General features: G+C 37.5%; 93 protein-coding genes, 3 tRNA genes, 1 other RNA gene, 19 pseudogenes and 1 riboswitch (1 of these 117 cut by a window edge). Of the genes and pseudogenes, 18 read left to right on the top strand and 98 right to left on the bottom strand.

Annotated elements, in window-relative coordinates:
• Positions 1-3 precede the first annotated feature (3 nt).
• The 4 genes and pseudogenes from SRT_RS04700 to SRT_RS04685 form a co-directional block, all read right to left on the bottom strand.
• The gene (locus SRT_RS04700) at positions 4-474 is read right to left on the bottom strand and encodes a cytidine deaminase (RefSeq protein WP_219729277.1); all 471 of its coding nucleotides are present in this window, start codon (positions 472-474) and stop codon (positions 4-6) included.
• Positions 380-1042, bottom strand: a complete 663-nt coding sequence (gene deoC, locus SRT_RS04695; RefSeq protein ID WP_128833227.1) for a deoxyribose-phosphate aldolase — start codon at positions 1040-1042, stop codon at positions 380-382. Before deoC ends, SRT_RS04700 begins: the two co-directional genes overlap by 95 nt.
• A gap of 18 nt (positions 1043-1060) precedes the next feature.
• A pseudogene (locus tag SRT_RS04690) lies at positions 1061-2337 on the bottom strand (pyrimidine-nucleoside phosphorylase).
• Positions 2338-2442: 105 nt separating this feature from the next.
• Positions 2443-3039, bottom strand: a complete 597-nt coding sequence (locus SRT_RS04685; RefSeq protein ID WP_128833225.1) for a class I SAM-dependent methyltransferase — start codon at positions 3037-3039, stop codon at positions 2443-2445.
• A 95-nt stretch (positions 3040-3134) separates the two neighbouring features.
• Here SRT_RS04685 and coaA point away from each other — a divergent pair, with 95 nt between their 5' ends.
• Together coaA and rpsT are read left to right on the top strand one after the other, a co-directional pair.
• Complete coding sequence (gene coaA, locus SRT_RS04680; protein WP_128833224.1) at positions 3135-4055, top strand: type I pantothenate kinase; 921 nt, start codon at positions 3135-3137, stop codon at positions 4053-4055.
• A 71-nt stretch (positions 4056-4126) separates the two neighbouring features.
• A pseudogene (rpsT, locus tag SRT_RS04675) lies at positions 4127-4362 on the top strand (30S ribosomal protein S20).
• 86 nt (positions 4363-4448) lie between these two features.
• Here rpsT and ciaH read toward each other — a convergent pair.
• The 19 genes and pseudogenes from ciaH to SRT_RS04580 form a co-directional block, all read right to left on the bottom strand.
• A pseudogene (gene ciaH, locus SRT_RS04670) lies at positions 4449-5755 on the bottom strand (three-component system sensor histidine kinase CiaH).
• Positions 5745-6419 (bottom strand): three-component system response regulator CiaR, encoded by a 675-nt coding sequence (gene ciaR, locus SRT_RS04665; protein ID WP_128833223.1) that lies wholly within the window; start codon positions 6417-6419, stop codon positions 5745-5747. Before ciaR ends, ciaH begins: the two are co-directional and overlap by 11 nt.
• A gap of 50 nt (positions 6420-6469) precedes the next feature.
• Positions 6470-6736 carry a hypothetical protein gene (locus tag SRT_RS04660; RefSeq protein ID WP_128833222.1) on the bottom strand — a complete coding sequence of 89 codons (267 nt, stop codon included), beginning with the start codon at positions 6734-6736 and terminating at the stop codon, positions 6470-6472.
• A 400-nt stretch (positions 6737-7136) separates the two neighbouring features.
• Positions 7137-9686: a M1 family metallopeptidase gene (locus tag SRT_RS04655; protein ID WP_128833221.1), complete on the bottom strand. Its 2550-nt coding sequence runs from the start codon at positions 9684-9686 to the stop codon at positions 7137-7139.
• Between the two features lie 41 nt (positions 9687-9727).
• Positions 9728-10381 (bottom strand): phosphate signaling complex protein PhoU, encoded by a 654-nt coding sequence (phoU, locus tag SRT_RS04650; protein WP_128833220.1) that lies wholly within the window; start codon positions 10379-10381, stop codon positions 9728-9730.
• A 31-nt stretch (positions 10382-10412) separates the two neighbouring features.
• On the bottom strand, positions 10413-11171 hold the full coding sequence (gene pstB / locus SRT_RS04645) for a phosphate ABC transporter ATP-binding protein PstB (RefSeq protein WP_128833219.1): 759 nt from the start codon (positions 11169-11171) through the stop codon (positions 10413-10415).
• A gap of 11 nt (positions 11172-11182) precedes the next feature.
• Positions 11183-11986: a phosphate ABC transporter ATP-binding protein PstB gene (gene pstB / locus SRT_RS04640; RefSeq protein WP_128833218.1), complete on the bottom strand. Its 804-nt coding sequence runs from the start codon at positions 11984-11986 to the stop codon at positions 11183-11185.
• A 15-nt stretch (positions 11987-12001) separates the two neighbouring features.
• Positions 12002-12887, bottom strand: a pseudogene (gene pstA, locus SRT_RS04635) (phosphate ABC transporter permease PstA).
• Positions 12877-13812: a phosphate ABC transporter permease subunit PstC gene (gene pstC, locus SRT_RS04630; protein WP_128833217.1), complete on the bottom strand. Its 936-nt coding sequence runs from the start codon at positions 13810-13812 to the stop codon at positions 12877-12879. Before pstC ends, pstA begins: the two are co-directional and overlap by 11 nt.
• A 72-nt stretch (positions 13813-13884) precedes the next feature.
• Positions 13885-14717, bottom strand: a pseudogene (locus SRT_RS04625) (phosphate ABC transporter substrate-binding protein PstS family protein).
• A gap of 127 nt (positions 14718-14844) precedes the next feature.
• Complete coding sequence (locus SRT_RS04620; protein WP_128834033.1) at positions 14845-16149, bottom strand: RsmF rRNA methyltransferase first C-terminal domain-containing protein; 1305 nt, start codon at positions 16147-16149, stop codon at positions 14845-14847.
• Positions 16150-16210: 61 nt separating this feature from the next.
• Entirely contained in the window at positions 16211-16969 is a 759-nt protein-coding gene (locus tag SRT_RS04615; RefSeq protein ID WP_128833216.1) for an inositol monophosphatase family protein, read from the bottom strand.
• Positions 16959-17236 (bottom strand): annotated as a pseudogene (locus SRT_RS04610) (UPF0223 family protein). Before SRT_RS04610 ends, SRT_RS04615 begins: the two are co-directional and overlap by 11 nt.
• Positions 17229-17642, bottom strand: a complete 414-nt coding sequence (spx, locus tag SRT_RS04605; protein ID WP_128833215.1) for a transcriptional regulator Spx — start codon at positions 17640-17642, stop codon at positions 17229-17231. Before spx ends, SRT_RS04610 begins: the two are co-directional and overlap by 8 nt.
• Positions 17643-17689: 47 nt before the next feature.
• Positions 17690-18622 (bottom strand): bifunctional riboflavin kinase/FAD synthetase, encoded by a 933-nt coding sequence (locus SRT_RS04600; protein WP_128833214.1) that lies wholly within the window; start codon positions 18620-18622, stop codon positions 17690-17692.
• A 30-nt stretch (positions 18623-18652) separates the two neighbouring features.
• Positions 18653-19530: pseudogene (truB, locus tag SRT_RS04595) on the bottom strand (tRNA pseudouridine(55) synthase TruB).
• Between the two features lies 1 nt (position 19531).
• A pseudogene (locus tag SRT_RS04590) lies at positions 19532-20367 on the bottom strand (alpha/beta fold hydrolase).
• Positions 20368-20536: 169 nt separating this feature from the next.
• Positions 20537-21846: pseudogene (locus SRT_RS04585) on the bottom strand (sensor histidine kinase).
• The gene (locus SRT_RS04580; protein WP_128833213.1) at positions 21847-22536 is read right to left on the bottom strand and encodes a response regulator transcription factor; all 690 of its coding nucleotides are present in this window, start codon (positions 22534-22536) and stop codon (positions 21847-21849) included.
• A gap of 171 nt (positions 22537-22707) precedes the next feature.
• Here SRT_RS04580 and SRT_RS04570 point away from each other — a divergent pair, with 171 nt between their 5' ends.
• Genes SRT_RS04570 through SRT_RS04560 form a run of 3 tightly spaced genes read left to right on the top strand, consistent with a single transcriptional unit; the run spans position 22708 to position 25081 of the window.
• Entirely contained in the window at positions 22708-23616 is a 909-nt protein-coding gene (locus SRT_RS04570; RefSeq protein WP_128833212.1) for an ABC transporter ATP-binding protein, read from the top strand.
• Positions 23616-24356, top strand: a complete 741-nt coding sequence (locus SRT_RS04565; RefSeq protein ID WP_128833211.1) for an ABC transporter permease — start codon at positions 23616-23618, stop codon at positions 24354-24356. The genes SRT_RS04570 and SRT_RS04565 overlap by 1 nt, the downstream gene beginning before the upstream one ends.
• Positions 24353-25081: an ABC transporter permease gene (locus SRT_RS04560; RefSeq protein ID WP_128833210.1), complete on the top strand. Its 729-nt coding sequence runs from the start codon at positions 24353-24355 to the stop codon at positions 25079-25081. The genes SRT_RS04565 and SRT_RS04560 overlap by 4 nt, the downstream gene beginning before the upstream one ends.
• 125 nt (positions 25082-25206) lie before the next feature.
• Here the strand turns inward: SRT_RS04560 and SRT_RS04555 are convergent.
• From SRT_RS04555 to SRT_RS04490, 14 genes and pseudogenes are all read right to left on the bottom strand, one after another.
• Positions 25207-26570, bottom strand: a pseudogene (locus tag SRT_RS04555) (DUF438 domain-containing protein).
• Entirely contained in the window at positions 26570-26803 is a 234-nt protein-coding gene (locus tag SRT_RS04550) for a DUF1858 domain-containing protein (RefSeq protein ID WP_128833209.1), read from the bottom strand. The pseudogene SRT_RS04555 and the gene SRT_RS04550 overlap by 1 nt, the downstream one beginning before the upstream one ends.
• Positions 26804-26982: 179 nt before the next feature.
• Positions 26983-27894: a hypothetical protein gene (locus tag SRT_RS04545; protein ID WP_128833208.1), complete on the bottom strand. Its 912-nt coding sequence runs from the start codon at positions 27892-27894 to the stop codon at positions 26983-26985.
• Positions 27895-28055: 161 nt separating this feature from the next.
• A complete protein-coding gene (locus SRT_RS04540; RefSeq protein ID WP_128833207.1) occupies positions 28056-28487 on the bottom strand; it encodes a GNAT family N-acetyltransferase in 432 nt (143 codons plus the stop codon).
• Positions 28488-28493: 6 nt separating this feature from the next.
• Positions 28494-29747 carry a DUF2130 domain-containing protein gene (locus tag SRT_RS04535; protein ID WP_128833206.1) on the bottom strand — a complete coding sequence of 418 codons (1254 nt, stop codon included), beginning with the start codon at positions 29745-29747 and terminating at the stop codon, positions 28494-28496.
• Between the two features lie 619 nt (positions 29748-30366).
• Complete coding sequence (locus SRT_RS04530) at positions 30367-30936, bottom strand: hypothetical protein (protein WP_223213979.1); 570 nt, start codon at positions 30934-30936, stop codon at positions 30367-30369.
• 99 nt (positions 30937-31035) lie between these two features.
• Positions 31036-32211: a hypothetical protein gene (locus tag SRT_RS10615; RefSeq protein WP_223214009.1), complete on the bottom strand. Its 1176-nt coding sequence runs from the start codon at positions 32209-32211 to the stop codon at positions 31036-31038.
• Between the two features lie 173 nt (positions 32212-32384).
• On the bottom strand, positions 32385-32894 hold the full coding sequence (locus tag SRT_RS10610; RefSeq protein WP_252120209.1) for a DUF262 domain-containing protein: 510 nt from the start codon (positions 32892-32894) through the stop codon (positions 32385-32387).
• A gap of 112 nt (positions 32895-33006) precedes the next feature.
• Positions 33007-33798, bottom strand: coding sequence for an abortive infection family protein (locus SRT_RS04520; protein WP_128833205.1), 792 nt, complete (start codon positions 33796-33798; stop codon positions 33007-33009).
• Between the two features lie 278 nt (positions 33799-34076).
• Entirely contained in the window at positions 34077-35822 is a 1746-nt protein-coding gene (locus SRT_RS04510; RefSeq protein ID WP_128833204.1) for an ABC transporter ATP-binding protein, read from the bottom strand.
• On the bottom strand, positions 35815-37587 hold the full coding sequence (locus SRT_RS04505) for an ABC transporter ATP-binding protein (RefSeq protein WP_128833203.1): 1773 nt from the start codon (positions 37585-37587) through the stop codon (positions 35815-35817). The genes SRT_RS04510 and SRT_RS04505 overlap by 8 nt, the downstream gene beginning before the upstream one ends.
• A gap of 10 nt (positions 37588-37597) precedes the next feature.
• Positions 37598-38209 (bottom strand): TetR/AcrR family transcriptional regulator, encoded by a 612-nt coding sequence (locus SRT_RS04500; protein WP_128833202.1) that lies wholly within the window; start codon positions 38207-38209, stop codon positions 37598-37600.
• Positions 38210-38402: 193 nt separating this feature from the next.
• On the bottom strand, positions 38403-41036 hold the full coding sequence (locus SRT_RS04495) for an FtsX-like permease family protein (RefSeq protein ID WP_128833201.1): 2634 nt from the start codon (positions 41034-41036) through the stop codon (positions 38403-38405).
• Between the two features lie 15 nt (positions 41037-41051).
• Positions 41052-41753 (bottom strand): ABC transporter ATP-binding protein, encoded by a 702-nt coding sequence (locus SRT_RS04490; RefSeq protein WP_128833200.1) that lies wholly within the window; start codon positions 41751-41753, stop codon positions 41052-41054.
• A 114-nt stretch (positions 41754-41867) separates the two neighbouring features.
• Here SRT_RS04490 and SRT_RS04485 point away from each other — a divergent pair, with 114 nt between their 5' ends.
• Entirely contained in the window at positions 41868-42425 is a 558-nt protein-coding gene (locus SRT_RS04485; protein ID WP_128833199.1) for a TetR/AcrR family transcriptional regulator, read from the top strand.
• Between the two features lie 114 nt (positions 42426-42539).
• Here SRT_RS04485 and SRT_RS04480 read toward each other — a convergent pair whose 3' ends face one another.
• The 5 genes and pseudogenes from SRT_RS04480 to pcrA form a co-directional block, all read right to left on the bottom strand.
• The gene (locus tag SRT_RS04480) at positions 42540-43103 is read right to left on the bottom strand and encodes a TlpA family protein disulfide reductase (RefSeq protein WP_128833198.1); all 564 of its coding nucleotides are present in this window, start codon (positions 43101-43103) and stop codon (positions 42540-42542) included.
• Positions 43104-43116: 13 nt separating this feature from the next.
• A pseudogene (locus SRT_RS04475) lies at positions 43117-43828 on the bottom strand (cytochrome c biogenesis CcdA family protein).
• Between the two features lie 336 nt (positions 43829-44164).
• Entirely contained in the window at positions 44165-44905 is a 741-nt protein-coding gene (locus tag SRT_RS04470; protein WP_128833197.1) for a cyclase family protein, read from the bottom strand.
• Positions 44906-44916: 11 nt separating this feature from the next.
• Positions 44917-46197 (bottom strand): O-acetylhomoserine aminocarboxypropyltransferase/cysteine synthase family protein, encoded by a 1281-nt coding sequence (locus SRT_RS04465; RefSeq protein WP_161940026.1) that lies wholly within the window; start codon positions 46195-46197, stop codon positions 44917-44919.
• Positions 46198-46559: 362 nt separating this feature from the next.
• Positions 46560-48836, bottom strand: a complete 2277-nt coding sequence (gene pcrA, locus SRT_RS04460; protein WP_128833195.1) for a DNA helicase PcrA — start codon at positions 48834-48836, stop codon at positions 46560-46562.
• A gap of 172 nt (positions 48837-49008) precedes the next feature.
• A riboswitch (glycine riboswitch) is annotated at positions 49009-49094 on the top strand.
• Between the two features lie 112 nt (positions 49095-49206).
• Between pcrA and SRT_RS04455 the strand changes: the two genes are divergently transcribed.
• The gene (locus SRT_RS04455) at positions 49207-50538 is read left to right on the top strand and encodes an alanine/glycine:cation symporter family protein (RefSeq protein ID WP_128833194.1); all 1332 of its coding nucleotides are present in this window, start codon (positions 49207-49209) and stop codon (positions 50536-50538) included.
• A 132-nt stretch (positions 50539-50670) separates the two neighbouring features.
• Positions 50671-51861, top strand: coding sequence for a cation diffusion facilitator family transporter (locus SRT_RS04450; protein WP_128833193.1), 1191 nt, complete (start codon positions 50671-50673; stop codon positions 51859-51861).
• Positions 51862-51981: 120 nt separating this feature from the next.
• Here the strand turns inward: SRT_RS04450 and SRT_RS04445 are convergent, their stop codons facing one another.
• The 14 genes from SRT_RS04445 to SRT_RS04380 form a co-directional block, all read right to left on the bottom strand.
• On the bottom strand, positions 51982-52815 hold the full coding sequence (locus SRT_RS04445) for an amino acid ABC transporter substrate-binding protein (protein WP_128833192.1): 834 nt from the start codon (positions 52813-52815) through the stop codon (positions 51982-51984).
• Positions 52816-52839: 24 nt separating this feature from the next.
• Complete coding sequence (locus tag SRT_RS04440; RefSeq protein WP_128833191.1) at positions 52840-53469, bottom strand: amino acid ABC transporter ATP-binding protein; 630 nt, start codon at positions 53467-53469, stop codon at positions 52840-52842.
• A gap of 8 nt (positions 53470-53477) precedes the next feature.
• The gene (locus SRT_RS04435) at positions 53478-54119 is read right to left on the bottom strand and encodes an amino acid ABC transporter permease (protein ID WP_128833190.1); all 642 of its coding nucleotides are present in this window, start codon (positions 54117-54119) and stop codon (positions 53478-53480) included.
• A gap of 191 nt (positions 54120-54310) precedes the next feature.
• Positions 54311-54643 (bottom strand): zinc ribbon domain-containing protein YjdM, encoded by a 333-nt coding sequence (locus SRT_RS04430; protein WP_128833189.1) that lies wholly within the window; start codon positions 54641-54643, stop codon positions 54311-54313.
• Between the two features lie 175 nt (positions 54644-54818).
• Positions 54819-55967: a mannitol-1-phosphate 5-dehydrogenase gene (locus SRT_RS04425; RefSeq protein WP_128833188.1), complete on the bottom strand. Its 1149-nt coding sequence runs from the start codon at positions 55965-55967 to the stop codon at positions 54819-54821.
• 15 nt (positions 55968-55982) lie between these two features.
• The gene (locus SRT_RS04420) at positions 55983-56420 is read right to left on the bottom strand and encodes a PTS mannitol transporter subunit IIA (protein ID WP_128833187.1); all 438 of its coding nucleotides are present in this window, start codon (positions 56418-56420) and stop codon (positions 55983-55985) included.
• A 1-nt stretch (position 56421) separates the two neighbouring features.
• Positions 56422-58374, bottom strand: a complete 1953-nt coding sequence (locus tag SRT_RS04415; protein ID WP_128833186.1) for a BglG family transcription antiterminator — start codon at positions 58372-58374, stop codon at positions 56422-56424.
• Positions 58375-58403: 29 nt separating this feature from the next.
• Complete coding sequence (locus SRT_RS04410; protein WP_128833185.1) at positions 58404-60173, bottom strand: PTS mannitol transporter subunit IIBC; 1770 nt, start codon at positions 60171-60173, stop codon at positions 58404-58406.
• A 510-nt stretch (positions 60174-60683) separates the two neighbouring features.
• Positions 60684-62498, bottom strand: coding sequence for a glutamine--fructose-6-phosphate transaminase (isomerizing) (glmS, locus tag SRT_RS04405; protein ID WP_128833184.1), 1815 nt, complete (start codon positions 62496-62498; stop codon positions 60684-60686).
• Between the two features lie 288 nt (positions 62499-62786).
• A complete protein-coding gene (lepB, locus tag SRT_RS04400; protein ID WP_128833183.1) occupies positions 62787-63341 on the bottom strand; it encodes a signal peptidase I in 555 nt (184 codons plus the stop codon).
• A 78-nt stretch (positions 63342-63419) separates the two neighbouring features.
• A complete protein-coding gene (locus SRT_RS04395; RefSeq protein ID WP_019312842.1) occupies positions 63420-63662 on the bottom strand; it encodes a GlsB/YeaQ/YmgE family stress response membrane protein in 243 nt (80 codons plus the stop codon).
• A gap of 285 nt (positions 63663-63947) precedes the next feature.
• Positions 63948-65450, bottom strand: a complete 1503-nt coding sequence (gene pyk / locus SRT_RS04390) for a pyruvate kinase (protein ID WP_002262161.1) — start codon at positions 65448-65450, stop codon at positions 63948-63950.
• Positions 65451-65524: 74 nt separating this feature from the next.
• The gene (gene pfkA, locus SRT_RS04385; protein ID WP_128833182.1) at positions 65525-66538 is read right to left on the bottom strand and encodes a 6-phosphofructokinase; all 1014 of its coding nucleotides are present in this window, start codon (positions 66536-66538) and stop codon (positions 65525-65527) included.
• Positions 66539-66620: 82 nt separating this feature from the next.
• Complete coding sequence (locus tag SRT_RS04380) at positions 66621-69725, bottom strand: DNA polymerase III subunit alpha (protein WP_128833181.1); 3105 nt, start codon at positions 69723-69725, stop codon at positions 66621-66623.
• A gap of 178 nt (positions 69726-69903) precedes the next feature.
• Between SRT_RS04380 and stsR the strand changes: the two genes are divergently transcribed.
• From stsR to SRT_RS04365, 3 genes and pseudogenes are all read left to right on the top strand, one after another.
• The gene (stsR, locus tag SRT_RS04375; protein ID WP_128833180.1) at positions 69904-70275 is read left to right on the top strand and encodes a GntR family transcriptional regulator StsR; all 372 of its coding nucleotides are present in this window, start codon (positions 69904-69906) and stop codon (positions 70273-70275) included.
• Entirely contained in the window at positions 70272-70979 is a 708-nt protein-coding gene (locus tag SRT_RS04370) for an ABC transporter ATP-binding protein (protein WP_128833179.1), read from the top strand. Before stsR ends, SRT_RS04370 begins: the two co-directional genes overlap by 4 nt.
• Positions 70980-70988: 9 nt before the next feature.
• Positions 70989-71805: pseudogene (locus SRT_RS04365) on the top strand (permease).
• Between the two features lie 52 nt (positions 71806-71857).
• On the opposite strand, the gene SRT_RS04360 reads toward SRT_RS04365, so the two are convergent.
• Entirely contained in the window at positions 71858-72472 is a 615-nt protein-coding gene (locus SRT_RS04360) for a DUF3862 domain-containing protein (RefSeq protein ID WP_491676994.1), read from the bottom strand.
• Positions 72473-72521: 49 nt separating this feature from the next.
• Positions 72522-72870: a transfer-messenger RNA gene (ssrA, locus tag SRT_RS04355) on the bottom strand.
• 79 nt (positions 72871-72949) lie between these two features.
• Between ssrA and SRT_RS04350 the strand changes: the two genes are divergently transcribed.
• Positions 72950-73564 (top strand): TVP38/TMEM64 family protein, encoded by a 615-nt coding sequence (locus SRT_RS04350; protein ID WP_128833177.1) that lies wholly within the window; start codon positions 72950-72952, stop codon positions 73562-73564.
• Between the two features lie 280 nt (positions 73565-73844).
• Here SRT_RS04350 and SRT_RS04345 read toward each other — a convergent pair.
• The 9 genes from SRT_RS04345 to parE form a co-directional block, all read right to left on the bottom strand.
• Positions 73845-73916 (bottom strand) — tRNA-Arg (locus SRT_RS04345).
• A 138-nt stretch (positions 73917-74054) separates the two neighbouring features.
• Positions 74055-75254 (bottom strand): 30S ribosomal protein S1, encoded by a 1200-nt coding sequence (rpsA, locus tag SRT_RS04340; RefSeq protein ID WP_128833176.1) that lies wholly within the window; start codon positions 75252-75254, stop codon positions 74055-74057.
• A gap of 132 nt (positions 75255-75386) precedes the next feature.
• A tRNA-Gln gene (locus SRT_RS04335) sits at positions 75387-75458 on the bottom strand.
• 156 nt (positions 75459-75614) lie between these two features.
• Positions 75615-75695, bottom strand: a tRNA-Tyr gene (locus SRT_RS04330).
• A 59-nt stretch (positions 75696-75754) separates the two neighbouring features.
• Positions 75755-75985 (bottom strand): DUF2969 family protein, encoded by a 231-nt coding sequence (locus SRT_RS04325; protein WP_128833175.1) that lies wholly within the window; start codon positions 75983-75985, stop codon positions 75755-75757.
• A 63-nt stretch (positions 75986-76048) separates the two neighbouring features.
• A complete protein-coding gene (locus SRT_RS04320; RefSeq protein ID WP_223213992.1) occupies positions 76049-77104 on the bottom strand; it encodes a branched-chain amino acid aminotransferase in 1056 nt (351 codons plus the stop codon).
• A gap of 186 nt (positions 77105-77290) precedes the next feature.
• Positions 77291-79747, bottom strand: coding sequence for a DNA topoisomerase IV subunit A (parC, locus tag SRT_RS04315; RefSeq protein ID WP_128833173.1), 2457 nt, complete (start codon positions 79745-79747; stop codon positions 77291-77293).
• 359 nt (positions 79748-80106) lie between these two features.
• Entirely contained in the window at positions 80107-80712 is a 606-nt protein-coding gene (gene fic / locus SRT_RS04310) for a protein adenylyltransferase Fic (RefSeq protein ID WP_128833172.1), read from the bottom strand.
• Positions 80713-80778: 66 nt separating this feature from the next.
• Positions 80779-82728 carry a DNA topoisomerase IV subunit B gene (parE, locus tag SRT_RS04305; RefSeq protein ID WP_128833171.1) on the bottom strand — a complete coding sequence of 650 codons (1950 nt, stop codon included), beginning with the start codon at positions 82726-82728 and terminating at the stop codon, positions 80779-80781.
• 112 nt (positions 82729-82840) lie between these two features.
• On the opposite strand from parE, the gene plsY reads away from it, so the two are divergent.
• Entirely contained in the window at positions 82841-83479 is a 639-nt protein-coding gene (plsY, locus tag SRT_RS04300) for a glycerol-3-phosphate 1-O-acyltransferase PlsY (protein WP_128833170.1), read from the top strand.
• A 69-nt stretch (positions 83480-83548) separates the two neighbouring features.
• Here the strand turns inward: plsY and nt5e are convergent, their stop codons facing one another.
• From nt5e to SRT_RS04240, 11 genes and pseudogenes are all read right to left on the bottom strand, one after another.
• Positions 83549-85774, bottom strand: a complete 2226-nt coding sequence (nt5e, locus tag SRT_RS04295; protein WP_161940025.1) for a cell surface ecto-5'-nucleotidase Nt5e — start codon at positions 85772-85774, stop codon at positions 83549-83551.
• A gap of 318 nt (positions 85775-86092) precedes the next feature.
• Positions 86093-87361: a dihydroorotase gene (locus tag SRT_RS04290; RefSeq protein ID WP_128833168.1), complete on the bottom strand. Its 1269-nt coding sequence runs from the start codon at positions 87359-87361 to the stop codon at positions 86093-86095.
• A 9-nt stretch (positions 87362-87370) separates the two neighbouring features.
• The gene (locus SRT_RS04285; RefSeq protein WP_128833167.1) at positions 87371-88024 is read right to left on the bottom strand and encodes a uracil-DNA glycosylase; all 654 of its coding nucleotides are present in this window, start codon (positions 88022-88024) and stop codon (positions 87371-87373) included.
• 22 nt (positions 88025-88046) lie between these two features.
• A pseudogene (locus SRT_RS04280) lies at positions 88047-88698 on the bottom strand (amino acid ABC transporter permease).
• Positions 88699-88827: 129 nt separating this feature from the next.
• Positions 88828-89521 (bottom strand): annotated as a pseudogene (locus tag SRT_RS11085) (amidase family protein); the annotation flags it as partial.
• Between the two features lie 59 nt (positions 89522-89580).
• Complete coding sequence (locus SRT_RS04270) at positions 89581-89922, bottom strand: MmcQ/YjbR family DNA-binding protein (protein WP_002263275.1); 342 nt, start codon at positions 89920-89922, stop codon at positions 89581-89583.
• Between the two features lie 174 nt (positions 89923-90096).
• Positions 90097-90597: a YbhB/YbcL family Raf kinase inhibitor-like protein gene (locus SRT_RS04265; protein ID WP_128833166.1), complete on the bottom strand. Its 501-nt coding sequence runs from the start codon at positions 90595-90597 to the stop codon at positions 90097-90099.
• Positions 90598-91038: 441 nt separating this feature from the next.
• Positions 91039-91668 carry an orotate phosphoribosyltransferase gene (gene pyrE, locus SRT_RS04255; protein ID WP_128833165.1) on the bottom strand — a complete coding sequence of 210 codons (630 nt, stop codon included), beginning with the start codon at positions 91666-91668 and terminating at the stop codon, positions 91039-91041.
• A gap of 99 nt (positions 91669-91767) precedes the next feature.
• Positions 91768-92460, bottom strand: coding sequence for an orotidine-5'-phosphate decarboxylase (gene pyrF / locus SRT_RS04250; RefSeq protein WP_128833164.1), 693 nt, complete (start codon positions 92458-92460; stop codon positions 91768-91770).
• A complete protein-coding gene (locus SRT_RS04245; RefSeq protein ID WP_128833163.1) occupies positions 92453-93382 on the bottom strand; it encodes a dihydroorotate dehydrogenase in 930 nt (309 codons plus the stop codon). Before SRT_RS04245 ends, pyrF begins: the two co-directional genes overlap by 8 nt.
• Before the next feature lie 9 nt (positions 93383-93391).
• Entirely contained in the window at positions 93392-94234 is an 843-nt protein-coding gene (locus SRT_RS04240) for a dihydroorotate dehydrogenase electron transfer subunit (protein WP_444465695.1), read from the bottom strand.
• A gap of 180 nt (positions 94235-94414) precedes the next feature.
• Here SRT_RS04240 and SRT_RS04235 point away from each other — a divergent pair, with 180 nt between their 5' ends.
• Positions 94415-95323, top strand: a complete 909-nt coding sequence (locus tag SRT_RS04235; protein WP_128833161.1) for a LysR family transcriptional regulator — start codon at positions 94415-94417, stop codon at positions 95321-95323.
• A 65-nt stretch (positions 95324-95388) separates the two neighbouring features.
• On the opposite strand, the gene SRT_RS04230 is transcribed toward SRT_RS04235, so the two are convergent.
• The 8 genes from SRT_RS04230 to rpiA all read right to left on the bottom strand — a co-directional run bounded on the left by SRT_RS04230 (position 95389) and on the right by rpiA (position 101751).
• Positions 95389-96156 (bottom strand): Gbs1250 family HEPN protein, encoded by a 768-nt coding sequence (locus SRT_RS04230; protein WP_128833160.1) that lies wholly within the window; start codon positions 96154-96156, stop codon positions 95389-95391.
• 1 nt (position 96157) lies between these two features.
• On the bottom strand, positions 96158-96862 hold the full coding sequence (gene deoD / locus SRT_RS04225; protein WP_128833159.1) for a purine-nucleoside phosphorylase: 705 nt from the start codon (positions 96860-96862) through the stop codon (positions 96158-96160).
• A 390-nt stretch (positions 96863-97252) separates the two neighbouring features.
• Entirely contained in the window at positions 97253-97963 is a 711-nt protein-coding gene (locus SRT_RS04220) for a type 1 glutamine amidotransferase (protein ID WP_128833158.1), read from the bottom strand.
• Positions 97964-97972: 9 nt separating this feature from the next.
• Entirely contained in the window at positions 97973-98782 is an 810-nt protein-coding gene (locus tag SRT_RS04215) for a purine-nucleoside phosphorylase (RefSeq protein WP_128833157.1), read from the bottom strand.
• Positions 98783-98791: 9 nt separating this feature from the next.
• Positions 98792-99256 carry a DUF1643 domain-containing protein gene (locus tag SRT_RS04210; protein WP_369076503.1) on the bottom strand — a complete coding sequence of 155 codons (465 nt, stop codon included), beginning with the start codon at positions 99254-99256 and terminating at the stop codon, positions 98792-98794.
• Between the two features lie 4 nt (positions 99257-99260).
• Entirely contained in the window at positions 99261-99806 is a 546-nt protein-coding gene (locus tag SRT_RS04205) for a DUF1697 domain-containing protein (RefSeq protein ID WP_128833155.1), read from the bottom strand.
• A 1-nt stretch (position 99807) separates the two neighbouring features.
• Complete coding sequence (locus SRT_RS04200; RefSeq protein WP_128833154.1) at positions 99808-101019, bottom strand: phosphopentomutase; 1212 nt, start codon at positions 101017-101019, stop codon at positions 99808-99810.
• A gap of 54 nt (positions 101020-101073) precedes the next feature.
• Positions 101074-101751 carry a ribose-5-phosphate isomerase RpiA gene (gene rpiA / locus SRT_RS04195; RefSeq protein WP_128833153.1) on the bottom strand — a complete coding sequence of 226 codons (678 nt, stop codon included), beginning with the start codon at positions 101749-101751 and terminating at the stop codon, positions 101074-101076.
• A 127-nt stretch (positions 101752-101878) separates the two neighbouring features.
• Here rpiA and mnmE point away from each other — a divergent pair, with 127 nt between their 5' ends.
• Positions 101879-103246, top strand: coding sequence for a tRNA uridine-5-carboxymethylaminomethyl(34) synthesis GTPase MnmE (mnmE, locus tag SRT_RS04190; RefSeq protein ID WP_128833152.1), 1368 nt, complete (start codon positions 101879-101881; stop codon positions 103244-103246).
• 144 nt (positions 103247-103390) lie between these two features.
• Here the strand turns inward: mnmE and SRT_RS04185 are convergent, their stop codons facing one another.
• Both SRT_RS04185 and SRT_RS04180 read right to left on the bottom strand, forming a co-directional pair.
• Positions 103391-104194: an amidohydrolase family protein gene (locus SRT_RS04185; protein ID WP_128833151.1), complete on the bottom strand. Its 804-nt coding sequence runs from the start codon at positions 104192-104194 to the stop codon at positions 103391-103393.
• Between the two features lie 17 nt (positions 104195-104211).
• Positions 104212-104562 (bottom strand): nuclear transport factor 2 family protein, encoded by a 351-nt coding sequence (locus SRT_RS04180; RefSeq protein ID WP_128833150.1) that lies wholly within the window; start codon positions 104560-104562, stop codon positions 104212-104214.
• A 90-nt stretch (positions 104563-104652) separates the two neighbouring features.
• Here SRT_RS04180 and SRT_RS04175 point away from each other — a divergent pair.
• Positions 104653-104954 (top strand): annotated as a pseudogene (locus tag SRT_RS04175) (ArsR/SmtB family transcription factor).
• A gap of 128 nt (positions 104955-105082) precedes the next feature.
• Here SRT_RS04175 and SRT_RS04170 read toward each other — a convergent pair.
• The 4 genes and pseudogenes from SRT_RS04170 to uvrC all read right to left on the bottom strand — a co-directional run bounded on the left by SRT_RS04170 (position 105083) and on the right by uvrC (position 109708).
• Complete coding sequence (locus tag SRT_RS04170) at positions 105083-105670, bottom strand: uracil-DNA glycosylase family protein (protein ID WP_128833149.1); 588 nt, start codon at positions 105668-105670, stop codon at positions 105083-105085.
• Positions 105671-105742: 72 nt separating this feature from the next.
• Positions 105743-107149, bottom strand: coding sequence for a dipeptidase PepV (gene pepV, locus SRT_RS04165; protein ID WP_128833148.1), 1407 nt, complete (start codon positions 107147-107149; stop codon positions 105743-105745).
• A 14-nt stretch (positions 107150-107163) separates the two neighbouring features.
• Positions 107164-107765, bottom strand: a pseudogene (locus SRT_RS04160) (nitroreductase family protein).
• A gap of 152 nt (positions 107766-107917) precedes the next feature.
• Positions 107918-109708, bottom strand: coding sequence for an excinuclease ABC subunit UvrC (gene uvrC, locus SRT_RS04155; protein ID WP_128833147.1), 1791 nt, complete (start codon positions 109706-109708; stop codon positions 107918-107920).
• A 134-nt stretch (positions 109709-109842) separates the two neighbouring features.
• On the opposite strand from uvrC, the pseudogene SRT_RS04150 reads away from it, so the two are divergent.
• Positions 109843-110014: pseudogene (locus SRT_RS04150) on the top strand (low temperature requirement protein A); the annotation flags it as partial.
• A 102-nt stretch (positions 110015-110116) separates the two neighbouring features.
• On the opposite strand, the gene pynA reads toward SRT_RS04150, so the two are convergent.
• The 5 genes and pseudogenes from pynA to SRT_RS04125 all read right to left on the bottom strand — a co-directional run bounded on the left by pynA (position 110117) and on the right by SRT_RS04125 (position 114084).
• Positions 110117-110812 carry a pyrimidine 5'-nucleotidase PynA gene (gene pynA / locus SRT_RS04145; RefSeq protein WP_128833146.1) on the bottom strand — a complete coding sequence of 232 codons (696 nt, stop codon included), beginning with the start codon at positions 110810-110812 and terminating at the stop codon, positions 110117-110119.
• A gap of 333 nt (positions 110813-111145) precedes the next feature.
• Positions 111146-111400 carry a TetR/AcrR family transcriptional regulator gene (locus SRT_RS10605; RefSeq protein ID WP_373276255.1) on the bottom strand — a complete coding sequence of 85 codons (255 nt, stop codon included), beginning with the start codon at positions 111398-111400 and terminating at the stop codon, positions 111146-111148.
• A gap of 68 nt (positions 111401-111468) precedes the next feature.
• Positions 111469-112761 (bottom strand): annotated as a pseudogene (eno, locus tag SRT_RS04135) (phosphopyruvate hydratase); the annotation flags it as partial.
• A 374-nt stretch (positions 112762-113135) separates the two neighbouring features.
• A complete protein-coding gene (locus SRT_RS04130) occupies positions 113136-113777 on the bottom strand; it encodes a DUF4352 domain-containing protein (RefSeq protein WP_128833145.1) in 642 nt (213 codons plus the stop codon).
• Positions 113778-113814: 37 nt separating this feature from the next.
• The gene (locus SRT_RS04125) at positions 113815-114084 is read right to left on the bottom strand and encodes a hypothetical protein (protein ID WP_128833144.1); all 270 of its coding nucleotides are present in this window, start codon (positions 114082-114084) and stop codon (positions 113815-113817) included.
• A 147-nt stretch (positions 114085-114231) separates the two neighbouring features.
• Between SRT_RS04125 and SRT_RS04120 the strand changes: the two are divergent.
• Positions 114232-114685 (top strand): annotated as a pseudogene (locus SRT_RS04120) (YueI family protein).
• A gap of 76 nt (positions 114686-114761) precedes the next feature.
• Here SRT_RS04120 and SRT_RS04115 read toward each other — a convergent pair.
• Positions 114762-115343: the 3' portion of a glycerate kinase family protein gene (locus SRT_RS04115; RefSeq protein WP_128833143.1), read on the bottom strand. Its footprint extends 531 nt past the window's final position; 582 of the gene's 1113 nt are visible here — the last part of the coding sequence; the start codon falls outside the window, past its right edge — the gene reads right to left on this strand; the stop codon is at positions 114762-114764.

Genomic DNA, 115343 nt, shown 5'->3' with positions numbered 1-115343 from the left:
GAACTACTTTAATTCTCTAAAGGAATAAGGAAGTAACTCTTCGACTGTCATCACGACCGTCTTACCACCCTTTGCAATTAAAGTGACTTTTGCAGATGGTTCAAAAAATTCAGCCATTACTTGACGGCAAGCACCACAAGGCGAAATAGGCTTTTGCGTCTCACCATAAATAGCAATTTCTTCTAAGTCATGATAACCTTCAGAAATAGCTTTGAAAATTGCTGTTCGTTCACCGCAATTGGTCAATCCAAAACTGGCATTTTCAATGTTACAGCCTTGATAGATTTTACCCGATTTGGTCTTAAGTGCCGCTCCAATCGGAAAACGTGAATAAGGAACATAAGCATTTTTACTAGCTTCAATAGCTGAACTGATTAAATCAATAACCACTGTTTGTTTGCTTTCCTTCCATAATAGTAACTCCAGCAGATGTCCCAATGCGTGTTGCACCTGCTTCAATAAAAGCTTGCGCATCTTCTAAAGATCGTGTTCCTCCTGCTGCCTTTACTCCAACATCAGGTCCTACCGTTTGACGCATAAGACGAACATCTTCTAACTTAGCCCCAGCAATTGAAAAACCAGTTGATGTTTTAACGAAATCAGCACCTGCTGCTACTGCAGCTTGACAAGCTTTAAACTTTTCTTCATCTGTGAGGAGGCAAGTTTCAATAATGACTTTCACCAATTTGTCACCACTGGCTTCAACAACTGCCCGAATATCTTCTTCAACAAAAGCAAAATGACCGGATTTAGCTTGGCCAATATTGATAACCATATCAACTTCGTCAGCTCCATGACTAATAGCATCCTTGGTTTCAAAAGCTTTTACAGCACTAGTCGTTGCTCCTAAAGGAAAACCAATAACAGTGCAAACTTTAATGTCTGTTCCTTCAAGAGCTTTAGCCGCATAAGAAACCCAAGTTGGATTGATACAGACACTGGCAAAATTATATGTCTTAGCTTCTCGAATCAGTTTATCAATCTGATCTTGCCTACTTTCTGGTTTTAATAAAGTATGGTCAATATATTGATTGATTTCCATGTTATCCTTTCTTAACAATCAAGTAATGATTTTTAAAATTTCAGTTACTTTCATTTCATCCTTATCTATTTTAACATTTTTTTGAATTCTGTAAGTAAGTTTTCCGATAATTTTTCATTGGAATAAATCTCTGCTAGCAAATCACCCTTTTGGATTCGATCGCCAACTTTTCTATAAAAAACGATTCCTGTCTCATAGTCAAGTTGATCCGTTTTGACTGCTCGTCCAGCCCCCAAACGCATAGCAAAAAGGCCAAAAGTTAGAGCAGGTAATTCCTTGATATAGCCGTTTTTATCAGCAAGAATCTTGGTCACAAATTTTGCAGCTGAAGGACGATGGAGATCATTTAAGTCACCACCTTGATAAACAATCATATCTTCAAATTTTTGAAGAGCCTGCCCATTGGTCAAATGTTCCTTGATTTCAGTCAGACTTCTCTTTTGTCCTGCCAATTCTAAAAGTAATTGAGCCAGCTGACAAATAAAATCAATAATATCCTGACGGCCTTTCCCCTGCATAATTTGCAAGGCTTCTAAAACTTCTAAACGATTGCCAATAGCTTGCCCCAAAGGCTGACTCATATCTGTAATGACAGCAATGGTCTGACGATCCACTTCTTTACCTAGGTTAACCATGGTTTGAGATAAGTCTTCAGCTTCTTTTAAAGTTTTCATAAAAGCACCATCACCTACTGTCACATCCAGTAAAATACGATCCGCCCCTGCGGCAATTTTCTTGCTCATAATTGAACTAGCAATCAAAGGTATCGTATCAACTGTTGCCGTGACGTCACGCAAGGCATATAATAACTTATCGGCTTTGACCAAATCATTAGATTGACCAATAACAGCCAAACCAATATCTTTTACCTGCTTAATAAAATCTGCTTGTGAACGCTCAACTTGATAACCCTTAATTGATTCCAATTTATCAAGAGTCCCGCCAGTATGTCCCAATCCGCGACCACTCATTTTAGCAACCGGCACTCCAAAACTGGCTACCAATGGCACTAAAATTAGGGTAACCTTATCACCAACACCACCTGTGGAATGCTTATCAACCTTTATTCCAGTAATAGCTGATAAATCAATTTGCTGACCAGACTTAACCATAGCCATGGTCAAATCTTGCGTCTCTCTAGCGCTCATTCCTTTAAAATAGATAGCCATAGCAAGTGCTGATATTTGATAATCAGGAACTTGGCCATTAACATATCCTTCAATGAGCCAAGAAATTTCTTCCTGTGCCAATGCCAACCCATCACGTTTTTTCTGAATTAAATCAACTGCTCTCATACAGATACCAAGAACGCTATAAAAAGCAAGTGAATGTTAAAAGCTTGCTAAAATCCTAATTGCTGATGCAAACTATCCAACTAAATTCAAGCTTTCTACTTGTGTTCAATCCCTTTCTTTCATACTTCTAAGGACATAGTAGCCTTTATCTTTTTTTAAAACAGTCACATTGCCAAAAACCTCTTCCATCTTAGCTTTAGCACTAGGAGCACCTTGCTTTTTTTGGATGACAATAGTCAAACTGCCATTTTCTTTTAAATGATTAATACTTTCCTCAATAATAGTGTGAACAACTTTCTTACCAGATCTAATGGGCGGATTGCTAATAATATAATCAAAACTATCAAAAACATTTTCATAGATATCAGATTGGAAAATATTAACAGCCTCTCCATTAATTTCAGCATTTTGACGGGCCAAATCAAGGGCACGGTTATTAATATCAACCATAGTAACGTCAAGTTGTTGAACCTTAGCCAAGGCAATGCCAAGCGGTCCATAGCCACAGCCAAGATCTAATAATGTTTTCCCCTTAGCAAAATCAAGGCTTTTTAAAAGAGTCTGACTGCCATAGTCAACCATGTTTTTACTAAAGACACCTGAATCTGTTAAAAAATGAAAAGACTGTCCCAGTAATTCAACCTTTATTTTTCTAATATCGTGTTTACTATCAGGATTTTCTGTATAGTACATATTATTCATTTTAACTTCACTCCTGTTTTGTGCTAATCAATTTTAGCACACTTTGAAACGGTTTTCAATTCAATGTGGTATAATATTTTTCAAAGGAGAATTTCATGGCAAACGAGTTTATTAATTTTGAAAAAATTTCCCGTAAAACTTGGCAGCACTTACATCAAGAATCACAACCACCCTTAAATGAAAATGAATTAAATTCCATCAAAAGTCTCAACGATAGAATAAGCATTAAAGATGTGATTGACATTTATTTACCACTTATTAGCTTGATTCAAATTTATAAAAAATCTCAGGAAAATCTTTCTTTTTCTAAAAGTATTTTTTTACAAAAAAATATCAGCAACCGCCCTTTCATTATTGGCGTATCAGGTTCTGTTGCTGTAGGAAAGTCAACGACCAGTCGTCTTTTGCAATTATTGCTAGCCAGAACATTTAAAAATGCTGCTGTTGAACTAATGACTACAGATGGCTTTTTATATCCCAATGCTGTTTTGTCTTCAAGGCATATGTTGAATAAAAAAGGCTTCCCTGAAAGCTATGATATGGAACGTCTGCTGAATTTCTTAGATACTATCAAAAATGGACAGACAGCTGAAATTCCTGTTTACTCACACGAAATTTACGATATTGTACCGAATAAAAGTCAAATAATTGAAGCACCTGACTTTCTTATCATAGAAGGAATCAATGTTTTTCAAAACCCTCAAAATAATCGTCTTTATATGAGTGATTTTTTTGATTTTTCTATTTATATTGATGCTGACAGTGACCATATTGAGGATTGGTATCTAGAGCGCTTTGCGACTCTGCTTGATTTAGCTAAAAATGACAAGCAAAATTACTACAACCGTTTCTTAAAATTAGGGAAAAAAGGTGCTCTTGACTTTGCCCGAGATATTTGGAAAGATATTAATTTAGTTAATCTAGAAAAATATATTGAACCAACACGAAGCCGTGCTGAGCTTATTCTTCATAAGACTAAAAATCATAAAATAGATGAAATTTACCTTAAAAAGTGAGAAAGACTTGCCAAATACTTTAATTTTCTATATAATGGTATAGTTATTATAATATGGAGGTAATAAAGACATTGGCAAATATTAAATCAGCTATTAAACGTGCTGAACTTAACGTTAAACAAATAACCGCAATTCAGCTCAAAAATCAGCTATGCGCTCAGCTATTAAAGCTTTTGAAGCAAACCCTAATGAAGAGCTTTTCCGTGCTGCTTCTTCAAGTATTGACAAAGCTAAATCAAAAGGTTTGATTCACAAAAATAAGGCAAGCCGCGATAAAGCACGTCTTGCAAGCAAATTAGCCAAATAAAAAACCTCGATTTTGAGGTTTTTTATTTATTAAAGATTAATAACATCTTCTAATCATACTGAACCGAATCTGTTTTTTATAACACTTTATTTATTAGCCAGTAGGCGAGCTTCAAACATTACTCCTTGTGGTTTTCTATCTTTAACAATTATACTGCCTTTTAAGCTGTCTGTTATTTGTTTTGCCAAAGACAAACCAAGTCCGAAGCCACCCTTTTGTCGTGTTCTGGCTCTATCAACCCGATAAAAACGATCAAAAATTTTCTTCTTATCCTCGTCTGAAATACCTTGACCATTGTCCGCAACTGAAAAATTAAACTGCGATCAGTTGTCTTGACGTCCAGCCAAATCTCCCCGTCGTTATCTGTATATTTGACAGCATTATCAAAAAGAATGGTCATTAATTGCTTCAGCAACGTCTTATCTGTCTTAATTTGACGGTTAACCTTATTAGCAATATGCAATTTCTTCCCGTTTTCTCGAGCGATCATCTCATAATTTTTAAAAGTATCATCAAAAAAACGAGGTTGGATTTCTGTTATTTCTGGTTTGATACCATCATCTCGACGGGCTAAATTAAGGAGATTTGCTGTCAGCATTCTCATGTTTCTGACCTCTTCCAAACTAGAAGCGATAGATTCCGATGACTCTAAGATAGTAGCCTCTGGTTTTCGAAACAAACTCTCCAAGCGATTTTGCAAAACAGCCAAAGGAGTACGTAACTCATGACTGGCATTTTCAACAAATGATTTTTGCTTTTCATAATTTTCCAGAATCGGTTTTTGACTCCACTTCGCTAAATAAACACTGGCAACAACTGATATAAGCCAAAAAACAATCATCACACTGATAATAATCGTAACATAACGCGTATTAGCCTCTTCAAGCTGTGTTGTATTAATAACAATCGTTGCAAATTTTATCTGTGGGTAAAAATCATTATTTACTTTAACTGTTACTGTCCGATACTTTTCGGTCTGACCGTAAATATTCTTAGCTTCTTGTTCAATAATATCACCAATATCTTTCAGTTTAGGGCGAATATGATACAAAGAAGAGAAGGCATTGACATTATTGATGACGTTATGCTTTTTATCATAAAGAATCGTATCTGTATTAGCAGCCATCTGGCCATTTGATTTTACTTTAAAAGAGGCATCTCCATTTTCAGCTTCAGCAATAGGATTATTACGCGACAGAGTCATATTGACATAATCATTGACATTCTCAGTTGCTATTTTTAGACTATTATCAACTGAAGAATAAATACCAAAATGCATCACCTGAATAATAATAACTGTCATAACAAAGAATATCCCGGTAAAAACAGCAAAGAAATGGCTAAAAAATGAAATATTCTCATCCTGCTTTTGTTTTCTTAATTTAATTAGCATCCTTCAAAATATATCCTACACTGCGTAATGTCTGTAAATTTTTTCCAAATGTGGTGTCTTTTAATTTTTTTCTGATTTTAGAAACATAGACTTCAACAACCGAAATTGTCGTATCACTATCAAAGCCCCAGATACGATCAAAAATTTGTGACTTAGGTAAAATGACGTTTTGATTTTGCAAGAAATAAACTAATAAGTCAAACTCTTTGCCGAGCATCTCAACTTCTTTTCCGTTTACCATTGTTGTATTAGTTGCTGTATCAACGGTTAATTCACCGTAAGTCAGATTATTTTCGTTGAACTTGCCTGAACGTTTGAGAAGGGCTTGAATACGCATTTTTAATTCTTCAAGATAGAATGGTTTTGTCAGATAATCATCAGCTCCTAATTCAAAACCATGCCCTTTGTCATCCAAACCTTCTTTAGCTGTCATAATCAAAACAGGCGTTGTTATCCCTTTTTCACGCAGTTCTTTTAAAACTTGAAAACCATTTTTTTCAGGAAGCATCAAGTCTAATAGGATTAAATCATAAACGCCGCTCTCTGCTTCATACAGTCCTTCTTCACCATCAAAAACCTGCATGACATCAGCAAAATCATCCAGAAAGTCAAAGATAGAGTTAGATAGACTCAAATCGTCTTCTACTAATAATAACTTTATCATATTTTACTCCTTTTTTACTTTCTATTATAGCATGACTTGGGATGTTTCGACTAGCCATTTGTTATGGAAGAATTTGAATTTGAATTGCTGCTACTATTAGAATCGGAATCACTATCCGATTGCGATGAATCACTTGAACCGCCACTCGGCGGAGTACCTTCCGGAGCACCTTGAGGCGGAGTACCCTTTTTAACATTTTTGGGCATGACAGGCTTCGCCTGAGTTAGTTTTGCCGTGGCATAGCCTCCAGAAAAGCAAAGTGCCATACCTAGGACAGCCAAAAAAGCCATCATCCATTTTGATTTAAAAATTTTCATAATTAACCTTTCTAAACACTAGATTATTATCCCTTCGCAACAATAATAATTAAACTGGTTAATACAGTTTTTGTTGCCAACGACAGAAAAATGGGGTTAACTATTATTTTTTTCATGTGATAGACCTCGTCTTTCTTATAGGATATGCTTAGTCTAACCAACCATGCTTAAAAGAGACTTAATATAGAATTTGCTGTTATGGAAGACACTCTTTGATATAACCTCTAAAGTAACATTGAATATTACTATTTAAGATATCCAAACACTCTAGTATCTGTAGCGGGTATGCCTACAGGCTTTCGATAAAACAAAAAAGATTTAGTCCTGTTTCCATACAAAACTAAATCTTCATCTCAAATTATTATTTAACTTTTAAAGTCCTATAAATCTATATTCTTAATTACAAAAAAGTATTGACAATAGTTTGTTCAACAGCAGTTTTTTCTTTTTCAATCAGCGTTATGCGAGCTGCTATTTCTTTAATTCCCATAGTAATATTACGGCTGATGGATAAATCATCTAATTGAGGCTCAAAGAAATCTTTGTATTCTGCCAGACGTTCTGGTGTCTTAAAGACATTTGCTGGAATAATTACAAAACTATCAAAACTCATATCACCACCAAGTGTGGCCTTAATCCAAGCCCAATTCTCACGCGCCCAAGTCCAAAAGATTTCTTGTGCAAATGATTTTCTCAAGAAAAGTCCATACCATAATGACAAATCTTGAGGCTTAATAACATCTCTATTAGACAATTGAGCTAGAATACGATCAAGCGTTATTTGCGATTTTGTATTTGCCAGAGCACTGGCTAATTGCCTGCGAAAATTACTGTCATTCGTTTTAACGTATGAATCTAAATAAAGACTTACTAAATCATCGGTTTCGGCATGCTTTATTTGATTCGTTAAAACATCAAGACGAATAGCGGCTGGAATGGCTTCAATATTTTCCTTATAATTTGCAAAAATCGCTTGTGCTTTTTCATTGGCATCAGGATCATCAGCATAAATCATATTAGAAATAGTAATTTGACGAACCTTTTCGTCCTCATCCATTTCCTCCACGGACTTTTCAAAACCTAGGCGCTGATAATTCGTACGATAAACATCACGAACAAGAACTTTAAACATTGATTCTGATTGGCTGTCTTCATCCAAAAATCGTTTTAAACCAGTAATTAATTGATCGCTAGCTGAAGCAACCATGTAAGACGTTTCGTGAGATAATTGTGTTAACAATTCTACTAATTCAGCATAAGAAATCTGACCGCTTTCTGCTAGAAGGCGACGTTCCTGAATAATTTGCAGCTTGGAGGTTTTATCAAGATTCTCAAAATCAGATAAGATTGATTTTAACAGCTGACCTTCATAATTAATAATATAATGAGCTGTATTACCTGTATTTAAGCGTAATGATCCCTTTTCTTTATTTACAGCAGCTAATTGACTAAAATTAGGAATTGCAATCGTTTTTTCCGATAATATTTCCGGTAAACCCGACCAATTGCTGTTAAGAGGAATTGGCCAAAGACGATCTTGCTCCTCATATTCCCCGATGAAAAATTGTTTTTGAGATAGTTGCAGGCTATCTCCTTCAAGTTTAAGTGTCACTAAAGGGTAACCTGGTTGTTCAAGCCAAGCGTCCATGAAACTGGCAACATCCTTACCAGAAGCGGTTGACAAAGCGTTCCACAGATCACGCCCAACAGTGTTATTGTATTGATGCTTTTCAAAGTAAAATTTCAGTCCAGCAGCAAAAGCTCTGTCACCTAACCAGCGACGCAACATATGCATCAGTCGGCTTCCTTTAGCATAGACAATAGCAGCATCAAAAAGTGTATTGATTTCATCAGGATGGTTAACTGCGACATGGACAGATTGAACACCATCAGTTGCATCACGCTTCAAAGCATGAGGAACACCGCTGGTTTGAAAGTCTTCAAAAATATGCCAGTTTGGTTCAATAGCATCAATAGCAACATATTCCATCATATTGGCAAAACTTTCATTTAGCCAAAGGTCATCCCACCACTTCATGGTTACCAGATTACCAAACCATTGATGCGCCAGTTCATGGGCAACAACAAGTGCAACCTGCTGGCGGCTGCTAACGGTAGAATTTTCATCAACAAGAAGATAAACCTCACGATAAGTGATTAATCCCCAGTTCTCCATAGCACCTGCTGAAAAATCCGGTAAGGCAACATGATAAGCCTGTGCAATAGGATACTTAATACCATAATAATCTTCATAAAAATCAATAACACGAACAGCAATATCTAAAGCAAAATCAACCGAATCGATATTATGGGCGCAGGTTGCAAAAACACCTACTTCTGTTCCGCCTTTTGTATAGGCCGTTTTACCATGAAGATTACCTAAGGTAAAAGCCAGCAGATACGAAGACATTCTTGGAGTTGTTTCAAAGGTCCAGACACCCGTTTCTTGACGACGATTAGCATTAATTTCTGGCATGTTCGAAAGAGCAATGTCTCCTTCTTCCTGATCAAATTTTAAAGCCAAATCAAAGGTTGCCTTGGCTTCTGGTTCATCAATACTTGGAAAAACTTCACGGGCAAAGTGACTTTCAAATTGTGTTGAAATAATATCTTTTTTAACATTTTCAACCGTGTAATAGGAAGGATATATTCCTGTCATATTGTCTGTAATCTTACCTGAAAATTCAAGAACAAGGGTCATACTGCCTGTCTCAGGCAGTTCAATCCGAACAGCCTCATTTTCATTATCAATATGATAAGTTAATTCATTATTATCTAAAAGAACTGAATGAATCGTTAAATCCTTCTGATGGAAGGAAATAACATTATCTAGCGCTTCTCCATTAATAGCAACATTTCCTGAAAAAACCTTTTCCTGACGGTTAATATCAAGGAAAATATTATAATTTTCAGGTACAAACTTTTCAATAAGGTGTTCTACAGTTTCCATGTATCTCCTCAATTATTTCAAAATTCTAAGAATATATTATATCATAATTCAATGATTTTGCCAGTTTTAAGATAAACAATCCATTCACAGATATTTCTTGCATAATCACCAATACGTTCAAGATACATCAGAACTTGGAAATATTCCTTTCCTGCAAAAGCCGCATTAGGTGCTTTCTTAATTTCTTCAACAGCTAAATTTTGAATATCTTTAAAGTAATTATCAATAATCTCATCTGTTGCCGCAATTTCATATGCTTTTTTATCATCGCCATTAATATAAGCATTTAAAGCATCTTCCACTATATGTTTAACAGCCTTTCCCATCTCACTGATTTGCTTTTCAACATCTAAAAGGCGTTCCTCACCTTTCATTCGGATAGTTGCTTTAGCTATAGATGAGGCGTGATCACCCATACGTTCAATGTCACTTGAGGCCTTAAGGACAGTGATTACTGTTCTTAAGTCATTAGAAACAGGTTGCTGCAGTGCAATAATTTCAAGAGATTTCTTTTCCAGTTTCGTTTCATATTCATTGACAACATCATCTTCAGCAATAACTTCTTTTGCCAAATCACGATCATGACTGACAAAAGCGCGAACTGTTTTATTAATTTGTGCCAGCACCTCTGTTCCCATAGCGTAGAATTGATTGTGCAGCTTATCTAACTCTTCCTCAAATTGTGTTCTTAACATGTTCTCATCTCTTTTCTATCTCTAAATTTATCTATCCAAATTTACCTGTAATATAATCTTCGGTTTCCTGCTTTTGCGGATTCATAAACATTTCTTTGGTATTTCCATATTCTACCAAATCACCAGCTAAGAAAAATCCTGTACGATTAGAAATACGTGAAGCTTGCTGCATAGAACGTGTCACCACAAGCATTGTGTATTTTTCTTTCAAACCATAAAGTGTATCCTCAATTTTTCCTGCTGAAATAGGATCTAAGGCTGAAGTTGGTTCATCTAACAAAATAATCTTAGGGCTTGTTGCTAACACTCTAGCAATACAAACACGTTGCTGCTGCCCCCCTGATAAACCAATTGCTGAATCATGTAAACGGTCTTTAACCTCATCCCAAATGGAAGCCCCTATCAAAGATTTTTCAACAGCTTCATCCAAAATTTTCTTATCTTTAACACCTTTTAAACGAAGACCGTAAACAACATTTTCATAAATAGTCATTGGAAAGGGATTAGGTTGCTGGAAAACCATACCAATTTCCTTACGTAACTCAACTGTATCTGTTCGAGGGCTGTAGATATTGTGACCATTATATATAATCGAACCTGTAACTGTCACCTCGGGATTCAGATCACCCATTCTATTTATAGCACGTAACAAAGTTGACTTACCAGATCCTGATGGTCCAATTAACGAAGTGATTTCATTAGGATAAAAATCAATAGATACATTATGAAGTGCCTTTTTTTTACCATAGTAAACAGAAAGATCGTTTACTTTTAAAATAGGTTCTGTCATCTCTTTCCTTTCTATCCAAAGTGTCCAGATACATAGTCACTTGTCGATTGCAATTTAGCATTTTGAAAAATATTATTTGTCTTATCGTACTCAATCAAATCTCCTAGATAGAAGAAAGCGGTATAATCACTAGCACGGGCCGCCTGCTGCATATTATGCGTAACGATAATAATAGTATAGTTTTCTTTAAGTTCAGACATAGTCTCTTCTAGCTGCATAGTTGCAATTGGATCCAAAGCAGAAGCCGGTTCGTCCATCAAAAGGATATCCGGCTTAACAGCAATGGCACGCGCAATACAGAGTCGCTGCTGCTGTCCACCCGAAAGTGTAAAAGCGGATTTATGAAGATCATCTTTCACCTGTTCCCAAAGAGCTGCTTGTTTTAAAGAGGTTTCAACAACTTCGTCAAGAAATTGTTTATCTTTAACACCAGCGCGTTCGTAAGCAAAGGTAATATTTTTATAGATGGATTTCGCAAACGGATTTGGTCTTTGAAAGACCATACCAATGTGTTTGCGCATTTCATAAACATTAATATTAGCAGCATTGACATCAATACCTTCAAATAAAATTTGACCAGTCACTTTAGCAATATCAATAGTGTCATTCATGCGATTTAAACTACGAAGAAAAGTAGATTTCCCACAGCCAGAAGGGCCAATTAAAGCAGTGATCTTCTTTTTTTCAAATTGCATATCAATTCCTTTAATGGCTTCCTTTTCGCCGTAATAAACATGAAGATCTTTCGTTGACAAAGCCAAGATTTCTTCAGGAAAAGTAATGATATGTCTTTCATTCCAATTATATTCAGTCATTAATTTTCTTCTCCTTTAAGCTGCTGATGTCAACTTAGCATGTAATTTTTTACCAATATAACGAGCAGACAGATTGAAAATCAAAATAAAAATAAGTAAAACTGCTGCGCTTCCTTCTGATACTTTGGTCGCATCCGGAATAGTGCCTTCACTATTAACTTTCCAAATATGAACGGCAAGAGTTTCAGATTGACGAAAGATGGAAATCGGGCTGGTAACACTAAGTGGATTCCAATTACCCCAATCAAGAGCAGGTGCCGATTGACCTGCTGTATAGATAAGTGCCGCTGCTTCACCAAAAATCCGACCAGAAGCCAAGACAATCCCCGTCACAATCCCCGGAAGTGCTTCGGGAATGACAACATGTAAAACAGTTTCCCACCGAGAAATGCCTAAAGCAAGACCAGCCTCGCGTTGAGTATGATGCACATTGCGCAAACTATCTTCAATATTGCGTGTCATTTGCGGTAAATTAAAACAGTTAAAGCCAAAGCACCTGAAATAATGGAAAAGCCATATTGAAATTGAACAACAAAATTAAATAACCAAAAAGTCCAACAACAACTGATGGGAGAGAAGACAAAATTTCAATACAAGTACGTATAAAATCTGTCAAACGCCCTTTTTTAGCATATTCCGATAAATAAATCCCTGCTCCCATAGACAAGGGTATGGAAATAATTAATGTCACGACCAAAAGAAAGAAAGAATTATAAAGCTGAATACCAATACCACCACCAGCTTCATAAGAAGAAGAACGGCCGGTCAAAAAGTGCCAACTGACCTTAGGCAACCCCCGTACAAGAATAAAGAGTAAAAGCGAAGCCAAGATGGCAACAATAATACCTGCAATTGTATAAAGAATACCTGTAGCTAATTTATCAAGTTTCTTAGCGCTCATAATTTTTCTTACCTTCCCTTGTAATAAATCTCATCAACAAATTAAAGCCCAAGCTCATAACAAGAAGAACTAAAGCTAAAGACCAAAGGACATTATTTTGAACGGTTCCCATAACGGTATTACCGATTCCCATTGTTAAAACTGAAGTCAGAGTTGACGCAGGTGTTGTCAAGGAAGTTGGAATAACAGCTGAGTTGCCCACAACCATTTGGATGGCTAAGGCTTCGCCAAATGCCCGTGCCATTCCAAAAACAACAGCCGTAAAAATCCCAGATTTAGCAGCATTTAAAATCACACGCCAAATCGTTTGCCAGCGAGTAGCTCCCATAGCAAGACTGGCTTCCTTATAATGTCTGGGAACAGCTTTTAAACTATCAACTGTCATAAAGGTTACTGTCGGTAAAATCATAACAAAGAGGACAAAAACCCCTGATAAAATCCCAAAACCAGTCCCACCAAAAATAGATCTCACAAAAGGAACCACCATTTGCAAGCCAATAAATCCATAAACAACTGAAGGAATCCCCACCAAAAGCTCAACGACAGGTTGTAAAATTTTGGCACCGTACTTAGGTGAAATTTCAGTCATAAAGACTGCTGCTCCAATAGCAAAAGGAGTCGCAATAACAGCAGATAAAATAGTTACAATAAAAGAACCTAAAATCATCGGCAAAGCCCCAAGTAATGGTTTACCATCAGCTCCCTTAACATTTGGCTGCCACTCTGTCCCAAACAAGAATTTAAGAGGATTGATTTTATTCACAAAAAAGGTTGACAATCCCTTTTGGGCAACAAAAATAAGAATCATTGCTACAATAATAACAATTAAGATTAAGCAGAAAAGCGTAATCAACTTTCCGAATTTTTCCAAACGAGAATTTTTGGAAGGCGATGTCAGCTTTTTAGCAAGTTCTTGATTTTTCATGATTCCTCCATACATCAAGATAAAAGAACTCAAACAAGAAAAATAGAAATCTTATTTTCTTCTCTATGCAATTTATTTAGCAGTTACAGTACCATCTGCACGCTTAACAACTTTCATATCATTAACAGAAATATAACCCATTCTGGTCACAACACCTTTTGAATCTTGTCACTCATCATGAATTTTAAAAATTCTTTGGTTAAACCTTTGGCTTCTCCTTTAGTATACATATGTTCATAAGACCAGAGTGGCCAATTATTAGTTGTGACATTCTTAACGGTTGGTTCATAACCATTTAATTTTAAAGTTTTCACGGACTTATCAACGTAAGCAAAAGCGAGGTAAGAAATAGCGCCCGGTGTCTGTGAAACAATTGACTTCACCATTCCATTTGAATCTTGTTCTTGACTTTGTCTGGCACTTTTTCCTTTCATGACGACACTGTCAAAGGTAGCACGTGAACCCGAACTAGCAGCACGATTGATAATCGAAATTTCCAAATCTTGTCCGCCAAGCTGTTTCCAGTTTGTATATTCTCCCGTGAAAATTTTTCTTAATTGATCAAGGGTCAAATTTGATGCTTTAACTTTTTTGTTAGTAATGACGGCAATGCCTGCAACAGCAACTTGATGGTCGACTAACTTACTGGCATCAATACCATCTTTTTCTTCAGCAAAAAGATCGCTATTCCCAATTTGAATAGCACCTGATTGAACTTGGGAGAGTCCTGTACCAGAACCTCCACCTTGAACATTAACTGTTTTGCCAATGTTAGCATGTCCAAATTCATCCGAAGAAGCTTCAACTAAGGGCTGCAAAGCCGTAGAACCAACACTGGTAATTGACTGCCCTTTATCAATCCAATTGGAACATGCCGCTAAGACAAGACTAGCTAAGGCTAGCATTGCGAATAAAGTTACTTTTTCTTTTTCATTACCCGCTTTCCTTTCTTTATCAATTATAACAATAAAATAAATCAAACGGTTTGCAATTCTTAGCTTTTCCGCAAAATGTATTCTATAACATTCAGGATTAAAAACGAAGGCCCTTAGGGAAATAATTTTTGATAGTGTTGCCAACTACTTTTGCAAAACCTAGGCCATTACCATTTATAAGAATTTGATACCAGCCATTTTCATAATTTGTAGTAAGGGGAATAATATTTCCAGAAGTATACACCTTGAACTGTTCTATATCAATTTCTATTGATTGAACAACCTCACCCTTTCTTAGGGCAATTCCTAAAGCAAAGGAGGGTTCAAAACGATTTTTCTTAAAAGTCCCCAAATGCAAACCATTTCGAGCAATTTTTAATTGAGACATATCGGGTAAACCATGCGGCAAGAGATACAGATTATCACCAAAAGTCTGATAAAAACCATCTAATTTAACGTTAAGATGTTTATGAGCAAACTCCTGCCACAACTGCTCCTGCTCTTTTTTTAATTGATTTTTATTAGGTTTAATAGCCCTAGTTTGAGGAGCGCGTCTATCTGATAATTTAGCTATAAACTGACCTTCTCCTTTGAAAAGATGGGGATACATACGAGCCACTTGTGGCATATCAATACCTTGAACCATACCATTTAACTTAGGAACATTTACCAATTCTAAATAATCGTATTGAGAAAGCAGCCACCTGATAACCGCTTCATTTTCTTCAGGCGCCCAAGTGCAAGTAGAATAAACGATACTACCACCTATTGCCAGCATTTTCATGGCTTCCACTAAGATTTCTTTTTGAAGACTTGCACATTCCATTGGATAGTCTTCATGCCAGTACTGAATGGCCGCTGGGTCTTTCCGAAACATGCCTTCACCTGAACAAGGAGCATCCAAAACAATCAAATCAAAATAATGCTCAAAAACTCTAGCGAGATTTTTGGGACTTTCATTGGTAACAACAACATTTCGAGCACCAAAGCGCTCAACATTTTCAACAAGAATCTTACTGCGTTTTTTTGAAATATCGTTACTTACTAAAATACCACTATTGTCAAGATAGGATAAAAGATGAGTCGTTTTGCCGCCCGGTGCTGCTGCTAAATCAAGAACTTTCATCCCTCTTTTCGGCGCTGCTACTTGACCAACCATCTGAGCTGCAGGTTCCTGCGAATAAACTAAACCAGAAACATGCTCGGCTGATTTCCCAGAAATTTTACCATAATGTCCCCAAACGGTATTGGCGATAGCATTCTCAAAAGGAAATTGCTCTTTTTTTAAGGGATTTGTCCGAAAAGCCCAAATAGGTTCTTGATCAAAACTCTTTAAAAAAGCTTTAGCTTTAGAGCCTAAAATGGTTTGATATTTTTCTACAAATTTATCAGGTAATAACATATTTTTCAATTGTTTCTTTTATAAACAGCCAAAGACCTAATTGACTTAACAAATGAGGTCTTTATTTGATATACTTTTGAATTTCTTTCAACTTTATTTTAGGAACAAACATGATTTTTTGTCTTGTTTTGTAATCAGGCTTTTGACCCTGCAAATCAAGAGTGACATAACCTAATTTTTCTCCCATAATACTACCAGCAGCATAATCCCAAGGTGAAACATTAGAAAAATATGCTATAAAACGTCCTTCTAAGACACGGCAAATACTGAGGCCTGCACTGCCAATGCCGCGAACGCCTAAGGTTTGACGACCGAGATTGGCAATCCCCATAACATTTTGGGCACACATACCATTATTAGCACCAATCAAAGAGCGATTGAAAGGTCTGTCTTGAAATGGTTTTAAAGCCTTATCATTAACCTTAACCTCAAATTGACCGCCGCCACTGTAAAGAAGGTCATTCATAACATCATAAATAAGTCCAAATTGTCCTATTCCCTTCTCATAATATGCAATCATAACAGCAAAGTCACAACCCTGCACAATAAAATTAATGGTTCCATCAATAGGATCCAAAACCCAAACGGCACCATCATTGATATCAGCTACAAGGCCATTCTCTTCTGCAAAGATATGGTCTTGAGAATAAACCTTACGGATTCGTTCAACCATCAAGGATTGAACAGCTTTATCTAAGTTGGTTACCAGATCATCAAAAGTCGACTTTTCTTCAATGGCAAGGTCTTTTGTCATATTATCACGAATATAACTCCCTGCTTCATAAATAAGTTCTTTAGCAAATTGAAATTTAGTTTCCAAGAGAGATGAATCCTTTCTCTTTAGCTTTTGCGGCTTGAACAGCTCGATAGGTAGAATAACCACTAACCTTTTCAAAATTACGATCGATTTGCTTTTCTTGCGACTTGCTGCTAACAATCGTTTTGTAATTCTGATAACTTTTAATAAAAGAACAGCTTCAACTTTGCTTTCATAAGCCTTTTCTACCAGATTTAAAAAAGAAAGCACTGAGGTCATCTCTTCAGTGCTCCACGACAAATCCAAAGGGTAAGCGTAATTCTTAGTCATCTTCTCCCTCAACTTCCGCTCTGATTGTCGCCTGACGCAGTTCTTGTTTGCGATAGTCTCGTGGTAAAAAAGCACGAATCTCATCTTCATTAAAACCAATTTGCATACGTTTATCATCCATGATAATAGGACGGCGAAGCAAACCCGGATTCTTGGAAATAAGGTTGATTAATTCCGAGACGGATAATTCATCTACATCAATGTCTAATTTCTGAAAAACCTTGGAACGTGTCGAAATAATATCTTCTGTCCCGTTTTCTGTATAAGATAAAATTTTTAATAGTTCATCACGGCTCAAAGGACTAGTCATAATATTGTGCTCCTGAAAAACAACATCATGCCTATTCAGCCAAGCTCTAGCTTTACGGCAGCTCGTACAGCTAGGTGATAAAAATAAGGTAACCATAAATCTACTACCCCTTTATTCATACTTGCCTCTTATTATACAAGATTTTAAAGCACTTGGCTATGATTTTCCCAATTTATCGCAATTTCTTTATCAGATTTTAATTGTTCAACCAAATCATTAACGCCATTGAATTTAATCATATCGCGAATTTTATTTAACCAGAAGATTTCAATTGTCTCGCCGTAAATATCATCGTCAAAGTCAAATATATTAGCTTCAAGACGCAATTCTGTTCCTCCAAAGGTGATATTTTTACCAATGCTGGTCATGGAACGATAACGCTTCCTGCCGACAATAACATCAGCCACATAAACACCATCGGCTGGTAAATAAGTCCGATCCAGCGGTGCAAGATTAGCAGTTGGAAAACCAATTGTACGTCCCCTAGCATCACCGTGTACCACTAGTCCTCGTGTTGAAAACTCATAACCTAAAAGACGATTAACTTGAGTCATATCACCTTGATTAATGAGCTGGCGCACGCGCGTTGAACTAATCTTCTTCCCGTCATACTGTACTTCAGGAACAGTAATAACTTGCCCCGTGAAATGACGCTTAAGATAATCAGAATTCGTTTTATTATGACTGAATTTATAGTCAAACCCCATAACAACAGCCTTAGCTTTCAGAGCTTGAATATAGTTTTTGATAAAATCATCAGAACTAATCTTTGCAAAGGAAGAAGTAAAGTCTGTCAAATAAAGACAGTCAACTCCGTACTCTGCAAACTTACGATAGCGTTTTTCTGGGTAATTAATATGATTAAGTAAATCGGGCTCAAAACGTGCGAAAGCTAACTGAGGAGACTCTGGGAAGGTCAAGACAACTATTTTCAGTTGCATTTTTTGGGCTATTTCTCTGGCTTGATTAAAAAGTTCCTTATGCCCTCTATGAAGCCCATCAAAATAGCCCAAAACCAAGACCGAATCTTCTTGCTGCTCAATATCATTATAACTATCTATTTTTATTATTTCCATTTAGATATCCAGTACTTTCTAACATCACTCTCAAAGAAAAACCTTTTTAGGTTTGTAAGAGGTATCTCTTTTTTCTAAAACTGCAATCAGTTGATCTTCAAAAAAAGCTGCTAACAATTTTTCCTGATGGTGCAGTGTAAGGCGTCTTCCAAAAGAAACTTCTTTGGTTTGTTTTTGATTTAAGTCTATTCTTGGTAAATCGAGAACACCATATTCCATTGGTAAAATAAAGGAAAAATCCTTCTTTTCAACTTTCTCAGCGATTTCAGCTAATGTCAAAGCTTGACTGAAATCTAAACCAGCTGACGCTGTTCGTTTGAGAAAAGACATATGACTGGCATAGCCAAGTTTTTGACCCAAATCAACCGCCAAGGTTCTGATATAAGTTCCCTTGCTGCAAGAAACCCTAAAATCAAAGCGACAACATTCATCTTCAAAAACCAGCTCACTAGTTCGCTTAAAATCATAAATCCTGACTTGGCGCTGAGGACGTTCTACTTCCTGACCTGCACGCGCATATTCGTATAATTCTTTTCCATTAACTTTAACAGCCGAATACATGGGCGGAACCTGTGTTATTTGGCCTATAAAACATGTCATCGCCTGATCAATAAGATCCATAGACAAAGTCTCATCAACTGGTGTTCGATGTATAAGATCACCACTGGCATCTTCAGTCGTTGTCGAAAAACCGAGTGTTATTTGGCCTTCATAAACCTTACCAGCTTCTGTCATGTATTCCAGAACCCGTGTGGCTTTGCCAACTGCAATTGGCAGGACCCCGACAACATCAGGATCCAAGGTTCCCCCGTGTCCAATCTTTTTTCTTTTAATATTTTACGAAGCTTAAAAACCGCATCATGGGAGGTCATCCCTGCTTCTTTTTTTAAATTGATAATTCCGTTCATTTCATTGTCTTCCCTTTTTGTATAGCATATTTTTATTCTCTAAGAACTCTAAAACAAGTTTTTGAAAATCTTTATTTTTTTCAAAGAGAGCATGTCCGCAATGCTTTAAAATTTCTATACGGCTGTCTTTAATAACTGCTGCCAATTCTTTAGAAGATGCCACGCTAAGTACATCATCTTCTTCTGCACCGATAATCAGAGTTTGACAATGAAGCTCTTGCAGTCTGGCTAAAGTATTGTGACGTAAACAAGATTGAGACTGAGTAACTATTCGTCTTTTATGTTTAATTTTACCAAAAACTCCCAGAATCTTGTAAACATATTTGAGGTAGGCAAAGCTCTCAGCTGTGTAAGAATGATAAGCAATATCTAGCATTAGTTCCTGATAGGAGCCATTCTGACTTAAGTCTAGCCAATGTTCAATTCTTTTTTACTTAAGGCATTCATAGAGCCTGTTGTCACTGCTAAAATTAATTTTTGAATCTTATCCGGAAAATCCAAAGCAAGATACTGAGCAATCATACCGCCTTGTGAAACTCCTAACACATTAACCTGACTGATATTCAAGACTTCCATCGCTTCAGCAATGTCAGCAGCCATTTCTTTAGTACTATACTTTTCCGGCAATTCATAGATTCGACTGAAGACATAGACTTTATATCGTCTAGCAAGTGTTCGATAAGAAAGTGACAAAGTTTGAGCCATCCCTTTGACCGTAGCGATACCATCACCTAGCCCAGGAATAATCAGTAAAGATTCTTCACCATAACCAAACATGGCATAATCCATACTTTTACCATTAAAATACAAGATTTTATTTTTCGCACCATATACCATAATAGGGATCCTTCGTTTTTTAATCACTGATGTTAGAAGTCATAAATTTCATTATAGCATAGATTGCTAAAGGGTGGTTAATCAAAACGATTCAATGAAAAGATAAAGGTCAGAAGTTTGCTAACATTCTTAAATAATAATTTAAAAGTGACTAACATAATGCTTAAGTCTAAAAGTCATCTTTTAAAGGCAAAGTAATGGTTACCTTCAAGCCTGGATGATTGTCCGAAAAGACAGTCTCACCTTGATGAAGTGTTATGATTTGCTTAGTGATAACAGTGCCCATGCCATGGGTGTCATAGTTGCGAGATTTCTGGTTGAGTTCAAGGATTTTCTCATCAGTGATAGCACCTCTATCCGAGATGGTCAGCAGGGCTTGCTGATTGTTATGAGTCAGGGACAGACTTAGCTGAGGCTCATTATTATGCGTAAGACTGTTGAGGAGCAGATTATTAACCGCACGAGTCATCAAGGTCTTGTTGCCAGAAATCACGGTTGCCTCTTCTGGCAGGTCAAAAGTCAAGTCTAGGTCTTCGTAAGTGTTGTAAAGGTCGGCAATGATTTGTCTGAGAAGGCTATTGAGGTCAAAGATGGTCATCTCCTGCTCAATATCTTGGTTTTCTAGGAGATAACTCATGTTAAGATTGGAAATAATGTGCTCCATCTTATGGATATTGGCCTCAATCTGTCGGGTCTGCTGGCTGCTGCCATTGAGACTCTCTAGCTGACTGGTGTAGCCTAGGATAAGGGTCAGGGGATTGCGCAAATCATGGCTGATGCCGCGGACCCAATGGCTACGCAGCTCTTTGTTCTCAATAAGGAGCTGGGAAGTCTGGTTAAGAGCTGCCTTAATTTCAGACAGGTTACCCTTTTCATCAAGAACGACTGGCTGGTTATCAGACAGATCTGATAAGGCCTGAGTAATGGGCTTAAATTCCCTGCGAAAGCGCCACTGGGAACGAAGGTAGATAAGGAGCAAAATCATGAGGGTTCCTAAGAAAATACCTAGAGCTAGCTTGGCAATGTCAAAGAAATTCTGCACATTGTAATAGTTGGCTGGGAATTTATCATAAGCGCTTTTAGGGTAGCCAAGGATAAGGATATCTTTGCCAACCACAAAGGTAAAGACAGGATAGTCATTCAGATACCAGCGTGATGAGCGAGCAATATCTGCCATAGTATAATGGCGATTGAGTTTATCTGGTAAGCGATAAGACTTCTTTATCTCTCCCTGCTCAGATAGGAGCATGAGCCAAATCTTTTGCTTATCTAAAGTTTTTTTATTTTAGTGCTTAACTGCAACTGGCCATGACTGACAATAGTCTGCACTAGGGCAGTAGGTTTTTCTTGACCTTGCCTCATATTGTCAATGATGTGGTAGCTGCCAAATAAAAAGATAAAGATAGCAGTCAGCCCCAGAAAAACCACGGTTGCAAAATAGGTTAATAACACCTTGGAAAAATACTTAAAGGTTGTCATCTAATCCACCCGTAACTGGTAGCCCAGCCCCTTAATAGTAATAAGACTGACTGGTTTAGAAGGATTGGCTTCAATCTTTTGTCGAATTTTGCGAATATGTGCCATCATAGTATTTTCATAACCTTGATATTGCAAGCCCCAAACCTTTTCTAAGAGTTGATCAAAGGTAACAATGCGATTTTGATTGTCATATAAGACCTTAAGAATACTGTATTCCTTAGCTGTCAACTGAATTTCCAATTCTCCTTTGGTAATCAAAGCTTGACCAAAGTTGACCTGACACGTAGGTAAAATAAGGGTATCATCCTTTTCAGGATAGGATCTTTTTAAAATAGAAAGGATTCGTAGTTCCAAATCTCTTGGTCGAAAAGGCTTAACAATATAATCGTCAGCTCCCAACTCAAAACCTTGATATTGTTTTTCAATATCTGAAATTGCCGACAAAAACAAAACAGGAATTGTAGAGGTCTTACGGATGTCTTTTAGAACTTCAAAGCCTGAACCTTCAGGTAACATGATATCTAAAATGGCTAAATCAAAGGATTTTTCTCCAAATTGTTCCAAAGCTTCCTTTTGTGATTGCACACTTGTTAGATTGTTAAAGCCAGCAATGCTTAAAGACTCTTGCACCATTTCTAAAATTTCTGGATTGTCATCTAAAATTAAGATTTCTTTCTCTTTATAATTCATGCTATTACCTCGATAAAATTAGTATAACATACGTTTTCTGAGCCAAGGAATTCAAAACAAAATTAAGAAAGAATTAAGGAAGAGAGTAGGTTGCGATAAAGAAGCTTCACTATAATGAAAAGTGTCAAGAAGGGAACGACAGGACCCTAAATGATTTAAAGGAGAAGCAAAATGAACAATTACATTATTGAGACCAAGCAGTTAAGCAAGGATTTTTCAGGTGAGTCAGCCGTTAATCAGCTTTCAATTCATGTTAGAAAAAATGAAATTTACGGTTTTTTAGGACCCAACGGTGCTGGCAAAAGTACGGCTATGAAAATGCTCTTAGGACTGCTGCAACCAACGCATGGCTCTATTAAGCTCTTTGGCAAAAATTTCGACAGCAATCAAATTGCACTACTTTCAAATGTAGGCTCTCTCATTGAAGAACCATCCTACTATGCTAATTTGACCGGTTATGAAAATTTAGAGATTATTCAACGTTTGCTTAAACTCCCCAAGGAAAATATTGACAAGGTTTTGAAAATTGTCAAACTCTATGAGCAAAAAGATAAGCTAGTTAAAAACTATTCGCTAGGCATGAAGCAACGTTTAGGTATTGCCTTAGCCATTGTCAAATTCCCTAAACTACTGATTTTAGACGAGCCCACCAATGGACTAGATCCTGCTGGTATTCAGGAAATCCGTAAACTCATCAAGTCTTTGCCACAAAAATACGACATGACCATCATCATTTCCAGCCACATCTTGTCAGAGATTGAACAGATGGCTACCACTGTCGGTATTATTAACAAAGGAAAACTACTTTTTGAAGGGCAACTTACTAAGTTGGAAGAAGATGAAAAATACCTTTTTGAGACTAGTGATGATGCATTCGCTGAACAGCTGTTGATGCGAAAAGGTTTTGAATTAGAAGAAAATCAGGACTTGGTACTCAAAGATTACAACAAAGCTAACATTGCAGCGGCCGTCAAACTTTTAGTGGCAAATAATATTGATATTTACCAAGTCCGCATGGTACGTAAATCGCTGGAAGATATCTTTCTTGATATGACAGGGCGGGAAGGAGGTGTCTTGTAATGCTTAATTTAGGCTTAGAATTTACTAAATTAAAAAGACGCTCTTTCTTGCTGTCCTTGATTGTCATTATTGTTGTGGAATTAGTCTGGATCAGTGTTGTTATCACTCATGAGCTGGCTAATACACATGAAGCCTACAATGCCATCTTTGACATGGCCTACATAAATGACCTTATCCTACCGCTTTTTATTTCTGTTTTGGCATCCAGACTACTAGAAATGGAGCACTTGGGAAAGACTTTTAAGCTGTTGCAAACCAGCAATGAAAGTCCTTGGCAACTTTTTAAAGCCAAGCTAAGCTTGATGGCCATTTTTGCCTTTATGGTCAGTTGGCTACAAACCATCTTCTTAAAATTCATCATTCAAGCTGCGCAAGTCAAGGTAACACCTCCTCAATTAAGTCTCTCTTTGCTGACAACTTTTTTAGTCTGTATGTTCTTATCTTGCCTTCATCTTTGCTTGGCATTTATCTACCAAAAAGCAAGTGTGACGGTAGTTACAGGTCTAATTGGTGCCTTCCTATCATTTGTCGGTATCAGTGCTCTACCCCTACCTATTCGTTTCTTTGTTCCTTGGCAATACTTCTCAATGATGGGAATTGCTAAGCGGATAACTGGAGCCCATACTTACCTTTTCCAATACGATAGTAGCTATCCCTTAAAATTAGTGGCTCTGCTGCTTATCGTTCTTTTAGCTATTTTTGTCAGTAAAAAACTTATCGGAAAGGCGAACTTATTATGATAACATTTGAATTTAAAAAAATCAGGAAAAGTGCTATTCCGATAACACTTATCTTCTTCAATCTTGTCGGGACCTTATTAGGAACAATGCTGTTTGCCCTTAATCGTAACTACCTTGTTGATGGTACAGAAGCTTCTATCCTCTGGGGACAAACGATTTTCTATGCCTCACAAATTTTTACCCCTATCCTCATTGGAACCATCTGTTCCATCAGCTGTCACTTTGAGGAAAGTAACAAAAACTGGCAGCGGCTCTTGACCATTCCTATCAAATCTAGTCGCATTGTTTTAGCAAAGATCGCTAGTTTATCGGTGGTTATGGCTATCAGTCAATTATTGGTGCTATGTTTTTACATGCTTAGCGCTGTCCTTTTGAAAGTATCTTTTGTCAGTTTTCTGCCAGACTTTTTACTCTGGTCTATTACAGGCTGGCTGGCTACCATTACTATTGTTACCATTCAAATTTTTATCGGTATTCGCCTGAAAAACTTTGCAGTGCCTATTCTCATCTCTGCTATTTTGTCTATGGCTGGTCTCATGACCCTCTTTATTGGGAACAGTCTATTTACTATCTTTCCTTATGACCAAGTTGCTGTAGGTCTTCGAGCTCGCACCTTAATACCTTTTACCCTGCCAGAATTAGCCTTATTTCTAGGACTTAATGTCATCTACATTATTCTCTTTTATGGCTTAGCAGTCAGACAGCTTAAAAAGAGATTTATTTGATTGGCATTTATTTCACAACAATAAAACAAAAAGTCTGGATCATAATGATATATCTTCCAATTGTTGAACAAGTATCCAACAACTGAGAGACATACTGTCTGATCTCAGACCTTTTGTCGTTCCACCTATATATCTCGATTGAAATCACTATCTAGTTCAAAGAATGGTTTGATGTCTTGCACGTACTCAAGGACACCTTGAAAATCACCTGCTTGGTCACGAACAGCCGCATAGGTCACATAGACAAATTTACCTAGGCGTTCAGATTGAAACCACATTTCCACTTTATCGCGCTGACCGCTGCGCAGGAGTTCAAAAACCTTCTTAACCTTATCCAAGACTTTTGGCGGATGGCAGAGCTCCACATTGCGGCCAACTTGGCTTGGTGTGCGTTTAAAAACCATTTCTGCTGCAGGGACACTGTCATTATAATATTGGAAAATATCATCTTTATTGACAAAGGTAATTTCTAGGGGCAGATGATTGAGAATGAGATTAGCCTGATCAACAGATAGATAACCATTGCCAAAGGGCTGTTGAGTCCTACGGTCTACCGCTTCTTCTTTTCTTTCGGTTTAAAAGTGATAGTAAATTGACCTTCTGGTGTGTTGATGATTTTTGTATTGGTCCCCTCAGGTGAATTGTCATCTTGCACTTGATTTAGAGCGTCAGCCAGTTGATTGTCAGAAGTGTCTGCGCCAGCTGATTGTTCAAAAGACTCACGGTGAGGAATCCATTTTTCAGTCGGCTTGAGAATGGCATAACCGTAAGCGTCACTCTCGCTAGCAATCTGCAGCCAATCGTCCTGAGTGAAAGATTCCAAGAGAATCATGAGGAGAATAGCTTCTTCCTTGAAAATCATCTCTTCAAATTCCTTGGCAAAGGCTTCAAGTTTTTGAGAAAGTTCTTCAATAGAGCCATCAGGCAATTTAGCTAAAGCCGCTTTGGCATCTTTAAAAAGATCACGAATATCATCATCAACACCCCACATAACCTTAGGTGGTGAATCGTGCCCATAGCGCTCCATGATTGGGAAAAAGAGTTTTTCCTTGCGGGTATAATGATGATGAAATTGTCCCAGTAAATCAAATTGATGCTTAAGCCCCTTCAGAATTTCCTGATGAAAGTCCTCGTTTTCGGGTTTGGCATAATTTTCAATAATACGACGGATACGCATGATAGCTGCGCGTAAAGCTAAATTCTCATCCTTGAAAACCTTGACAGGATGCCCTTCTTGCTCAGCATCTGGCACATCAACATCGGCAATAGCACCTTTAAAAAGTTTGGCATGAACATTGCAAAGTCCCATAACATCTTCAAAGGTAATGCCCGTATCAGCATTCATGAGCTCATGTTCCATCATGGAAATCTCAATAGCGGAAACGCCCTTGAAATGCTGATTAAAACGCTCTTGAACAGACTCTTCACTAGCACCGTGATGAAGATCCAATAAAATGTCTTTTAAGACTTCAATTCTTTCATCTGCCATCATTCGTCTCCAATCACTTCATAGCCATTAAATTCCAAAGTTTGTTTAATTTTTTCCAAAGGAATTCGTGTCATTTTTGAGCCAGCCAACAAGGTTGTTACTTTACCGACTGTATTGAGCATGGCAGGATTTGCCAAAGGTTTAAAGCCCAGTTCCACCAGAATATCCTTGACTTCGGGATGTTCTTTGATCGTTTGTGCAACTGGTTTTGATAAATCTATTGTATTATTCATAAGAATACCTCATATTCTCATATTTTTGATAACTTTATTATAACGGAAAATGGTGAAAAAGCCAGAAAACATTAATTTTTTTACTGCTTTCATTTGTCTCTCAATGGTTTTCGGATCTTTTATAACAAAGGTCTTCTTGGGAGATACAAAAGAACCAAGGCCGCTCTTTTCTAAAACTATTACTTTTTCAAACTCTTGTTAATGGCATCATAAATGGGATTATTGTCATGGGGCACACAATCTTGTACCCATTCCCACCAGAAATAGCCACCAACATAATGTTTGGTATATTTAGGCATGGTATAATACCTCTTTGCCATCGCAATTTTACTGTTTTCGGTCGCATTATCCGCTGTATTGCCGCATTCACCCATACCGACATTTGAATTTGGAAACAGATTCTGTAGCTGATTAAAAACACTCTGCCAATCTGGTTGATAACCTTCATTATCATCTTCATAATAACTAACAAAACTATAATCAACACCTGAGCGCATCTCAGGAGGAATATTTTTCTTAATCCAAGCTATCATATCATGGTCATACTTAGGATTTTCATAATAAAAGGTCAAAGCAGTCTTGCCACCAGCAGAAGAGATTGTTTGGTAAACTGCCTTTATTTTCTTGGTAATCAAGGTATCCTTCTGCTTTATCCAGTCAGTACCGTTAATTTCATTGCCAATTTCCCAAATATCCGTATAAGATGACAAATAGTGATAAGCATCCGCAAAACGCTTTTGATAAGTATTGACATCCTTATATAAGTTCATCTCATAGGAATCAACTGGACAGGCCATAACATAAGCCACCCGATGAAGCTTTCGGAACAAATTAACATAAGACTTTGGAGAACTGTCCTTTGACATGACAATTCTGACCGTTGGCTTGACAGGCATAGCCTTTAGCGCTGCTACAATATCATCCGTTTTAACCCTATCATACCAAGAATCATCTATTGTGATACCATAGAGCTGCACATCCTTCTTTAATGTTGCCTTCGTTGGTCTCACTTTGCTGGCAAAAATCCCAATAAACATAAGAATAGATAAACAAAATAAGCTAATTATTAGCAGGCGAAATGGTCTTTTCATTGAAATCTCCTTGTTTGAAAGCTGATGAGAACAGAACTTATCTTGACCTAATACTATAAACTCTCTTAAACTTACTTTATTATTGCTGTCGCTACTCCCTTATCACTTTTTCAAGATTTCATAAATCAGCCTCTTAACCAGCAATTTCTATACCACCCTAACTAAGGCAACTCCAAAGCAAAACCGTAACTTGCCTTTTTAAAGCCATAATTTTGGTAAAACTGGTGTGCCTCGCTACGTTCAGCTGTGATACCGCTATTCAATACCAAGGCGAAAGCGCCTTTAAGACAAGCCTGTTCCCTGACTTCATCAATCAAGCAACTGGCCACACCCTGATTGCGATAGTTTGTACCGACAACTAAGGCAAGAATACGATAATAAAAGCCATCACGCTCAAAAAAATACATTTTTGAAAAGCCAATCAAACCAACTAGTTTTCCGTCAAGAACTGCCACTAGCAGCTGATAACTAGGCTGATGTAACAAGATACCCAGTCTTTTTCTTAGAACCTCAGCAGTTGTTGGATAACCTAAATCAGCATACAAAGGTACTAGTTCTTCAATATCGGAAGCCTGATAATTTCTAATTTCCATAAGAACTTATTCCTTTAGTGCTTCAAATTTAGCCTTCATGGTTGGATTTTTGCGGGTTAGTTTTTTAACAGAGACATCGTCCAGTTTATTGTTGGCTAGGCGCAGCTGATTTTCACTGGTAGTCAAAGCGGACTTAACCGCTTCCATACGCTTAATGGCCTTATCAATTTCATCAATGGCCTTTTGGAAATTTTTACTAGCTGAATTGTAGTTCTTGGCAAAGGCATTCTTAAAGGTTTCCAAATCATCTTCAAAATGCGTAATGTCAATGTTTTGTTCACGGACTAAAGCTAACTCCTGCTTATACTTAAGCGAATTGAGCGCCGCATTGCGCAAAAGTCCAATCAACTGAATAAAGAACTGCGGCCGCACTACGTACATTTTCTCATACTCATGGCTGACATCAACAATGCCTGTGTTAAAGTAATCATTATCAGCCTCCAACATGGTCACAAGAACGGCATACTCACACTTTTTCTCTCTGCGATCTTTGTCCAATTCCTTATAAAAGTCACTGTTTTTATGCTTGGTCTTGGTCGTATCAGCCTCGTTTTTCATCTCAAACATGATAGAAAGAACCTCAACCCCATTCTCATCAGCTTCACGAAAGATAAAGTCCCCCTTGGAACCAGAAGCAGATGACACCTCATTATCCTTGCCAAAATAAGCATTAGGAAAGGCGTAAGAGCGGACCTTGTTAAACTCACTTTCAGCGTATGTTTCCAAACTTTCACCAATGGCCTTGGTCGATTGCTGTGCCTTAAAGTTTTTGTAGAACTCAACTTGTTCATTGGCAGCCTTGAGCTGCACTTCGTAATCGCTGCGCACCGCAGCTAAGGATAGTTCAGATTCTTTTTCCTGCACCACCAATTGATTTTGGGCTTCATCGCGTTCCTTTTCAACCTGAGCGACTGTTTTTTGCAGCTGATTTTCATGCTCCAAACGCAATTTATCCACTTGATTTTGCAGACTCTGCACTTCCTTGTCTTTCTCAGATAAGGCATTAGCAAGTTCCAGCGCATTCTTGTCGGATAACTTATCTAATTGCGCCCGTAAATCAGCAATCTCCTTGTCCTTATCATTAAGATTAACCTGCAATTCATTCTTGGATTTTTCCTCCAAAAGCGCCGTTTCCCGCTGCAGACGCTCATGGATCTCCTTTTCAAACTCTGCCCCTCGCACCTGAGCCAAAAGCTGACTATACTCTGTTTCATTAATAGTAAAAACTGTTCCGCAGTGCGGACATTTGATTTCGTTCATAATTTCTCCTTTGATTGATACCTTCTATCCTTACTGATTTTAGAATCCAATAAACCTAACTAAGTAAACCCTACCAAGCAACGTCTAGCACTTACAAGACTCAATCTTGTCAGCTCTTGCAAATCTTTACCCCTTATAAAATCGTGACTAGTTAAGATATGCCTGAACCTGTTTAAAGACTTTTTCTTCTTTATCGCTCACTTCCTTGAGCGAATACTCCTGGCAAGGTCTCTAAAATAGCTTCCAATATAAATTCGATAAAAGAATTTGAATTGTTGCTTTGGTTACCGATTACCTATAAAGAAACACATTACAATAGACCCATGTTATTTGGTAGAAGAACAAAGCGATGCTTAGATGTTATTATAACTAATCAGACTAATAATTTTAGATTTCTTTATAGAGGAAGGCATCTTTATTTTTATTGACCAATTCAATTTGAGGAAACTTACCATAATCAAAATTTAACTTCCCTATAGCAACTACCTTATACACTTTATCTTCTTGAATATTACGATCTTCCCAACCACCACGGTAGATTGAGGTCTTATAGTTCCAATCCCCTTTTTTATTTTGGGTATATATATTTAAATTATAAAATATATATTCTTTCCCAAACTTATTTCTTTTCTTTTTTAATAACTTTTAATTTTACTTTACCATAAAAAACATATAAATTATTAATGTCTGCCTTGTCAAACCAAACAGAAAATCTTTTTCTTCTCAGACTTTTTAAAACTTTATTATCTTTTGACACATTGGTTATAGTCATCGGATTGTCTTCAAAATCAGTAGATCGTTTTCCCGTAAAATTACTGAGTTCATCTTCTGAATTATGACTTTTAAATAACAATCTCATCATTGAATCAATCTTATCTTTCACTTGATAATTCTGTAATTGGGTAAAATATTCTATCGTTGTCTTCTTAGAAGCATAATCATATCTGTAAGAGCATTTCCTCCCATGATCAGTTGATGGAATTTTTCTTAAAAATGCCCTTTTTTGCAAAGTTTTATGCACAAAAGATAGCTTTGCTACATGGCACTCTGGACAAAACATGTAATTATCATATGGCTCAATAGAATTGTTGTGTTTATCCGCATAATCACTTACTTCTTCCACATTTTTGATAGTATTATTTTTAGAATAGAAAAAATCCTCAAAACTTTTTGGTTTATTGATACTCATATTGTTCTTCCTTGCTTTATTACTCTTTTGAAAATAATTTGATCTATCAAATCTTAACTATTTCGAGATATTTAATCGTTAAATATGATAATATTCCCTTTAAATTTTCTTATTTTCTCTTAGTTCTTCATAAATAGCTAGCTCATCTTTTAAATCAGGATCATTCTGTAGCACATTTTCAAAATTCTTACCATTCTTCCTAAGCAAATCAAGTAACTCTTGCTGATCTTTTTCCTCTAAAAGTTTGTAGATTTCAAAAAATTCCTTAGTATCATATTCATTTATATGGAATAAATATGGATTGAATACAAACACCCTTTGAAAAAGTTGATTTAAAATATCATTTTTTCTTGATTCAAAATCAAAATCCCCATTTTCGTTAAGATAATCTTTTAATTTCTGATTAGAACGAATAGTTGACTTATCTGCCAGTATTTCCAATTTTGTTGATAAATCTTTGTTTCCAAGATCATCTGAATTTATTTCGGCAGTTGTTAAAGTTAAATTTTGCAATAACGAATTGTCTGTATATCCATCATCACCTAATAAATGTTCAATTGTTATAGAATGAGTTGGAATATTCGTGTCAAACTGTTCTAAACTATAAAGTTCGCTTAAAATATATCTTATGATATTCCTATTTTTAGAAAGAGTTTCATCCTTGTTTGAGAAACGAAATGTCTTATTTTCAAAGAAAGCATTCTTAATATCTCCATCAGGTAAGATATCTTTTGCAGAACAGAAAAAATCAGTAAGATACATTTTAAACTCGGCTTCGTATTTAGAATGATAAATATCATATGATAATTTATTGATTGTTTTTTCCATTCTATTACTTGATAACCTATATGTATTAAATGCAAAAAAATAGTTTCTTATCATAATTGTTGACTGTTCTCTTATTTCACTGTTAATAATATTCCTATTTTCAAGTAAATATATTGCACTTAATAGTGGTCTAACCTGTTGGTTCCTTTTAATATTAAAATATTTAATAGTACGATCTGTGGAATTTTTATCAGAAATCTTTATATATACTTTTGAATATTCCGATAATTTATTTAAAAATAGAGATAATTCTCTAATCGCAACTTCTTCTTTTATAAGCCGATAAACTAGATCAGATTTATCAGCTTGTTTTCTAATATAGCATTTAGCAAAATGGTTGATAAGAATATCTGGATTATTCAACTTATTAGCATTATCTTCTACAGTTTTCCATTGCACTTTAGCCTTATCAATAAAATCTTCATTTCTTGGCTGTATATATTTCATAATATGATTTTTTAACAATTCAATTTGTTTTAATTTTTGTCCTCTTGCATTTAGTACTTCAAATATATTGTAAATTTCTTCTTCTTGCCCAGAGATAATTTCAACGACATTAGCACTTAATAATTTATCTAGAAATCTAGAAATCTCTGAATAATCTTTCTCCTTAAAGCTATTTACGAAATAGGTATATAATTTATAATAGTTATTGTTTTGGGAATCCTTATATTATTTTTGGGTCGAGCAGAATCGATTATTTCCTTGATATCCTTATCAAAATCCTCATTTTTTATCACGGGAATCCTCGTTGATTCATTATTCAAACTTGATATAAATGAATCGAAAATATATTTCCCTCTATTTTTGGATACTTCATCATTAATCAGATTTAATCTATTATAAATTGCTATTATTAAGATATAAATTGTAGTTAGTCTCTGTTGACCATCAATTATTTCATATCTATCAATCCCTTTCTCACTATCGATTTTGTTAAGAACTATAGTTCCTAAAAAATGTGACCAAGAAATATCACTTCCATTATCCATTGTAAATCTGATATCTACTAGTAATTCTTTCCAATTTATTTCCTTCCATACGTAGTTTCTTTGATATCTAGGAATACTGTATTCAACTGATCTTTGGAAAATATCACTTATTGTTCGAGTTTCTGTTGTAAAAGTCATTAATTTTTCCTCTCGTTTCTATACTGTTATTATTAATTTGCTTGAGTATAAAATACTAAATTATACACTTTCTTCATTGAGAACTAGATAAATAATTATTTAATGATATTTGTTAAAACGGCAAATCATCCCATTCATCATTGTTAACAAGCTCTACTTCCTTTGGAAATTTCTTTTCGTAAAAATTTATCAAAAATAACCCAACAGTTGCACAGGCATTGACAATAAAATAAGCATATAAAGGTTCATCAATAAGATACTTCTCCGAATCATGACCATGAAATGATGTCTTATCACTCCGCAAATCCTCAATAGCTTTTGAAACAGTCGTAAGAGAACTTCCAATACTCTTTATTTCATCAGGCATTTGAGGACTATTAGGATTTAATCCAAATTCCTTTAAAATTGCTTTTACTAATTTACCATTTGTTAATTTTGTCGCATCAATATCAAATCTCTGATCTTTTAAAATTTCCTTGATAATGCTCTCAAGAACCGAGTTTGCATATCCTACCGATTCAGCAGGGTCTTCCTCTATATTTTGGAATGCTTTTTCAAAACTTGTCGAAGCATTTTTATAGTCTGCTTTCAGTTCATTTCGAAAAGTAGGAATAGATGGAATGTAGTCCGGTGTTTCAATCCCTAAGTCAATGGCCATTTTTAATAATTTATCTGGTATATCTTGAGCAATCACCCTTAATGTTTCAATTAGGTTAATTTTCTCCTTATTCTTCCCTTCACTGAAATAAGAAATATCAAAATCAACTTGCCCAAACCCATCGTATATCTGATTAAGTTTCATATACTGCTCAACATCTTTATAACTTTTATACCGATTCCAAATTTCTTTTTCTACTTTTTCTAATAATTTCATTCTGTAAACTGGGGAAATTTTGTATTCCATTATATACTCCCTATATCATAATAGTTTCAAACACTCCTATTATACCCCAATCAAGGCAAAAAAGCACTGGGGTTGGTGCTTTGATGCTATTAATGTTATCCATCATAAAAAATTAATCTAATGTAAATTTATTTTTGACCGTTATTCAAAAATTCCGCCTTAATGTCAGTTGACATTTAAAAACGTTTTGCATTTGCTTGCTCATAAAAAGAAGGAGAGAAGCATGTTTTTCATGGTTCTCTCCTTTTTGTTTCACTATCTAGTCACTCTTTTGGCAGCTAACTTTCCGTTGCTAGTTTCCATGAAAGAGCTTCTTTTTTTGTTGTGATAAAGTCACGATAGAGGCCTGCTTGTTGGGCCAATTCATCATGCTTGCCTTGTTGGACAATCTGCCCTTTGTCAAGGACAACAATTTGATCTGCATTTTCAACAGTTTTCAGACGGTGGGCAATCATGATAATGGTTTTACCTTGAGTCAATTCATCAATAGCTGTCATGAGTTCTGCTTCATTTTCAGGATCTATATTGGCCGTAGCTTCATCAAGAATAATGATTGGTGCATCTTTCATCATGGCACGCGCAATGGAAATTCTCTGTTTTTCACCTCCAGACAGACTGGCTCCTGCTTCACCAACAACAGTTTCATAGCCATTTGGCAAGTTCATAATAAAATCATGACATCTAGCTTTTTTGGCAATCGCAACGACGTCTTCATGACTGGCCTCTTGCCGTCCGAATTTGATATTATTTTCAATCGTATCTTCAAAAAGATAGACATTTTGGAAAACAAAACTGAAATTGCGAATCAAACTATCATAACTATAGTCTGTCAGTAGGTGTCCATCCAAACGAATACTGCCGCTGTCAAGGTCCCAAAAACGCGCCATCAGATGACAAAGGGTCGTCTTACCAGAACCTGAAGGGCCGATAATGGCTGTTCGTGTTTTTTCAGGAATAGTCAGGGAAAGGTTTTCGATGATTGGACGTTTTCCATAAGAAAAAGTGACCTGATCGAGTTGCAGAGTGCTGGTTTGTGGTTGGATATCTTGTCCTTTGGTGTTCATTGGTTGCAAATTGAAGACTTCTTGGACCAGTTCCACCGCCAAATCAACAGCCCTTAAGAGGGAAGAAAAACCGCTAACACCATCCAAACTTTCATAAACCATATAAGCACTGATAACCATCATTATACAGATCAGCAAGTCCATGCTGCCTTGTAAATAAAACCAAATAGCTGCCCCGCACATGGCAACTCCTGTTAATTTGGTAATGATGTTTTGAACAGCAATCCAAGGAACAGTGACTAGGGTCATTTTTATATCTGCATCTCTTTTGGCAAAAATGGTTGCTGACAACTTTTTAGACGATTGTTTGGTAATGTTGAAACTTTTTACCTCGGCGATACCTTGAACATATTCTAAAACAACATCCACTAAGTCAGTATCGGCTTTTTGCTTAATAGGAGTTACAGCACTAGCCTGCTTGCGCATTAAGCCATTAGGCAGGAGAAAGACTGCCAAGCCTGCAATTAAAATCAAGCCAATCCGCCAATCATAAAGCAAAACAAAAAGTGTAATAACGGCAGTTGTCAAGAATCCTTGTGTCGTTACCATCACCACTCGTGTGGCAATATTAGATAAACTTTCCAAAGTATTGGTTGTAATGCTGGTAATTTTTCCCAAACTATTTTGATTGAAATAACCCATAGGCAGATAACGAATGTGCTCAGCAATCTCAATGCGCTTTTGCGCACAGGTATGATAGCCAGCTTCAGTTTGCAGCATGGTTATCTTTAAGGTGACAAAGATATTGAGCACAAGAGACAGCAGCAAAATACCTGTTGCCTGCCAAATAACCGTCATTGACAGTTTATTGATAATCAAAGCATTCAAAACAAGGGCTATGGCTGGTATCCGCATGGCTCCTATCATCGCTTTTAGCAGTCCTAAAACAAGGGAAGTATAGAATTTTTTACGATCTTCTTCTGTACAAAAATCAAAAAAACGTTTTAAAATACTAAGCATGAGCCAGACCTCCTATCTTTTCATCTTGGTCTGTATCTCTGACTGATAAATGCGCTTGCCACATCTTTTGATAGAGGTCACTTGAACTTAATAATTCTTCTTGTGTACCTGTTGCCTCTAGATGCCCTTCATTTACCAAAACAATCTGATCCGCATCGGCAATGGTTGAGAGGCGATGGGCAATCACAATCAAGGTCTTATCTTTAACCAACTGTACGATGCTTGATTGCACCAGCGCTTCATTTTCGGGATCTGTATAAGCAGTCGCTTCATCCAAAATAACAACAGGGGCATCCTTTAGCATAGCTCTGGCAATAGCTATTCTTTGGCGTTCACCGCCAGATAGACTGCCACCAGAACTACCAACCTGCGTTGCAAAACCATTTTCCAGATCCATAATAAAATCATAACAACCGCAATCTTTAGCAACTTGGTAAACTTCTTCATCACTTGCAGAGGGTTTTCCCAAGCGAATATTCTCCAAAATACTGTCATTAAAAAGAAAATTATCTTGAGAAACATAGGCAATCCATTGACTGTAATCTTCTAACGGAATTTTTCTGATATCCAGCCCACCAAAGGAAATGCTGCCTGATTTAACATCCCAGAAAGAAGCCATTAATTTGGCCAGAGTAGACTTACCAGATCCTGAAGGGCCGACCAAAGCATTAACGGTTCCTGACTTGATGGTCAAAGAAATATCGTGTAGAACCTCTTTGCCTTTTTCATAGGCGAAAGAAACGTTTTTCAAAATAATATCTCTTTCATGTAACTCCTGAGACAATTCTTGTGGACGCTTTAAATCCGGACGTTCTAAAATTTCGGTAATTTCACCAAAAATGGTATGGACTTTTCTGATATCATCCATATAACTCCCCAGCGTTATTAAAGGAGTTAAAAGCCCCATTGATAAAATCAACAGTAAAATGAAATTGTCTTGGGATAAACTACCACTGTAAACAAAGTAAGTGCCAACAGGCAAAAGAATCATAAAGACAGAGGGCATAATAACAGTGACTGCCGCCATATCAAATTGACACTTACGCATCCATTCAATAAAACAATCAGCTCCTTCCTTAGCTGCTGTGACAAATTTTTGATAGGAGAATTTTTCCTTCCCAAATACCTTGATCACTTCAATACCATTGATATATTCAACGGCTGTATCGTTCAAAGCCTTGGTCTTGACCACTGTATTTTCGTAATCACCTTTACTTTTGCGCAGCATATTAGCATAAAATAAAATGCCAATTGGCAGCGTTAAAAGAGACAAAAGGGTCAACCGCCAATCCAACTTCATCATATAGAAAAGGGCAATTAAGGGACCAATTAAAGCTGCTGTAAATTCCGGAATAATGTGAGCTAAAGTTGTTTCAGCAGCATCAACCCGCTCAACGATAATATTTTTGTAGGATCCAGATGATTGTCCAAGAACAGAGCCTAAAGGAATCTTAGCTAATTTCTCTGTTAAACGAAAACGAATATCTGCTAGGACAACAAAAGTAGCCTTGTGAGAAAGGGCGGTTGACAAGGCATGGCAGATGGCATAAACTAGCCAAAAGACTGCCATCCACAGACATGCCTGTAAATAAACTTGCTCATCTTTAAGCCCATTGAGCAAATTACGAATAATCTGTCCAATATAAAAATAAGGCAGAAAACCAAAAATAACCGAAGCAAAGGCCAAAAGCACACTTGCTATGTAATAAAATCTATAGGGGGCAATGAACTCAGAAATCCATGCCATTGTTGATTTTTTCTTCATAGTACCTCCTTTAAAAGCCTAGTAAGCGAGACCAATTAAAGAGTTTAATAATGGTTTGACAAGCCAAAAGCGCTTCTTGATAAGACCATCCCTGCTCCAAAGGCTGGATAATAGCCTTATAATAGGCAGTCATGGTTAAACGAAGCTGGGACTTGTCAAGGACATGAGAAATTTTTCCTTCTTGATGAGCTTGCTCAAGATAATGATAGGTGCTATCGGTCAACTCTTCAATCATTTGCTGCTGAAAAGTTTCAAATGTTGACCCATGAGATTTAAAGAGTAATAAACGCATGCTATCTTCGTGGTCATAGATGAAATGCATGATGTCAGTCAATTCATCTAAAGATTTGTTCCACATTTGTGACAGCCTATTTTCTCTTAACAATTGATAATCATTTTGCAGATACTTTTGTTTCATCATCTCTATTGCTTGCACAGTAGGTTCAAGAAGGGTACCAAACAAAGCTTCTTTCCCTGAATAGCGTTTATAGAGAGCTCCTGTTGTTACACCAGCATTTTTACAAATTCGACGTAAAGAAGCTTCTTGATAGCCATATGTTAGAAATTCTTTCTTGGCACTATTTAAAATTTCCAAATTTAAGGTTTCATCTTTTTTAACCATAGATCATCTCCTTTTTGATAACACTGTTATCATATTGATACCATTATATCAGAAGCTCGGCTTTTTTTAAATACTATTTTAGTTTAAATTCAAAAAATGATAATACAAACAGTCTTAAGAAACTGTTTGTATTACAAAACAAGAAAAGCATTCTTTTTTTCTGTAAAATCATACTGTTTATATCATTTCCAGATCAATCCACTGACTTCAAAGCTTCTAGCATATCGAGATTTTTCAGACGACGATTGACCAGCCAACCCAAAATGAGCAAAATCAGCAGGATAAAGAAAGCAGGAATAAGATAAACCGTACCATCAACTGTTGTGCCAAACATGACACTATCTGAACCAATCATTTCCATAATAAATTGATGCAAATAACGTCCTGCCAGTAAACCGAGAACAATTCCTACTAAAGAAAGAACAATGGTTTCGCGATAGATATAGAGTGTTACTTCTCCATTGTAAAATCCAAGAACCTTAATAGTTGAGAGTTCTCTAATACGTTCTGCAATATTGATATTGGTTAAATTATAAAGAATAACAAGAGCTAAGAGAATGGTATTAATAACTAAGACAGTCATAGCAGCATTTAGCGATGTCACAATGGTCTTGATTGTCTTCATGCGGGCTGTATTTTGCGTGACTGAGGCAACACCAGTCATGGCTAAAAGCTTTGTTGCTGTATCTTTAATATGAGAAACAGAATCCTTCTTTAGATTGATAAAATAAGCATTATTGTCTGGCTTTTCAGCAAAAACCTTTTGATAAGCAGACTTGGTCATGAAGAGATAATGGCCAGCATTCATCTTAACCACTGCCGCTACTTTGACTTGCCGTTTCTCACCCTTGTTATCTTTGAGTCTAAAGCTATCACCTGCTTTAACATTGTAAAAATGAGCTAATTTTTCAGAAATTAGGACACCTTCTTTCGGCAAAGTCAACGAATGACCAGAATCAACATTCTTTAAATGGACAAAATTCGTAAAGTCTTTTTTATCTGATGCCATAATGGCAATAGACTGGCGATCCTTAATACGTGGGATTTCTTCCATGATATGGGTATAATAAAGGCTTTGGTAGCTAGAGACCTCTTTTGATTTCAAAAAATCTGCCAAGTCCTGATCATTCTCAGTCCCATCCTTCTTGCTTACTACTAGATGATAAGGTGTTAACTGCGTAAATTGTTCCTTAATAACTGTTCCTAAGGAAGACTGTATGCCAAGTCCTGAAAAGAGCAGAGCAACGGAACCTGCAACACCAAAGATGGTCATCAGCATCCGCTGTTTATAGCGAAAGATATTCCGTATCGTCACCTTATGAGTAAAACTCAAATGGTTCCAAATAAAACTCAAGCGCTCTAGAAAAATCTTTGCCCCTCTCATCGGTGGCTTGGGGAGCAATAACTGAGCGGGTTTTTCACTCAATTCTCGTCTGGCAATTAAATAAGCTGGTAAGACAGCGCTGATAAGACTTAAGAGAATAGCAAGGAGACTATAAGACCAATAAAAAGCAAGATGAGGACTGCCAAGTGTCATTTTACCTGTAAAAATCTGAGCAACGATTCTTGCCAAAAGATAATGGCCTCCGAGAATACCTAGAGTTGTCCCTAGCAGACTAGCCACAAAACCGTAAACGAGAAATTTTCGAATCACATCTTGATTTGAATAGCCTAAAGCTTTGAAAACACCTGAATTGGTTCTTTCTTCATCCACAAAACGTGTCATGGTCGTAAAGGTAACCAAAGCCGCAACAGCGTATAAGACGACAGGGAAGATATTGCCAAGATTTCCCATACTATTGGCATTAGAATTGTAAACCGTATAGCCTTCACCACCTAACATGGTGGAGCGTGTATAAGTACTGTAAGTAGGCTCCACTATAGCATCAATTTTAGTCTGAGTATTTTGAATTTGCTTTTCTTTCTGAGCAACTTGCTGACTTGCCTCTTGAAGAGATGCTTGTGCCCGCTCTTGTTGATAGGCTGGTAAGGCATTGATGGCTGCTTTCTTTTCTTGCAGTTGCTCTTTAGCTGCTGATAAGGCTTGCTTACTTTGATTAACTTTTGCCTGTGGTGCTTTCTTTAACTCTATTAAGCGTTTCTTGCCATTATCTTCTAACAACTTATCTAAGTCATCTTGATAATGACTAACTTTTGAGCTGTAATCATCAGAAAAAGGATTCCTATTCTTTAGGGTATTGTAACGAATGCGCGCTAAGGTATTGGTCTTGTTAGCAAAGGCTGATGGGGTGACCAGAGCATAGCTTGATAGCGTCCCATCACCTGCTGTTGATGAGCCTAAGTTTAAAGTGGACCATATTTCCGATGAATTGATAAAGCCAACCACTTTGAATTTTCTTCTCTTTAAAAGAGATTTCTCAGAAGATTGAAAAGTCAAAGTATCTCCTATTTTATAGTCTTTTTTCAAGGTTGAAATTAAGGCGATTTCATCAGCCTTTTTAGGTAAATGTCCTGACTTCACATGATAAGTTGAAAGGGTTTGAGTCTTAGAAAAGACACGCATGGCGTCATCTTTTCCTGCGAGTGTCATATCTGTTACTTGGCCAAAGTCTATTTGGGCATTTTTGATGTTATTCAGTTCTGTCTGATCGGCTTTACTAAAACCAGAGCTAGCTGTGACAAACAAATCTGCCGTTCGGTGGGTTTGCAGGTAATTTCTTGCCAAAGTTTGCATATTGGGTTTCGTTGCCTTCAAACCAATAAAGGTAAAGGAACCTAAAAACATCAACAGCATGATGGAAATAAAGCGTCCCTTAGATTGCAGCAAAGCTGCATAAATTGTTTTCCAATAGATTCTCTTTTTCATAAGGAAGACACCTCCTTAATATTCCAGAGTTCTAATATCTTGAGGCTGATCATTGATTTTCACATCTTTTACCTTAGCGTCGTGCAGATAAATAACTCTATTAGCTAGTGGTGCTAAGGCAGAATTATGGGTTACAATAACAACAGTTGAGTCCTTCTGGCGAGACATATCTTGTAAGAGTTTAAGAATTTGTTTTCCTGTCTGATAATCCAGAGCACCTGTCGGTTCATCACATAAAAGTAATTTAGGATTTTTAGCAAGGGCACGCGCAATGGATACTCGTTGCTGTTCACCGCCAGATAATTGTGCCGGAAAGTTATTTAAACGCTCTCCCAAACCTACTTCTCTTAAGCTTTCTTCTGCATTTTTAGCATGACTAACGATTTCCGAAGCCAACTCAACATTTTCCTTAGCAGTTAAATTAGGTACCAAATTATAAAACTGGAAGACAAAGCCAACATCGTTGCGGCGATAAGCGGTCATCTGCTTTTGATTATAGTCTGCAATATTGACACCATCAATCACGACTTGACCTTCATCATTATTATCCATTCCACCCAAAATATTTAAAACCGTTGATTTTCCAGCACCTGATGCACCTAAAATGATAACAAGTTCCCCCTTTTCAATTTCAAAACTAATATCATCATTGGCAATGATTTGGGTTTCACCCATCTGATAACGTTTATAAGAATGTTTCATTTCAATATAAGCCATAAGAAAATCTCCTTATCTAGACATATGTTGATTTAACTTTTGTTTTAGTATATAATGATTGCAAGTTAAAAACAAGCATCATTATATAGACAAATGTCTATTTAAGGAGAAAATATGATTCAAAAACGCCAGACACAAAGCAAAGCCAAATTAAAAGCAGCTATTACAGAGCTGCTGCTGGAAAATTCAGATTTTAATAGCATTACTATTCGAAAAATCACTGAAAAGGCGCAAGTCAATCGAAGTACTTTTTACCTTCATTACCAAGATAAGTATGACCTCGTTGATAAATTGGCTCATGAAGTAACAAGGGATTTTAAAGAGTATTTAATGCTTAATTCGGCAAATGGAGGACTTCGGGAAAATCTTATTCAAGCTCTAACTTATCTGCAAAGTCAACAGAAATTCATGTATGCCTTATCTCGAATTATTCAGATTAACTTTTCTCAGAGAACACGGTATTTTATTAAAGAGCTGATAACCGAAAATCCTAGTTTCTTTTATGATTCTATTAATTCTGGTCTAGGATTATCAAAAGAATATATGCTTGTCACTTATGCTGCTAGCATTGAGAGCCTTTACATACACTGGATTAGCACTGGTGCCCAAGAATCCCCTCAAGAACTTGCGGATATGTTCTTAGTCATCCGAGGTTTTTATCAAAAAACTTGAAAAGTTTAGTTATTATCACTCACTCAACAAGCAGCTGTCTATTTTCACCTGATAACAAAGAAACATCAGAGTCAAATAAGGCCCATCCCGCCTACTAAAGAGAGGGGAATTTAGTTACTTCAATTTTTTCAGGTAATATTTAAGAGAGTCCTCATCAAGACCACCAGCGATTTTTCTTGACAGGTTGCCATCACTATTGATAAAAATATGGGTTGGAACAGAACGAATACCATATGCCTGTACAAAATTATCCTGATAATCATAGAGAATCGGATAAGTAATGCCTTTATCTTTAGCTGTAGATAAGATAGTGTTCTTATCCTTGTCAATCGGATCACTGTTTTTATATTTGGAATCATTTGGCGATGTTACAGACAAGAAGACAAAATCTTTTTTATGTTTATAAGTCTGATAGATTTTTTCTAAATCTGGAATTTCTCTCATACAAGGTTCGCACCAAGTTGCCCAAACATTGATATAAACTTTTTTCCCCTTATAGTCGGACAGACTGACTGTTTTGCCTTTTTTATTTTTTAATTTGAATACAGGTGCTGGATTTTTAGCCGTTTGAACTATTTTTGGAAATGTCTTGCCTTGTGCTAAAGACGTTGTCTCATTTGTTAATCCAATTCCTAATAAGGTAACACCGAGAGCTAATGGTAAAATAATCTTTTTCATAACTATCTCCTTTTTAATTAAATAAGTGTGCTATTTTAGCAAATGATCCTGTTAAGATAGAAATCCCAATGAGAATAAGAAGAATTCCTGAAAATAATTTGGTGTATTTTAAAAATCGTTTTTGTTTCTTAAAGATGATCATTACCCTCTGCGAGAAAAGCGCAATCAAAACAAAGGGAATAACAAATCCTAAACAGTAAATCAAAATGAGTAAAACACTGTAGATGCCTTGATGGGTGCTAGCATATAAGAAGACACTGGCTAAAATCGGACCAATACAAGGTGTCCAAGAAAACTAAAGTAAACCCCATTAAAAAAGCAATGAGAGGGGTTACTTTTTGCCCTGCTTGATAGACTTTATTCTTAGCTGAATATTCCCTATTAAAAAAGCGAGATTTAATGAGGCCTACCTGTACTAGTCCCATAATAAGAATCAAGATTCCGCCCAAATTTTGAAGAAATTGAATATGACTTTGAAAAAATTGACTAATAAAACTGCTAGCAAAAGCCAGAATGAAAAAGGTCGCTGCTATGCCAGAAATAAATAAGAATGTATTGGTAAAGACTTTTCGTCTATCCCAAATCATTTCTCCAGATTGCTTCTCTTCTCCTTGACCAGCCAAGATGCCAATATAAACTGGCAGAATAGACAAAACACAAGGAGAGAAAAATGATAGAAGGCCTTCAATAAACAGTGTCAAAATAGTAATATGCTGAAAATTCATATGCTCTCCTACCTGTTTCTGTAAATGCAATAGAATTAAAATAAGGATTAAACAAAATCACTTCCCTTTAATCACCATTACAAGCTGTTATTCTTACTTTTTCATTATAGCAAAAATACCCTTTTAAACTTTAAAAAGATTTTAAAGGCAGATTACAGTTTAAAGCAACAGCAGAATCTTTTTAAACAAATTGACATCATTTTATTTCTATATCCAATACAATACAAATTGCTATCGGTTCCTTTTTGCTCTGTTATCATATAAACAAAAGCATAATTTCATACAAAAGAGTGGAGCGCCCATCCAAAAACTGTCAGCTCGCCCACTCTCTTTTTTCTAATTTCGCGCAATATAAGCTATAGCTCTAACAGGAGAACCTGTTGCTTTTTCCCAATGAGGATAAGAAATCGAAATGAAACTACCAGTAGCAGGCAGGAGATTAAGATTGTTTAAAACTTCCAATTGATAAATTCCCTGATCCAGCAGATAATATTCCTCAACTAATTTTCCATTTTCAGCAGCTGCTTGGCCGCTGTCTGTATCAAACGTTTCGTGTCCTACTGCTTTTACATGACGTTCATGAATGAGAAATTCCAAGGCTTCATGACTCCATCCAGGTGTCTGCTGAGCACCTGCAGCATCAAGATTTCTAAATTCATCTTGACTAGGCCAGCGTTTTGACCAATCACTGCGAAAAGCAACAAAAGCCCCTTCTTCAATTTGACCAAACTCTTCCTCAAAGGTAAGAATATCAGCCTTGTTCAATTCATAGTTGGGATTATCAGCAACAGCCCGTGACTTATCTATGACATACATCGGTAAAAGAAGATCTTCCAAAGGAAGTTCATCTAACCAAGCACCGTCTTCAACAAAATGAATAGGAGCATCAATATGCGTGCCATATTGCCCAACAACCGTAAATTGCTGGATATGAAAACCATCTTTTAAGGTAAAGAGATCTTTTTTCTCTAAAGCAGGCAACAAAGGAAAATGAGGGCTATTTTCATTTATTTGATGGGTTAAATCAATAATTTGGGCAGATTTAAAAGCAAGATAGGCTTCTTGAAGTGTTGTCATTGGTTCCCCCCTTATATTTTTTCAAGTGCTAGGCGCAAATCTTCGATTAAGTCATCAGCATTTTCCAAGCCAATAGAAACACGGATTTGTTCAGGTTCAATACCGCAAGCTCGTAGATCTTCTTCAGTCATTTGACCATGAGTGGTTGTTGCCGGATGAACAACTAGTGATTTGGCATCAGCAACATTTGCCAGATCAGAGAAGATTTCAAGACTGTCAATGACCTTGCGGGCGGCTTGCGCACCGCCTGCAACATTAAAAGTAAAGATAGAACTAGCTCCTTTTGGCAAGTATTTTTGAGCCAAGTCATAATAAGGACTTGATGGCAAACTAGCATAATTAACTTTTGTGACTTTAGGATGATTTTCTAGATAGTATGCAATTTTCTTAGCATTTTCCACATGACGCTCCACACGCAATGATAAGGTTTCTAGACCTTGCAACAAAAGAAAGGCATTGAAAGGTGAAAGGCAGGCACCTGTATCACGCAGCAGTTGCGTACGCACCGCAGTCACAAAGGCTGCTTTGCCAATATCACGTGTATAACTAATGTCATGATAGGAAGGATCTGGTTCTACAAATTGTGGGAATTTCCCTGACTTCTCCCAATCAAAGTTTCCAGAATCAACAATGACACCACCAATAGATGTCCCATGTCCACCAATAAATTTAGTGGCAGAATGAACAGCAATATCAACACCGTAAGAAAAGACATTAAGCAAATAAGGGGTACCGAAGGTATTGTCAATAACCAAAGGAATAGCATGCCGATGGGCAATCTCAGCTAGTTTTTTAAGGTCCGCGACATTTCCAAGGGGATTCCCTAATGTTTCAGCGATGATAAACTTAGTCTTGTCTGTAATAGCCGCTTCAATTTCAGCGAAATTAGCAACATCAACAAAACTTGTAGTAATGCCATAGCGAGGTAAAGTCTCCTTAAGAAGATTAAAAGTACCACCGTAAACTGTCGTTGCTGACACAATATGATCGCCTGCATGAGCAAGAGCCAAGGCAATATAAGTTACTGCTGCCATACCAGAAGCTGTTGCCAGTGCACCGACACCACCTTCAAGAGCAGCCATCCGTTCTTCAAAAACGGCTGTAGTCGGATTAGTGATCCGCGTATAAATATTGCCAGGTGTCCGAAGGGCAAAAGAATCTTCAGCATCTTGTGCATCATTAAATACATAGGAAGTCGTCTGATAGATTGGTACTGCACGCGATTTTGTTGTAGGTTCAACACTTTGTCCCGCATGTAATTGTAACGTTTCAAAAGAAAATTCTCGAGTCATGGAAGCTCTCCTTTTATCATTAATTAGCTCCATTCTACTCCATTATTTGGCAAATGACTATTTCCTATTACTTATCCTGACCTATAGTTATAAACTATAACAATAAAACGATGAAACTTTTCCTTATCAGCTTTGCGGAGGCAGGATAAAAAATCTTTCACCTTATATCCGAGCCAGTACAAAAAAACTGCCAATAACCAGAAAGCTGCCAATAACCAGCGTTGTGTCTCATTTTTTATTCTTGCCACCCAAGAAAGCTATCAAAAAATTATGAATACAAGCCCTCAGCTTAAACACAATAAAAGAATAGATTAGATAGCCCTGATCAATAAACAATCATAGCTGTCTACCCTATTCTCTTTTTACATCTCTTTTTTCTCAAGCGGTGCTACACTAGCCAAGACTTTTTTTAAGCCAATTTCTGGGAATTTAATTTTTAGTTCCTGAGCACTTCCGCTACCCGAAACGTCTAAGACAGTGCCATCTCCCCATTTCTTATGATGAGCAGTATCGCCAATTTGCCAATCAATGTGTTCTTTCTGATCATCCTTGCTATTTAAAAATGGAGCCTTCTTAGGCTGTGAGGCAGCTTTTCTAGCCTGTAAAGCCTGAGCCAGACTCATTCCTTGACCAAATTTCGTTTCATTGCTATCTTGATAACTAACCTTAAAGGAAGCTCTGGCTGGACGTGCCAATCCCTGATGCGCTAGCAAATCTTCCGAAATTTCCTGAATAAAGCGACTCTCACGATTATAGCTCGTACGGCCATAAAGTGTGCGAGAATTAGCGTTGGTGATAAAAAGCATTTGTTCTGCTCGCGTGATTCCAACATAAGCCAGACGGCGCTCTTCTTCCAGTTCGCTTTCTTCTTCCATAGAACGCGACAAAGGAAATACACCTTCTTCAAGGCCAATAAGAAAAACTACTGGAAATTCCAGTCCCTTAGCAGCATGCAGCGTCATCAGGGTAACCTCAGCTGACTCACTTTCAGCATCATCTGTATCAGCAATTAAGGCCAAATCATTAAGAAAGCGACTTAGCCTTTCAAGACCTGTTTCGTTTTCGGGAATATCATCAGTCGTATCGTCAAAATTTTTAGTAACAGAAAGAAACTCTTCTATATTTTCAATCCGAGTCTGACTTTCCAGAGTCTTTTGAATCTCTAAAACCTCAAGATAACCAGATCTGTCTAGAACTGCTTCAACAACTTCTGTAATACTGTAATGATCCAGTTTAGAACGCAAGTCCATTATCATATTAGCCAGCTCATAAACTGCTTGTACAGCCTTCCCCTTGATGGAGGAGAGCATGATGTTTTCTGAAGCTTCTAACAGACTCATGCCCTGCAGATTGGCAAAGTTACGCATTTTTTCCAGAGTTCCCGGTCCAACACCTCGCTTGGGTTCATTGACAATACGTTCAAAGGAAATATTGTCGGCAGTGTTAGCAATCACATTCAAATAAGCAATAACATCACGAATTTCCTTGCGGCTGTAAAACTTAGTCCCGCCAACCATAGTGTAGGGAATATTGGACTTAAGCAGAGCCTCTTCAATGGTACGTGACTGCGCATTGGTACGGTAAAGGACTGCGAAATCCTTAAAATTTTTCCCCATTTCACGAACAATATTATCAATGGTTGAGGCAACAAAAACAGCCTCATCGCGTTCATTATCTGCCCGATAATAAACGATCTGCTCTCCATCATCATTTTGTGTCCATAGTTTTTTGTCACGGCGATTGCGATTATTTTTAATAACATCATTGGCTGCTTGCAGAATTTTCTTGGTAGAACGATAATTCTCCTCCAAGAGCACTACCTTAGCCTCAGGATAATCCTTCTCAAAATCAAGGATATTCTGCATATCAGCACCACGCCAACCATAAATAGACTGATCAGCATCCCCAACCACACAGATATTTTTAAAACGTGAAGCCAAAAGCTTAACCAGCTGATACTGGGCATGATTGGTATCTTGGTACTCGTCCACATGAATGTATTGATAACGCTGCTGGTAATAAGCCAAAACATCAGGATTCTTATCAAAAAGACGCAAGGTTAGCATAATGAGGTCATCAAAGTCCATAGCTTCCGATTGACGCAGTTCACTTTGGTAGGCCTTATAGCATTTAGCAACAAGCTGCGTATACAGATCCCCCGCCCTATTTTCATAAGCGATTTCATCAAGTAAATCATTTTTAGCATTGGAAATGGTAGCTAAGACAGCGCGCTCATTCCATTTTTTAGAATCGATATTAAAATTCTTAAAAATACGCTTCATAAGCGTGCGTTGTTCGCCGGGATCAACAATGGTAAAGTTACGATTATAACCGATATGATCTGCATCACGGCGTAAAATTCGTACACACATAGAATGAAAAGTCGCGATTAAAGTCTCCTGTGTCGCAGCATTGAGAGCAAAAGCACGCTCTTTCATTTCACGCGCAGCTTTATTGGTAAAGGTAATGGCTAAAATATTCCAAGGATTGACAAACTTCTCATCAATTAAATAAGCAATACGATGGGTTAAAACACGTGTCTTACCCGACCCTGCACCTGCCATAATCAAAAGCGGACCTTCCGTTGTTTTCACAGCTTGTGCTTGTTTTTCATTCATTCCATGTAATAAAGGGTTCATCTTCTTCTCCAAACTATCAATCTAACTTTCAAATTATATCATTTTTTAGACCTCAAAAAAGTTAAATTCTTTTCTTGAAATTTTCAGAAAAGATTGACAGTTTTATTAAAATTCTATACAATAAAAGCATAAAATAATAAAACCGAGTGACATTATTAGGATAACTGATAATTGACGGACTTCTGGAGAGACCTACTAGGCGCCGAAGGGGCAAGGCTGTTTGCTCAAACTCTCAGGCAAAAGGACAGAAAAGAAAAAGAATCTTGAATGTTGAAGCAATTCTTATCTTCTAACTCTAGAGGTATCGTCAAGTATTGACAGCCTCTTTTTTTGTTTCCATTTCGGTTTATGAGGAGAAAAGTAAGTTTATATGTTAGCATTTTTTAAGGCTCTAGACAGCCTTGTCTGGGGTGTTCCCCTACTAGTTCTTTTAGTTGGCACTGGAATTTATTTGAGTACTCGCTTAAGATTATTGCAGGTGTTGAAGCTCCCTTTAGCCTTTAAACTCATCTTTGCCGAGGACAAAGGAGAAGGTGATATTTCGAGTTTTGCGGCTTTAGCTACTGCTCTTGCTGCCACCGTTGGAACCGGAAATATCGTCGGTGTTGCCACTGCAATCAAAGCTGGTGGACCAGGGGCACTCTTTTGGATGTGGATAGCAGCTTTTTTTGGTATGGCAACTAAATATGCCGAAGGTCTTTTGGCTATAAAATACCGGACTAAGGATGCTAACGGAGAAGTATCTGGTGGACCCATGTACTATATCATGAACGGTATGGGGAAAAAATGGAGACCCTTAGCCGTCTTCTTTGCATTGGCAGGTATCTTAGTGGCATTTTTAGGAATCGGCACCTTTTCTCAGGTCAATTCAATTACTGCTTCCCTGAAAAATAGTTTTAATTGGTCACCGCAGATTGTCAGCATCTTAATTGCCATTGTTGTTGCTGTTATTATTTTCGGTGGTATTCAATCCATCTCAAAAGTTTCTGAGAAATTGGTTCCTTTCATGGCTGCGGCTTATATCATCGCAACCTTAATCGTCATTTTCATGCACTACAATCATATCATTCCTGCCATTAAACAAGTCTTCTCTGGAGCTTTCACAGGGACAGCTGCAGTTGGTGGTTTTGCTGGTGCTGTTGTGAAAGAAGCCATTCAAAATGGTATTGCTCGCGGTGTCTTCTCCAATGAATCTGGTCTAGGTTCTGCTCCAATCGCTGCTGCAGCTGCTAAAACGCATGAACCTGCTGAACAGGGCCTCATTTCAATGACAGGTACCTTTATTGATACTCTTGTCATTTGTACTTTAACTGGTCTTTCTATCTTGGTTACTGGAAAATGGACTGTCAAAGGACTTGAAGGTGCTCCACTGACACAATCAGCCTTTGCAACTGTCTTTGGCAATATTGGTGTTCTAGTGTTGACTTTGTGTTTGGTTCTGTTTGCTTTTACAACTATCTTAGGCTGGTCTTATTATGGTGAGCGTTGTTTTGAATTTTTATTTGGGGTTAAACACATCAGTATTTATCGCTCTATTTTCATTGTCATGGTCGCCTTAGGCGGTTTCTTAGAATTAGATCTTATCTGGACAATTGCCGATATCGTTAATGGACTAATGGCTATACCAAATCTTATTGCCTTATTAGCCTTATCACCAATTATTATTGCAGAAACAAGAAACTATTTTAAACGTAAAAAATAAAAGCTTCATTAAAACTAAAACAAGGTTAGAATAATCCCAACCTTGTTTTTCTATTTTCAAATTTTCTCTCTTCTTTTGTAATTCAGCAAAACATGCTATAATAAGCCTATTATATTGACCAAGGAGTTTTGTATGTCAACACCCGCTGATAACCTTAAACTTGCTCGGCGTGGTCCAACAATCGCTATTTCTGTTTATTTGACTTTGGCACTTGCTAAACTGATTTCAGGGCATTTATTGCATTCTGCTTCACTAACAGCCGATGGCTTTAACAATGTTTCTGATATTGTGGCCAATGTCACCATTTTAATTGGACTTTATCTGGCCAGCAAGCCTGCTGATAAGGATCATAAATTTGGCCATTGGAAAATTGAAGACCTAGCCAGTTTAATCACTTCATTTATCATGTTTACTGTCGGTTTTCAGGTTCTGCTGGAAACGATTAACGGCATTATTCACAACAGTCGTGCCCAGATTGATCCTTATGGCGCTCTGGTTGGAATAATCTCTGCTGTTGTTATGTTTATTCTCTACCTCTACAATAAGCAGTTGTCAAAAAGGTTAAAATCAGGCGCCCTGATGGCTGCAGCAAAAGACAATCTCTCTGATGGCCTGACTTCTCTAGGAACATCTATCGCCATACTTGCCAGTACCTTTAATCTCTTAATCCTTGATAAAATAACTGCGATTATCATTACCTTTCTTATTTTGAAAACAGCTTATGACATCTTTATGACCAGCGCTTTTAGTCTCTCTGATGGCTTTGATGATAAGCAGCTGCAAGAATACGAAAAAGCTATTTTAGAGATCCCTAAAATTTCTGCCGTAAAATCTCAACGCGGACGGACTTATGGCAGCAATGTTTATTTAGATTTGGTTTTAGAAATGAACCCTGATTTATCTGTCTATGAAAGTCATGCTATTACAGAAAGAGTCGAAAAACTCTTACATGAGCAGTTTAATGTTTATGACATTGATATCCATGTCGAGCCAGCAGCTATCCCAGAAGATGAAGTTTTTGAAAATGTCTATCATAAACTTTATAAATATGAGAAAATCATTTTAACTAAGACTTCAGACTATGAACAACTCCTAACAGATACTTTTATCTTAATTGATGAGAAAGGACATGTTAATACAAAAGCAGCATTCCTAAAAAGTCGCTCAAGTGAAACAAAACATTTTAACTCTTTTAAGATGCTTTCCATCAGCCAGAAGACCAAACTCATTACTTACGAATTAGACAGCTATCGACATACCAGTCTTTGGCGCCGGCATGAGAAATGGCAAATGATTTACCATCAAGTCTCCCCTATTCTTTAATATAATATAGTAAATAATTAAAAAACTAAGATAATCAAAAACGAATGACTTTAGATAAGCCGATAAGCTTTATCTGAAATCATTCGTTTTTTAACTCTCTTTAAGAAAGAGTGATTGTGCTTACTTCTTAACCGCATTTGAAGCAACATCTTGACCAAACCATTTTTGGGAGATTGCTTGGAATTTACCATTTTTATAAAGCTTTTTGAAAGCTTGGTTGACTTTCTTCTTCAAGGTTTTATCAGATTTGCGCACTCCAACAGAAAAATCTTCACTGGCATATTTTCCTTTGATAATATTATAATTATCACGTTCCTTTTCCTGCTTAAGATAATAATCAGCATAAACTCGATCGATCAAAAGGCCATTAATACGATCATTCTTTAAGTCAATGAAGGCTTGGGTAAAGGTTTCATATTGGCTGGCATCATTATCTTTAACAATATCTTTTAAAATTTTAGGATTAGCTGTGAAAGCATCATAGCCAGATGAACCTGATTGAGCACCTAACGCCTTACCCTTCATATCAGCAAAGCTCGTAATACCAGACGACTTCTTAGTGACAAGTACTTGGTCATTTTTCATATAAGGCTTGGTAAAGGATACCTTGCGGGCACGTTCCCTAGTTTTGGAATAACCATTCCAAATCAAATCAATTTTGCCATTTTTCAGCTCTGTTTCTTTCAAATCCCAATTGATTGGCTGCCATTTCACCTTGATACCGTATTCATTAAAGACAGCATTTGCTAAGTCAATGTCAAATCCAACATTTTTCCCATTCTTATCTTTAAACCCCATGGGAACAAAGGTATTATCAAAACCAATAGTAATAGACTTTTTCGACTCAAATTTTTTCCAATTATCTTGAGAATCAGCTCCTTTTTTACCACATGCTGTCAAAGTTACTACTGCTAGAAAAGTAAGGAGAGCTGCTACTGCTTTTTTGATTGTCATCTTAACACCTACTAAACTTTCTTTTTATTTTGGATTGATTTTTACAATCTCATCAGAAATATTTTGGGCAAACTGCATATCGTGTGTCACGACAATTTGTGTGATACCCAATTTTTGATTTTGTAAAATTAATTTTTCAACTTCCTGCCTTAATTCTGGATCTAAGGCACTAGTAGGTTCATCATAGCCGATAATTTTAGGATTAACCATCATAGCACGCGCCAAAGCTACCCGCTGTTTTTGACCGCCTGACAAAGAGTAAGGATAAGCATTTTCATGTTCCTCCAACCCTAAACGTTTCAAGAGATCGCGTGCTTTTTGTATCGCTTCTTCTTTCGATGCATTCATAGACTTTATGGGCGATAAAATCAAATTATCTAAAACAGTCAAATGCGGAAATAATTGAAAGTCTTGAAAAACAAAACCTAATAAGTTGCGATGCTCCAAATGTTCAATAGCAATAACTTCATCATCATAGATGACTTGACCAGAGTCAATTTTTTCCAGCCCTGCAAGCATGCGCAACAAAGTCGTTTTACCGCCACCAGATGGGCCAACCAAAGATAAGACTTTACCTTCAGGGATGCTTAGATTAAAATGATCAAAAATCACCTTCTGACCAAATTGCTTAGAAATGTTTTTTAGCTCTAACATGATTCACCTTACTTATAATAACTAAATTTTTTCTCAACGTATTTCGATAAAATGGTAACAACACCAATTAAAATCAAATAAATACCGCCGGCAATAAACATTGGTGCTAATGTAGCGTCACGATTGGCCGCTGTTTTACTGGCTAAAAGCAAATCACCAACACCAAGTACATAGACTAAAGAAGAATCTTTAACAAGATTGATGATTTCATTAAAGACACTCGGTAAAACAATCTTGACAACCTGAGGCAAAATAATGTAGCGGACAGTCTGTATCTGACTTAACTTAAGAACCTTAGCAGCTTCATATTGCCCTTTAGGAATAGCCTCAATACCACCGCGGAAGATCTCTGCAAAATAGGCAGCATAGTTGAGAGTAAAAGCTAAAATAGCTGCTGGCATACGATCAAAAGTGATTCCTGCACTCGGCAAAACATAATAAATAAAAATCAGTTGTAAAAGAAGCGGTGTCCCACGCATAATCCAAACATAGAGATTTAACAGCCAACGTAAAGGTCTAAAAGGGATCTGCATAAGAAAAGCTAATATAGCTCCTAAAGGAATTGAAAAGAGAATAACAATAAAAAAGACTTGTAAAGTAATCAGCGCCCCATCTAAAAGACTCGGTAAAACTTCTGATATATAAGACATACACGCTCCTCAAAAAATAATCGTTTTTATTATATCAAATTTTCAGAAAATTTTATAGATGGAATTGAATTTTCATCCAAAGATAAGCATAAAACAAAGCGGAGATTTCTGTATCACCAAAAAAAGAACAAGAATGAACCATCTTCATTAATTTCTTGTTTCTAAGATAGACAATTCAACTTGCTTTCTTCTTATATTTTTTTCACAAATTCAGACTTTAATTTCATAGCACCAAAGCCATCAATTTTACAATCAATATTGTGATCACCTTCAACAAGGCGAATATTTTTAACACGTGTTCCTTGTTTTAGATCTTTAGGTGCGCCCTTAACTTTAAGATCCTTAATAAGAGTGACTGTATCACCATCAGCTAATTGTTTGCCATTAGCATCACTGACAACAAGTCCTTCTTCTTCCTCAACTTCTGCAGGATTCCATTCATAGGCACATTCTGGACAAACCAATAGAATACCATCTTCATAGACATACTCTGACTGACATTTAGGACAATTAGGTAAAGACATACAAACTCCTTTTATTTTGATTACCATTAACAGTTTACCTGAGTTTTCATCAGTTGGCAAGTCTTATCACAACAAAAAGCTAGCTGCTTGTACTGACTCTATGAGTTAAAGTTTACCGTCTAACTTATAGAAAACGCAGAGCAAGAGCTAGTTCTTTTAATTATAAGAGTTTCCCTTAATCTAAAGATTCAACACTGGCAATAATTTCTTCAATCAAAGCAGTATCTGTCAATTCTGTCACTTCTTTAACAACTGCTTTTAAAGGCTTTTCTTGTAGAAGCGTTTGAAGCTGAACACTTTGTTCATCATTTGAATCCTTGTAATGGAAAACATAAGCCACTGTTTGCAAAAGATTTTTATAAGACAAGCCACGATCTTTCAGCTCACGAATAGGACGGATAAAGCGTTCATCATAGCCTAACTTACGAATTGGTGTTCTAGCAACACGAGTAACGTCATCTACAATATAAGGATTTTCAAAACGACTGATAATAATATCATGATAATCTTTCAGATCATCTTCTTTAAATTGCCATTTAGCCATTAAAAGCTGGCGAATTTCACCCAGAACTGCCTTTAGTTGCTCTTTAACTTGTTGGTCTTTAAGTGCTTCTAGGACTGTCTTAGCACCAAAATAAGCACCTGTATAAGCTGTTGTTGCATGACCTGAATTAACAGAGAAAAGCTTTCTTTCAATGAATGGTTCCAAATTTTCTTCATAGTGAACAAAAGACAATTGTAAATCAGGATTTTTCATAGCAGCAGTTTCGACTACCCATTCTGAAAATGGCTCAACCACAACAAAGAGGGGATCTTCATGAACCTGAGCTGGAACAATGCGGTCAACAGCAGCATTTGGAAAGCCAATATAATCTTTAGCAAAAACTAAACCATCAGCGCTGAGGTATTTCTGCACTTCCTGCCAGAGAAAGGCAGAGCCACCAATCATATTTTCACAGGCAATGATATCAAGTGGCGTTTGATTCTGATTTTCACGACGTTTTTCAATGCCTTTGGCAATCAATTGGGCAATAAAAGGCAAAATATTAGGACCAATAGCGGTTGTAACCAAATCTGCCTCAGCCACAGCATCAACGACCGCTTGTGGATTTTCCTTGTTATTAATACCAGCAACATTAGACACTGTAATATGCCGTTTGCCATCTTCTGCGATTTCAATATCATAAGAATGACGTTCGTTAAGAGCATTAATAATTTTATCATTAACATCTACAAAATCAATGGCAAAGCCATTTTCAAATAAAATTTGGCCAATAAAACCACGTCCAATATTGCCCGCTCCAAAATGTACTGCTTTTTTCATGATTAACAACTCCTTTTAATTAACTTGACTTAAAAGTTTGACAACTTCATCTTCTGTTTGAGCATCAGCTAACTTAACAACATTATCAACATCTGCACAGAAAATCGAAATATTTTGGATGATTTGCAGATGTTCATCACCAATTCCAGCGATACCAAATAAGACAGTGGCAACCTTTGGATTAGCTTCTGTTCCAAAATTAACACCGTCCGGTACCTGAACAACTGTGATACCTGATTTGAGAACATTCTTTTTAGCGTCGTCCGTTCCATGAGGAATGGCAATAAAATTTCCCATATAAACAGAGAGTTCTTTATCGCGCTGAATCATGGCATCAATATAAGCTGGCTCTACATAACCACCATCAGCTAAGAGCTGGCCACAAAAACGAATAGCAGCTTCCTTATCAGGAAAATGTTGGTTCAATTTAATTAAATCTTTTTGAAATTCCATCTTAGGTCTCCAATTTCTTTATTTTTTCTGTAAATATTTGATTCAATAATTGATAAATAATATCTTTATTACCTGTCTTGTAAATTTCTGTATAAAGATGATTTTCGATGATAGATTGACTGATAGCCGTCATCAAATCTCTCATTTCTTTTGTTTCATCTAATCGTGTCAGCATAACTAAAATTCTTGTAACTGTCTCTTTTTGGTAATTCATAGATAGGGCTGTTACAGGCCTTTTTAAATCATAAATTTTAAAACAAGACATTATAACCTTACTTGACTGTGTATGCAAAAGAGCCAAATGAGTCTCTGGAATAGCCAAGGGACTCACAGCAAAACGTCTTAACAATTTACTGGACAAATAGGACTTATCTGAAACCGCAGCAATCGTTTCAATGATTTTTGGAACACTTCTTTCAAAATCAGCAGGATTATCAATCTCTTGATAAGAAAATTCCTGTAAAAGTTGCTGTGTAGCCAAAAAATAATTTTGTAGATTATAGCCTTGCCTATTTGTCTGCTCATCACGAATGATGATTTTTTGATGAGCCTGTACATTCTGTAAATAATCTTGAAGTTGCAGCATTTCTTTTGCATCAGGATAAGTAGAAACTATCTTGACTGCTTTATCCGCTAAAGGCTTGGTTGCCAAAACACAATTATAATAATCTTTATCCTTTGTCTCATACTGAGCCAATTCTTTGACAACCACCTTATCAACAAAAGGTGCAATGGTTTTAATACGTGTGATGAGAAGTTCTCTGGCTAAGGGACGCTCATCCGTTAAAAGTAAAATCTTAATAGGATAAATATCTGGACTGCGGCGTAGACTTGAAGCAAAATGTAAGGTAATTAATTCATACTCTGATTCTCTTTGCAAATACTTTGGAAAAATATCCTGAACTAGAAGGCTAACAACACGATGTAAGTGTTCATTGCCTTGAACAACCTCATGAGCAATCGTAATATTTGACTTGTCTTCAAAAATTTGAGGGACAGCCAAATTCAAGCGAATATGATTAAACAAAAAATGAAAGAGTGTTTTATCCTTAGCAAAGTTAATTTTAGTATAAAGAGATACTTTATCAATCAAATTTGAAATATTATAGAAAAAAGCACTGTCAAATTTTTCATGAAAAAGCGGCGTTTCCTGTCTTTTAATGACTAGCTCATCTAAAACACTAGCATAATAAAGAATCTCTTGAATACTGTAAAATTGATTGGTTTTCTGTGAAAATTCAGTATAAACTTTCTGTGAAAAATCAAGAGCTACTTTGCTGATACTGTGTCCGACTGCTTCATTATCCCGCCAACCTGATAAGGCTAAGAGAATGATGAAAAATTCACTCATCTTAGCATCTAAATCAGGTAGGTCTTCCTGTGATGATCGAAAGATTTGTTTCGCAAGTTCTAATTTTGCCTTGTCTAAGACCTCAAAGCGCTCATATGCTCCCACTCCAAAATCAGAAACTGAGAGGTTATTGGTTAGCAAAATGGCCAATAAGCGTCGTAAGGTATTTTGATTTCCTACTAAACGGTAACCTTTTTTACGCTCTAACCGTAAGTCAAAATCTGCCAAACGCTTTTCAATTTCAGCAATATCTTGAATAATGGTGACATTAGAAACATTAAAGTCTTCCTGTAGCTGCTCATTTGTGATACTACTAAAACTCATCAATAACTTATAGGTAATGAGATTCAAGCGTTCATACTGTTCATAAGTATCTAGACTAATAACACTAGCCAGATTAGCTAATTCTCCTACGAGAAAATAGTTGTGATTTTCTTTGATAATACTAATATTAATCGTATTAAGGCTATCTGTCAGATCAGAAATTGTCCGATAAACGGTTCTTTGAGATACCTTCAGCAAATCTATCATCTGTTTAAGTGACAGTTTCCCATAATTTTGGAAAGCTGCCAATAATTGTTCTTCTCTCTTTGTTAACAGCATAGCACTATTATACTACTTTCTGATGCGTTTTACTTATGCATTCTGGCAACTAACTTATCATACTCTGGTGTTGTCACAAGGCTATCCACAACAAGTATTTGTGCGTTAGGAGCTGCTTGTTGTGCTTGCCCTTGCTGAGCAATTGTTGTAACAAGTAGAATATTTTTAGCATTGTAGTCACTTAAATGATCATAAAGAGCAGTTGAAACAGGGATTTTAACATTATTTTGTTTAAAGATTGAACGCAGGGTTTCTTGCCCCATCGTTGCTGAACCTTTGGCGGCACCGTGAGCAAAGACGACCGCATCAATTTGGTTAAGATCAATTGCTACACTATCTGCTTCTGCTAAAAGTGCTGTATTTTCACCACCACTAGCATTACCATTTGTTAAACTAGCAATAATATCATCATACTTAGGTGTAGATAGGAAATTATCTACCGCCACATGAACAGCTCGTGGTGTTTTTTGCCCCGCACGATCCGCCAGCTCTTCTTGAGTCACAATTAACGTATTAGCTGTATCCTGCAGATTGGAAATAGCTTGGTTGCTCACAGAGATATCAAGACCAGCCTTTTTGACCTTATCACGGAGAATAGAAGCTCCCATAGCTGAACTTCCCATGCCAGCATCACAGGCAAAAATAATTTGATGAATATTGTCTGTTGTAACATCTGAATGGAGACTTGGTTCGGTGACTGCTTGACCTTTAGACTCGACCTTTGCTGCTTGTGTCGCTGCTTGTGCAGCTTCCAGAGAATCATCATCTGAATTATCAGATTTCAAAATAATGGAAGCGACAAGGAAAGAAGCCACTGCTGCTGCAAAGACACCAGCAAGAACAACTAAGTGAGGTCCCCAACCTTTAGGAGACATTCCCATGATAGCAATGATTGAGCCCGGTGAAGCGGGTGCTGTTAAACCTGCACCCAGTGTTTGGAAAGTAAAGGTACCAGTCAAACCACCAGCAATAACAGCAAGGAACATAGCTGGTTTCATCATAACATATGGGAAATAGATTTCATGAATACCACCGAAGAAGTGGATAATCATAGCACCCCAAGATGAAGATTTAGCAGAGCCTTTACCAAACATAGCATAAGCAATTAACACCCCAAGACCAGGGCCAGGATTGGCTTCCAATAGGAAAAGAACAGATTTACCAACTTTAGCCACTTGTTCGGTACCTAACGGCGTAAAGATACCATGGTTAAGAGCGTTATTTAAGAAGAGAATTTTAGCTGGTTCAATAATCAAGTTGGCCAGAGGCAAGAGATGAACCTTGACAATAGCTTCAACTCCCACACCGACCCACTCAGTCAATTGCGCCACAACAGGGCCAATAACAAAGAATGCCAAGACCATCAGGGCAAAACCAATCAAACCAAGTGAAAAGTTGTTGACCAGCATTTCAAAACCAGTTCTGATTTTTGGCTGAACCTTTTCATCGAATTTCTTCAGCAGCCAAGCTGATAAAGGTCCCATAACCATAGCACCGATGAACATGGTTACTGCAGAACCTGCAATAGCACCAAAGGATGCAATGGCACCGATAACACCTCCACGTTGTTTGTGAACATTGTAACCACCAGTATAACCAATTAAAAGAGGTAACACATATTTCAGCATTGGTCCAACAACATTGGTATCTAAAGCTTTATTGGGTAAGTAACCTGTTGCAATAAATAGAGATGCTGCAACTCCCCATGCAATAAAGGCACCAATATTAGGCATAACCATGTTTGATAATGAGGTTCCGAGTTTTTGGATCTGAACCTTTAATGACGATTTTTGTTCCATCAGAAACACCCTCCTTTTAATTCTGATACTACTGTAGCATTTTTCACTTTCTAATAAAACTCAAATTTTGGCACAAAAATTTTGCCAAAATTTGATTCTCCAAATGAAGAAACTTCCTTTTATACTAAGTTGAAAAATAGGATTTGACAAAATCTGCCTGAGACTGACCTTTTTATTACTAATATTTTTCACATACTAAAAACTTAGATATATAACCTTTTTCGACAGTGTCATTGGATGATAGAGACGAAAAAAAGCAGCATTTCTCAAGTTTCCTTTTAAACTTTAAACTGAAGGCCTCGACTCTCTCATACATTTCCTCTGATGGTCAACATTCGTTTTACCACAGCGAAAGTGGAATTTGTTCTTTTATGTAACTTTACAGTCGCTTTTACTAAGCTAGCATTTATCTCATACATTACAATATTTACTGTGAATACAAGATTTTAAAACAGTCAAAAAAGCCAAAGAAAAATCAAGTGGATTTTTCTTTGGCTTTAAGATTTGGTTCTATTCAACAGTAACAGCTTTGGCCAAATTACGAGGTTTGTCAACATCAAGACCACGTTGAAGCGAGGCATAGTAAGCGATTAATTGCGTTGGAATAACCATTGAAATACTTGAAAGATAAGGATGTACTTGATTGACGACAATATCATCGCTTTCCTTATCCAATCCTTCTTCGACAACTGTCAGGACATTGGCACCTCGAGCAGCAACTTCTTGGATATTGCCGCGGGTATGAGCCGCAACTGCTTCACTAGATGAAATCAAGGCAAGAACAGGTGTTCCGTCTTCAATAAGAGAGATGGTACCGTGTTTTAATTCCCCAGCAGCAAAGCCTTCACACTGAATATAGGAAATTTCTTTTAGTTTTAAAGAAGCTTCCATAGCCACATAGTAATCATTGCCGCGACCAATATAGAAGGCGTTACGTGATGTTGCTAAAAGATTAGCAACTTTCTTTTCGATCACTTCTCTTTCTGAAAGACTGGCTTCAATGGACTGAGCGACAATGGATAGTTCATGTACCAAATCAAATTCTAGCGCTTCTTTTTTACCATTGGCTTCTCCAACTGCTTTTGAAAGGAAAGCAAGGGCAGCAATTTGCGCTGTATAAGCCTTAGTTGATGCCACAGCAATTTCAGGTCCAGCATGTAGTAACATGGTATAAGTTGCTTCACGTGACAAGGTTGATCCAGGAACATTTGTGATTGTCAAACTTGGAACTCCCATGGCATTGGCCTTAACCAAGACCTGACGACTATCAGCTGTTTCTCCAGATTGACTTAACAAGATGAACATTGGCTTTTTACTCAATAATGGCATGTTATAGCCCCATTCCGATGCAATCCCTAATTCAACAGGCGTATCAGTCAAGGTCTCAATCATTGATTTTGAGGCAAAACCGGCATTATAAGATGTTCCAGCAGCTAAAATATAGATGCGATCAGCTTCTTGAACAGATTTCACAATAGCAGGATCAACTGTTAACTTGCCATTTTCATCAGCATAAGTTGAAATCAATTTACGCATAACTGTCGGCTGCTCATCAATTTCTTTAAGCATGTAGTAAGGATAGGTTCCCTTACCAATATCTGATAAATCAAGTTCTGCTATATAAGCTTGACGTGCAACAGGGTTACCATCATAATCTGAAACTTGAGCCGTATCTTTTGTTAAGACAACAAGTTCCTTATCATGAATTTCCATAAATTGATTGGTTTCACGGATCATAGCCATAGCATCTGAACAAACCATATTATAGCCTTCACCTAGACCGATTAGAAGTGGTGATTTGTTTTTAGCCACATATATTGTATCTGGGTTTTGTGAATCAATCAAAGCAAAGGCATAAGAACCTTCAATGATATGCAATGCTTTCTTGAAAGCTTCAAGTACAGACAAACCATCTGTCACAAATTGACCGATCAAATGAACAGCAATTTCTGTGTCTGTTTCACCTTTCAAGTTATGTCCTGATAAGTATTCTTCTTTGATTTGGAGATAATTTTCAATGACACCATTGTGAACCAAGACAAGACGACCTGTAGCCGATGTATGTGGGTGAGCATTTTCCTCCGTCGCCTGTCCATGGGTGGCCCAACGTGTATGACCAATTCCTGTAGAACCAGCAACATCAATACCGATCTTAGCTCGCAAATCAGCGATTCGTCCAACTGATTTAATTAAACGACCATTTTCAGGCTGATCAACAACATAAATTCCTGCCGAATCGTAACCACGATACTCTAATTTTTCCAATCCTTGCATCAAAATATCTGTTGCATTACGATTGCCGACAACACCTACAATACCACACATAAGTTCATTGGTAGTAAGAAAAACTTACTACTTCCTCCTTAATTTTTATAATTGGTATAGTCTAATGAGACTTTCAAAATCCAATAAAGACAGTATATAACTTTATTTTGATAAAGTCAACTATAAAATTGGTATAGTCTATTTTGACATAAAAAGAGAGGAGGAAAAATTGTATTTCGCAGAAAATCATTTCTCTTCCTCTCCCTAATCAACCATTGCGTTAAACTGTTATAATAATTATGCTTACAAAGGATAACATTTTTGTCTTAATCTTTTTGAGTAGAACAATTACTCTTTAGAGACAAAGCCAAATTTATTAAGTGGTAAAATTCTAAAAGTCACAATTCCTTTAATTTGCGATTTCTTAATTAAACCAAATGTTCGACTATCTTTCTTATTTGTCCGATTATCATTTAAAATCAAGTATTGTCCCTTAGGAATTTTTTGCTCTTTTCCCTTTGTAATACTAGAAATTGAAAAATCAGCAGTAAAAGGATTTTCTCCATTTTTTGTATGATATTTATTTTTTAAGTCATTAATATAAGATTGGTCTTCAGCCTTATGATTAAGATAAAAAATATCATCCATATAAGTAACACTATCTTTTGGTTTACCAATAATACGGCCAATATGATCCTTACCAGCAACCTTATAGACAACAAAATCCTTATAATTAGGCTTCTCATTCTTTGTAATCGTAACGAGATCTCCCGGTTTCAAAAAGCTATTAGCATCTGCTTGCCTTACCCGATAGTTTGAAAAGACAAACACCCTTAATAAAAGCAAAGCAAGAACTGCTAGCAAGACCAGAAGAATATTTCTGATAAAGTCACGTTTAACCATTCATTTCTCCTTAATTTATTGGTCTTATTATAGCATTTTTTAAAGAAGAAAAAAAGCAAGACTTATCATAAGTATTCCTTAATTTTCACCAAAAAAGAAGGAAATAACCGCTACCACAATTACTGCTCCCAGAATAGACGGAAGAAGAGCCATACCAGCTAAACTAGGTCCCCAACTGCCAAATAAAGCTTGACCTGCCCAAGAACCAACTAACCCTGCAAAAATGTTAGCAATGCAGCCCATTGCTTTTCCTCTATTCGTAATAGCACCTGCAATTGCTCCAATAAGTGCTCCTACTATTAATGACCAAAGTAATCTCATAATTTCTTACCTTTCTTTATAAGATTATATCTAGTCTAACAATAAAACAAAGAAATGCCAAGAAAAGATAGTATCAAACTAAAAATGGTCATTATAACTATAGGCTTTTGTTTTTAATACTAAAGTAGAATAAAACGAGCCCAAGACACAATAAAGAATTAGGCTAAATACGACTATACGACTGCAATATACTAATCAATGCGATAAAAAACCTTCCATCTCAATCATAAAAAAATAAAAAGTGTAAAAGATTGAAAGTCTTTCACACTTAAACTTAAATTCATTTTATTGAACGGTACGAACACGCATAGTATTGGTACCACCAGATCCAACAGGTACACCAGCAACAATAACGATGTTATCACCAGACTCTACCAAACCTGATTTAAGAGCTGCTTTTTCTGCAATTTCAAACATATCATCAGTCGATGCAGGTTTTTCTGTTAAGATTGGAATAACTCCCCAGTTGATCATCAATGATTTTTGGACTTTTTCATCAAATGTTAAAGCTAAGATATCTGCATCCGGACGGTATTTTGAAATTAAACGAGCTGTGTTACCAGATTCTGTAATTGTAACAACCAATTTAATATCCATTGATTTAGTCGCATCTTTAACAGCTGAAGCGACAACTTCAGTCTTGTTGGTACGTGGCAAATTATCCGAATTCAAACGGCCATATTCATTAAGAAGTGTTTGAGCATTCTTATCAATTGTTGCCATGGTACGAACAGCTTCAACTGGATACTTACCATTAGCTGATTCACCAGAAAGCATTGTTGCATCAGTACCATCAATGACAGCATTAAAGACATCAGAAACTTCTGAACGTGTTGCACGTGGTTTGTCAGTCATTGTTTCAAGCATATTTGTTGCTGTAATAGCTGACTTCCCTGCTGCGTTAACTTTCGTGATAATCATTTTTTGATATACTGGAACCATTTCAAATGGCACTTCAATACCCATGTCACCACGGGCAATCATGATACCGTCAGCTGCATCAATGATTTCATCAATATTATCAATACCTTGTTGATTTTCAATTTTAGCAAAAAGTTTTACGTGTTCGTTGCCTGTTTCTTTACAAATTTGACGAACTTCATTAACATCCTTAGCAGTACGAACAAAAGAAATAGCGATAAAGTTAAGTCCTTGTTCCAAACCAAAGCGAATATCTGCATTATCACGCTCAGCAAGTGCTGGGAAAGGAATTTTAGTATTAGGGATATTGACACCTTTTTGTTTAGCAATAATGCCATCATTTTCAACCGTTACTTCAAATTCGCGAGTTGTAATATCTTTAGCAGTTACTGTAAGGCCAAGTTTCCCATCATCAATAAGAATAGTTTGACCAACAGCAACATCATCATAAATATCAAGACCGCCAGCAACATTTAAAGCAATGACATCCTTAGTTGATTCAATACCTTGCTTAGTTGCTATACGAAGTTTATCACCAGTCTTATATTCATATTCTTTGACACCATCTGCAAACAATTCTGTACGCATTTCAGGTCCTTTAGTATCAAGAAGAAATCCAACCTTTTGACGTGCTAATTCTTCCGCACGACGTACAGTCGCCATACGCTCACCTTGCTCAGCATGATCACCATGTGAGAAGTTAAAACGAAAAACATTGGCTCCTTCTGTAATCAATTCAGCAATTTTGGCTGCTGAAGCTTCAACATCAAGCTTTTCACCCCAATAGCCATCTTCACCAAATTTTTTACCACCACGGATTTCTACCGCTGGACCTAATGTTGCAACAATTTTTACGCGTTTATTCATTTTTATAAAACTCCCTTATTTTAAATCAACAATTGACTGTTAAAAACTTATAATCTAACCGACCTTAATCATGGTTAGTTGGACAAATCACGATTCAAGGCAGCAAAATCAAGACGTGCTTTATGCGGATTATTCACAACGATTTCGCCTTGTTCTGTTAAACTGAAGAGTGCACCGTCTTCCGCAGATCCAAGAATTGGATGTTCAACCAATTTCTCATTTTGAATACCAATGGCAAGACCGCCTTTTCCTTCCCTGAGTAATTCCACGGCATGGGCTCCCATCCATGAAGCAATCACACGATCACGAGGAGTTGGTGCACCACCGCGCAAGATATGTCCAAGGTTAGTAACACGAAGATCACTATTATCTCCTGCTTCCTTCATCTTAGCAGCAAACGCTTCACCATGCATAACACCTTCAGCAAGAACAATGAGATGGTGGTTTTTGGACTTACTAAGATAGCCATTTTTCACATTAGCGACAACTTCTTTAATATCATAGGGCTCTTCAGGAATAATAATTTGGTCAGCACCGGCAGCAATACCAGACCAAAGAGCAATATCTCCTGCATTACGTCCCATAACCTCAACAACAAAAGTTCTACCATGACTAAATGAGGTATCACGAATTTTATCAAGTGCATCCGTGGCAGTGTTTACTGCAGTATCAAAACCAATTGTATAATCAGTTCCTACAATATCGTTATCAATTGTACCCGGAAGACCGACAGCAGGAAAACCATGCTCAGTCAAGCGCATCGCACCATGATAAGAACCATCGCCACCTATAACAACGACTCCCTCAATGCCATGCTTTTTGAGTTGTTCGATACCCTTTAATTGCCCTTCAAGCTTTGCAAATTCAGGATAACGTGCGGACTGGAGAAATGTCCCTCCACGAGAAAGGATGTTTGATACACCTTTAGCGTCAAGCGGGAAGATATCTCCTTCAACCATACCAGCATAACCACGATTGATTCCGCAAACTTCCATTCCTTCAGAAATTGCTTTACGAACGACTGCACGAACGGCAGCATTCATACCAGGAGCGTCTCCACCACTGGTTAAAACAGCAATACGTTTCATTTTGCTTGATACTCCTTTATTTAGATTAACGTTATTATTATAGCATAACCTAGATAAAATGTTTAGTTTCTGGACATACTTTTTATTGAAAAAGCGTTTTCAGAGCATAATGAGCCAACTTTTCCTGCAATTCTGAGTCTTTAGCGACAAAATAGCGGCTGCTTTGGAAAGTTTCTTTAGTATTTGAGTAATGCAAAACTACCGGAATATTTCCGGGGTAAGCTGCTAAAATTTCTGATATTTCTCTATCACAATCATGATTTTGTAATTTAATCCAGCATTTTTCTGTTGAGGCAGAGTCTAATTGATGTAAAATCATTTGCAATTGATTATCACGCGCCTGTATTTTCCCAGTGAAATAATAAATCGTTTTTTCTATTAAAAAATTTTTGTACTTTCGATAGGTCTCTGGAAAAAGAGTGATATTCAATTTCTTTTTAGTATCTGTCACACTTAGAAAAGCCATTTGCTCGCCTCTGGATTTCGTTCGAATAATTCTAATGGACTCAATTTGAGCTAATATGGTAGCTTCATTCCCTTCAATGAGGTCAGTAAGAGCAATTAAATGTCTGTTGGCATGCTTTGCAATTTCTATTAGAGGATGCGGACTAACTCCTGCACCAATAATATCTTGTTCCAACTGATATTTTTCAGCATTGGTATAATCTTGCGCTTCTATCCAATTATAGGAAGAATCAGCAAACAAAGTCCCCAGTTCATTGACAAAAGTGAAAAGGTGTTCTAGATTGACAACGATTTTCTGACGGTTTTTATCAAACTGATCAAAAAGGCCTACTTGAATTAAAGGAGTGATAACCTCAGTTTTCTGATACTTTTCGGGTATTCTGATTAAAAAATCTTCAATACTGGAAAAAGGACGATTTTCAATTATCCAATAGGCAAAATCACGATTTAATCCCTTGATATTTTTTAAACCCAAGTAAATCTGACCATGGCTAATTTTATCAGAGTAAGGGATCGTATTAATGGACAAAGATCCTATTTTAAAATGAGACTCTAAAGCATTGCTAAGGTATTCACCGCTAGAGTAATTTAACATAACATCAAAGAATACCGCTGGATAGTGTGCTTTAAAATAGGCCATTTGGAAGGCTAAAGCTGAGTATGCGTAGGCATGACTGCGATTAAAGCCATAACCAGCAAACTTAGCCATTCTTGCAAACAAGTCTTGGGCAATTTTGGGATCTCGTCCCAATTGATCAGCTCCTTGCAAGAAATCTTTTTCCATTTTTTGCATTTCAACAATATTTTTTTTTGACATAGCACGGCGTAATAAATCGGCTTTTCCTAATGTAAATCCAGCAAAAATCTGAGCAATTTGCATCACTTGCTCCTGATAAAGCATAATACCATAAGTCGATTTTAAAATAGAAGCAATTGATGAATCAATCAAATCCACTTCTTCTTGTCCATATTTTCGGCGAATAAAATTTTCAGTATAATCACTAGCACCAGGACGATTGAGACTGGTAGTTGCAACAACTTCTTCAAAACGAGAAGGTTTAATTCTTTTCAAAAGATTGATAGCTCCGGCTGCTTCAAACTGAAAAATACCTTTGGTATCTCCTGCGGCAAAAAGTGCTAAGGTTTCTTTATCTTCTAAATCAATAGCTCTGATATCTATGGCATGACCATAATCCTGCGCTACTTTTTCCTGCATTTTTTGAACAAAAGTAAGATTACGCAGGCCGAGAAAATCCATTTTTAAAAGACCGTTAGCTTCAACAGCTGGAGCGTCATATTGCGTGATCATCATTTCTTCACCTGTTTTGAGAGGAATGTGATCTGTTAAATTATCATCACTCATCACAATTCCAGCCGCATGAATGGAAGTTTGACGAGGATTTCCTTCAATTTTTTTCGCAATTTCGAATGCACGCTGATATTCGATTTTACTATTAATGAGTTGACGAAAAGCAATCTTTTTGTCATAAACACTTGTCAAATTATCACGAAAACTAATTTTTTTAGTGATCTGACTGAGTTCGTATTCAGTCGCTCCAAAACGCTTAAAAACATCACGAATTGCCTGTCTGGCACCAAAGGTCGAAAAGGTCACAATTTGTGCTGAATGTGTTGAGCCATAACGATCACGGACATAATTTAAAAACTGACTCCGATAAATATCAGGAAGGTCAATATCAATATCTGGCATGCTGTAACGCTCTTCATTAAGAAAACGCTCAAAAAGTAAATCATTCTTAACAGGATCAATACCTGTAATATCAAGGGCGTAAGCCACAAGACTCCCTGCTGCAGAACCACGTCCCATTCCCATATAATAATGCTGGGAACGACCAAAACGCAGTAAGTCCCAGACAATCAAAAAATAATCATCAAAGCCCATTTGATGAATGACAGCCAATTCATCAGATAAGCGCTTTTGGTAGTCATCGCTCAAAAGTTTCTTTTCTACAAGTCCCTTTTGTGCTAATTCCTTTAATTCCACAACAGCGGGTTTATCTCGACTAAAACGAGGCAATTTCAAATCAGTATCAAACTGATAAGAAACATTGGCAACCAACTTTTCTAAATTTAACAAGCTTTGCGGAAAACGTTCCTCAAAAATTTGTTCCATCTCTTCCTGAGAAAACAAATACTGATCTTTATAAACAGGAGGCACTTCCTTTAAAGGAAGATTATCTCTAATAGCATGTAACATTTGCAAGGTCTCTGTATCATCATTATCATAATAACGTACCGTATGCAAAGGTAAAATGTCTCTTTTAAAATCCAATTGAGGGGTATCTTTTCCGACGCCAATATAAAAAGGAAAAGGAAAATCCATTTGATCAATTCCTTCAAAATAAGGAACGACTATAGCAAGACCATCTAAAAATTCCTCAATATCAGAGAAGAGCTGTTGACCTGTCATCTTGGCTGTCGAAATTTTTAACAAATTGTGGTAACCAATTGTATTTTGAGCAAGAAAACATACGGTCGTCAAATCATCAGACAAAAATAAATCCAGTTCAAGACCAAGAATAGGAACTAGATCTTCTTTTTGAGCTTCTTTTATAAAATGAAAAGCTCCGTAGAGATTATCTCTATCCATAATACCAATATGCGAATAGCCCATCTCCTTAGCTTTCTTAATATAAGACTTTAAGTCAACCAGACTATCCATAAAGCTATAAACGGTTTTAGTATCTAATTGTGCAAACACTTCTGTCTCCTTAAGATCTACTTACTTTTTATTATACTACAAATCCTTAAAATCCTCTTACTCTTTCATTTAGTTCGACTAAATCTCATCAGTCTAAATTTACCACTTGACAATATTTTACTATAATTGTATTATATATATAACACAATTATACACTGCGCTTTAGAAAGGAGAAAAAATGGCTTGGAAATTTAATGAGAAATCCCCTATTTATCTTCAAATTGCCAATCATATCAAAATGCAAATTATCAGTCAAGAAATCAAACCCGGCCAACAACTAGCTACAGTTAGAGATTTAGCAGAAGAAGCTGGTGTAAATCCTAATACTATGCAACGTGCTTTTACATCACTTGAGCAAGAAGGGATGGTCTTTTCAGTTAGAACATCGGGACGTTTCGTGACAAAGGACCAGCAGTTAATTGAAGAAGAAAGGCATAAGTTAGCTCAAACAGAACTTAAAGACTTTATCAACAAGATGACAACAATTGGCTTTAGCAAAGATCGCTTAACTACTATACTGGACCAATATATTAAAGGAGAGACGAAATGACGGAACATCTACCCTTATTACAATTGCATCATATTACTAAGAAGTTTGGAAACAAGCTAGCTCTTGATGATATTTCTTTAAAATTACCAAAAGGTAAAATTATTGGACTGCTGGGACCAAATGGAAGCGGTAAGACGACACTGATTAAATTAGCTAACGGACTGTTACAACCTACTGCAGGTGAAATTGTCATTAACGGACTCAGACCTTGTCCTGAAACAAAATCGCTCATTTCCTACCTTCCCGATACCAGCTATTTAAGTGATAAAATGAAGGTCCGTGACATTTTAAAACTATTTGAAGATTTCTATGTTGATTTTGATAGGCAAAAAGCCGAACAATTACTGGAAGATTTAGCCATTGCTCAAAGCGAAAAATTGAAAAATCTTTCTAAAGGAAATAAGGAAAAGGTTCAGCTCATTTTAGTTATGAGCCGCAAAGCAAAACTTTATATCTTGGATGAGCCTATTGGCGGCGTTGACCCTGCCGCACGTGATTATATCTTAAAAACAATTATTAATAACTACTCAGAAGATGCATCTGTTCTTATTTCAACTCATTTAATTTCGGATATTGAGCAGGTTTTAGACCAAGTTATTTTTATCAACCAAGGAAAGATTGTTTTACAAGAAAATGTAGATGATTTGCGTGAACAATACACACAATCAATTGATCACATTTTTAGAGAGAAATTTAAAGCTTAGGAGGAGAAAATGTTTGGAAAGTTATTAAAATATGAATTTAAATCAGTTGGAATTTGGTTTTTCGGTCTATATGGACTAGCCGCCTTCATTTCTTTAGCTGCCGGTATTTGGATTAGAGTTAATCTTAAAGCCTCTAAGTTATCTAATTCTAGCTACAGTACTGATTTTTATTCAAGATCACAAGGAATTCTAGCTTTTATTTTATTTTCCTTATTATTAGCTATTTTTATTGCTATTTTTATCGCAACACTACTAATTATTATTCGCCGATTTTACAATAATATTTTTGGAAGAGAAGGCTATCTTACATTAACCCTGCCAGTTTCCACACATAAGACTCTCTTAGCCAAACTGTTTGTTGCTTTTATTTGCACGATTTGTAGTGGTTTGGTTTTCATCCTTAGTTTTTTCATATTAGCCCTTCCATCGCTTACTATAGGGCCTTTTTCAACTTATTTTACAGAAACTTTATCGCAAGCTGTTAACATTCTAACCAAACCTGAAGTTATATTAGTTATTCTTTCTTTTTGTTAGGGACAACTACTAGTATCTTAGAAATCTACTTCGCTATCGCATTAGGACAACTGTTTCAAGATTACCGCAGTCTGCTAGCTTTCGGTTTTATTTCCTTATTAATGTTATTCGCAGTACTTTAAATATTCTTATTGGAACTGGCAATAATGGTTTGATTAGTTTAATGAGTACGAATGACAATTTTACAGACTGTTACCATCTCACCTTAAATATTATTTTTCTAATTATCTATGGTCTCATTTTCTATTTTGGAACGCATTACATTATCAAAAATAAACTGAATATCCAATAATAAAAATACTAGAGATCACATCAAAAAATTTTTATGCTCTAGTATTTCTTTATTATTCCAAATCTTTTTGTGTTTTATTTTTTAGAAGACCATTTTCAAAATAGAGCTCGATAGTTGCCGAAGATGACTTTGTTTTTATGCCGCTAGACCAGACAGTCTGCATTTCTTCTTTGTCTGATGACATTGATTGGGACAGCACATCTGGTTCACCCAATTTTTCAACAATCTTTTTATAAGATTCACCGATTTTCAATTCATCATAATCTTCTTTGCCAATCTTAGCCTCTCTACTGAAAGAAAAATTGGAAATTGAACGTGCTACAGTACTATTCTTATACAATTGAGCGTTAATAACAGCACCATCTTTCACCCAAGTATAGCTATCTAAAGTGATGTTTCCTGCATTTCTTTGCTCACTTTTATTGGGGTCACCAAACCATTGTTTCAACTGTTCAATACTTGTTCCACCAGAAAAATGATTCTGATCAGTTGTCACTTTGATTTTATTGAAACTTAAACGAAAATCTAAGTTTTCTGTTTTTGTTAATGCGAGCTCATTAGAAGGCTTGGTCCCTTCCTTTTTGTCTTCTTTAGATTGACAGCCTAGCATTAGAAAACAGAAAATCACTGTTAAAAACAATAAAAGCCAATTCTTTGTTCTTTTCATACTCATTTCCCTTTAAACATAAACTTTAAATAAAAAACGCTTATGCGTTTAATGGAGCCGGTGGGAGTCGAACCCACGTCCAAACATCTGCTAACCCATTTGTCTACAACTATAGGTTATGTGTTTATTTAACACCGTTACAATACATAACTCAAACTCTAACGATGCGAGTCAGTAGAACTCTTTTAGAACAGCCTGACTCAGTTCTAACGTAGCTTGTTAACAATAAGACCAATCAACAAACACAAGCAATTTGTTATTGATCACACAGGCTGTTTTTTAGGCAGCTACTGCGTAAGAATTTGTATTTTTTGCAGTTATATTTAACTGGCGTTTTACATCCGCGAGATGAGTCGCAAAATAGGTCTCATAATGCCTGTCGAATCCGTAACGACCCCAGTACATATTGTGTGAAAATAGTATAGCAAATTAAAGGAAAAATAGCAAAAAATATTTTAGATATGGTATCATAATACTATGAAAGTGAAATTAAGCAAACGTTATATTTTAATGCAAAAATTCATTCAGGCTTTAGGAATTTTAGCCTTGATTGCTTCAGTCATCTTAGTCATCTGGTTTTATAAATTAGGCATTTTAAATGACAGCAACGCTTTGAAGGATCTTGTGCACCAGCACAAAGTTTTAGGTCCTTTAATCTTTATTCTCGTTCAGATTTTCCAAATTGTTTTTCCTGTTATCCCAGGTGGTGTCACTACTGTTGCTGGTTTTCTTATTTTTGGTACTTGGCTTGGTTTCATTTTAAATTACATCGGTATTATTATTGGGAGTGTCTTACTCTTCCTTCTGGTAAAGTGGTTAGGCCGTAAGTTTATTTTGCTTTTTATGAAAGAAGATACTTTTTACAAATATGAAGCCAAACTGGAAAGTGATACTTATGAAAAACTATTCATTTTTTGTATGCTTTCTCCTGTGTCGCCTGCTGATATTATGGTAATGATTACTGGCTTAACAAGCATGAGTCTTAAGCGCTTCACTGCTATTATGATCATTACCAAACCATTGTCTATTATTTGTTATAGTTATTTCTGGATATACGGTAGCAAGTTACTAGAAATTTTATTCCATAAGTAAAAGCAGCTTTGATAGACTGCTTTTTTTATAATCATCAAAACTTTAAGTTAGTTAAAGTAAAAGCAAAAACGGCAATAAAAAATATTTCTAAACTTTTATTTAGATCTCAACCGAAAGGCAGTAGTTAGCTCATACTTCTCTCTTACCACACAGGTGATAAACTTAATAGCTTTTAAAAACCTGTTTTATAAGAAAATATTTAACTAATAATAAGTCCGCAAAAATAGGGTATCAAAACTACTTTTTGTGAAAGCACTGCTTTCATCTTTACCTAATTTTATCCACCTTGAGGGAATCGAACCCCCATCTCAAGAACCGGAATCTTACGTGATATCCATTACACTAAAGGTGGGCAACATAATAATTATATCATAGTTTCATTAATTTAGCTGTAAATGTATGAAAATTCCTTTGCAATATAAAATCCCCTCTAAATCTTTATTAAGATTAGAAGGGAATAAAAATTCAATTTCTACTCATTGATTATAGATTATAATTCAATATCACCAAACAAGTCAGCCATTGAGAATCCAGTTTGGGTTTCTGGAAGTTCGTAGTCACGTTTATCTTGACGTTTTTGACGACGAGGACGAGATTGACGTTTTTCTCCGTTGCTTTCATCCTGAGCTGGACGTTCTTCAAGCGCTTTGATGGAAAGTGAGACACGCTCATCAGCAGTATTAACATCAAGAACCTTGACAGTAACATCTTGGCCAACTGAAAGAACATCTTTTGGATTTTCGACACGTTTGTGTGAAATTTGCGAAATATGAACCAAACCATCAATACCTGGAAGAACTTCAACAAAAGCGCCAAAGTCTGTCAAGCGTTTTACTTTGCCTTCGATAACATCACCAGCGGCAAGTTTTTGTTCAACACCATCCCATGGTCCAGGGGTTGTTGCTTTAAGAGACAGTGAAACTCGACCTGCTTCTTCATCAATAGCAAGCACCTTCACTTGAATTTCTTCACCAACAGTGACGACTGATTTTGGTGAAACATTACGTTCATGCGATAATTCAGTAACATGAACAAGTCCGTCAACGCCACCAAGGTCAATAAAAGCGCCAAAACTTGTCAAACGAGCAACCGTACCAGTCACGACATCACCGACAGCAAGCTTTGAGAAGACTTCCTCACGCGCCTTTGCAGCTTCAGCTTCAACCACATCACGACGAGAAAGGATAAAGCGATTTTCTGAAGGATCAATTTCTTTGATTTTTGCTTCGAATTGCTGACCAACAAATTTTTCAGTATTGCGAACAAAACGGGTATCAATCATTGAAGCCGGAATAAAACCGCGAAGTCCTTCAAATTCAACAGAAAGTCCACCCTTAACAGCACGTGTACCTTTAACGGTCACAACGTCACCTTCACGACCAACAAGTTTGTCCCAAGCCTTGCGAGCTTCTAGACGTTTTTTAGAGACAAGGAAAGTTACTGTATCGGTATCTTTACCAACAACTTGGCGAAGAACAAGCACTTCGACTTTATCACCAGCTTTGACAAAGTTATTAATATCAGCATTACGATCATTAGTCAATTCGCGAAGTGTTAATACAGCTTCAACACCTGTCCCGTCAATAACAAGGTTTGCTTGTTCTCCATCTACAGTTAAGACTTCTGCAGTCACAACATCGCCTGGATTTACTTCACTAACACTGTTTAGCAAATCTTCAAATTCATTCATTCTAAAAAAACCTCCGACAAGAAATAAACCCTCTTTATCTCTTGATAACAATATATTTCACAAGGTATCCCGCAAGGACAAACAACTAGACGCATATCTCTGACGGTCTTAGACTTGGTCTAATACCTTTGACTGGGGTAGCTGGATTCGAACCAACGCATGAGGGAGTCAAAGTCCCTTGCCTTACCGCTTGGCTATACCCCAAAATTAAATAATACAGACTCAAGAACAATTAGCAAAACTAAGTTGAACACGACCTGAAATCCTAGTGAAAAAGATAAACTTCCTAGCGTTGTAAACAGCGCTTCGTCAGTTTTCTGTTTTCATACGGATTTTTTAACAGTCTTTGTATCCTGAGTATGGAAGGGGAGGGATTCGAACCCCCGAACCCGAAGGAGCGGATTTACAGTCCGCCGCGTTTAGCCTCTTCGCTACCCTTCCAATGACAACAAAAACTAGTTTATCATAATCTCCTGCCAAAATCAAGCGTTTTTCTATTTTTAGTGATTCAAATTATAGGTTTCAATGATAGCTTCGACAGCAGTTTCTAAATTTTTATGGAATTCAACAACTGCAGTATTTTTGATAACAGCAAACTTGTCATCAATCTCAGCAATCTCACCCACAAGTTTGTTTCCAATTGTTAATTGATAACCGGCCATTTTTGTCCCATTTACCGCGACTTGCTTGTCACTTATTTGAATTTCAATCTTCTTATCTTTTTTACGCATAACTTACCTCTTAAGTATTTTACACAAAAAATAAAAGCTTGCAAGAGCAAGCTCGCTAATTATTTAATCATCAACTTTGTATATCCAGCCCTCTGGTGCTTTAACATCGCCGAATTGGATACCTGTTAATTCATCATACAATTTATGCGTTACAGGACCAACTTCCGTTTCACTGTAAAAGACATGGAAATCATCACCGTGCTGTACACCTCCGATTGGTGAGATAACAGCTGCTGTACCGCAAGCCCCTGCTTCAACAAATTTATCTAATTCATCTACGCGGACATCGCCTTCAATGGCCTTCATACCAAAACGATGTTCAGCTAAATAAAGCAAAGAATATTTAGTGACAGAAGGAAGGATGGACGGACTAAAAGGTGTAATAAATTCATTATTTTTAGTGATACCAAAGAAATTAGCTGAACCGACTTCTTCAATCTTGGTATGCGTTGCTGGATCAAGATAAATAACATCTGAAAATTGGCGTTCATGGGCAACCTTACCTGGTAAAAGACTCGCCGCGTAGTTTCCACCAACTTTGGCAGCTCCTGTGCCATGTGGCGCAGCGCGATCATAATCATCTTGAATGAGAAAATTCGTCGGAGCCAAACCACCTTTAAAGTAGTTACCCACTGGCATAGCAAAGATGGTAAAGATATATTCATCAGCTGGATGAACACCGATCACATCGCCGACACCAATCAAAAGTGGGCGAAGATAAAGCGTTGCTCCTGTGCCATATGGTGGAACATATTCTTCATTGGCACGAACGACTTGTTTGGCAGCTTCAATAAATTTGTCAGTTGGCACTTGCGGCATCAAGAGACGATCAGCTGTACGTTGTAAGCGCTCAGCATTCATATTAGGACGGAAAAGCTGAACAGATCCATCTTTTGTGCGGTAGGCTTTCAAACCTTCAAAAGCTTCTTGTCCATAATGAAGAGCTGGTGAGCTTTCAGAAATGTGGAGAGTCGCATCTTCTGTCAGTTTACCGTCATCCCATTTCCCATCTTTGTAGTAAGAAATATAGCGAAATGGAAGTTTGTGATATTCAAATCCTAAATTTTTCCAATCTAAATCTACTGTCATTTTAATACCTCTTTCCTCGTTTTTTTCTATTGTACGCTTTTTACTAGAATTTTCAAGTGTTTTTTCATAAAATTCTGAAAATTTGTTCTAAAAATAAAATGAAATAGGGTAGAAAATTATACATTGCATAGCTGTATGACTTTCTATCCTATGTTTTTCTCTTTTTTCAATCTGTTTTCTTAAAAAATAACAAATCTTATCTATAGAAATGTTATTTTAATTTTTGATTTTTGCTGCATAGACTCCTTGATCAGAGATAGTATCTGAGATAAAGGAACCATTGCTAGTCCGTTCAGATAGCGAGAGTTCAGCCAGATTAACTTCATATTTTTCCAGACTTTGCGACTGAATCTCCAGAATTTCTTCTTGCCCTTGCTCACCCATAGTGGTAAAGAGGTCAATCTCTCCTGCTGCTTCGGATAAGACTGGTCCTGCCGTAAAGACACGATGAGGTTTACTCTTAAGCTCACGGAGCACTTGAAGCCCACGTTTGGCACGGCTAGTTACTGGGATAAGATTGGTTGACATCCGTTTGAGACTGCCTCTTTGTGTCAAAATATAAATACTATCCGTATTGGCAATAAAGGCAGCAGCCAAAGAATCCCCCTCTTTGAGGTTAATAGCCTTAACCCCTGCTGCTTTAGGACCGACAATAGGTACTTCTTCAATATTGAAACGAAGCGCATAGCCTCTAGCAGTAATTAGCATCACATCATCTAATTTAATTGGTGATATGCGGACAACTTGATCACCATCACCCTTTAACTTAGCATATTTGACTGCTTTAGACTTATAACTCCGCCAAGGTGTCAAATCGCGACGTTCAAACCGTTTAATTTGTCCCAGACGAGTGGCGGCATAGTAGGTGCCTTCTTCAAAATGATCCACTAAATCAACAAAAAGAATTTCTTCATCCGTCGCAAAATTGGTAATGTTTTGGCTGAGGTGCTCACCGATTTCCTTCCAGCGAATATCAGCTAATTCATGAATTGGCCGATAAATGACATTTCCTAAATTAGTAAAAATCAGCAGTTCTTGTGTGGTCTTAGCATTCTGAATGAAGATGACATCATCATCATCACGCTTTCCAAGTTCTTCAACTGTTGAAGCATTGAAGGAACGCGGACTTGTTCGCTTAATATAACCGCCGCGTGTGACACTGACATAGGTTTCTTCTTCCACAATCAGACTGGCTGTATCAATTTCAATGGTTTGTGTCTCAGCTTGTAATTCGCTCAAACGTGGATTGCCAAATTTCTTTTTGACTTCACGCAATTCACGCTTCATCACATTATACATGGTGCGCTCATCACCAATAATAGCATTGAGAGTTGTAATGCGTTCACGCAATTCAGCTTCTTCATTTTCCAAAGTAACAATATCGGTATTGGTCAAACGATACAGTTGCAAGGTGACAATGGCCTCTGCTTGTTCTTCTGAAAAGTCATAGCTAACCTTAAGATTTTCCTTGGCATCAACTTTATTTTCCGAAGCACGAATAAGTGCAATTACTTCGTCTAAAATAGAGATAACCCGAATGAGTCCTTCAACAATATGGAGACGTTTTTCGGCTTTTTCCTTGTCAAATTTAGAACGTGCAACAATAATGTCTTTACGATGAGCGATATAGCTCGTTAACATTGGAATAATGCCAACTTGCCGCGGTGTGTAATTATCGATGGCCACCATATTAAAATTATAGTTGATTTGCAAATCGGTGTATTTAAAAAGATAATTTAGAATCGTTTGCTCATCAGCATCTTTCTTAAGCTCGATAGCAATGCGCAGACCCTCACGGTCAGATTCGTCACGAACTTCGGCAATTCCAGGAACCTTATTGTTAAGACGAACATCATCAATTTTCTTAACTAGAGCTGCTTTATTGACTTCATAAGGAATCTCTGTCGCTACAATCTGCTTCTTCCCACCCTTAAGATTTTCAATTTCAGTGCGAGAGCGAACACCAACGCGTCCTTTACCTGTTTCGTAAGCTTTGCGAATTTCATCTTTCCCTTGAATAATGGCTCCTGTTGGAAAATCGGGTCCGGGTAGAAATTCCATGAGTTTATCGAGCTTAGCTGATGGGTGATCAATAAGATAGACAACCGTATCAATTACTTCTGCTAAATTGTGCGGTGGAATATCGGTCGCATAACCCGCAGAAATCCCTGTTGCACCATTGACCAAGAGATTAGGAAAGGCCGCTGGCAAAACAGTTGGTTCTTTTTCGGTATCATCAAAGTTCCAAGCCCAAGCTACCGTATTCTTGTCAATATCTTGGAGCAAATAATCTGCAATCTCTGATAGGCGCGCTTCTGTATAACGCATGGCTGCTGGCGGATCACCGTCCATAGAACCGTTGTTTCCGTGCATTTCAATCAAGGTTTCGCGGTTCTTCCAATCCTGACTCATACGAACCATGGCATCATAGATAGAAGAATCTCCATGCGGATGGAAATTCCCCATAACATTACCGACAGATTTAGCTGATTTACGGTAACCTTTATCATATGTATTGCCATCTTTATTCATAGAATAAAGAATACGGCGCTGTACGGGCTTGAGACCATCACGAATATCTGGCAGCGCCCGTTCTTGAATGATATACTTGGAGTAGCGGCCAAAGCGCTCTCCCATGATGTCCTCAAGGGACATGATTTGTATATTGGACATAATTAAGATACAAAGGGACGTTTCGGCTTGCCGAAAAATTTCGTAGAAAAATAGGAAATCTGACGAAGATGCTTCAGCATCTAGGAAGATTTATCTTTTTTCCTAGGAATTTAGTCCCGTGTTCAGTTTTAAAGAATCAACTGAATAATCCTTTCTTTGTTTCTTTAAAGGAAATTAACCTTTTGTTTTTCTAAAGTTTTTTGATGTTTTACTTAGGTGGGGCGATCGTGATGAACCTGACCGCACTTAGGTCTAGGATTTTCTCCACTAAGTTTCGAGACTTAGGTTCAAAACTTCCCGTATTTTTCCCACATTGTAAAACATCAGGCTGGCAAGCTTTGCTCGCTAGCTGGTGCTGTTTATAATTCTCCTGTCTGGTAGAGAGTGTAGCCTTCATAGTAATAGCTGTGGTCTATACCTTTCATATAGAGTTCGCGATCATTGATTTGACTGGTAAGGGCTTGGCAGAGGACGTATTTGATTTCAGTATTGCGGATAGGGCTGCGTTCCATGGCAAGGAGATAGTCTTCTTTATCCACCTGCGACCAGTCAATCACCCGTCCTAGCTTTTCTTTTAGTAGATGATCTAGCCAAAGCCTCATGCTTCGACCGTTGCCTTCGCGAAAAGGATGGGCAACGTTCATCTCGACATATTTTTCGACAATCTGCTCAAAAGTCTCTTGCGGCATGCTGTCAATATGCTCCAAGGAAGCTGCCAAGTACATGACAGGAGCAAAGCGAAAGTCGCCTTTAGCAAGATTGACTGTGCGAATCTGGCCAGCAAAATCGTAGATCTCCTCAAAGAGAAATTTATGAATAAAAGCTAGGGTCTCAAAACAACCAGCTTCCTTGCCATCAAGCAGCCTTTCTTCAAAAAGCTGCTTAGCACGGGCCTTGCTGATTTTCTCCTCTGCTTTCGCTAGGTCAAGCGAGTCGGTCAAACCAAGCTTATTATCAAGTGTCATAGGTCAACTCCTTTCATTAATAACTCTTGTCACATATAGGAATTTCCTTATAATTAGTAGACCTCGTTAAAACACCGTATTCTCCTCCAAGGTAAACTTAACGTTATCTTCAATCCATTTGCGACGAGGTGGGACTTTGTCCCCCATGAGGACGTTGACGCGGCGTTCGGCACGCGCTAGATCTTCAATAGTTACACGAATGAGGGTACGATTTTCGGGATTCATAGTTGTCTCCCAAAGTTGGTCAGCGTTCATTTCTCCCAGACCTTTGTAGCGCTGGAGCATAGCTCCTTTACCAAATTTTTTGCGGAGATCTTCTAATTCACCGTCTGTCCATGCGTATTCTACGACTTCTTTAGCTCCTTTACCCTTGGACATCTTGTAGAGAGGAGGTAAAGCGATGTAGACATGTCCTGTTTCCACCAATGGTCTCATGTAACGATAGAAAAAGGTTAAGAGCAGAGTCTGAATATGAGCACCATCGGTATCGGCATCGGTCATGATAATGATTTTATCATAATTAGAATCGTCAACCTTGAAATCAGGACCGGCACCAGCACCTATGGTATAAATCATGGTATTGATTTCTTCGTTTTTGATAATATCATCCATTTTGGCCTTGGCGGTATTGAGTACCTTACCACGTAAAGGAAGAATAGCCTGAAACTTCCGATCGCGTCCTTGTTTAGCTGAACCACCGGCAGAATCCCCTTCGACCAAATAGAGTTCATTTTTCTTAGGGTTTTTAGATTGGGCTGGTGTGAGCTTTCCGGAAAGAAGCCCTTTATCCTTCTTGTTTTTCTTTCCATTTCGGCTATCGTCTCTGGCTTTACGGGCCGCTTCACGCGCTTCACGCGCTTTAATAGCTTTGCGTATGAGGTTAGAAGCTAATTCACCATTTTCCATTAAGAAATAGGTCAATTGATCCGACACTAAACCATCAACGATAGGACGAGCTAGGGGGCTTCCCAACTTATCCTTGGTTTGCCCTTCAAATTGCAGATGCTCTTCTGGAACAAGGATAGAAAGGACAGCAGACAAGCCTTCACGGTAATCTGATCCTTCTAAATTCTTATCTTTTTCCTTGAGCAAACCTGTCTTTCTGGCATAATCATTCATGGCCTTGGTAATGGCAGATTTGAGTCCCGTTTCGTGCGTTCCGCCATCTTTGGTACGAACATTATTGACAAAGGAGAGAATATTGTCTGAGAAGCCATCATTGTATTGCAGAGCAACTTCTACCTGAAAATCAGCTTCTTCCCCTTCAAAATAAATAACTGGTGTCAAGGTTTCCTTGTCTTCATTAAGATATTCTACGAAGTCTTGAACCCCATTTTCATAATGAAAGGCAACATGTTCTGTCTCTTCTAGTCTTTCATCTGTCAAGGTCAAAGTCACATTCTTAAGCAGAAAAGCGGACTCATTAAGTCTTTCAGCAATAGTATTATAAACAAAATTAGTCGTGGAGAAAATGCTGGCATCTGGCATAAAGGTAACCTTGGTTCCCGATTTTGACTTGGGAGCCTTGCCAACCTTCTCCAAAGTTGTTACTGGTTTGCCACCATCTTCAAAACGTTGTTTGTAAACTGTACCATCGCGTGTAATTTCAACTTCCAGCCAACTGGACAGCGCATTGACAACAGAAGAACCCACACCATGCAAGCCTCCAGAAGTCTTATAGCCGCCTTGTCCAAACTTACCGCCCGCATGAAGAACAGTAAAGATAACCTCAACAGTCGGAATGCCCATAGCATGTTTACCTGTTGGCATCCCTCGTCCATGGTCAGCTACCGTTATACTACCATCTTTGTTAATGATAACATCAATTTGATCACCAAAACCAGACAGAGCTTCATCAACAGCATTATCAACGATTTCCCAAACCAAATGGTGCAGGCCTGTCCCATCTGTCGACCCAATGTACATTCCTGGGCGTTTACGAACGGCATCCAAACCTTCTAAAACCTGAATGGCATCGTCATTATAATTATTAATATTAATTTTCTTTTTAGCCAAAGTTGACCTCCGATTATTTCATCTTTTTTATCTTACAGGTTTTTTAGGAAATTTGCAAAGTAATTTTTGAAAATCAAGAGATTTTCTTTAAAGGATTTGTTATAATAATGTTATGAAACTAATTATTTTAATAATTGTAGCCTACCTTCTAGGGTCTATCCCGACAGGACTTTGGATTGGCAAATATTTTTACGGTAAAAATTTACGAGACTATGGCAGCGGTAATATGGGAACCACTAATACTTTTCGTGTCTTAGGCCCAAAAGCTGGGGCATTAACGTTTACAGTTGACTTTTTAAAGGGAACGCTGGCAACTCTGTTGCCTATGTGGTTAGGGGTAACCCATATTTCTCCTTTGCTGTTTGGTTTTTTTGCTATTTTGGGACACACTTTCCCTGTTTTTGCCAATTTCAAGGGTGGTAAGGCTGTGGCAACTTCAGCAGGTATTTTGTTAGGTTTTGCTCCTCTCTATCTTATTTTCCTTTTATCCATTTTCTTCCTTACTCTTTATCTAACCAGTATGATTTCCTTATCAAGTGTCATTGCTGCCAGTGTTGCTATTATTACTGTTTTAATTTTTCCTGCTTTTCATTTTCTTTTAAAAGATTATGATCTTCTGTTTGTCTTAATTGTTATTTCAGCAGGCAGTTTGATTATCATACGCCATCGTGAAAACTTGGTACGTATTAAAAATAAAACCGAAAGCTTGGTTCCTTTTGGTCTCAATATTACTAAACAAAAAACACATTAAAAAGAGTTCCCTCAATCGAAATAATTGAGGGATTTTTTACGTGTTTAAGAAATAAAATAGTGACGATTTTTAATTTTCTTTTCCGTAAGCTTTACGATAGCTACTGTACAAGCCATAAGAAGTTAAGGAAAGGCCTGCTAAAATCACAAGAACAGAATGACAGCTGCCAGTTAATGGCAATTCTTGTTTTTCTTGATAGGAAAGGAATCTTTCTGTTAATGGACTTGTCTGATGAAGAGCAGGGATTAGTAAGGATTGGTCTGCTCTCCAATTTTTTGAATAAGACAAGGCAATAACTTCTGACTTTTCTTGACCAGGGTCAAAACCCTTTTGAGGAACAGTAGCCTTGTTATCAGCAATTAATTGCAGATAATCAGGATGTCCATCACCATCTGAGTCCTTGGTTGATGACAGGGAAATGCTGCGCGAATTAGGGTTAATCACTCGATATTGTGTCAAATCAGCATGAGATAAATAATCAGTGAAGATACTGTCCATAGATGGACCTTCTTCGCGGCTGCCGCCCAACATGGTATAACCATCACCGCCTGCTGCTAGAAAATCATTTGTGACGAGATAGTAAGTTTTCGTTAGAGCCAGAGGCTGATAGATCTTTGTTTCTGGGTCTAAAATTGCAATATGAAGGATACGTTTTCCCGGCTCTAGATTAGTATCATAATAAACCTTGGCACCAGCAATCTGTAAGAAACCGCCGCTTGGCTCAAGCAATGGCTGACCATTTTCGTCAAGAACAGGCTTGCCCTTATCATCTACTTGTAAAATAGAACCGAGAGATTTGGTAAACATATCTTTGATACTCTGCCCTGTCACAGCGATTTGCGCAACGCTATTACCAAAAGGCAAAACAGCAATAATATTTCCTTTGGTAATCGGCTTATCCTTGGCAATTGTTTCACGAAGACCACCGCCATTAGTAACAGCTAAATTGGACTTACGTGAAAAGCCCGTTTGCCCATAATCAAGCAAGGCATCTGCTACTGCATTCCCCAGATTTGTCTCACGAACACGCACATTCATGCGATCGCCATTGAGCTCAACTGGACTATTGGCAATTAAAATGGTAGAACTGTCAGCTTTATACTTAGTCTCAATCTGATCAACCATCGTCTGCACATTGGGATCAGCTGCTACTGTCTTGGCATCCTGAGCAGAAATCAAGGCATTGCTTAAGATCTCCTTGGAATTGAGCTTAATCAGATCAACATTATTGAGATAACTTCCTGTTTGATTATAGCTCACATTGCCATAGGTTTGCGTTTTAGCTGTATGCGAATGACCATCAAGTACAATGACATTTTTACCAGCCAGCAGGCTATTCTTAGCCAGAGCTTGAGCGAGACTGTCTCCGCGCCACTCTTCTTTAGTTGTTGTATCAACGCCTAGATGTCCCAAAATAATATAATTTTTATAAGTCTTTCCTTGCGCTCTAGCCTGTGCTTCAGTTTGAGCAATAACATTGTTAACCTCAGTAATCGGATCAGTAAAAGTCACGCCCAGAACATTGCGTGGATGGGTTTTGGTAGCTGTTTCAGGTGTCGTGACACCAATAACAACATATTCATCCCCATCAATGTTTTTATTTTTATCAATAACTGTCGAAGCTTGAAAAAGACGGACACCATTGACATAAATATTCGAACTGATAATTGGAAAATCAAGTTTCTTGACCAAAGTCTTTAATTGATCCAAGCCAAAATCAAATTCATGATTTCCCACCGTCATGGCATCATAACCCGTAGCATTCATGAGAGCTACTGCATCTTCTCCCTTGCTATTATTGGTAATTGGCAGACCTTGGATAGCATCTCCGGAATCCAATAGCAAGGTAGTCCCTTTTTTTCTGGATTCAGCTGCAATTCCTGCTAATTTTGGCATACCAATAACACCATTGCTGCTATCTTCTAAGAAACGCCCATGCATATCATTGGTGTGGAGAATGGTAGTTGTTGCTTCATCTGATACGGAATTAACAGCAGTTTTAGGGCTGCTGCTTGCTGAAGCTGATGAAGCTTCAGCAGAATGACTATCTTCAAAAACTGATTTGGAATCATCAGCAGATTTTTCTGCTGCAACAGAAGAAATTGCATCAGAGACCTGACTAGTCTCTTGGCTTGAATCAGCTGTCTGTTCAGAAAAGGAAAGACTGCTTGATTGACTACTGCTATCAGCAGAAGGTTGCGTCGTTAAATCGTCTGCATAAACGTGTGCTGTTAAAATAGCACCAGACAAAAGCAAAGTTGATAAGACCGGTATAATAATTGCTTTCTTTTTCATCATATTCCCTACGTTAAATATATCATTTTTTTAAATCGTTAAGAACTTATATTTATCACCCTTTTTGATAGTTTGCTTGGGTAGACGGAATTTCTTTATTGAAAGTGGAACAAAGATCGGTAAATCGTAAAAAATGATGGCTTCAATTTATTGTCCCATCCTCCGCAAAGTGGATTAGATAAGCTTTAACAAGTTCCCTTTCCCTAGACTATTGGAATTATCTCTTGCCCTGAAATGTTTGAGATAAGAACCAAGATACGAAAATTCCAGTCACTATGTTAAACTGAATCCTCTGCACAATAAAATGTTTTGCCTCATTTATGCTTGATAAATCACTTCACCAGAACAAATGGTATATTTGACTTGGCCCTTTAAGGTTTCACCAATAAAGGGCGAATTGGCGGCCTTAGAAGCAAAGTGATTAGAAACCAGACGGTTCTCCTTATCCGCAAATATCACAAGATCAGCAGGACCATTTTCTGCTAAATAGCCAGCATCAAAATCATAAAGCTGTGCTGGATTGATGGTCATTTTGGCTAAGAAGTCCATCAAACTAAGATGTCCTGCTTCTACCAAATAAGTCAAGCCCAACGATAGAGAGGTCTCCAAGCCTGTCATTCCTGATGGCGCCTTAGTCATATCTGCTACATTTTTTTCATCCGCATGATGGGGAGCGTGGTCTGTTGCGATGACAGAAATAACACCTGACTTGAGCCCTTCAATCACAGCCAAACGATCTGACTCCAAACGAAGAGGGGGATTCATCTTAGCATTGGCTCCTTTTTCCAACAAAAGATTTTCTGTCTTGGAAAAATGCTGCGGTGCTGCTTCTGCTGTTACTTGAGCGCCTAGTTTTTGTGCAAATTCAACTACTTTGACAGACTCTGCTTTGGATAAATGTTGAATATGGATATGAGCCTGCCTATCGTAAGCAATCATGACATCACGCGCAATCATACTGTATTCTGCAACGCCTGTTGCTCCACAGATCTTAAAATGCTCTTTGGCAATTTTTTCATTAAAACCTAAAATGCCATTTAACTCTGGATCTTCTTCATGCAGACTGATAAAAGTGCTATTCTTCTTGGCCAAATCCAAAGCTTCCTTGACAACTTTAGAGCTTGTCAAAGGAATGCCATCATCTGAAAATCCAACTGCTCCTGCTTTTAAAAGTGTTTCAAAGTCAGTCAAATGTTGACCATCAAAATGCTTCGTAATGGTAGCTACTGTTTTAATATGAATATTTTCTTTAGCGGCGCTTTCTAAAACTTCTGTCAAAGTTGCCACATCAGAAATCGTTGGTGTGGTATTAGCCATCATAACAACTGTCGTTACTCCGCCAGCTGCTGCTGCCAAAGCGCCTGTATGAATATCTTCCTTATGGGTTTGGCCAGGTTCACGAAAATGAACATGGACATCAACCAAACCAGGTGCTACAACAAGACCTTCTGCATCAATAACCTGAGCATCCACAGACTCAATATTTTCTGCAATCTTGACGACCTTTTTACCATCAAGCAAAACATCTGATACCTGATCAAGACCAGATTTAGGATCAAGAACACGACCGTTTTTTATAAGTAACATAACATCTCCTTATTTAAGCCAATCAATGGGTTCTAAACCTTGCGCCACTAAAAAATGATTTGTCTGTGAGAAAGGTTTACTGCCAAAAAATCCTCGATGAGCAGACAAGGGGCTAGGATGGGGCGATTCAATAATATGATGAATGGAATTGGTAATAAGTGCCTTTTTCTTACGTGCAAAACCACCCCAAAGGATAAAGACAACCGGTGTCTCTTTTTGATTAACAACCTTAATAACGGCATCCGTAAAGGGTTCCCAAATACCATTAGCATGGGCATTAGCCTGATGTTCAGGAACAGTTAAACTAGCATTTAGCAAAAGCACACCTTGTTTGGCCCAAGAGGTCAAATCATGACTTTGCTTTTGTCCAATATCATCTGCTAGTTCTTTTAAAATATTTTGGAGAGATGGCGGAGCAGGCACTTGATCAGGTACAGAAAAAGACAATCCCTGCGCCTGATTGGGGCCGTGATAAGGATCCTGACCAATAATAACAACCTTAACCTTATCCAAAGGTGTGGTCTGGATAGCATTGAAGACCTTATCTCTAGGCGGATAAATAATACCTTGTGCATACACTTCATTCATAAAATGATTAATCTGAGCAAAATAGCCTTCTGGAAGTTCTTTCTTAATCAAATCATGCCAAGCTGAATGTTCCATACATTTCTCCTTACTAAATTAATCAATAAACACTGAGTTTTGCTTCCAAATGATTTTGAAACATTGCAAACAAAAACAAAGAAGCCAATAAGTAAAAGCAATCAAAATATACATAGACATGTAATCATATTCGCGGCCATCAATAATTTCACATTTTAAAAATATCTGGTACTGTAATCATAGCTACTAAAGAAGAGCTTTTGAGCATATCCAGCATAACATTTCCCAAAGGCGGAAATAGCAATCCGAAAGGCCTGTGTAAAATAATATTTTTTAAAATGGATCTCATGAGCAAACCAAGAGACCTAGCCGCTTCCCATTGTCCCTTATCAACTGCTGAGATAGAAGCTCGAAATATTTCGGCTATATAGGCGGCATTGACAGTGCTAAAACCAATATAGGCGCAAATCAAAGCAGGCAACTGCACCTCAAAATAAGGCAGACCAAAATAAAGGACAAATAAAACGACAAGCATAGGAACACCACGCATGATAAAAATATGCATCTGTGCCAAGGATCTAAGCCAAAAATTCTGAGACATCCTCAGGAAAAAAAGTAAAGATTCCCAAGAGGCAGACTATCAGAAAACTGAGAACCGAAATACCCAAGGTACATGAAATACCTGTCAAAATAAAGGATAAACTTTTGATGATCAGATGAAAATTAACAAACATTACATCTGTCCTTATCTTTCTATCTAAAGCTGAAATAGCTGAAAAACAACACGCACCTATTAAACCTATTGTAACAAATTTTTAAACAGCATTCCAGTTACGAAAAACAAAATAAAGCGATCCCTTGAAAAGAGATCGCTTGCTATTAATCAATGTCAGAAATGGCAATCTTTTGATCTCACGCACCGTCTTGGTCAGGGCAAACTAAACATAGGCACCTGCCAACCTCTAAAAAAATGAGTCCTACTGGAATGCGATCAGGTGTTGGTTTCAGACTAATAAGACCATTAAAAGAAGCAGGAATCCGAATGGGGCCACCACCATCGCTGGCAGCCGCTAAGGGCACAACACACCCGAACTAACAAAGACTGCGGCACCACCACTGGAGCCACCCGCATTGTGGCTGACATCATCAGGTAGATTGACCTACCGTGCAAACTAGAGTCACTAATATTCTTACAAGCAAACTCTGGCGTATTGGTACGACCAAGAATATGAACCCCCAAGGCTTCTAAGCTTTTGACATAGTTGTCAGAATGACTGGCACGATAATTAGCCAGCAGACGAGAGCTTGACGTTGATCATTCCCCAGCCTATTCCTGTCCTAAATCTTTGAGAAAGAGAGGAACACCTGCAAAAGGTTTTCCTGTGAAATCGCGTTTCCGCGCTTCTTGTAAAGCTTTTTCATAGCGTTGACTGACGATAAGCATTTAAGAAAGGATTATGCTTTTTAAGCTTTTTCAATCGTCAATTTACTAGTTCTCTAGGAGAAACGTCTTTTGCTTCATTGTATTGGCATAGCTGTTGCATCTGGAAATTGCATCTTATGCTCCTTTCGTCTAATTCACGAAGGGATTCTTTTCCTATCCAATGATTTATTTATTAGCCCTGCGTCAATTGACTGCTTTCCAATACCATATTTTTCAATTCATTCTCCGTTAATTCTGTTTCGTTAACCAAAACTGTAAGCCAGTGTTTCTTATTCATATGATAGGCTGGAATCACACCTTTAGTTTCCAGCATATTTTCTACCTGTTCTGGTTTGAGCTTAAGATTTAGAAGGAGATTGCCATCTTTTTCTGTTACTAAAGCCAGCATTTTTTGATTACGTCTATGTCGAATGACGGGTGTATACTTGCTTTTTTCTCGGGTAAAAGGATAGACTTCCTCAGCTCCCGTTACATCCAACAGCCAATCTAAAAGCTGACGTTTTGTGAATTTCATACCAAACACTTCCTTGATTAAATAGTAAAAGAGAAGTTAAGGTCACATCCTTAGCCTCTTTATCTTCTTTTCAATCTGAAGAAGCTTATGACCTGCCATAAACTTCTTCAGAAACTGTAGACCATCCGCATTGATACAGATTTCGACCTTGACAGTCATAAGATGTCTCCTTGATCATGCTCTGCCCACCAAATCCATTTGAGCTTGGGCAATTACATGACCTTCAATTGCATGTAAGAGTTCATTAAGATAGAAGCCTGCATCAAGGGATAAGTCATCCTCAAGCGCATAGACAATGAGGGTGTAGTGATGATCTTTGTCTGGCGGATAAGGTCCAAGATAACCATCGTACATATCAGAATAGTCAGTTGTTAGGAACTTGCTGACCAGACTGTTTTTCCCCTTTAAATGCTTTTGATCTTGTCGTGCAAAATCCTCTGAAATAACAGTGACATCTGCTGGTACATTGGCAACAGTCCAATGAATATAGGCAAAACCACAAACAGGAATAGAATCATAATCCACCAAAGTCCAAGCTAAAGTTTTAGCATTTTCTGGAACATCTATGATTTCAAAAGGGAAAGATTTAACAGCATAACCTTTATTGGTTTCACTTGCTTTTTTAGCATAAGCATCAGGGATAATGTGATTTTTAAATGGCACACAAATTTTCATTCGAAAACCTCCTTTATTAAGATACAAAGGCGTAAAGCGACACACCGCAAAATAGGAAAGCTGACGAAGGTGCACCAGCATCTAGGCAGTCTTTATCTTTTTGCACAGTGTCGTAGCCGCGTTCATTTTATTAAGATACAAAGAGCGTCCACGAGCAAAGGCAAAATAGGAGTTTGGACGAAGAGTCACAAGACTCTAGGAGAAACTATCTTTTTGACACAGCTCGTAGCTCGTGTTCTTTTATTAAGATACAAAGAGCGTTAAGAAATCCGTATAAAAATAGGAAACTGACATTGGGTCACCAAGACACAAGGAAGTTTATCTTTTTTACTAGGATTTTAGCTCGTGTTCAATTATTAAGATTTTAATTACACTTTTAGACTATTACTCAAATAAGAAAAGGAAAATTCCATCTATAATGCCTACCTTTTTGATCTTATTTTAGTCTTGCCAAGTCTCTTGGTTTTCTTTAAATTTCTTGAGCAGGGTTAAACCGTCTGCATCAATATAGCCTTGTACCTTAGCAACTTTAATCAGTTCGCTATAGTTTGACAAAGTCACCAATTTCACACCAGCCTTTTCAAAATTGGCTGTCGCTTTTGGCAATTCGTAGGTAAAAATAGCAACCACACCAAGCACATCAGCTCCTTCGCGTTCTGCCGCTGCCACAGCTTCCAGAACTGAACCACCTGTTGAAATCAAATCTTCAATGATAACCATCTTTTGTCCCTTGGTCACACGACCTTCAATTTGATTACCTGCACCGTGATCTTTTGGTTTGCTGCGAATATAAGCAAAGGGCAGATTCATCTTGTCTGCAATAATAGCACCATGAGGAATCCCAGCTGTCGCTGTCCCTGCAATAACTTCTACCTCAGGAAATGCTTCCTTGATGGTTTCCACAAAACCATTTTCTATCAAAGTACGTGTGTCAGGATAGGAAAGCGTGATGCGATTGTCTGTGTAAATGGGTGATTTAATACCAGATGCCCAAGTAAAAGGTTCTTCTGGTTTAAGATAGACTGCCTTAATATCTAGTAAATCACGAGCGATGTCTCTTGCTAATGTCATAATTATTCTCCTTTATTTCTTCAGTTCTACCAATAAAATCAAGAACTTTCAATTTCATTCCTTTAGTAATTTTTACTAATTTCTACTTGATAGGCCTCCCTAGCCATTCCATTCAGCTTTAATCGCTTGATAGGCGGCTACTGGATCCTCTGCTCGCGTGATAGGGCGTCCTAGCACGATATAGTCTGAACCAATGGCATGCGCATCTGCTGGTGTCATGACGCGTTTTTGGTCGCCAATAGCAGAGCCCGCTGGACGAATACCCGGTGTTAGACAGACAAAATCATTCGACGTGGCTGATTTGATAGCTTCCACCTCATGAGCAGAGCAGACAACTCCATCAAGACCAGCTTCCGCAGTCTTCTTGGCATAATGAAGGACTGACTCCGCTAAGCTGGTTTGAATGTTTTGGAAATCATGCATTTGTTCCTCAGATGTCGAGGTTAATTGGGTCACCGCAATCAGTTTTGGACCTTGTCCCAAACCTTCACGCGCTGCCTTCATCATTTCGACACCGCCAGCCGCATGAACATTAGTCATATCAACACCAAGATCAGATAACACCTTCATCGCTGATTTGACCGTATTGGGAATATCATGCAATTTTAAATCAAGAAAGACAGAATGACCAAGACCTTTCACATAGCGCACAATATCTGGGCCAGCAGCATAATAGAGTTCCATACCAATTTTAACATAAAGTTTCTCTTCTGGTGGGAATTGTACTAAGAAAGATTTCACATCATCAAAAGAAGGAAAATCAAGAGCAATTAGGGGACGGTTTTCATGCATTTCTAACATCCTTTCTGAGTTGTTCAAGCGTTTCAATACCATATTTATCCATAACCTTAGGCAAGTCTTCAATGATATTAGGACAGGCAAAGGGATCTGTAAAGTTAGCTGTCCCAACAGCAATAGCCGAGGCACCAGCTATCATCATTTCCAAGGCAGCCTCAGCCGAATCAACACCACCCATACCAATGATTGGCAACTGGGACGACTGAGCCACTTGATGAATTAATTTGAGAGCTACTGGAAAGACTGCTAGACCACTCATACCACCTGTACCATTGGCAATGATAGGTTTTTTAGTTTTTAAATCAAAACGCATACCAACCAAAGTATTGATCATGGTAAAGCCAGTCGCTCCAGCAGCTTCAACCGCCTTAGCAACAGTTGTAATATCGGCAACACTAGGTGTCAGCTTAACATAAACGGGTACCTGTGAAGCCTCAACAGCAGCTTTAACTGCAGCATAGGCTAGTTCTGGCACCTGTCCAATAAGCAGACCATGATTTCCGTGGTCAACGTTAGGACAGGAAATATTAAGCTCAATAGCTTTGACGTTTGGTGCCTGTGAGATTTTTTCAGACACATAAGCATACTCTTCATTGGAAAAACCAGCAACATTAGCAATGATTGGTAAATCTGGGTAACGCTCTGCTAACCAAGGCAGCTTTTGAGCAATAACAGCATCAACACCCGGATTTTGCAGACCAATGGCATTGAGCATTCCTGAAGGGGTTTCCGCAACACGGGCTGTGGGGTTTCCAAAGCGCGGCTGCTGGGTCGTTGCCTTAATCATGATAGAGCCCAATTTATTTAAGTCATAATATTTAGCATATTCTTGACCAAAGCCAAAACAGCCTGAGGCTGGAATGATAGGATTTTTCAAATCCAAGCCCGGCAATTTAAGAGCAAGTCTATTGGTCATATCAGCCTCCTAATCTAGAATAATCTGACCAGTTTCAAATACAGGTCCATCTTCACAAACACGCAGGGTTTGAGCATCTTCTTGCCCTTTGACATGAACGACGCAGGCATAGCATGCTCCCATACCACAAGCCATTCGTTCTTCTGTTGATAAATAAGCATGTGGATGTTTTTCAAATTTCTTATCAACATATTTGAGCATTCCCGGTGCACCGCAAGCATAAATGGCATCAGCAAGAAAATCCAAATTATCAACGACCGTTGATACATAACCCTTTTGACCGTAAGAACCATCATCTGTTGTTACCATAACAGTCGCATATTGAGACATCTTTTCTTCCAAAATCACCGCATCTTTGTTGGCAAAGCCCAAAACAGCATAGACTTCTACGCCTTTTTTGCAAAGTTGCTTAGCCACTTCCAATAAAGGCGGAACACCGATACCACCGCCAATAATCAAAGCCTTTTGACCTTTATCAATGACAGAAAAGTCAAAGCCATTGCCCTGAGGACCTAAACAGTCAAGCTTATCTCCTGCTTTAAGTTGGGAAAAAATAGCCGTTCCCTGACCTTCAATACGGTAAACAATAGTAGCTTCTTTAACATCTTTGTTAATCTCAGCTATGGAAATTGGTCTGCGCAAGAGTTTACTAGCATCAGGAACACGAATATGCAAGAACTGACCAGCCTGCATTTGCGCAACCATATCACCTCTTAAAACCATTTCAAAAATACAAGGAGCAATTTCACGTTGACTAACTACCGTTAGATTTTCTTTTAAAATCATAACTGCCTTTCTATGAAAAAACCTTACCGGCTGGCAAGGTTGCGCAAAAAAGTGAGCAGACTGCACCCTCTGCTTGTTAATCTTGATTTCCCTTGACAGCCTCTCTGGACTAAATTAAAGGTTATTCATTTTTTACATTATAGCTTGAAAGAAAAAAATGTCAACTAAGAATCAGTTGATGTATATGTCTGCAATCACCACAAGGGAAAGCTATTCATAATACTAATTTTGTGCTAAAATAAAGGCATGCGTATTCAACAGTTACATTATATTATCAAAATTGTCGAAACTGGCAGCATGAATGAGGCTGCCAAACAACTATTTATTACTCAGCCTTCACTTTCAAATGCTGTTCGTGATTTGGAACGCGAAATGGGTATTGAAATCTTTATCCGCAATCCTAAAGGGATTACCTTGACTAAGGATGGTGTTGAATTCCTATCCTATGCTCGCCAAGTTGTTGAGCAGACAGCTCTTTTAGAGGAACGCTATAAAAGCCAAGGTCATACACGTGAACTTTTTAGTGTTTCAGCTCAGCACTACGCCTTTGTGGTTAATGCCTTTGTCAGTCTGCTTAAGGAAACGGATATGACGCGTTATGAGCTTTTTTTACGTGAAACCAGAACCTACGAAATTATTGATGACGTTAAAAATTTCCGTTCTGAAATTGGGGTGCTTTTCCTAAATAGTTACAATCATGATGTTCTCACCAAAATGTTTGATGACAATCATTTGACTTATACCAGCCTTTTCAAAGCACATCCCCATATTTTTGTCAGTAAGGATAATCCTCTGGCTGAACACCAGTCCGTATCTCTCAGCGATTTAGAAGACTTTCCCTACCTCAGTTATGATCAGGGTATCCATAACTCCTTCTACTTTTCAGAGGAAATTATGTCACAGATTGCTCACAAAAGATCCATTGTTGTTTCCGACCGAGCAACTCTTTTCAATCTGATGATTGGTCTTGACGGCTATACCATTGCAACTGGGATTTTAAATAGTAACCTTAACGGCGATAATATTGTTTCGATTCCGCTTGAAGTAGACGATGAAATTGACATCATTTACCTTAAGCATGAAAAAGCTAATCTTTCCAAAATGGGGGAAAAATTTATCGACTATCTCCTTGAAGAAGTTAAATTTGATAAATAGTATGCAAAAAGGCGACAGCTGCAACTGTTGCCTTTTTTATTATAAACAAAATTGATGAATATTTGCTAATTCTGATAGATGCGCTTAATGAGTTCATTCACTTTGTCAAAATAAAACTTGTCATTATCATAATGAATTCCAGAAAATACAGCCAATTGAATGATTTTTTCCAAAAAGGTTTGAGAAGAAAAACCTGTCGTGCGATGAAGCTCTTCTTCGTCAAAAGGTTTGATAAGATGAGCAAGTGGATTGCGGACTGATTTTTCAAAATCTCTTAAAAGCAAAATGCTATCTTTAATAGACTGAGACAAATCAGTTAACTGAATAAAATCCGCCAGACTTCTTGAAGTAATCTTGCTGTCTCTTCCTTTAGCAACAAAGTTTTGAACAAAGGGGTTAGCAGAGTCATGCATCTTGTCAAACTTCCAAGTATCGTATTGATCATTTTTAGCATCATAAATATAATCATTAATATCTGCTACTTGACTTTGCATCAGTCGCATCAATAAACGATACAAAATGGGACTGACACTTCTGACAAAGTCAATAATATGATCATTGCGCAGCTTGGCTTCTAAATCCATGATATAGTTAGCCAAAAGCTCTTCTTCATAAGCATTATCCAAGAGAGAAATGTGATAAGTCTGTTCCAATTCTTGCAAGCGCACGCGATTTTGAAAGAGAAAATCAACATTAAGCTCGCGTCTTTCCTTTAACAATTCTAAGAGAAAGATAATATCATCTGAAAAAACCTGACTGGTTTTTACAATTTGGTAAGCCTGATAATAAGCATAGACATCCAAAAGGATAGTTAAGGTTTCTTGTTCAGTCATATTAAGCAATTAAAGTCTCTAAACCTACCTTCATCATATCAGTAAAGGTTGTTTGGCGTTCCTCAGCTGTTGTATCTTCATCAGCAACCAAACTGTCTGAAATAGTCATAATTCCCAAAGCTTGGACACTATGTTTAGCAGCAAGATAATAAAGAGCTGCCGCTTCCATTTCAACAGCTTTGATCCCCATTTGTCCAAGCTTGATATTATTGTCAGCAAAATCTGAATAAAAGGCATCAATAGAAAGAACACTGCCCACATGTATTGTCAGCTCCATATCCTCAGCAATATGATAGGCCTTATCAAGCATTGAAAAGTCAGCAATCTGCGGAAAATCGTATTGTGGCCATTCGTTTTTAATCATGCTGGAAGTTGTCCCTGCTGCCTGCGCCAAAACGAGATCACGCACATGCACATCCTTGTTAAGCGAACCAGCTGTTCCGACACGGATAAGTTTTTTAACACCATAGTCAACAATCAGCTCACGCGCATAAATGGAGATGGATGGCATTCCCATACCAGTTCCCATAACAGAAACGCGGTGACCTTTATAAGTTCCTGTAAATCCAAGCATGCCACGAATTTCGTTAAAACACACCGCATTTTCAAGGAAGTTTTCTGCAATGAATTTAGCACGAAGAGGGTCACCCGGAAGTAAAATTTTATCTGCAATTTGCCCCTCTTGGGCTCCAATATGAATAGACATAATTTATGATACAGAAGAGCGACCAGAAAGCGACTGAAAATTAGGAAACCGCAGGGAAATCCTGATTTCCCATGAGGTTTATCTATTTTCCAAGCTTTCCGCTCAAGTTCAAATTAAAAAATCTGCTCTCTTTCCTTTCTTTTATTTTCAGAACCACACCCAGAACGGGTTCAATTCCTTTCATTTTAATTGATTGAAGAAAAGTCCTTAGCCCGGATTCAGTTGCACTGAACACGGTGTCTAGTCCTTTCGCTTTTAGTTGTTGTAAAAATTCAGAGTTTCAAGCTTTCCGCTCGAGTTCAAATTAAAAAATCTGCTCTCTTTCCTTTCTTTTATTTTCAGAACCACACCCAGAACGGATTCAATTCCTTTCATTTTAATTTCTTCATATCATTTTCTTTCTGTCAGTCGATTCAAAAATGAATACAAGGCTTGATTCATTGGCGAGTAATCAAAGGTCTGCATTTCCTCAGCTGTCTGTACATAAGTTTCTGTTTGACTTTGAGTGTCCAAATCATCTTCTTGCGCAATTAAGGAAGCGACCAATTCAGGTGTAAATTCCAAATGGCATTGAAAAGCGTATTGCTTAGGACCAAATTTAATAATCTGTCTAGGACAGCCCTGACTGATAGCCAAAACTTGAGCCTTATCTGGCAAACCAGGCATATCTCCATGCCAATGACCAACAAGCAAGTCATCTGAAAAATCGCTTAAATAAGGATCCATTTTCCCAGCTTCTGTCAAAGAAATCAAGTAATTGCCAATTTCTTTTTTAGGACTATGCAAATAATCTGCACCATAAGCTACTCCCATCAATTGAGCACCCAGACAAACACCTACAATAATTTTCTCAGCCTTAGCAGCTTTTTGAATTAACTTAACTTCTGCTTGGGCGTCGTAATAAGGAAATTCTTTTTTGGTACTGGAAGGGCTCTGTGGCCCTCCCATAAGAATTAACATATCAAAGTCATCAACATCTTTAGGAAGCTTTTCATAATGATAAACCTTAGTCATAGATACGTCATGACCACGAAGAGCTGCCCAAGCTAAGTAGGCACCCGGTGCCTCAAACATTTCGTGAAGGATAAAATGAATTCTCATACTGACTCCTTATAATTCTGCTAAAATAGCTTTTACCAGTCCCTTAAAATCTTCTTTTATCTGCTGTGTCACTGCAACAACTTCTTCATGATTGAGTTCCGATTGAAAACCAGATGCATAGTTCGTAATGGCAGAAATACCTAAAACCTTAAGACCTGAATGTGCAGCTACGATAACTTCTGGTACTGTTGACATACCAACTGCATCAGCTCCCATTGTTTTGAAAGCCCGAATTTCAGCAGGCGTTTCATAGGATGGACCAGAAACACCGATGTAAACACCCTCATCTAACTTGATCCCAGTCTTATCTGCAACTTGGTGAGCAACCTCACGATAATCTGCTGTATAAGCATTAGACATATCAGGAAAACGAGGACCAAAATCATCAAGATTTTTCCCCATCAAAGGATTGACTCCTGTCAGATTGATGTGATCTGAAATAGCCATTAAAGTTCCCGGACCAAAGCCAATTCCGCCAGCCGCATTAGTGACGATAAGTCCTTGACAGCCAAGTGCTTCCATAATACGAATTGGGAAGGTTACAAGCTCCATAGAATTTCCTTCATAATAATGAAAACGTCCCTGCAAGGCCAAAACTTTACGACCTGCTAATTCACCATAAATGAGTTTACCAGCATGACCGGAAACGGTCGATCGTCCCCAGTTAGGGATGCCAGCATAGTCAAGAACAAGAGCATTTTCGATTTCTTCGGCTAATTCGCCCAGACCAGAACCTAGAATCAGACCGAATTCTGGCTTTTGGACTCCTTTTGCTGTCAGAAAATCACGTGTTTCATAAATTTTTTTAAGTAATGACATAGTTTTTCCTTATTTATATTTAATGAGTGAAATTTCTTTTTTCAAATAAAGCGGATGCTTCGGCTCGCCGCTCTTATTTTGCCCAAAACAATATATTTCTTCTAGTAAGTTGGTCACTTCTTTTGAGCGCTTTTGGTAAGAACCATGATTTCCCCAACAAGCGACAGCTTTATCTGATAATTTAGCGTAATGTGAGATATAACTATCATTATCGTCACCAATAGGGTTATCAACTATTCGTATATTGTTGGGATTAGTGCTACGATAAGCAAAAAGATTAACCATATATAGCCCACCATATCCCCATGATTTAGCAAAGTTGATACAACGCCTGATTGTCGGATCATCTGTTGTTTCATCGGCTGTAGAGGGATTTAGCCCAATAAACATAATATTAGGCAAAGTTTCATCCCATGTTCTAGTAAGAACGTAACGATACTTCCTATCTACTGACAAAATTGCTTTTGACTTCATTATATTATCCATTTCTCAATAATCTTAAAATCTTCTCAGCTGTTTTGCTCTTTCGAATGGTTACCTGTCGGTAAAAATCTTCTTTAATGAGTTGTTTATGGTAGCTTGTTTTCAGATACTCCACCTCTGTGTATTTACCCCAGTAAATACCCAATTCTCCAAAATGAATCACTTCATCTCTCAGAGAAAAGGATGTGATACGCTCAATAACTCTTTCTTTATCCATTTTCTCTGTGAAAAAGAGGACATCCTTTCGAGCCAAGTCTTGATGCCACCAGTCAGGCAATTCTTGGTAATCTTTCTCGTACTCCTCTTGTGAAAAGAGGGAGAAATGCTGGACAAAGGGGTAATGGCCTGCAAAGAATTGTTCAAACTGAGAACTGATGCTCCTACGAAAACAATCCGACTGAAAGAAGAGATTGCCGCTGTTGATATAGGTTTTAACATTGACAAATCCCATATCGGTTACCTGCTGGCGAAGATCGCTCATCACAAGCTTGTTCTTGCCACCAACATTGACACCTCTTAAAAGGATGGCATAATTTTTCATCTTATACTAACTTATCTAAGAAACTCTCCCCAATCATAGCTGTGTCCAAGCCGAAGTTATCAGCAATCGTTGCTGAAATATCAGCATAATGACCAACAGGTAGGACTCCATTGCCAGTAAATGATGGACTGTAAGCTAAGAGCGGTACATATTCACGTGTATGGTCCGTTCCTGCATAGGTTGGGTCATTTCCATGGTCGGCTGTAATGAGTAGTAAATCTTCAGTTTTCATCGCTGCGATAATTTCTGGCAAGCGCTCATCAAACTCATGCAAACAATCACGGTAGCCGTGTGCATTGCGACGATGACCATAAAGGGCATCAAAATCAACCAAGTTGGTAAATGAGAAACCTTTGGTGAACGCAGGCAAGTCCATTGTCTTAATCAAAGTGTCCACACCGTGGCTGTTTGATTTGTTGTGTCCCATATCGTTGGTAATACCTGAACCATTGAAAATATCATTGATTTTACCGACAGCATAAGTTGAAACACCCGCATCCGCTAACTTATTCAACACTGTTGGCGCAAATGGCGATAGGGCATAATCATGACGATTAGCTGTCCGCGTGAAATGGCCCGGAACGCCAACATAAGGACGAGCAATGATACGACCAAGCAAAGCTGGACGTTCTAGGGTAATGCTGCGCGCGTATTTACAAATACGGTAAAGTTCATCAAGTGGAATCACATCCTCATGTGCTGCAATTTGCAGAACAGGGTCAGCTGACGTATAGATAATCAATTCACCAGTCTCCATCTGACGCGGACCAAAGTCATCAATAACAGCTGTACCAGAGTATGGCTTATTAGCTTCACGAATGACCTGACGTCCTGAAAATTTTTCAATTTTGCTGATGATTTCTTCGGGAAAACCATTCCAGAAGGTATCAAAAGGTTCCGTGATATTCAATCCCATGATTTCCCAGTGCCCTGTCATCGTATCTTTACCTAAAGAGACTTCTTCCAATTTTGTAACATAGCCAGTTGGATGGTTTTCCGCAGGAACTGTCTTAAGCGGCGTATCACGGGGAATATTTCCCAAACCAATTTTAGCCATATTAGGCACATTAAGTCCAACGGTTTTTGAAATGTGTCCTAGTGTGTCTGATGCACCATCTGGAACACCAGCATTAGAGAAATTGTTAGCATCGGGTGCTGCTCCAATTCCAACGGAATCTAAAACAACAAGATGAATACGATTAAAAGTTGACATAGTTTTCCAATCTAAGATGACGGGGCAAATACTCCGTCATCACCATTAATTAATTTATTTATTAGCTTCCAAAATACGAACACCATCTTTTCCCGCGACGATGACACGATCAGCCATACCATTGAAGAGGCCGTGTTCAACAACACCGACTTGATGATCTAACATATTGCCAAGAGCAATAGGGTCAGGAATAGAGCCCAAATCCAAATCAATGATAAAGTTTTTCATGTCAGTCACAAAGCGAACACCATCATATTCACGAAAAGAAGGTTTATAACCTTTTTTCTCAAACTCTCTAAAAAGACGCTCAGCACCATATTGGACTGCCTCAACGGGTAACCTAAAAGTTCCCAAAGGATCAACCATCTTGCTTTCGTCAACCACCCAGATATAGTCTTTTGTCGCTGTTCCTACTATCTTTTCCATCAGCAGAGCACCACCACCGCCTTTAATACCATTAAAATTAGGATCAACCTCATCAGCTCCATCTACTGTCACATCAACAAAGTCAACCTCATCAATAGATTTGAGCGGAATGCCTAAAGCTTGAGCCTGAGCAGTTGTCCGGCTTGATGTCGTCACGCCAGTCACTTGCAAATTTTCTTCCTGCACACGGCGACCAATTTCTTCAACAAAGTAATAAGCAGTTGAACCCGTTCCGAGTCCTACAACCATGCCATTTTCAACATATTGTGCTGCTCTGACACCAGCAATCTTTTTAAGTTCTTCCATGCGCGCTCCTTCATTCAGATATAATCACTTTATTATAACATGAATTGGATTTCTTGTTAAAGGAAATCTTCTTTGCCCACCTATCTCAAAATCTTGCGGCTTCCTTTTTTTGCGTTAAAATAAAGCTATGATAACAAATGAATTTGATACTATTACTGCTATCGCTACACCCCTTGGCGAAGGGGCAATCGGCATCGTCCGTATTTCAGGATCGAAAGCTCTAGCCATTATTAAAAAGATTTTTAAGGGGAAAAATTTGGACGATGTTCCCTCCCATACCATTAATTACGGACATATTGTTGAGAATGGGAAAATCATTGATGAAGTGATGGTTTCAGTCATGCGCGCTCCGAAAACATTCACACGCGAAGATGTGATTGAAATTAATACGCATGGCGGTGTCGCTGCCACTAATGAAATTCTGCAGCTGGTCCTCCGCTCTGGTGCTCGTATGGCAGAACCCGGTGAATTTACCAAGCGTGCCTTTCTCAATGGACGTGTTGATTTAGCGCAGGCTGAAGCTGTGATGGACCTCATTCGCGCCAAAACAGATAAAGCCATGGCTGTTGCCGTTCAACAACTGGATGGGTCCCTTTCCAACCTTATCAATAACACACGTCAGGAAATTCTCAATACTTTGGCCCAAGTTGAGGTTAACATTGACTATCCTGAGTATGATGATGTGGAAGAAATGACGACAGCACTCATGCGAGAGAAAACTCAGGAATTCGAAACACTCTTAACCAATCTTTTAAAGACTGCCCGTCGCGGGAAGATTTTGCGTGAAGGCTTATCTACTGCTATTATTGGCCGTCCCAATGTCGGCAAATCCAGTCTGCTCAACAATCTTTTACGAGAAGAAAAAGCTATCGTTACTGATATTGAAGGGACAACTCGCGATGTCATTGAAGAGTATGTCAATATCAAGGGCGTTCCTCTCAAACTGATTGATACAGCTGGTATTCGTGAAACTGATGATCTGGTTGAAAAAATTGGGGTAGAACGGTCTAAAAAAGCTTTAGAAGAAGCTGATCTGGTCTTACTCGTTCTCAACAGTGCTGAGAAACTGACCGATCAAGATCGAACTCTCTTAGAAATCAGCCAAAACAGCAACCGTCTTATTCTTCTTAATAAGACAGACCTCCCAGAGCAAATTGAAACAGATCAGCTTCCAGAAGATTGCATCAAAATCTCTGTCATCAAAAACCAGAATATTGATGTCATTGAAGAGCGCATCAATAAGCTTTTCTTTGATAATGCCGCCATTGTCGAAAAAGATGCCACCTATCTATCCAATGCCCGCCATATTTCCTTAATTGAAAAAGCTCTTAAAAGTCTACAGGCCGTTAATGACGGTCTGGAATTCGGCATGCCTGTTGATCTCTTGCAAGTTGATATGACGCGAACTTGGGAAATTCTTGGTGAGATTACTGGTGATGCAGCGCCAGATGAACTCATTACACAACTCTTTAGCCAGTTTTGTTTGGGGAAATAATTGCCTTCTGCAAAAACATTAAATATAAAAAAGGTCGGAACACTTTTGCCCCATCCTTTTTATCTTATTCATTACAGCTACAACTTTAACCACATTAAACATTTCGTTTGATAAGTGATACTTCTCGATCTCACTAGCTCTCTCTTAATTAGACAGCTCTAACAATTTTTGAATATTTCCTCCCAATACCATATCTCTAATAGTATCAGTAGGTGCCAAGTATTCAACCAATTCCTTACTCATAAAGGGTTCTCCATAAGGAGCGTCAGAACCAAATAAACATTTTTGAGGAATTTCAGTGATAGCCATCCTTACAGCTAAAGTAGAGAAGGTTCCAGATAAGTCAATAAAAGCATTTGGTGTTTCTTTGACAAAATCAATAACATTCATCCAATAATACCCTCCCATATGTCCAAAGATTACAGAAATATGAGGGTATTTTTTTGTTAAGTGCATCAAAGTTTGGATGCCTTTTAAACTGACTGGATTAAAAGTATGTACCCAAACAGGCAAACTAGGAAATTTAACTAACGCTTGGAAAATAGTTTCTAATTGTCCAACCTGTTCATCTGAGCCGGGAGTAAACTCTCCTAAGCCTTTCAAACCGTTTCTTACAATTTGTTCTTCAATCCAATCAATAGTATCATTTAAAGATAAACCAAGCGGAACAGAACCAAAACCATAAAACTTTTGCGGATACTTTTGAATTGCTTGCACAACTTCTTGGTTATTTTGTTTCATTCTGTTTAGTGAAGCAACTTGTAGTCCATCTCCACTTAGAACTTTAAAAAGTATTGACATCTCTTCCTTTAGTTCTTTATAGGAACGAGCTTTTTCAGGATGTGGTGTTGTACAAAATAAAATAGCTTTATCAACTTTTGCTTTCTCCAGTTTTTCAACCTGCGCTGCTATTGGAAACATAACATGCTGGATGTTATCAATAATCATAAACTTACTCTCATCTACTAATTATTACTAGTAATGGTTAAATGACTGATTTTCCCGTCTTCAACCTCGGCAATATCGGTACCAGTCAAGGCAATATATGCTCCATTTTTTCTTCTGCAAACAACTCCCCAGTTGGCCTGTTGAACAGTATCTGATAATTCCCGGATATCATATAAATGTCTTATTTCAGCATTCCTACTAAAAAATTCTGTAAAAAATGAATCGATCTCTCTTCTTCCAGAATATCTATGCCCATCATTAGCCTCTATAATCGCATCATCTTTGAAGAGACAGCACAATTTCTGGAGACTTCTTTTATCAGTTACTGCCAAATCAGATAAATAAAAATAGTGTTCAAGTATTGTCATAAACAACCTCCTTTTATTGTTCAATAATTATTGAACAATTTTATTATAATACTCTTTGTGTTAAAATGTCAATAAAAAGGAAGAACATAAATGAAATCACTATCACATCCATCTATTAATGATATTAATTTAGAGCAGATTCTCTCTGCACTTAGCGAACCAACGAGATTAGCGATATTCAAAGAACTGTATTCTTCTCAAGATGAAAAAAACTGTAACTCATTTTCTAGTTTAGGACAAAAAATAATCTCTCTCATCATTTTAAGACTTTAAGAGAATGCGGAATTATATATGTACGTATCGAAGGCCGAAAACGTTGTATCTCCTTACGAAACGAGGAATTAAACAAAAAATTTCCTAACTTATTAAAGGTTATCTATGATAATTCTTGACTGATACCTTAACAAGCTGACTGAATATGCTTTTATCCATAAAAATACCTCTGCTTTCTAGTTTACTAGATCTCAGCAGAGGTATTTTTATATGTTTAGGTTTTTAGATACAGTGTTATGTCTGGTTTTTATGAGGATTTAATAATTTGCTGAATGATTCTCTTTAAATCCGGCACGACCTGCACTTCAAACCAAGGATGCTTAGACAGCCAAATTTGATTTCTGGGAGAGGGGTGAACGAGAGGGAAATAGTCAGGCAAGTATTTTCTGTAATTTTCAACCGTATCGGTCAATTTAACAGAAGACTTTTGATGTAAATAGTATTTTTGTGCATAATTGCCGATTAAAATCGTCAACTGGATATCAGGCAGCAAATCCAAAATCGGCTGATGCCATTTCTGGGCAAAACCCTTTCGAGGCGGTAGGTCTCCTGATTTCCTTTTACCAGGATAATAGAAATCCATAGGGATAACCGCAAAATAGCCTGAATGATAAAAAGTATCATAGTCCACTCCCATCCACTCACGCAGACGATCTCCGCTTTTATCATTCCAATACAGACGCGATTTTTGAGCCTTAATTCCCGGTGCTTGACCAACAATATTAATACGAGCTGTTTTAGGCGCGGCAAAAAGCGGTTCAATATCTTTTTCTGTAAAAACTTTATTTTGACTGTCCGCCATAATGGCTTTGGTAATTTCTTCAAGACTTGTCATAATAACCTCTTTCGCGTTACTAATTGGATAAGACCGTTACACAAATAGTATTCATTGAGCTTTCTTGTCTCACTATTTGATCAATTCATAAATGGCTTCTGCATAAATAGCAGCTGCTTTGTACAAATCGTCTACTTCAATAAATTCATTAGCTTGGTGCATGGTATCTGTCGAATGGGGGAACATAGCGCCAAAAGCAACACCGCGCTTGAGCAAACGTCCAAAGGTACCGCCGCCGATAACCCATTCATGCCCTTTATCTCCTGTATGTTTTTCATAAACCGCTAGCAAGGTAGCTACTAACGGATCATCCATCGGCACATAATGAGGTTTTTGTTCATGCTCAGACAGAGTAACCTCTCTAACACCTGATAATTGTTCTAGGCTGGCCTTGATGGTCTGTGCATCTGTCCCTTGAGGATAGCGGAAATTAAGCGCAATGCTATTGTCTTCAGATTGAGAATCAAAACTAAAGACGCCAGGATTCATAGAAACAGAACCCATCTTTTCGTCTCTATAAGCAACTCCCAGTTTTTCACCCGCATGATCATCTAATAAAACATTGGCAGCTAAATCCAAGTAAGCTTTAGCATCACCAGCAAAATCAAACTGTGACAAGAAGCGTGCTAAATAAGTAGCCCCATTGATACCTGCTTCTGGTGTCGAACCGTGAGCAGACTTACCGTGCAAGGTCAAGACAAAACCTCCTGCTTCTTCCTTAAGATCCGCTGTTAAAGCATGTTGTTCTGTAAAAGCGGCCAAAGATTCTTGCAATTCAGCTAAACGAATCGTTGCTGAAAAAACAGCTGTTGCTGACTCTGGTACCATGTTTTCACGCAGCCCACCCTTGAAAGATTTAAGGGTAAAAGTGCCGCCATTGCTATTACCAAAATGAAGGTATTCCGTAATATTCCCCTTTTCTCCATTGATAATTGGGAAATAAGCATCTGGTGAAAAACCAAAATCTGGCTCTGGCATGTCAACATGTTCAAAATAATAAGCCATATCAGCCCAACCAGACTCTTCATCAGTACCAACAACAAAACGAACTTTCTTAGAAACTGGTAAACCTAATTCCTTAATAATTTTTAAACCATAATAACAGGCAATCGTTGGGCCTTTGTCATCACTAGCACCACGCGCATAGAGTTTGCCATTGATGATTTCTGGCAGATAAGGAGAGGTTTTCCAGCCACTACCCGCTGGCACCACATCCAGATGAGCAAAAATGCCTAAGACCTCATCTCCTTGACCGTATTCAAAATGACCGGCATAGTTATTAACATTTTTAGTCTCATAACCATCGCGCTCTGCCATTTTCAAAAAATGTTCAAGAGCCTGAACAGGACCGGGCCCAAAAGGATGTTTTTTATCAGCCTTACTGTCATCACGTTCAGAATTAATCTGTAAAATCCGAAACAAATCGGCCAAAATATCTCCGCGGCGTTTATCTACCTCTTTTTGAAAATCTACAAACATCTTAGACACAGCTCCTATCTTTCTTCAATAATTTCATCAACCGGCAAACGATAACTTGGTTCTATCTTTTCATCAGTATAACCAACTGTAATCAAGAGTTCTGGGCGAAAACGTTCATCAATATCTAAAATAGTATTTGTTTTCGTCTTATCAAAACCAAGAATAATATTAGATGAAATGCCTTGGTCAGTTAAAGCCAAGACTAGATTCATAGCTACTAAACCCGCATTTAAAGCCAAATATTCTCCTTTGGTTTGTTCATCAAAATCCGCAAACCGAGCTGGCAAAGTTTCCATGAAATAACCAATCATATCATCAGGCAGGTTTTTGCTGCCGATGCGTGCAATTTTGCGCGCACGCTGGACCAAGTCGGTATCGCTAAACAAAGCAATGACATACTGTGCGCTTTCAATCTGATCCTTATTTAAAGCAGGCAGGTCTTCAGCCAAGGCTGCCTTTTTATCTTTAACAAGGACAAACTTCCAAGGCTGGATATTATGAGCACTGGGAGCTAATTGAGCAATTTCAATGGCTGTTCTAACATCTTTAAAATCAACTGCTTTGTCATTAAAATGCTTAGTTGCATGGCGCTTTTATTCAGTTCTAAAAATTTCATAAACGAACATCCTTCTAATTCTGTTATAGTTGTTCTTTTATTTTACCACTTTTTGAAACTGTTTACAGCTTTTTCACCCTCTTCTTTTATGATTCCATAATAAAATAAGTTGCTGATGTCTATTGCCTAAAATCAAAATCGTATCCGACATCTTATTTTTCTTCTCCTTCTTCCTCTCGCAAGCTCTCTTGAATGTTCTTTGCGACATTTTTGGGAATGCCGCAGTTGATAATATCATCTAGGCTGGCCTTTTGAATATTAGGAAGATTCTTAAAGTGCTTCATCAGCAGCTGTTTACGTTTTGGACCGAGTCCTGCGATACCATCCAACTTTGATGAGAAGGTGTTTTTACCGCGCAGCTGCCTATGAAAGGTAATGGCAAAGCGATGTACTTCGTCTTGAATGCGCTGCAAAAGAAAGAATTCTTCTGAATTTCTAGGCAGAGGAACCACTTCCAGCGGATTTCCAAAGAGCAGTTCATGGGTTTGGTGCTTATCGTTTTTTTGTAAACCAGCGATAGGAATATCGAGTCCTAATTTATTTTCAATGACATCACGCGCTACATTAACCTGACCTTGTCCGCCATCAATAATAATCAGATCTGGTGGTGTCAGCCCATCTCTCATGACACGACTATATCTGCGATAAATAACCTCACGCATGCTGGCATAGTCATCAGGTCCGATAACCGTTTTGATTTTAAATTTACGATAATCCTTCTTACTTGGCTTGCCATCCACAAAAACAACCATGGCGGCAACAGGACTGGTTCCTTGAATGTTAGAATTATCAAAGGCTTCAATGCGCACTGGCTTAGGAATATTAAGCAAATCTCCAATATTTTCAATCGCACCATGCGTTTTTCGAATATCCTTTTCCAAGAGATCAAATTTCTGCTGCAGGCTGACACGAGCATTTTTCGTTGCCAGATTGACTAACTGCTTCTTCTCGCCGCGCTGCGGTTTAATAATCTTGGTATTGACCACCGCTTTAACCAAAGTTTCATCAATATCTCTAGGAATAAAAATCTCCTTTGGAATAAAGTGACGTTTATCCTGATAAAACTGTCCTACATAGGTCAGAAAATCTTCCTCAGACTCATTGTAATAAGGAAACATATTGACATCGCGCTGAATGAGCTTGCCTTGACGAATAAAGAAAACCTGCACACACATCCAGCCTTTATCAACATAATAGCCAAAAATATCACGATCCTGCATGTCCTGATTCATGACGCGCTGTTTGGTTCGCAATAGGCCAATGCCCTCAATGAGATTTCGGTATTCAGCTGCCCGCTCAAATTCCATAAGCTCAGAAGCTTTGGTCATTTTATCGCGCAGCTCATTGACAATCTTATCGTCTCTGCCATTGAGAAAGTTTTTTACATCTTCTTTTAGACCATCCCAATAGGTTTGATCGGTCTGGCAAATGGTATGCGCCTTACATTGCCCGAGATGATAATAAAAACAGACCTTGTTGGCTGGGTTAGTACATTTTTTAAAGGGGAAAAGACGATCTAAAAGCCGCTTGATTTCAGTAGCGGCTCCCGAATCAGGATAAGGGCCAAAATAAAGACCGCCGTCCTTTTTTACCTGACGGGTAATCAACAAGCGCGGATAAAGTTCATTAGTAATTTTGATAAAAGGATAGGACTTGTCATCTTTAAGTCTGATATTGTACTTGGGTTTATTTTCCTGAATGAGATTAATCTCAAGAAGCAGAGCTTCTGTATTTGACCCAGTAACAATGTATTCAAAATCCTCAATTTCCGAAACCAGCAATTCTGTCTTAGTATTATGACTGCCGTGAAAATAGCTGCGCACACGGTTTTTTAAGTTTTTGGCCTTACCAACATAGATAATGGTGCCATTTTTATCCTTGTGAATGTAGCAGCCAGGGCTATCTGGCAGCAATTCCAGCTTATGTTTAATCAGTTCGTTCATAATCTTTATTATAGCAAAAATGACCTAAATTTTCTGACTTTACTGCGATTGGGTTTACTTTTATTTCCTCTGCTTTTTTGGTAACATAACGACATATTTTTAAAGAAAGGAAAAAGGATGCCTCAGTTTTTATCAAACTGCAGGATATTTACACGATTATCGCCCTCATGTTTATAGTGGGTAATATTTCGCTCAACTTCAGTCTCAATATTAAGGGATAACTATGCTGGAAATCCTCAGCTGATGCTCTTTAATTTTCTGCTGATACCGGCCTATGCTCTTATTGTTCTTCAATACTTTTTAAGGCATGCCGATCCTATAAAGCTGACTAGCAAAAAAGCCACTCAATAAATGAAAAAATAGGTTTCCAAACAATCGATTAAAAAACTGAGTCCATTATGAACAGTCTCAGTTTTTTCGTATTAATAAGGCAAGAAGTTGTTTGTAATCATTGACTTCATAAGTCGGTTTTATACTGGTCTCATTGGTTTTGACATAAGGGTTGTACCAAACAGTATCAATCCCCGCATTATTGCCGCCTTGAATATCAGCTAAGAGATTGTCACCAATCATCAGTGCTTTGCTATGATCAAAATAAGCAATATCATCAGCAATATAATCGTAAAAAGCCTTGTCAGGTTTTTGAAAACCAATTCTATCTGAGATAAACACTTGTTCAAAATAAGATGCAATGTTGGAATTAGCCATACGCCCTATCTGAATATTGGTGATACCATTGGTCGCTCCAAAAATACGATAACCCTCATCAGTTAGTTTTTCTAACAAAGTCTCAGCACCAGTCAAAGTCTGCCCTTGCTGACTTAGAAAGTTCTGATAACGATGTGCAAGGGTACGACCATCCACTTTCTGACCAAAATGGGCGAAAAGCTTAGCAAAACGTGTGTTGACCAATTCTTTTTTGCTGATTTTATTCAAGGTCAAATCCTGCCAAAGCTGCTGATTCATGGGAATATAAAAATTTTTATAAGTCTGAACGTCAGGTACTTGAGCCTCTTCCAATAATTGTGTTAAAGCCACATCTTCCGCTGCTTCAAAATCTAAAAGCGTGTGATCAAGGTCAAAAAGCAGAAATTTATAGTTCACAATAGACTCTCCTCGGTAATTCACTATGCTTAGTATAACATAATAAAAAGCAGGATTTCTATGAATAAAGGCAGGACTTGTAACCACAACCTAATGATATTAGTCTTTAAATTTATTAAAATCATAAGAAGGAGGTTTGGCATAATTTCCTATATATTTCAAGAAATAAAAACTATGGATCGAAAAAGTTTGTCAATGTTTTCTACATCATCCTAATCGTTAAAAACGCAATTTGTGTCACTGATTAATAAGACATAAAAACTTTGAAAGCTTCATTTTAAAGCTTTTCAGCTTTAAGCAAATTTCTTAAATTTCAAAATAGTATTCAAGATCTTACCTCTCATTTTGAAAGCGCTGAAAGAGGAGATTTTCAAAAAATTTTAGTTCTCGGTCAATCAGTTGCTCCGCTAAATCATTATCTAAATAATGGGCATAAAAGGTCCCTTTACTAATCATGCACTCCTTAATCAAACGAGTCGTCGTTAATTTCTCAAAAGGAACCTCGGTTAACAGCTTCAAGAAAGTTTCTTCAATACAGCGGCGAGTTTTAATCACTCGAGAGTCCGTTTTCTTTTTTGATTTATCCATTCTTTAACCTTATACCTTAAAAAGCGCACCCTTTTAGATGCGCTCCTTGTTTCAAATAACTTATTATTTTTCAAGTTGTAGAATGATTTAAGGCCACGGTATTCAGCAACTTCACCAAGTTGATCTTCGATACGAAGCAATTGGTTGTATTTAGCAATACGGTCTGTACGTGACAATGAACCAGTCTTGATTTGTCCAGCGTTAGTTGCAACTGAAATATCAGCGATTGTTGAATCTTCAGTTTCACCTGAACGGTGTGACACAACAGCAGTATAGCCAGCTTCTTTAGCCATTTCGATAGCTTCAAATGTTTCAGTCAAAGTACCGATTTGGTTAACTTTGATAAGGATTGAGTTTGCAGCACCTTCTTTGATACCACGAGCAAGGTAGTCCGTATTTGTAACGAAGAAGTCGTCACCAACCAATTGTACACGGTCACCAAGACGAGCAGTTAATGCTTTCCAACCATCCCAGTCATTTTCGTCCATAGCATCTTCAATTGTGATAATTGGGTATTTGTTAACCAATTCTTCAATATAATCAATTTGTTCTGCAGCTGAACGCTTAGCACCTTTTTCACCTTCAAATTTAGTGTAGTCATAAACACCATTATCGTAGAATTCTGATGACGCACAGTCAAATCCAAGGAAGACTTCTTCACCTGGTTTGTAACCAGCTGTTTCAATAGCTTTGATAATTGTTTCTACAGCGTCTTCAGTTCCATCAAACTTAGGAGCGAATCCACCTTCGTCACCAACAGCTGTTTCAAGTCCGCGTTCCTTAAGAATTTTCTTAAGTGCATGGAAGATTTCAGCACCCCAACGAAGAGCTTCTTTGAATGTAGGTGCACCAGCAGGTACAATCATAAATTCTTGGAAAGCGATTGGAGCATCTGAGTGAGAACCACCGTTGATGATGTTCATCATTGGAGTTGGCAGAACTTTAGTGTTAAATCCACCAAGGTAGCTGTAAAGTGGAATTTCAAGGAAATCAGCAGCAGCACGAGCTACAGCAATAGAAACACCAAGAATAGCATTAGCACCAAGTTTACCTTTGTTTGGAGTACCGTCAAGTGCGATCATTGCTTTATCAATAGCTTGTTGATCACGAACATCATATCCGATAAGTGCTTCAGCAATAATATTGTTTACATTATCAACAGCTTTTTGAGTACCAAGACCACCATAACGTGATTTATCTCCATCGCGAAGTTCAACTGCTTCGTGTTCACCAGTAGAAGCTCCTGAAGGAACCATACCACGTCCGAATGCACCTGATTCAGTGTAAACTTCTACTTCAAGTGTTGGGTTACCGCGTGAGTCAAGGACTTCGCGAGCGTAAACATCAGTAATAATTGACATTTGTTCTCTCCTTATGAGTTTTAATTTTTACATGTTAATCATACCACAAAGTTGGAACTTAGGCAAACCAAAAAGATTTGAGAGTGGAAAGCAGTCGCCATTTCTTAAGAACTGGTTTTTTCTTCCATCTCATTTCTAGGCGTTCAACACAGAAACGCTCTTACAAACCGTTTCCGCATAAATCAATCAAAAAGTGGTACGAACAGAGTTCACGAAATGGAATAATCTCTAATGTGTTAACTTATTATGCCTAATGTATATTGAAACGAAACTTCGTCCTAACTTTCTCAAAACAAAAGAAAAATCAAAGCAAGGTTTGAAGCAATCTTGTATGAGCTCACAATCCTTGTTTTTGATTTTTTATCTCTATTTAATTAGACGGCCCTTGATTTCTTTTGCGTCTGTGTTTGTGGTAACCAGTAAGCATTTCCAAAGTTTACTATATAAGGAGACGACTTGGGAATCGTATAATAAAGCTTAACTTCAATTGTCTTTCCTGCTTCAATAGTATCAGGAATTTTTTGCTTGCCTGTATAACTACTTGGTTCAGCAATATCATAGTTCCTATCATAGATAAAGAAATCATCCGGACTAAATTGAATCATTTCATTAGTTGTATTCTTAATACTGACAGTAAGGACGATCTTCTTATCCTTTTTAGAAACACCCTTCATCTTGAGCTTAGAATCTTCTTTGACTCCTGTTACCGTGACTTCTTCTCCTGTACTTATTTTAGCACTCTCTCCAAAAATATATTTGGTCACCTTGTCAGTAGACTCATAGTCATCACCATAATAATTATCTCTAATTTTTTCTCGAATTTTAAGATTTTTTATGGCCTTTTTCTTATTAGTAATGGTCCGATCCTGCATGCTATTTGTCGCTGCCCACTTATTAAAATCCTGCCTTGATGTCGCGTACAAAGCCGTCATAACAATCGTAGCAATGAAAAAGATACTAGCTGTCACTATAAAAATAATGCCAAGGACTTTCCAAACATTGGTTTTATTTTCCATTTTTTACTCCTAAATATATCCTGACTTCTTTTTTGGCTTAATCATCATAGCTACTAGAGGAATCATAGTCATCATAACTGTAACTATCTTTATAATCTTCGACTTCTTTTTCCTTATATTTTCTAATTCTCTTGCGATAATGAACAATTTTGTCTTCTTTATCTTCTGATTTTTCAACTAACTGATGAACATCTTGATTGGACAAAACATATAAAGTTGTCAGCGTTGCTGTGGAGATAAAGAAAATAGCAGTTAAAACGATAAAGATAATTCCTAGAACCTGCCAAACATTGGTTTTATTTTCCATCTGCTACTCCCCAAACTTTTAGTTATTGCTTGGTATTATAACACTAAAGCACCTAAAAAAGCAAATAACATTCGTATGACACTTTCTTTTTCAAAATAGTGTATAATTTTTTTAAGACTAATTATAAGATCAGAAAACGGAGACGAAATGACTGATTTAGATAAAAAAATTTTAGAAAGTGCCCATGGTGAGCATCGTTTAAATCCCGATGAACAAAAAAGGTGTTTTGGTACTTTTGCCGAACGCCTTGTTTTAAGTGTCCTTCTTGCAGATGCGGAAAACCAAACCATCCTTGATAACTTTGATCAGGTTTTACAGGATCTTAAGGCAAAATATGATTCTCTTTCTCTTAAAATTTCACCTAAACTATCATCGGCAAAGCAAATGGGCTACATGAAAATCGCTCAGCAGGCTGGTATTCAAGCAACCATTGTCAATGAAGCAAAATGCTAAGTCCCCTTATGGATTGATTGTGCATTCTGGCAGAGCCGAAAATATTGACAATCCAGATATTAAGGTTCTTTATCCCCAGCTCTTTTCAATCAAAAAAGAAGCAAAAAAGACTCAGAAAAAACCATTTTGGAGAAAATGGTTCCAATAATTAAAAACAAGCAAGTCTCAGATCAATTGCTTTAGTTTTAAAAACTAAGCAGAAGAAACTGGTATTGCTTGTTTTTTTATAAATCTAAGCTTAAAAGATTACCAATATTTTGTGCTGTTCTCTCCAGATTTTGACTAGCCTGCGCCAGCGTATTTTCCAAGGAATCAACCCTTGAAATGATAGGAAAGGCTGATACAATATGCGCAACTGGAAAATCAGGAAGATCATCCTTGAGACTACCGCAAATAGCAATGACTGGCGTTTTACTCGGCGTGCGTCTAGCTACACCGACTGGCGCCTTACCTGATAAACTCTGCTTATCCATACGTCCTTCCCCAACAATGACCAGATCTGCCTTTTGAACATGCTGCTTAAAATCTAAAATATCTAAAACCGCATCAATGCCTGAGACAATTTTACCAGCCGCAAAGGTGACCAAACCAGCTGCTAAACCACCTCCTGCTCCTGCACCCTGAAGATCCAAAATAGCTGGATTGACAAGCTCATAAAAACGGCGCATTGCTTGATCAACTGCTGCAAATTCCGTTTCTGCCAATCCTTTTTGACCAGCAAAAGTATAGGTTGCCCCTTGCGGACCACACAGACAATTCGTCACATCTGTAATAACCGTCACATCCAAATCTCTCAAGCAAGAAGG

The sequence above is a fragment of the Streptococcus troglodytae genome, from assembly GCF_002355215.1.
Taxonomy (GTDB): Bacteria; Bacillota; Bacilli; order Lactobacillales; family Streptococcaceae; genus Streptococcus; species Streptococcus troglodytae.
This window is presented reverse-complemented; position numbering and strand designations above follow the sequence as displayed.

Excerpts from the sequence above, each read along its gene's own strand:
- SRT_RS04655 (WP_128833221.1), bottom strand. The coding sequence starts at position 9,686 with ATGGAAACTGTAGAACACCTTATTGAAAAGTTTGTACCTGAAAATTAT.
- parC (WP_128833173.1), bottom strand. The coding sequence starts at position 79,747 with ATGTCCAATATACAAATCATGTCCCTTGAGGACATCATGGGAGAGCGC.
- SRT_RS04230 (WP_128833160.1), bottom strand. The coding sequence starts at position 96,156 with ATGACTGAACAAGAAACCTTAACTATCCTTTTGGATGTCTATGCTTAT.
- SRT_RS04685 (WP_128833225.1), bottom strand. The coding sequence starts at position 3,039 with ATGAATAATATGTACTATACAGAAAATCCTGATAGTAAACACGATATT.
- SRT_RS04410 (WP_128833185.1), bottom strand. The coding sequence starts at position 60,173 with ATGGAACAAAAATCGTCATTAAAGGTTCAGATCCAAAAACTCGGAACC.
- rpsA (WP_128833176.1), bottom strand. The coding sequence starts at position 75,254 with ATGAATGAATTTGAAGATTTGCTAAACAGTGTTAGTGAAGTAAATCCA.
- fic (WP_128833172.1), bottom strand. The coding sequence starts at position 80,712 with ATGACACTTGATAATAAGCTTGGTTTGACCGACTCGCTTGACCTAGCG.
- SRT_RS10610 (WP_252120209.1), bottom strand. The coding sequence starts at position 32,894 with ATGACTTTTACAACAGAAACTCGAACAATAAGTGATATTTTCCAAAGA.
- SRT_RS04510 (WP_128833204.1), bottom strand. The coding sequence starts at position 35,822 with ATGCTTAGTATTTTAAAACGTTTTTTTGATTTTTGTACAGAAGAAGAT.
- SRT_RS04530 (WP_223213979.1), bottom strand. The coding sequence starts at position 30,936 with ATGAGTATCAATAAACCAAAAAGTTTTGAGGATTTTTTCTATTCTAAA.
- pyk (WP_002262161.1), bottom strand. The coding sequence starts at position 65,450 with ATGAATAAACGCGTAAAAATTGTTGCAACATTAGGTCCAGCGGTAGAA.
- plsY (WP_128833170.1), top strand. The coding sequence starts at position 82,841 with ATGAAACTAATTATTTTAATAATTGTAGCCTACCTTCTAGGGTCTATC.
- glmS (WP_128833184.1), bottom strand. The coding sequence starts at position 62,498 with ATGTGTGGTATTGTAGGTGTTGTCGGCAATCGTAATGCAACAGATATT.
- SRT_RS04325 (WP_128833175.1), bottom strand. The coding sequence starts at position 75,985 with ATGCGTAAAAAAGATAAGAAGATTGAAATTCAAATAAGTGACAAGCAA.
- SRT_RS04170 (WP_128833149.1), bottom strand. The coding sequence starts at position 105,670 with ATGACAAGTCTTGAAGAAATTACCAAAGCCATTATGGCGGACAGTCAA.
- phoU (WP_128833220.1), bottom strand. The coding sequence starts at position 10,381 with ATGTTAAGAACACAATTTGAGGAAGAGTTAGATAAGCTGCACAATCAA.
- SRT_RS10615 (WP_223214009.1), bottom strand. The coding sequence starts at position 32,211 with ATGAAATATATACAGCCAAGAAATGAAGATTTTATTGATAAGGCTAAA.
- SRT_RS04415 (WP_128833186.1), bottom strand. The coding sequence starts at position 58,374 with ATGCTGTTAACAAAGAGAGAAGAACAATTATTGGCAGCTTTCCAAAAT.
- mnmE (WP_128833152.1), top strand. The coding sequence starts at position 101,879 with ATGATAACAAATGAATTTGATACTATTACTGCTATCGCTACACCCCTT.
- SRT_RS04465 (WP_161940026.1), bottom strand. The coding sequence starts at position 46,197 with ATGACTCGAGAATTTTCTTTTGAAACGTTACAATTACATGCGGGACAA.
- pstB (WP_128833218.1), bottom strand. The coding sequence starts at position 11,986 with ATGACTGAATATAATTGGAATGAAAGACATATCATTACTTTTCCTGAA.
- SRT_RS04445 (WP_128833192.1), bottom strand. The coding sequence starts at position 52,815 with ATGACAATCAAAAAAGCAGTAGCAGCTCTCCTTACTTTTCTAGCAGTA.
- SRT_RS04545 (WP_128833208.1), bottom strand. The coding sequence starts at position 27,894 with ATGAAAAGACCATTTCGCCTGCTAATAATTAGCTTATTTTGTTTATCT.
- SRT_RS04660 (WP_128833222.1), bottom strand. The coding sequence starts at position 6,736 with ATGAAAATTTTTAAATCAAAATGGATGATGGCTTTTTTGGCTGTCCTA.
- SRT_RS04565 (WP_128833211.1), top strand. The coding sequence starts at position 23,616 with ATGCTTAATTTAGGCTTAGAATTTACTAAATTAAAAAGACGCTCTTTC.
- SRT_RS04550 (WP_128833209.1), bottom strand. The coding sequence starts at position 26,803 with ATGAATAATACAATAGATTTATCAAAACCAGTTGCACAAACGATCAAA.
- SRT_RS04220 (WP_128833158.1), bottom strand. The coding sequence starts at position 97,963 with ATGAGAATTCATTTTATCCTTCACGAAATGTTTGAGGCACCGGGTGCC.
- pstB (WP_128833219.1), bottom strand. The coding sequence starts at position 11,171 with ATGACAGAACCTATTTTAAAAGTAAACGATCTTTCTGTTTACTATGGT.
- stsR (WP_128833180.1), top strand. The coding sequence starts at position 69,904 with ATGGCTTGGAAATTTAATGAGAAATCCCCTATTTATCTTCAAATTGCC.
- SRT_RS04580 (WP_128833213.1), bottom strand. The coding sequence starts at position 22,536 with ATGAATTATAAAGAGAAAGAAATCTTAATTTTAGATGACAATCCAGAA.
- SRT_RS04215 (WP_128833157.1), bottom strand. The coding sequence starts at position 98,782 with ATGTCATTACTTAAAAAAATTTATGAAACACGTGATTTTCTGACAGCA.
- SRT_RS04450 (WP_128833193.1), top strand. The coding sequence starts at position 50,671 with ATGTCAACACCCGCTGATAACCTTAAACTTGCTCGGCGTGGTCCAACA.
- lepB (WP_128833183.1), bottom strand. The coding sequence starts at position 63,341 with ATGGTTAAACGTGACTTTATCAGAAATATTCTTCTGGTCTTGCTAGCA.
- pepV (WP_128833148.1), bottom strand. The coding sequence starts at position 107,149 with ATGTTTGTAGATTTTCAAAAAGAGGTAGATAAACGCCGCGGAGATATT.
- pstC (WP_128833217.1), bottom strand. The coding sequence starts at position 13,812 with ATGAAAAATCAAGAACTTGCTAAAAAGCTGACATCGCCTTCCAAAAAT.
- SRT_RS04285 (WP_128833167.1), bottom strand. The coding sequence starts at position 88,024 with ATGGAACATTCAGCTTGGCATGATTTGATTAAGAAAGAACTTCCAGAA.
- SRT_RS04520 (WP_128833205.1), bottom strand. The coding sequence starts at position 33,798 with ATGGAATACAAAATTTCCCCAGTTTACAGAATGAAATTATTAGAAAAA.
- spx (WP_128833215.1), bottom strand. The coding sequence starts at position 17,642 with ATGGTTACCTTATTTTTATCACCTAGCTGTACGAGCTGCCGTAAAGCT.
- SRT_RS04495 (WP_128833201.1), bottom strand. The coding sequence starts at position 41,036 with ATGAAAAAGAGAATCTATTGGAAAACAATTTATGCAGCTTTGCTGCAA.
- uvrC (WP_128833147.1), bottom strand. The coding sequence starts at position 109,708 with ATGAACGAACTGATTAAACATAAGCTGGAATTGCTGCCAGATAGCCCT.
- SRT_RS10605 (WP_373276255.1), bottom strand. The coding sequence starts at position 111,400 with ATGGATAAATCAAAAAAGAAAACGGACTCTCGAGTGATTAAAACTCGC.
- SRT_RS04270 (WP_002263275.1), bottom strand. The coding sequence starts at position 89,922 with ATGAAATTCACAAAACGTCAGCTTTTAGATTGGCTGTTGGATGTAACG.
- SRT_RS04180 (WP_128833150.1), bottom strand. The coding sequence starts at position 104,562 with ATGACAATACTTGAACACTATTTTTATTTATCTGATTTGGCAGTAACT.
- SRT_RS04540 (WP_128833207.1), bottom strand. The coding sequence starts at position 28,487 with ATGGAAATTAGAAATTATCAGGCTTCCGATATTGAAGAACTAGTACCT.
- SRT_RS04290 (WP_128833168.1), bottom strand. The coding sequence starts at position 87,361 with ATGTTACTTATAAAAAACGGTCGTGTTCTTGATCCTAAATCTGGTCTT.
- SRT_RS04425 (WP_128833188.1), bottom strand. The coding sequence starts at position 55,967 with ATGAAAAAAGCAGTACATTTTGGAGCGGGCAATATTGGACGTGGTTTT.
- SRT_RS04535 (WP_128833206.1), bottom strand. The coding sequence starts at position 29,747 with ATGAACGAAATCAAATGTCCGCACTGCGGAACAGTTTTTACTATTAAT.
- SRT_RS04245 (WP_128833163.1), bottom strand. The coding sequence starts at position 93,382 with ATGACCAATAGACTTGCTCTTAAATTGCCGGGCTTGGATTTGAAAAAT.
- SRT_RS04205 (WP_128833155.1), bottom strand. The coding sequence starts at position 99,806 with ATGAAAAATTATGCCATCCTTTTAAGAGGTGTCAATGTTGGTGGCAAG.
- SRT_RS04600 (WP_128833214.1), bottom strand. The coding sequence starts at position 18,622 with ATGGAAATAATAAAAATAGATAGTTATAATGATATTGAGCAGCAAGAA.
- SRT_RS04455 (WP_128833194.1), top strand. The coding sequence starts at position 49,207 with ATGTTAGCATTTTTTAAGGCTCTAGACAGCCTTGTCTGGGGTGTTCCC.
- SRT_RS04360 (WP_491676994.1), bottom strand. The coding sequence starts at position 72,472 with ATGAAAAGAACAAAGAATTGGCTTTTATTGTTTTTAACAGTGATTTTC.
- nt5e (WP_161940025.1), bottom strand. The coding sequence starts at position 85,774 with ATGAAAAAGAAAGCAATTATTATACCGGTCTTATCAACTTTGCTTTTG.
- SRT_RS04125 (WP_128833144.1), bottom strand. The coding sequence starts at position 114,084 with ATGGAAAATAAAACCAATGTTTGGCAGGTTCTAGGAATTATCTTTATC.
- SRT_RS04620 (WP_128834033.1), bottom strand. The coding sequence starts at position 16,149 with ATGTTATTACCTGATAAATTTGTAGAAAAATATCAAACCATTTTAGGC.
- pcrA (WP_128833195.1), bottom strand. The coding sequence starts at position 48,836 with ATGAACCCTTTATTACATGGAATGAATGAAAAACAAGCACAAGCTGTG.
- SRT_RS04420 (WP_128833187.1), bottom strand. The coding sequence starts at position 56,420 with ATGGAATTTCAAAAAGATTTAATTAAATTGAACCAACATTTTCCTGAT.
- coaA (WP_128833224.1), top strand. The coding sequence starts at position 3,135 with ATGGCAAACGAGTTTATTAATTTTGAAAAAATTTCCCGTAAAACTTGG.
- rpiA (WP_128833153.1), bottom strand. The coding sequence starts at position 101,751 with ATGGAAGAACTTAAAAAGATTGCTGGTGTCAGAGCAGCACAATATGTT.
- SRT_RS04500 (WP_128833202.1), bottom strand. The coding sequence starts at position 38,209 with ATGGTTAAAAAAGATGAAACCTTAAATTTGGAAATTTTAAATAGTGCC.
- SRT_RS04435 (WP_128833190.1), bottom strand. The coding sequence starts at position 54,119 with ATGTCTTATATATCAGAAGTTTTACCGAGTCTTTTAGATGGGGCGCTG.
- SRT_RS04490 (WP_128833200.1), bottom strand. The coding sequence starts at position 41,753 with ATGGCTTATATTGAAATGAAACATTCTTATAAACGTTATCAGATGGGT.
- SRT_RS04505 (WP_128833203.1), bottom strand. The coding sequence starts at position 37,587 with ATGAAGAAAAAATCAACAATGGCATGGATTTCTGAGTTCATTGCCCCC.
- SRT_RS04395 (WP_019312842.1), bottom strand. The coding sequence starts at position 63,662 with ATGAGATTACTTTGGTCATTAATAGTAGGAGCACTTATTGGAGCAATT.
- deoC (WP_128833227.1), bottom strand. The coding sequence starts at position 1,042 with ATGGAAATCAATCAATATATTGACCATACTTTATTAAAACCAGAAAGT.
- pfkA (WP_128833182.1), bottom strand. The coding sequence starts at position 66,538 with ATGAAACGTATTGCTGTTTTAACCAGTGGTGGAGACGCTCCTGGTATG.
- SRT_RS04570 (WP_128833212.1), top strand. The coding sequence starts at position 22,708 with ATGAACAATTACATTATTGAGACCAAGCAGTTAAGCAAGGATTTTTCA.
- pyrE (WP_128833165.1), bottom strand. The coding sequence starts at position 91,668 with ATGACATTAGCAAGAGACATCGCTCGTGATTTACTAGATATTAAGGCA.
- deoD (WP_128833159.1), bottom strand. The coding sequence starts at position 96,862 with ATGTCTATTCATATTGGAGCCCAAGAGGGGCAAATTGCAGATAAAATT.
- SRT_RS04560 (WP_128833210.1), top strand. The coding sequence starts at position 24,353 with ATGATAACATTTGAATTTAAAAAAATCAGGAAAAGTGCTATTCCGATA.
- SRT_RS04130 (WP_128833145.1), bottom strand. The coding sequence starts at position 113,777 with ATGGAAAATAAAACCAATGTTTGGAAAGTCCTTGGCATTATTTTTATA.
- SRT_RS04370 (WP_128833179.1), top strand. The coding sequence starts at position 70,272 with ATGACGGAACATCTACCCTTATTACAATTGCATCATATTACTAAGAAG.
- SRT_RS04480 (WP_128833198.1), bottom strand. The coding sequence starts at position 43,103 with ATGAAAAAGATTATTTTACCATTAGCTCTCGGTGTTACCTTATTAGGA.
- SRT_RS04265 (WP_128833166.1), bottom strand. The coding sequence starts at position 90,597 with ATGAAAATTTGTGTGCCATTTAAAAATCACATTATCCCTGATGCTTAT.
- SRT_RS04235 (WP_128833161.1), top strand. The coding sequence starts at position 94,415 with ATGCGTATTCAACAGTTACATTATATTATCAAAATTGTCGAAACTGGC.
- SRT_RS04440 (WP_128833191.1), bottom strand. The coding sequence starts at position 53,469 with ATGTTAGAGCTAAAAAACATTTCTAAGCAATTTGGTCAGAAGGTGATT.
- SRT_RS04210 (WP_369076503.1), bottom strand. The coding sequence starts at position 99,256 with ATGAAGTCAAAAGCAATTTTGTCAGTAGATAGGAAGTATCGTTACGTT.
- SRT_RS04430 (WP_128833189.1), bottom strand. The coding sequence starts at position 54,643 with ATGTCTTTACCTAATTGTCCTAAATGTCAGTCAGAGTATGTCTATGAA.
- pyrF (WP_128833164.1), bottom strand. The coding sequence starts at position 92,460 with ATGCATGAAAACCGTCCCCTAATTGCTCTTGATTTTCCTTCTTTTGAT.
- SRT_RS04185 (WP_128833151.1), bottom strand. The coding sequence starts at position 104,194 with ATGATTATTGATAACATCCAGCATGTTATGTTTCCAATAGCAGCGCAG.
- SRT_RS04485 (WP_128833199.1), top strand. The coding sequence starts at position 41,868 with ATGATTCAAAAACGCCAGACACAAAGCAAAGCCAAATTAAAAGCAGCT.
- SRT_RS04700 (WP_219729277.1), bottom strand. The coding sequence starts at position 474 with ATGCGCAAGCTTTTATTGAAGCAGGTGCAACACGCATTGGGACATCTG.
- SRT_RS04200 (WP_128833154.1), bottom strand. The coding sequence starts at position 101,019 with ATGTCAACTTTTAATCGTATTCATCTTGTTGTTTTAGATTCCGTTGGA.
- SRT_RS04350 (WP_128833177.1), top strand. The coding sequence starts at position 72,950 with ATGAAAGTGAAATTAAGCAAACGTTATATTTTAATGCAAAAATTCATT.
- SRT_RS04470 (WP_128833197.1), bottom strand. The coding sequence starts at position 44,905 with ATGACAACACTTCAAGAAGCCTATCTTGCTTTTAAATCTGCCCAAATT.
- ciaR (WP_128833223.1), bottom strand. The coding sequence starts at position 6,419 with ATGATAAAGTTATTATTAGTAGAAGACGATTTGAGTCTATCTAACTCT.